Here is a 104323-nt window from a genome sequence, read left to right as displayed (position 1 = left end):
GACGTGCCAGACCCGTGAGGGGACGACACGCAGCCGCGAGGAAGCAGGAACCCGCCGAAGGCTCGGCCGCGCAAGCGGTCGTGCCCGCCGGAATCCCCGTCCTTTAGGGCGGGGAGGATGTCAATTCGCGATCCGGCGTGGCACCGATGCGGTGGATCGTCAGGTCGGCGCCATCGAATTCCTCCTCCTGCGACAGGCGCAGACCGACGGTCGCCTTGATCAGGCCGTAGACCGCGAAGCCCCCGCCCAGCGCCCAGGCCACCGCCATCAGCGTGCCCACGGCCTGGCTGGCCAGACTGACCCCGCCCAGGCCGCCCAGCGCGGTCTGACCGAAGAGACCGCAGGCGATGCCGCCCCAGGCGCCGCACAGGCCGTGCAGCGGCCACACGCCCAGCACGTCGTCGATCTTCCAGCGGTTCTGGGTCAGCGTGAAGAGCTGGACGAAGATGGCGCCGGCCACGCCGCCGACCACCAGCGCGCCGATCGGGTGCATCAGGTCGGAGCCCGCGCACACCGCCACCAGGCCGGCCAGCGGGCCGTTGTAGACGAAGCCGGGGTCGTTGCGGCCCATCATCGCCGCCACCAGCGTGCCGCCGACCATCGCCATCAGCGAGTTGACCGCCACCAGGCCGGAGATCTTGTCGATGGTCTGCGCGCTCATCACGTTGAAGCCGAACCAGCCCACCGCCAGCACCCACGAGCCCAGCGCGAGAAAAGGAATGCTCGAGGGCGGATGCGCCGACATCGCACCGTCCTTGCGGTAGCGGTTCGAGCGCGCGCCCAGCAGCAGCACCGCCGCCAGCGCGATCCAGCCGCCGACCGCATGCACCACCACGCTGCCGGCGAAGTCATGGAACTCGGCGCCGAACGCGCCCTTCAGCCAGGCCTGCACGCCGAACTTCTGGTTCCAGGCCACGCCCTCCGACAGCGGATAGACCAGCGCGACGATCAGCACCGTCGCCAGCGACTGCGGATGAAAGCGCGCACGCTCGGCGATGCCGCCGGAAATGATCGCGGGAATGGCCGCGGCAAAGGTCAGCAGGAAGAAGAACTTGACCAGGTCATAGCCGTTCTTCTGCGCCAGCACCTCGGCACTGCTGAAGAAATCGACGCCATAGGCGACCGAGTAGCCGACGAAGAAATAGGCGATGGTCGAGATCGCGAAATCCACCAGGATCTTGACCAGCGCATTGACCTGGTTCTTCTTGCGCACCGTGCCCAGCTCCAGAAAGGCGAAGCCGGCATGCATGGCCAGGACCATGATGGCCCCGAGCAGGATGAAGAGCGCATCGGCGCCCTGTTTCAGCGTGTCCATGGTTGTCTCTTGTGAAGGATGTCGAAAAGGCGGGACGGATCGGGATCGGGACAGAAAGATGTCGCGTCGTCCGGCAGTCACCGCACCAGCGTGAGGCGCACCCGGATCGCGCGAGGCGCACCATGCAAGCACAAAACATGCCCATATTGGTGCAGCCCGAGACGCCACGGCACGCACAAGAAAAGGACAGAGGTCACGAATCAGCGCCAGGCGAGGGTCAGAAGATGCACAACATTTGTGCAAGCACATGGCAGACGCATTTGATTGGTGCACATGAAATCACCCCGCAGCGCCGTGCGGCAGGGGATCCGTCCGGGACCGGGACCCGGGACCGCTACAATCGCGACCCCGGTGTGCATCCCAGTCAGGACGCCGGGAGTCGCATCGGACTCGAATCGCAATCCGCGTCGCCCTCGACTGGCGCTTCCCTTGCGGGAGGACGGCAGGCGGCGCCGCCTGCACCCGTCATCCGGGTGCCTCTTCATGACGTTTGACGAACTGGGCCTGGCCCAGCCCCTCCTTCGCGCCATCCGCGAACAAGGCTACGACACCCCCACCCCGATCCAGCAGCAGGCGATTCCCGCGGTTCTCGCCGGCGGCGATCTGCTCGCCGGCGCGCAGACCGGCACCGGCAAGACGGCAGGCTTCACGCTGCCGCTGCTGCACCGCCTGGCCTCGAGCCATCCGGTCAAGGACAGCAAGGGCCGCTGGGCGATCCGCGCGCTGATCCTCACCCCCACCCGCGAACTCGCCGCCCAGGTCGAGGAGAGCGTGCGCAACTACGGCAAGCATCTCAAGCTCTCGAGCATGGTGATGTTCGGCGGCGTCGGCATGGGCCCGCAGATCGATCGCCTCAAGCGCGGCGTCGACATCCTGGTGGCCACGCCGGGCCGGCTGCTCGACCACCACAGCCAAGGCACGCTGGACCTGAGCCGCGTCGAGTTCTTCGTGCTCGACGAGGCCGACCGCATGCTCGACATGGGCTTCGTGCACGACATCAAGAAGGTGCTGGCGGTCCTGCCCAAGCAGAAGCAGAGCCTGCTGTTCTCGGCCACCTTCAGCGACGAGATCAAGGCGCTGGCCGAGCGGCTGCTGAACCAGCCGCGCGTCATCGAGGTGGCGCGCCGCAACACCACTGCCGAGACGATCGCGCAGCGCATCATCACCGTCGGCCGCGAGAAGAAGAAGGATCTGCTGATCCATCTGATCAAGTCGCAGGACTGGCACCAGGTGCTGGTGTTCACCCGCATGAAGCACGGCGCCAATCGCCTGTGCGAGCACCTGAACAAGGCCGGCATTTCGGCGATGGCAATCCACGGCAACAAGAGTCAGGGCGCACGCACCAAGGCGCTGGCCGACTTCAAGAGCGGCGAGCTGTGCGTGCTGGTGGCCACCGACATCGCGGCGCGCGGCATCGACATCGACCAGCTGCCGCATGTCATCAACTACGAGCTGCCGAACGTGCCCGAGGACTATGTGCACCGCATCGGCCGCACCGGCCGCGCCGGCGCGCAGGGCGAGGCGCTGTCGCTGGTGTGCATGGACGAGGAAGGCTTCCTCGCCGACATCGAGAAGCTGATCAAGCGCAGCATTCCGCGCGAGACGGTGGCCGGCTTCGAGGCCCCGGCCGGCGAGCGGGCCGAGCCGATCCAGATCGGCCGGCGCACGCTCAACGGCGGTGCACGCGGCGGCGGCAGCCAGCCGGGCAACGGCCGCGGCGGGCGCCCCGGCGGTGCGGCGGGTGCGCCGCGTGCGGCCGGTCAGCCGGCCGGCGGTGCCGGTCAGCCGCGCCCGGCAGGCGGCCGTGGCGGGCAGGGCGCCGGTGGCGCACGCCCGGCGGCACGTCCGGCAGCGGCCGCGCCGCAGCGACCGGGTGGCGCAGGCGGATCGGGCCGCGGCGGCTCAGGCCGCGGCCACTGATCCGGGAATCTCAGGGGCGGGAGCCGTCGTTCAGCGCGGCCGCCGCCCGGACCCGATCGGCACGGCGCTCGGCGGCCAGCCTGCGCTGCTCGGCCTGCGCCTTGACCGCCGCCTGACGGCGCTCGGCGGCACGGGTCGAAGCCTGCGCCTTGGCAGCGGTCGGCGCCTTGTCCGCCCGGGCCAGCTTGCGGCGATCGGCCGCCTTGGCCACCTTCGCGGCCTTGTCGGTCTTGTCGACCTTGCCAGCCTTCTGCGCCCGGGCCATCCGGGCGCCATCCTTCGCGGCCGCAGTCCGTTCGGCGCGCGCCTTGGCGGCCTTTTCGGCCCGGGCCTTGCGCAGCTCGGCCCGGCGCTCGGCACGGGCCTTGTCGCTGGCGGCCTGGCGTGCGGCCAGGGCCTGCTCGGCCTTCAGGCGCGGTGTCGCCGCGGTCGTGGCCGCCGGATCGCGCAGCGTCGCCGGATCAGGCCGGACAGCAGCCGGCGCGGCCGGCGCCGGCGTGGTGATCGGCATCGGCGTCTGGCCGGTGGAAGTCTGGGTCTGGGCCTGGGCACCGGTGGCCAGCAGCAGCGCGGCCAGCGCGGGAATCAGCATGTGCATCGGGGAGGTCTCCTGTCGGATGCGGGTTCAGTCGTTCGTTCGTTGGGTCGGTCGCTCAGTCGAAGCGGCGCTCGCGCATCCACTTGGTGGCGACCCATTTCTCGCCGGCCAGCACCGGTGCGCCACCGTGCAGCGAGCGGCTGACCGGATGGGCCCGGTCGTAGCTGAAGAAGACCGCATGGCCCTTGACCGGCGCGACCTCCAGCCGGACATCGGGAAACACGGTGGCGCCGCCCGCCTCGGGCGTGTTCAGGTACATCACCAGCGTGCCGACACGCTGGCCACCGCGGCGCAGGATGCTCGGCGCACCCGGCTGCGCCGGATCGAAATAGTCGTAATGCGGCTTGTACTCGGCGCCGGGGCCGTAGTGCAGCACCTGCACGCCCTCGCCGTTCTCGACCGGCCAGTTCACCAGCGCCGAGATTCGCTGCTCGATGCGGTCGATCAGCGCGGTCTCGCCGCGCGCGAAGAACATGCCGGCGCTGGTGCGGGCCTCGTTGACCTCGCTGCCGCCGGTGACGTTGTCCACCGTCTCGGAGCGCGCCAGCCTCGGCGCGGCCAGGTCGCGCAGCGCGTCGCATTCCCCGTCGGAGAGAAAGCCGGCGAAGACGACGACACGCGGCTCGTGCATCTGCAGCGCCACCACGACCTCGTGCCCGTCGGGCAGACGCAGCCGCGTGCGGCCGTCGAGGCGCGGCTCGGGCACCGGCACCGGCTCGGGCAGACTGGCCGTGGCGCTCTGGCGCTCGGCCAGGAAGCCGGCCAGCGTCTGCTCGAGCGCCTCGAGCGCGACCTCCTCGTCCCAGCCGGACTGCACCATCGCCTGGAGCACCGCATCCGGTGAATGGCCTGCCTGCGCCTGCTCGAGAATCCACTGGCGGAGTTCCGGGGTGGCCGTCTGCGTGCTGCTCATCTGAAGCGTCATCCTGCAATTCTGTCAGTGTCGGCGGGCAGTCCGGACTGCCCCACATCAAGCGATCCGTGGCGATTTGTTTCCTGGTGTGACGACAGGCCCCGAAACCCGCTCAGGCACGGCGCCGGAACACCAGCCGGTCCGGCGTCGAGACCTCCGGCGCATGGGCGTAGCCGTCGCGGTCGAAGCCGCGCAGCGCCTCGGGCGTGGCCAGGCGCTGCTCGATGGCGTGGCGCATCATCAGCCCGCGCGCACGCTTGGCGTGGAAGCTGATGATCTTCCAGGCGCCGGCCTTCCAGTCCTCGAACACGCAGTCGACCACCCGAGCCCGCAGCGCCGGGCGCAGCGCCGCCTTCGCGTATTCCTGCGAGGCCAGGTTGACGACCACCGGCGCGGCATCGTCCGCCAGGCGCTCGTTCAGGTGCTGCGCGATGCGGTCGCCCCACCAGGCGTAGAGATCGCGGCCGCGCGGGTTGGGCCAGCGCGTGCCCATTTCCAGCCGGTAGGGCTGCAGCGCATCGAGCGGACGCAGCACGCCGTACAGGCCCGACAGGATGACGAGATGCTGCTGCGCCCAGGCCAGCGCCTCGGCATCGAGCGAGCCGGCCTGCAGGCCGTCGTAGACATCGCCGTCGAAGGCCAGCACCGCCGGCTTGCTGTTGTCGGGCGTGGCCTCGGGCTGCCAGGCGCCGTAGCGGGCGACATTGAGCGTGGCGAGCTTGTCCGACAGCGCCATCAGCGTGGCCAGCTGCGCGGGCGTCTGGCCGCGCAGCTGCTCGATCAGCGCGGCGGCCTCGTCGGTGAACAGGGGAACGGTCGGCCGCAGGGCCGCGGGCACCGGGGTCTCGTAGTCGAGCGACTTGGCGGGCGAGAGCAGGAACAGCATGACGGGAGGGCGCAAGCAGGCGAAATCGGTCGGTTCGGTCGGATCGGAAAGCCTGCAGCGTAGCAGCCCGGCGCGCCGATCCCGCGGACAATCCCGCCGATGAACACGCCCGACACCCTGCCCTGCCCCTGCGGCAGCGGCCGCACTCTGCAGGCCTGCTGCGGCCGCTACCACGCCGGCGAGCTGGCCGGCCAGGCGCCGGACGCCGAGGCGCTGATGCGCTCGCGCTACAGCGCCTTCGTGCTCGACCGGCTCGACTACCTGCTGGCGAGCTGGCATCCGGACACCCGCCCGGCCTCGATCGAGCCCAACGAGCCGGGCCTGCGCTGGCTCGGCCTGGAGGTGAAGCGCCACCAGCGCCAGGATGCGGACCATGCGACGGTGGAGTTCGTCGCGCGCAGCAAGCTCGGCGGCCGGGCGCACCGGCTGCACGAAGTCAGCCGCTTCGAGCGCATCGACGGCCGCTGGTATTACCGCGACGGCGATCTCTCGCCCAGCCGCTGAGCGGTGTGGCCGGCCCGCGCCAGCGCGCACATTGCCAGATGCCGGTGCACCGGGGCCGACATCAGCCGCAGCAGCATCGCCGCCGGCATCAGCACCCACAGCGGCCCGGGCTGCGGCCCGAAGGGCAGCGCCAGCAGCGCGATCAGCGCCAGCAGCAGCGTGATCGCCGCGGCGCGGGCCCAGAAATGGCCGCGCATCAGGCCCAGGCCGGTCGTGCCGGACACGGCGGTCAGCGCCACCGAGACCGGCTCGGCGCAGGCCTGCAGCGCCGCCGCACCGATGAAGGACCAGCCCATCCACTGCACATCGGGGCAGGTCTGGCGGGACGGCAGCAGACGGCACAGGAAGGAAGGCAGATGGCGGTACGGCATAGGCGGCCATTCTGGCCGGACAATCCGGGCACTCACACCCTCTGAACTGATGAATTCCCCTCAAGCGAGGGCTTACGGAGACCCTGGAGATGAACTCCGACGCGATCCAGCGTTTCTTTGTCACGCTGCGTGATGCCAATCCGCAACCCGCCTCCGAGCTGGAATACAGCTCGGTGTTCGAGCTGCTGGCGGCCGTGCTGCTGTCGGCGCAGGCCACCGACGTGAGCGTCAACAAGGCGACGCGCCGGCTCTTTCCGGTCGCCAACACGCCCGCCAGGATCGTCGCGCTGGGCGTGGAAGGCGTCGAGGCCTACATCCGCACCATCGGCCTGTTCCGCAACAAGGCGAAGAATCTGGTCGCCACCGCGCGGATCCTGCTGGAGCAGCACGGCGGCCAGGTGCCGCGCAGCCGCGAGGCGCTCGAGGCGCTGCCCGGCGTCGGCCGCAAGACCGCCAACGTGGTGCTCAACGTCGCCTGGGGCGAGCCGACCTGCGCGGTCGACACCCACATCTTCCGGGTCGGCAACCGCACCGGGCTGGCGCCGGGGCGCACGCCCTACGAGGTCGAGATGCAGCTGCTGCGCCGCATCCCGGCCGAGTTCGCCAAGGACGCGCACCACTGGCTGATCCTGCACGGCCGCTATGTCTGCCAGGCCCGCAAGCCGCGCTGCCGCGCCTGCGCGGTGGCGGACTGCTGCGACTTCGACGCGAAGACCGATCAGGCGTGAAGCCGCGCCCAGTCCTGCAGGCGGTGCTGGATCTGGCGCACGCCGTCGGTCAGCGCGGCCGGCCCGGGCTGCAGGATCTCGCTCGACTTGATCTCGAACACCTGCGCGTTCACGACCGCCGGCACGGATTCCCAGCCGGGTCGCGCCATCACCTGCTCCGGCCGGAACTTGCGGCCGCACCAGGAGCCCAGGATCACGTCCGGCGCGCGCCGCACGACCTCAAGCGGGTCGGCGACGATGCGGTCCTTGCCCAGTGATTTCCCCGCCAGCTCGGGAAAGCATTCCTCGCCGCCGGCCAGCACGGTCAGCTCGGACACCCAGCCGATGCCGGTGATGATCGGCTCGTGCCATTCCTCGAAGTAGACCCGCGGGCGGCGCGGCAGCGCGCGGCCGGCCGCGGCCACCGCGTCCAGCCCCTGCTGCAGCTCGGCCAGCAGCGCGGCGGCCTGCGCCTGCGCGCCCACCATCGCGCCGACCATCGCGATCATGCGCAGGATCTCGGCCACCGTGCGCTGGTTGAAGACATGCACCGCCACGCCGGCGCGCACCAGCTGGCTGGCGATGTCGGCCTGCAGGTCCGAGAAGCCCAGCACCAGGTCGGGCTCCAGATCGAGGATCCTGTCGATCTTCGCGCTCAGGTAGGCCGAGACCTTCGGCTTCTCCTGGCGCGCGCGCGGCGGGCGCACGGTGTAGCCGGAAATGCCGACGATGCGCTCCTCCTGGCCGAGCAGGTAGAGCGTCTCGGTCGTCTCCTCGGTCAGGCAGACGATGCGGCGGGGGAACAGGTCGGCGGCGGCGTTCACGGCGGGGGTGGACTTCAGGCGCTGGTCTTCATCCCGAGCTTGTCCAGCAGCGCGCGGTCGCGCTCGGACTGCGGGTTGCCGGTGGTCAGCAGCTTGTCGCCGTAGAAGATCGAGTTGGCGCCGGCCAGGAAGCACAGCGCCTGCACCGCCTCGCTCATCTGCTCGCGGCCGGCCGACAGGCGCACCCGCGCGGTCGGCATCGTGATGCGGGCCACCGCGATGGTGCGCACGAACTCGAGCGGGTCGAGCTTGTCGGTACCGGCCAGCGGCGTGCCCTCGACCTGCACCAGCTCGTTGATCGGCACCGATTCCGGGTACGGCGTCAGGTTGGCGATCTGCGCGACCAGCCCGGCGCGCTCGCGGCGCGACTCGCCCATGCCGACGATGCCGCCGCAGCAGACGTTCATGCCGGCACGGCGCACGTTCTCCAGCGTATCCAGGCGGTCCTGGTAGTCGCGGGTGGAGATGATGCGGCCGTAGGCCTCAGGGGCGGTGTCGAGGTTGTGGTTGTAGTAGTCGAGGCCGGCTTCCTTGAGCGTCTGCGCCTGCGACTCGCTCAGCATGCCCAGCGTGCAGCAGGTCTCCAGGCCCATCGCCTTCACGCCCGAGACCAGCTCGGCGACCTTCTCGATGTCGCGGTCCTTGGGCGCGCGCCAGGCCGCGCCCATGCAGAAGCGGGTCGCGCCCTGGCCCTTGGCGCAGCTCGCGGCCTCCAGCACCGCCTTGATGTCGAGCATCTTGCCGGCCTCGACGCCGGTGTCGTGGTGCACCGACTGCGGGCAGTAGCCGCAGTCCTCGGGGCAGCCGCCAGTCTTGATGGAGAGCAGCGTCGACAGCTGCACCTCGTTGGCGTCGAAGTGCTCGCGGTGGACCTGCTGCGCCTTCCAGAGCAGGTCGTTGAAGGGCAGCGCGAACAGCGCCTCGATCGCCTCGACGCTCCAGCGGGCGTCCGCGGCGGGCTCGGCCGCACGGGCCGGCCGCACCAGCGTGATCGGCTGCGGGGCGTCGGCGGACGGGGCGGCGCAGGCGGACGGGTTCTGGACAAGGCTCATTCGGGAATCTCCAGCGCGGGAACAAGAAGCGCGCAACAGGTCAGGACAGATCGGACGGATCAGGACAGGAAAAGGCTCGGCTGCCAGCCCTGGGGCCAGCGCGAGGCGTGCGGCACGTCGGCCAGCAGCGGCGCCGGAATGTGCCGGCGCAGGAAATCGAGGTTCTCGTCGGCGCAGGCCATCGCCGGGTCGATGCGGTTGGCGACCCAGCCGGCCAGCGTCAGGCCGCGCGCACGCACCGCCTCGACCGTCAGCAGCGCATGGTTCAGGCAGCCCAGGCGCAGGCCGACCACCAGCACCACCGGCACACCCAGGGCCTGCGCCAGATCGGCACCGGTCAGCAGCGGCGCGCCGGGCGCAGGATCGCCATCGCCCTCGTCCAGCGGCACGAGAAAGCCGCCGGCGCCCTCGACGATCACCCGGTCGGCCTGCGCGAGCAGCGCGCGGTGCGCCGCGACGAGCGGCGCCAGCGTGATGCGCCGGCCGGCGCGGCGCGCCGCCAGATGCGGCGACAGCGGATCGGGCAGGCAGAACGGATTGACCAGCGCCGGATCGGCCGCGACATTGCCGGCCGCCTGCAGCGTCAGCACATCGCCGCAGGCCAGCGAGCCGTCGGGCTGCGGATCGATCCCGGCGGCCACCGGCTTCATGCCGACCGCGCGCAGTCCGGCCTGCGCCGCGCCGCGCAGCAGCGCCGCACTCACCAGCGACTTGCCGACGCCGGTGTCGGTGCCGATCACGAAGACCGAGCGGAGATCAGACTGATCAGACCGCATCGATCGCTCCGGTGCCGGACGGGGCGGCCGAGGGCGCGGGCGCGACCTCGCCCTCCTGCGCCAGCGTGGCCTCGAGCGCCTCCAGCGCGGTGCGCGCCAGGAAGGCACCGCTGCCGTCCTCGCCCGCGGGGTCGATCGCATAGGGCGGCATCAGGTAGAGCGTGCGGCCGATCGGGCGCAGCAGCAGGCCGCGCTCCAGCGCCGCGCGGCCGTAGCGGCGCGCGAAGTCGGGCAGCGTCGTGTCGATGTCCCAGGCCCAGATCATGCCGGTGCGCCGGGCGTGGCGCACCCGCGGGTGGGCGTGCAGCGGCGCCAGCCGGGCGTCGAGCGCGGCCGCCGTCTCGCGGTTGCGCGCCAGCACCGCCTCGCGCTCGAAGAGGTCGAGCACCGCCAGCGCCGCGCGGCAGGCCAGCGGGTTGCCGGTGTAGGAATGCGAGTGCAGGAAGCCGCGCGCGACCTCGTCGTCCCAGAAGGCGCGGTAGACCGCATCGGTGGTCAGCACGGCCGACAGCGGCAGCATGCCGCCGGTCAGGCCCTTGGACAGGCACAGGAAGTCCGGCCGGATGCCGGCCTGCTGGTGCGCGAACAGCGTGCCGGTGCGGCCGAAGCCGACCGCGATCTCGTCGAGCACCAGATGCACCCGCCAGCGGTCGCACAGCTCGCGCACTCGGCGCAGGTAGACCGGATCGTGCATCGCCATGCCGGAGGCGCACTGCACCAGCGGCTCCAGGATGACCGCGGCGGTCTGCGCGTGGTTCGCCTCCAGCCAGACGGCCAGTGCGGCGGCGGCCCGCTCGGCCACGTCGGCGGCGCTTTCGCCCGCACGGGCACCGCGGGCATCGGGGCTGTCGACGGTGGCGGCCAGGCGCACCAGCGGCGCATAGGCGTCGCGGAAGATGCCCAGGTCGGTGACCGCCAGCGCGCCCACCGTCTCGCCGTGGTAGCCGCCGGCCAGGCCGACGAAGCGGGTCTTGTCCGGCTCGCCCTGGTTGCGCCAGGCGTGCGCGCTCATCTTCAGCGCGATCTCGGTGGCCGAGGCGCCGTCGCTGCCGTAGAAGGCATGGCCCAGGCCGGTGAGCGCGCCCAGCCGCTCGGACAGCTCCACCACCGGCGGATGGGTGAAGCCGGCCAGCATGACGTGATCGAGCCGGCCGAGCTGGTCGACCAGCGCCTCGCGCAGCGCCGGGTGGTTGTGGCCGAACAGGTTGACCCACCAGGAGCTGATGCCGTCGAGGATGCGGCGCCCCTCGGCGTCATGCAGCCAGACGCCCTCGGCGCGCACCACCGGCACCAGCGGCAGGCCGGGCCGGCCGCCGGGCTGGCCCTCGTGCAGCTTCATCTGGGTGCAGGGATGCCACACCGCGCGCAGGCTGCGAGCGCGCCAGTCGTCGTTCAGGCTCACGTCGGCCGGTCCTTCTTCAGCGCAGCGGCGAGGTCTGCTCCGGGTTCTCCGGATGCGAGCGCAGCTCCTTCACCTGGTTCTTCTCGTCCATGAAGACGAGCCTGGGCTCGTGGGCGGCCACGCCCTCCTCCGCCACCAGGCCGAAGGCGGCGATGATGATCAGGTCGCCGACCGAGGCGCGGCGCGCCGCCGAGCCGTTCAGCGAGAAGATGCCGCTGCCGCGCGGCGCCTTGATCGCATAGGTGACGAAGCGCTCGCCGTTGTTGATGTTCCAGATGTGGATCTGCTCGTTCTCGCAGAGGTTGGCGGCGTCCATCAGGTCCTCGTCGATGCCGCAGGAGCCTTCGTAGTGCAGCTCGCAGTGAGTGACGGTGGCGCGATGGATCTTGGACTTCAGCAGCGTGCGGAACATGGCGGTCGGGGTCGGATGAGTCGGTCGGAGGCGGCGGATGGTAACGGCTGGCGGGGCGATTCGCCGCAGTCCGGTCGAGTCGGACGGCCGTAATTATTAATCACAAAAGGGTCGCCACACGAATGGCCCCATGACGCGGTGGCGCCGGCCAGTCGGCGGCCGTGGGCGAGCCCGGTCGGCCGTGCAGCGCCAGCGCGTTCATCCAGCCGGCGTGCCCGACCGCCAGCACCGGCCGGTCGGCCGCAGCCAGACGCATCAGCACGCCGGCGACCCGCTCGCGCAGCCGGTCCAGCGACTCGCCGCCGCCGGGCGCGTGGCCGGCAAAGTCGGCCTCCCACGCCGCCACCTCGGCCCAGGCGATCTCGCGCCAGGGCCGGCCGTCCCAGCTGCCGAAGTCCAGCTCGATCAGGCCGGGTTCGATGCGGTGGGTCCAGCCCCAGCGGCGCAGCCAGCGCCCGACATCGCGCCCGCGCCGCAGCGGCGAGGTCAGGATCTCGCGTGGCAGGCCGTGGCGGCGCGCGTGCTGGCGGATGCGGTGCGCCAGACGGCGGGCCTTGCGCGGATCGACCGGCAGGTCGGTGCGACCCAGGCAGCGGCCGGCGGCGCCGACCGGCTTCGGATGCCGCCAGATGTGCAGTTCGTTCATGCGCTCCCCCGTCAGGCCACGCCCAGCGCCGCCAGCCAGCCCAGCAGGCCGGCGACCTCGCCGAGCTGCTGCGAGGCGCCCAGCGTGTCGCCGGTGTAGCCGCCCAGGCGCTGCCGGTACCAGCGCGCGCACCAGACCGTCATCGCGGCCATGGCGCCCGCGCCGGCCAGCACAGGCAACGCGCCGACCCACGCCGCCGCGCCCGCGCACAGCGCCAGCGCCACCGCGATCACCCAGCCCAGGCCGCCGCCGGAGATCTGCTGCGCCATCGGCTTGGCCTTGGCATGCTCCGGATCGCCCGCATAGGGCAGCGCACGCAGCAGCAGCACCGGCGCCACCCGCGACAGGCCGTGCGCCCAGACGGTCGCCAGCGCGGCGGCCGTCAGGTCCTGCGCGGCCAGCCCGTGCAGCGCCGCGGCCTTCAGCCCCAGCACGCCGACCAGACCGAGCGCGCCGTAGCTGCCCAGGCGCGAGTCCTTCATGATGGTGAGCGCGCGCTCGCGGCTGACGCTGCCGCCCAGGCCGTCGCAGGTGTCGGCCAGACCGTCCTCATGGAAGCCGCCGGTCATCCAGACGGTGGCCGCCATCGACAGGCCGACCGCCACCGGCAGCGGCCACAGCCCGGCCGCGCCCAGCAGCACCGCCGCACCGACCGTGCCGACGCACAGCCCGACCAGCGGATAGTGGCGCGAGCTGGCGTGCATCCACTCCGGCGACCAGCCGACCCAGGCCGGCACCGGCACGCGGGTGAAGAACTGCAGCGCCACGAAGAACAGGCGCAGCTCGTGCAGCAGCAGGCTCATCGGGCGGTTTCCAAGCTCAGGCCTCGCGGTCGGACACGCCCGCCGCCTCGAAGCTGGCCATCTCGGCCAGGATGCGGCAGGCCGACTCCAGCAGCGGCCAGGCCAGCGCCCCGCCCGAGCCCTCGCCCAGGCGCAGACCCAGCGCCAGCAGCGGCTCGGCCTCCAGGCGGGCGAGCATCAGCCGGTGGCCGCTCTCGTCGGACTGGTGCGAGAACACGCAGCGCTGCAGCACCGCCGGCGCCAGCCGGGAGGCCACCAGCACCGCGCTGCTGACGATGAAGCCGTCGACGACGATGACGCGGCGCTCCTGCGCGGCCTGCAGCACCGCGCCGACCATCATCGCGATCTCGAAGCCGCCCAGCGCTGCCAGCGCGGCCAGCGCATCGCTCGCGTCGGCATGACGCGCCAGCACCTGGCGCAGGATCTCGGTCTTGCGCACCAGCGCCGGGCCGTCGACGCCGGTGCCGCGGCCGGTGCAGCGGTCGATCGACTCGCCGGTCAGGCGCGCCATCAGCAGCGCCGCCGCCGAGGTGTTGCCGATGCCCATCTCGCCCAGCAGCAGCGCATTGCCCGGCAGGCTGCGCACCACGCCGGCGCCGGTCTCGATCGCGGCGACGCATTCGGCCAGCGACATCGCCGGCTCCTGCAGCGCGTCGGCGGTGCCCCAGCCGATCTTGCGCGAGATCAGGCCCGGACGCGGCGCGAACTCGTGCTTGACGCCCGCATCGACCACCGACAGCGCCAGCCCGTGCTGGCGCGCCAGCACGCTGACCGCCGCGCCGCCGGCCAGGAAGTTCTCGACCATCTGCCAGGTCACGTCGCTCGGGAAGGCGGAGACGCCGCGCGCAGCCAGGCCGTGGTCGGCGGCAAACACCACCATCTGCGGATGCTGGAGCTGCGGGCGCTCGCTGCCCTGGATCAGCGCCAGCTTCAGTGCCAGCGACTCCAGCCGGCCCAGCGAGCCCTGCGGCTTGGTCTTGCGGTCGAGCGCGAGCTGCACGCGCTCCTGCAGCGCCTCGTCATGCAGGTCGGCGACATCGAGCAGCCCGGCGAGTGCGGTGCGGGCGGAGGAGAGGTCCATCGTCATCGGTCTTGTCCTTTGTGCTTCTCGGGGGGACAGGGGAAACAGGGAGCGTGCGGTCCAGCGGATCAGCGGATCAGCGCCTCGAGCGTGTCCGGCGCGACATGGCGGTCGAGGAAGTCGGCCAGGCCGTCGAAGACGGCGTCGAGCGTGCGCACCTGCGCGCCGAACAGCGCGCGCAGCACCGCCGGCGACTCGAACAGGCCGTGCGCGTACAGGCCCAGCACCGGGCCGCGCTGCCAGCCCAGCACCTCGCCGGCGGCGTTGCGCAGCGCCACCGCGGGCGCGGGCAAATCGGCATGCGGCGCGGTGCGGCCGTGGTGGATCTCGTAGCCGTCGAAGCGCACGCCCGAGAGCGCGGCCCACGGCCCCGACAGCGCGGCGAAGGTGGCCTGCGTCGGCGCCAGCAGCTTGTCGGGCTCGAACAGCGTCACCAGCGGCAGCAGGCCCAGGCCGGGGCCGTTGCTTTCGCCGCCGGGCGAGTCGATGCCGTGCAGGTCGACCAGCGCCTCGCCCAGCATCTGCAGGCCGCCGCAGATGCCCAGCACCGCGCCGCCCGCGGCCGCATGGCGCGCGATCGCCGCGTCGAGCCGCTGCGCGCGCAGCCAGGCCAGGTCGGCGCCGGTGTGCTTGGAGCCGGGCAGGATGATCCAGTCGACGCCGTCCAGATCATGCGGATGGCGCGCCCAGCTCAGCCGCACGCCGGCCAGGTTGCGCAGCGGCTGGAACTCGTCGAGGTTGCTCAGCCGCGGATAGGCCACCACCGCCACCCGCAGCGGGCGCGCCGCCGCGGCGCCACCGGTGCTGCGGTCGTCGAAGACGCCGTCTTCTTCGGGCAGGCCGTGCTCGCGCCACATCGGCAGCACCGCCAGCGTCGGCACGCCGGTGAGCTGCTCGAGCATTTCCGGCCCCGGCGAGAGCAGGCCCGCGTCGCCGCGGAAGCGGTTGAGCACGAAGCCGCGGATCAGCGCACGCTCGTCGGGGGGCAGCAGCTGGTGCGTGCCGTAGAGGTGCGCGAAGGCGCCGCCGCGGTCGATGTCGGTCACCAGCAGGCAGGCGGCCTGGGCGGCGCGCGCGGTGCGCATGTTGACATAGTCGCTGGCGTGCAGATTGATCTCGGCGGGCGAGCCGGCGCCTTCGATCACGACCAGATCATGCTCGGCCTGCAGCGAGGCCAGCGCCTGGCGCGCATGCGGCCACAGCGCCTCGCTGCGCCGGCGCCACGGCACCTCGGCCAGGTCGCGGCGCACCTCGCCCATCACCACGACCTGGCTGCGGGTGTCGGCCTCGGGCTTGAGCAGCACGGGGTTGTGGCGCACCTCGGGCGGGATGCATGCGGCCAGCGCCTGGAAATACTGCGCGCTGCCGATCTCGCCCATGCGCCCGCCCGGCGCCGGCACGACCCGCGCGTTGTTGCTCATGTTCTGCGCCTTGAATGGCGCCACCCGCAGGCCGCGCCGCGCATACCAGCGGCACAGCGCGGTGGCCAGCCAGCTCTTGCCCGCCCCGCTGGTGGTGCCCAGCACCATGATCGCCTTGCCCGTCATCGTCCGTGTGTCCTAGTAGGTCGACAGCGACTGGAAACCCGACTGCCGCACCGTCGGCACGAAGCTGGACTCGCCGATCACCTGGCGCCAGAGCTGCGACAGCGCCTGCTGCGAGGGCGGCGCCTGCACGCTGACGCGCACCCAGCCCGGCAGGCCCATCGAGCTGCAGTCGCGCAGCTTCAGCCCGAGCGTGCGCAGCTCCGGCAGCAGCCGCACCGGATGGGCGGGATCCTCCTGCGCCTGCGCCGGATCGTCCCAGCGCCCCCAGCGCGCCAGATAGAAGGGCGTGACGCTGGCGCGGCAGGTCCAGCCCAGGCGCCGGTGGCACAGGTCGAGCTGCTGACGGCGCCAGCTGCGCAGGATGTGCAGGCTGGCGCGCACCCAGGACTGGGCCTCGTCGCTGGCCCAGGCGCTCAGCATCGCCACTCCGTGCGCGCCCAGCGGCCAGGACGGCGCCAGCCGGTCGAGCTGCTGCTGCAGCCAGTCGACCAGCTCGGCGGTGACCGCGCCGCGCTCCGGCGCCACCGCATAGGCGCCGCGCACGCCGGTCAGGCCCAGCGCCTTGTTCGGCGACCACAGCTGCCAGGCATGCGGCGAGAGTTCCGGCGCCTCGCCGTCCAGGCGCAGCGGCGCATAGGCGCGGTCGACCACCAGCACCGAGTCGGTCGGGTCGAAGTCCGGTGCCGGAGCGGCGTCGCCGGCCGGGCTGCCCGGCTCGGTGTGCCAGATCAGATAGGGCGGCGAGTCGACAGGCAGCTCGCTGGCGCGCCAGGGCTGCAGCCCCAGCGCATGCGCCGCGGCGGCATATTCGCCATAGGCGTAGTCGGGCACCTGCACCCGCGCGCCCGGCTTGAGCATCGCGATCGCCAGCGTCATGCGGCGGATGAACTCGCTGGCGCTGGCGGCGATCACGATGCGCGCCGGATCGACCTGATGCAGCTGGCCGAGCTGGCGCCGCAGCGCGCTGAAGGTCGGATCGGGATAGCGCCGGGCATCGACCTGGCGCACCATTTCCAGCGCCATCGGCGCCGGCCCGCAGGCATTGGCATTGGTGGAGAAGTCCCAGCGCGGCACGCCGTGGGCATCGGACCCGCCATGCGTGCGCGCGAAATCGTGCAGGGACGAGGTGATTTGATTGTCGTGGTGCAGCGTCGTCATGGGCTCAGGCCGGCCCCCCGGCCAGCCGTGTCAGCATCATCAGCGCGCCCGCCACCAGTCCGCCCGCGAGCACGCCCGTCCAGATCCGCGCGGCCGAGCGGGCCAGCCGCAGCGCCTGCACCAGGTCCGCGGCCTCGGGAGATCGTCCAGCGGCATGCAGAGCATAGACGCCCGGCTTGCGCAATCTGACATCCAGACGTAACGCCATCGCGCCCATCGGCCAGCCGCCGTTGGGCGACGGGGTGCATGCGGCCTCGCGGGCCAGCCGGGACCACTGGCGCGGGCGCCAGGCCGGGCGCAGCAGCAGCGCGGCGGTCAGCCGCGCGGTCGGCCAGGACAGCAGATCGTCGGCGCGCGCCGCCCACTTGCCCGCCCACTCCCAGGCGCCGCGGTAGCCCCACATCGCATCGGCGGTATTGGCGAAGCGGTAGAGCACCGCACCCGGCAGTCCGGCCAGCGCAAACCAGGCCAGCGGCGCCACCACCGAGTCGTTGAGGTTCTCGGCCAGCGTCTCGATCGCCGACTCGCGCACCTCGCCGGCATCGAGCCGCGTCACGTCGCGGCTGACCAGCCAGGCCAGCCGGGCGCGCCCGGCCTCGAGCGACTGCGCCAGCGCCGCCTCCACCGCGGCGACCTCGTCGCACAGCATGCGGCAGGCGAACAGCGGCTTGAGCGCCAGCGCCAGCAGCCCCAGCGCCAGCGGCCCCGGCAGCGTGACGATCCAGCGCTGCAGCGCCCAGGCCGCGCCGGCCAGCGCCGCGGCAATCAGCAGCCACGACAGCGCGCCGCCCGCGAAGGCCGCCGCCGGCGCACGATCCCGCCAGAAGCGCCCGACCGGCCCGAGCAGCCGTCCCAGCCAGGCGACCGGATGCCAGCGGTCGGGCGGCTCGCCGAAGCGACGGTCCAGCGCCCAGGCCAGCAGCAGCGCGCCGGCCTGCAGCAGCGGCCACGGCCAGGGCGAGCCCAGCAGCGCGGTCAGCCACTCCGGCAGCGGCAGCGACAGCGGCATGCGCCTCAGTCCTCGATGCCGCGCTGCGCCGGCACGCCGGCCTGGTAGTGGTGCTTGACCAGGCGCATCTCGGTCACGGTGTCGGCCAGATCGACCAGCTCCTGCGGCGCATTGCGCCCGGTCAGCACCACATGCACATGATCGGGGCGCTCGCGCAGCGCCGCCAGCACCGGCTCCAGCGGCACCCAGCCATAGCGCAGCGGGTACATGATCTCGTCGAGCACCACCAGGAAATGCGCGCCGGCGCGGATCGTCGCCTCGGCACGCGCCCAGCCGTCACGGGCGAGCTGCGCGGAATGCTCCAGATCCCTGCTCTTCCAGCTGAAGCCGTCGCCCAGGCCCTCGATCGGCACGCCGAGCTGCTCGAACATGCGGTGCTCGCCGAAGCGCGCGCTGGGCACCTTCATGAACTGGTAGATCTTCACCGGCTTGCCGCGGCCGTGCGCGCGCAGCGCCAGGCCGAAGGCGGCCGTGCTCTTGCCCTTGCCGTCGCCGGTGTGGACCAGGATCAGGCCGCGGCGCTCGCCCTCGGGCTTCTGGCGGTCGCGCTCGACCGGGGGGGATTCGATCTGCATGGTCTGGATTCGCTATTCGCTTCGATTCGAGTCAGGGGGAATCAGAGCCGCGGCAGCGCGACCCACTGGACTTCGGCAGCAGCCGCAGCCTCGGTGGCGCCTGCGTTCACCGGCACCGCCTCGATGCGGATCGCGCCGCCGAAGACCTCGACCAGCGTGCGCTGCACCAGCGGGTCGCCGGGCTGGCCGATCGCGTGGATCTGGCCGGCGGCCATCACCACCAGCCGGTCGGCGGCCAGCGCCAGGCTCAGCTCGTGCAGCACCGCGACGATGGTGCGGTTCTCCTGGCGGGCGAGCCGGGCCATCTGCCGCACCAGCGCCACCTGATGCGGCGGGTCGAGATGGGTGGTCGGCTCGTCGAGCAGCAGCACCGGCGACTGCACCGCCAGCGCGCGCGCCAGCAGCACCCGCTGGCGCTCGCCGCCGGACAGCTCGGCCAGGCGGCGGTGGCGCCAGGCGGTGCATCCGGTGGCCTGCATCGCCTGGCGGACCGCCTGCTCGTCGCGCCCGCGCGCCAGGCCGAACAGGCCGAGATGCGGCAGCCGGCCCAGCCGGACCACATCGATCACCGTCAGGTCGCCGCCGGCCTCGCCCTGCTGCGCCAGCCAGGCCAGCCGGCGCGCGCGCTGCGGCGCCGGCCAGTCGGCCAGCGGGGCCCGGTCGAGCCGGACCTCGCCGTGCTCGAGCGGCTGCAGCCCGGCCAGCGCACGCAGCAGCGTCGACTTGCCGGCACCGTTGGGTCCGACGATCGCGGTCCAGCCCGGGCCGAAGTCCAGGTCGATGTCGCGCAGCACCGTGCGATCGCCCAGGCGCACCTGCAGGCGGCGGGCGCTGAGCATCGGATCGGACACGAAGGGGCCGCCCATCAGCCCGTCCTCCGGCGCTGCAGCAGCCACAGCAGATAGGAGCCGCCGAGCACCGCGGTCAGCACGCCGACCGGCAGCTCCTGCGGCGCGATCAGCCAGCGCGAGAGCACATCGGCGCCCATCAGCAGCACGCCGCCCATCGCCGCGCTGGCCACCAGGCCGTAGCCGTGCGTCGCCTGCACGAAGCGGCGCACCAGATGCGGCGCCACCAGGCCGACGAAGGCCACCATGCCGGCCTGCGCGACCGCGGTGCCGGTGGCCAGCGCCATCAGCGCGACCATCACCAGCCGCAGCCGCGGCAGCGACAGCCCGAGGCTGGTGGCGCTGTCCTCGCCCAGCGACAGCGCATCGAGCACCCGCGCCAGCCGCCAGGCCAGCGGCAGCGCCGCCAGCAGCGCCAGCAGCAGCAGCAGGCAGGACGGCCAGCCGAGAAATCCGGTCGTGCCCAGCAGGAAGGCCTGCTTGCCGCGCAGCGCGTCCGGGTCGAGCGTGGTCAGCAGATCGTTGAAGGCGCCCAGCACCACGCCGACCACCACCCCGGCCAGCAGCAGCCGGGTGGTGTGGGTCGCGCCCCGGGCCAGCATCAGCGTCAGCGACACGCCCAGCAGGGCACCGCAGAAGGCCGCACCGACCAGCCCGAACCGCGCCAGCCAGCCGGCCGCCCCGCCCCCGAGCACCGCCGATCCGGCGGTCAGCACCAGCACCACACCGAGCGAGGCCCCCGCGGCCGAGCCCAGCAGATAGGGATCGGCCAGCGGATTGCGGAACAGCCCCTGCGCGATCGCGCCGGCCAGGCCGAACAGCGCGCCGGTCAGCCAGGCGCCCAGCGTGCGCGGCAGACGGATCTGGCCCAGCACCAGTCCGGCCGAACCGTCGTCGAACAGGGCCTGCAGCGCCGAGAAGCTGGCGCCCTCGCTGCCGATCAGCAGCCCGGCCAGCAGCCCGATCAGCGACAGCAGCGCCAGCCCACGGGCCAGCAGCCGCCGGCGATGGCGTTCCTCGAGGCTCATTCGCGCAGGGCCGTCAGGCAGTCGGCGACCAGTTCGGCCGCCTCGCCCAGGCGCGGGCCAGGCCGCACCAGGGTGTCATAGCGATCGGCCGGAAAGGCACAGCGCCGGCCCGACTGCAGCGCCTTCAGCCCGGCCCAGCCCGGCCGGCGCGGCATGTCGGCGATGTGGCGCTCGACCGCCATCACCACATCGGGCGCGGCGCGCACGACGAATTCGGGATTGAGCTTCGGAAAGGGACCGAGTTCGGCCGGCACGATGTTGACCAGGCCGAAGCGCTGCAGCAGCTCGCCGATGAAGGAGCTGCGCCCGGCCGCATAGGGCGCCGAGTCGACCTCGAAATAGACGCTGCGCCCGCGCCAGCCGGCCGGCACCCGGGCGACGGCCCGCTCGACCTGCGCGTCGATGCGCGCCCACAGCGCCGTGCCCTGCCCGGGCCGGCCCAGCAGCACCGCGATCGTCTCGGCGGTGCGCCGCGCCTCCTCGGTGGTGCGCGACTCCAGCACCACCACCTTCAGGCCGAGCGACTGCAGCCGCTCGACCGCGCGGCTCGACGGCACGGCCAGCACCACATCGGGCCGCAGGCCGACGATGCGCTCGATCTGCGGATCATCCATGCCGCCCAGGCGCGGCAGCCGCTCGACCCGGGCCGGCCAGCTGGAATAGCGGTCGACGCCGACCAGACGCTCGCACTCGCCCAGCGCGCAGACGGTCTCGGTCAGCGAGGGCATCAGCGAGACGATGCGCCGCGGCGGCACCGACGAAGCCGGGGCCTGGGCCTGAACCACCGGCCACGCCGCCAGCAGCGGCAGCAGCGCGGCGCAGGCCCGCAGGACCGTGCGCCTCACCGCCGCACCGCCATCTCGAGCCCGGCCACCATCAGCGTGACCCGCGCACAGACCGCCGCCACCTGCTGGTGCAGCCGCCCGAGCGCATCGACGAAGTGCCGGGCCTCGCGCGACAGCGGCGCCAGGCCCAGGCCGATCTCGTTGGAGACCAGCACCACCGGACCCGGCGCCTGCTGCAGGGCCGCAGCCAGCGCGTCGCAGGCGGCCTGCCAGCGCGTCGCGTCGGCCGGCTCGCCCTCGAGCGGCATCAGCCAGCGGGTGGTCCACAGCGTCAGGCAGTCGACCAGCACCAGGGTGTCGGGCGCGGCATGGCGGCGCAGCGCGGCGGCCAGATCGAGGCAGTCCTCGTCGGTCGCCATCGCCGGCACCCGCTCCAGGCGATCGAGGCGGTGGCGCTCGATGCGCTCGCGCATCTCGCCGTCGCCGGCCAGCGCGGTGGCCAGCAGCACCGCACGGCGCCCGGGCGCGCCGGCCAGCCAGTCGGCCGCGCGACGCTCGCCACAGCGCGACTTGCCGCTGCGCTGGCCGCCCAGGATGAATTCGCAGCGCTGATGGTTCTCCATTCTCATCGCCCGATCATCGCTCAGGCTCAGCGCGGGCTGTAACGCAGCGTGAGATGCAGCTCGCGGCCCGGCTGGTTGTAGCCCCAGGCGGTCTCGTACTGGCGGTCGAACAGGTTGTTCAGCCGCGCGCCCAGCGACCAGTCGCGCTGGAACTGCCACTGCGCGTTCAGGTCGGCCACCGCGTAGCCGGCCAGACGGAGGGTGTTGGCGGCGTTGTCGTAGCGATGGCTGCGCGCCTGCAGGCCGGCGCCGACGCTCCAGGCGCCCAGATCGACATCGGCCGACAGCCGGGCCTGGTTGCGCGCGCGGCGCGGCAGCAGCTTGTCGTGGTTGGCGCTGCCCTCGGTGGCATTGCGCGGGTCCAGATGGTCGTAGGCGGCACCGACCCGCACCGGGCCGAAGCGGCCGTCGTAGGCCAGCGTCACGCCGCGGCTCTCGACATAGGGCAGATTGGTCGGGTTGGCGCCCTGGGTGATGTAGCCGCGCACCCGGTTGCCGAACAGCGTCGCGCTGATGCTCTGCTCGCCCACGGTGTAGCGCAGGCCCAGCTCGGCATGGCGGCCTTCCTCCGGCGCCAGCGCCGGGTTGCCATACGACGGCCAGTAGAGCTGGTTGAAGCTCGGCGCGACGAAGCTGGTGCCGAGCTGGGCGCTCAGGCGCAGCGCATCGCTCAGCGCCAGGCCGTAGCCGAGGTTGCCGGTGGTCTGGTCGCCGTACTGCGAGTTGCGGTCATGGCGCACGCCGGCCTGCACGGTGTGCGCACCCAGCGCCACGCGGTAGCCCAGCGCGCCGCTGCGCACGGTGCGCTCGGTCACCTCGTAGTTGCCGCCCGGCTTGCTGACCTTCTGCTTCAGATGCTCGGCCACCACCAGCAGCGAGCCGACCGGCAGCGCGAAGGTGTTGTCCCAGCTCAGCTGCTGCTGCACCGTGGCGATGGTGCCCAGATCGGTCCAGGGCGAGGCCGAGGCCTGCGTCTCGTAGTCGTTGGCGCTGCGGGCGATGCGCAGCACCGTCGACCAGCCCTTGACCACCTCGCCGCTGGCATCGACCGAGGCGACCTGGGTGCGCAGGCCGGCGCGCGAATCGGCGCCCGGGCCGTCATCGAAGCCGGTGCGCGATTCCGACTGCAGCAGCCGGGCATTGAGCTGCCAGCCCTGCGGCAGGCGCAGGCCGAGCTGGGCGCTGCCGGCGTTCTGGTTGAAGCCGTCCGGATCCGGGTTGTGGCTGCCGAACAGCACCCGCTCATTGGTCGACGAGAAGCCGCGGTTCTCGGTGTGAATCAGCTGGACCGCGCCGTTCCAGAGGCCGTCGTCGAAGCTCAGACCGGCACTGCCCTGGGCATGGCGCTTGCTGCCGACGGTCAGCGCACCGTTGCCGCGCAGGCCCTGGCCCGGCTGGGCGCGGCGGGTGAAGACCTGCACCACGCCGCCGACCGCATCGCTGCCGTACAGGCTGGAGAGCGGGCCGCGCACGATCTCGATGCGCTCGATGTCGCCCAGCGGCAGGTTGTCGAAGTCGGCCTGGCCGAGCGTCGCCGAACCGTAGCGCACGCCATCGACCAGCAGCAGCACATGACGCGCCTCCATGCCGCGCATGAAGATCGAGCTGGACTTGCCCAGACCGCCATTGGAGGTGAACTGGATGCCCGGCTGCTGCGCCAGCACCTCGGCCAGCGTGCGGCCGGACTGGAGCGCCAGATCCTCGGCGGTCAGCACCGTCACGTCGGCGATGCTGCGATCGGCCTGGATCGGGCTGCGGGTGGAGGTCACCACCACGGCGGGCAGCGAGGCCGCCGCGGTGGCCACGGCCGGGGCGGACTGGGCGGCAGCGCCCAGCGGCAGGCACAGCATCAGCGCTGCGGCGGCAGCAGTGGCGCGCAGGCGCGTTTCGGGCAGACGGCTGCCGACGGAGAGCTTGGACATGATGGAACGGTGTCAGGATCGTGCATGCCAGCGTCCCCGCAGGCCTCGCACCTCATGGCCCGCCGGCGCCGCGACCGGCGCGGCATCGACAGACCCCCTGTTGGCCGGTATCCGGGCTGACGGACGAACCCGCTGCGACCCTTCCCGGCATCGCCTGGATGCCAGTGGTTCATGTGCGCAGGGGCAGAGAGCCGCCGAGGCTCTCGTCCGCTTACCGTTGCGGGGGCAGCACAGGTTGGGCCGACCCGGCGGGTCTTGACCTTCCTGTTTCCCGTTTAACCCGCCGACCAGATCCGGTCAGGCGAGCACCAACAGCGTGAATTGTAAACATTGCGGCGGTGCACCACTACAATCGGACCCTTCCGGCGCCCTCGCCTGTGGCGTTCGCGCCAACACGATGCAGCGGCACCGACCGCCCCGACAGCACAGCAGCGCAATGTCCACACTCGAAGACCTCGCCGACCGGATAGAACGGCTGATCCTTCGCCACGAAGAGCTCAAGCGCGCCAATGCCCAGCTCGAGCAGCAGCTCACCGCGGTCGCGGCCGAGCGGGACAACCTGCGCTCGCGCTATGCGGCCGCGCGCAACCGCATCGACGCGCTGCTCGAGCGGCTGCCCGCCGGCGATGTCGACACCCATGAACGCGGCGCCTCGGGAGGCGGGGTATGAGCATGAAGCAGATGGAAGTCAGCATCATGGGCCAGATCTATCTGCTGGCCTGCCCGGAAGGGGGGGACGCGGTGCTGGCCGAGGCGGTGACCCGGGTCGACCGCGAGATGTGCGCGATCCGCGATGCCGGCCGGGTCAAGGCACGCGAGCGCATCGCGGTGCTGGCGGCGCTGAACATCGCCTACGCGCTGAGCGAGCTGCGCCACTCGGGCGGCACCCCGATGCCGCTGCCGCCCCCGCCGCCGCCCGCGCCGCCGCCGATCACCATCGATGTCGACGGCCTGGTGCGGCGCATCGAAGCCAGCCTCGGCGCCGAGGGAATGAAGCTAGAATGATCCCTGTCCGTCGCGTCCGCGGGGGTTTTATATTTCCTTGAACCGATGCTCTCGCGAGCCCGGGCCTGGAACATTGTCCGGCTGGTGCGATCGTCTCGCGTCAGATGAACCCGAAGCCGGACTGACCTCGCCCACCTGAATCCCCTGGGTTCAGGAATGCGGCCCTCGGTTCGCGATGGACACCTCCCCTCCACCACGATGAACCTCGACCCGATGCTGGTCGCCCAGCTGCTCGTTCTCGGCAGCTGCACCGGTTTTCTCGCCGGCCTGCTAGGCATCGGCGGCGGCATGCTGATCGTGCCCTTCATGACGCTGATCCTGTCCGCCCGCGGCGTGGAGTCGGCGCTGGCGGTCAAGATGGCGATCGCCACCTCGATGGCCACCATCGTCTTCACCTCGATCTCGAGCGTGCGCGCCCACCACCGACGCGGCGCGGTGCGCTGGGATCTGGTGCGGCGCATCGCGCCGGGCATCGCGGTCGGCGGGCTGATCGCCGGTGCAGGCGCTTTTGCCGCGCTGCGCGGCACGACGCTGGCGCTGGTCTTCGCGGTCTTCGTCGCCTTCTCGGCCACGCAGATGCTGCGCAACCGTCAGCCGGCACCGTCGCGGCAGATGCCCGGCACCGCGGGCAGCCTGGGCGCGGGCACGCTGATCGGCTTCATCTCCGGACTGGTGGGGGCCGGCGGCGGCTTCATCTCGGTGCCCTTCATGACCTGGTGCAATGTCGCGATGCACCACGCGGTGGCGACCTCGGCCGCGCTGGGCCTGCCGATCGCGCTGGCCAACACCGTCGGCTACCTGATCGGCGGCTGGTCGATGCCGGCACCCCTGCCGGGAGCGCTGGGCTGGCTGTGGCTGCCGGGCCTCGGGCTGATCGCCTGCGCCAGCGTGCTGACCGCGCCGCTGGGCGCACGGGCCGCCCATGCACTGCAGGTCGCGCAGCTCAAGCGCGCCTTCGCGCTGGTGCTCTACCTGCTGGCGCTCTACATGGGCGGGAAGGCGCTGGGCTGATCAGAAGGATTCCCACTGCTCGGTCGAGCCGGTCTCGGCCACCGGCGCGGGTGCCGGCGCGGCCTTGCGCTCGGCGGCGGGCGGCGGGGGCGGTGCCGGCCGGCTGACCGGCGCCGACACAGGCGTCGCTGCGGTGCGGGCCACCGGCGCTGCAGCGGCACGCGCAGCCGATTTCGGCTTCGGTGCCGGCGACACGGACGGCACCCGGCTGCCACTGCTGCCACCGCCCGTTCCCAGCTGGAAGCTCTTGACGCCGGCCGCCAGCGTCGCGGCCTGACGGCGCAGGCTGTCGGCGGCAGCCGCGCTCTCCTCGACCAGCGCGGCGTTCTGCTGCGTCATCTGGTCGAGCTGGCCGACCGCGGCGCTGACCCGGCCCAGCTCGGTGCTCTGCTCGCTGGTCGAGGCGGTGATCTCGCTGATCAGGTCGCTGACACGCTGCACGCCGCTGACGATGTCGCTCATCGCCCGGCCGGCGTCATGGACCAGATGCGTGCCAGCACCGACCTTGTCGACGCTGGCCCCGATCAGGGTCTTGATCTCCTTGGCCGCATGGGCGCTGCGCTGCGCCAGGTTGCGCACCTCGCCGGCCACCACCGCAAAGCCGCGGCCCTGCTCGCCGGCCCGGGCGGCCTCCACCGCCGCGTTCAGCGCCAGGATGTTGGTCTGGAAGGCGATGCCGTCGATCACGCCGATGATCTCGGCGATCTTGCGGCTGGAGGCGCTGATCTCCTCCATGTTGCTGACCACCTGGGTCATCACGTCGCCACCGCGCTGGGCGGCGCTGGAGGCCTGGCCGGCCAGCTCGTTGGCGAGCTGGGCCGAATCGGCGGTCTGGCGCACCGTCTCGCTGAGCTGCTCCATCGAACTGGAGGTCTGCTGCAGCGAGCCGGCGGTCTGCTCGGTGCGCATCGACAGCTCCTGGTTGCCGGCCGCGATCTGCGTGCTGGCAGTGCCGACCGCATCGGTCGATTCGCGGATGCTGCCGACGATCGCACCGACCGCATCCTGCATGCGCAGCAGCGCACGCAGCAGCTGCGCGGCCTCGTCCTCGCCGCGGACCTCCAGGCGGGTGCCCAGATCACCCTGGGTGATCGCGTCGGTCAGCTGCTGGGCGCGGGCGATCGGCGCGACGATCGAGGCCGAGTTGATCAGCGTCAGCGGCACGACGACCGCCAGCATCGCCGCCATCGTGCCGAGAATCAGCAGGCGGTCGGCACCGCTCCAGACCATCGCGCCGATGACGGCGAACAGCCCCACCAGCATGGCCACCGCCGCGGCCATGCGCAGTCGGATGGTGAAATTCCAGAACATGTCCTGCATCGCAAGCGCTCCCGGGATTGGTCTGTCGCGTGTCGTGTCGTGAAGGGGCCGGGGCGGCGCGTCAGCGCGCCTGCACCAGCGTGGCGATGTCGAGGATCAGCGCGACCCGGCCGTTGCCGAGAATCGTCGCGCCCGAGACATGCGGGATGCGCTTGTAGTGGGTCTCGAGGTTCTTCACCACGACCTGCTGCTGGCCGATCAGCTCGTCGACGATCAGCGCCGCGCGCGAGCCTTCCGACTCGACGATGACCATGATCGGCTGGGCCGGCGGCTCGTCGCGCCAGACGCCGAAGTGCCCGGCCAGGTCGACCACCGGCAGGTATTCCTCGCGCACCTTGGCGACGCGGTGGTTGTTGCCCAGCGAGCGGATGCGGTCCGGCCCGATCAGGTCGCTCTCGACCACCGAACCCAGCGGCAGGATGTAGACCTCGTCGCCGACGGCCACGCTCATGCCGTCCATGATCGCCAGCGTCAGCGGCAGGCGCACCTTCACGCTCATGCCGCAGCCCGGCGCCGACTCGATGTCGACCCGCCCGCCCAGGCCGAGAATGTTCTTCTTCACCACATCCATGCCGACGCCGCGGCCGGACACGTCGGTGACCTGCTCGGCGGTCGAGAAGCCCGGCTCGAAGATCAGGTTCCAGACCTGGGTGTCGGTCATCGAGTCGGAGGCCTGCAGGCCGCGCTCGATCGCCTTGGAGATCAGCTTCTCGCGCGACAGGCCCTTGCCGTCGTCGCGCACCTCGATCACCACCGAGCCGCCCTGGTGCCAGGCCGACAGCGTGATCGTGCCCACCGCCGGCTTGCCGGCCTGCACCCGCGCCTGCGGCAGCTCGATGCCGTGGTCGCAGGAGTTGCGCACCAGGTGGGTCAGCGGGTCGGTGATCTTCTCGATCAGGCCCTTGTCGAGCTCGGTGGCCTCGCCGTGCGTGACCAGCTCGACCTGCTTGCCCAGCTTGCCCGAGAGATCACGCAGCATGCGCGGGAAGCGGCTGAAGACCGCCGACATCGGGATCATGCGGATCGACATCACCGCGTCCTGCAGGTCGCGCGAGTTGCGCTCCATCAGGTTGATCGCGCTGACCAGCGACTGGTGCACCACCGGGTCGAGCGAGCGGCTGCCCTGGATCAGCATCGCCTGGGTGATGACCAGCTCGCCGACCAGGTTGATCAGCTGGTCGACCTTCTCGACCGAGACGCGCAGCGTCGCCGCATCCGGTGCGGCCGGCGCGCGGTTGCCGCCCTTGGCCGCGCTGGCCGGGGCTGCGGCGGCAGCCGGTGGCGCCGCCGGGGCGGGGGCACCGGCAGGCGGCGGCTCGGGCGCGGCAGAGGGCACGCCGGGATTGCCTTCGTAGAAGCCGAAGCCGGGGCCGGATTCCATCAGATGGACCAGCTTGCGATCGACATGGAAGCTGAACAGGTCGAGCAGATCGTTGTCGGTGCAGCTGGTGATGACGGTGAAGCGGCGCATGCCGTCGACCGGCTCGCCGAAGTCCAGCGGCTTCATCTCGCCGATGCCGGGAATCTCCTCGAAGAGCTCGTGCAGATGGCTGGCCGTCTGCGGCAGCTCGAGCGGTCCGATGCGGACCTCGAGCTCGCGGGTGCCGGCCGGCCTGGGCGCAGCAGTCGGCGCGGCCGCCGCAGGGGCCGCCACCGGTACAGATGCCGGGGCTGCGCTGGCCGCCGCGTCCAGGCTGGCCAGACGGCGGATGTCGGCGACCAGGCCGCTGGTCTCGGGCGCCTCGTCGGTCAGGCCCTGCTGGAAGGACAGCAGACCCCACAGCGCGTCGCCGCCGCGCAGCAGCACATCGACCATCGGCGGCGTCGGCGCCAGCTCGTGGCGGCGCAGCCGGTCGAGCAGCGTCTCCATCTCGTGCGCCAGCGTGGCCACCGCGGTGAAGCCGAAGGTGGCCGCGCCGCCCTTGATCGAGTGCGCGACCCGGAAGATCGCGTTGAGCGTCTCGTCGTCGACCGCGGCCGGATCGAGCGCGAGCAGCAGCTGTTCCATGCTCTGCAGGTTCTCCGCCGCCTCCTCGAAGAAGGTCTGGTGGAACTGCTGCAGGTCGAGGCCGCCGTCGCTGGAACGCGAAGAGGCAGAGCCTTGGGAGAGTCGATCGGCCATGGTGTCGGGGCTTCCTCAGTGAGTGCGCTCGGTGCGGACTCGGTGCGGGCGGCGGAAATCGTCGAACAGGTCCGCAGCCGCGTGACGTGGAGCGCAGCAGACAAGCTGCGGCACCAGGCGCCACGAACGGTGCAGGATCGGGAGGCAGGTCAGCGGATGACCATGCGGATGACCTCGAGCAGCTTCATCGAGTCGAAGGGCTTGACCAGCCAGCCGGTGGCGCCGGCCTCCTTGCCGGCCTTCTTCATGTCGTCGCCCGACTCGGTGGTCAGGATCAGGATCGGCGTGCTCCGGTACTGGGAAGTCTCGCGCAGCTTGCGCGTCAGCGAGGTTCCGTCCATGCGAGGCATGTTCTGGTCGGTCAGCACCAGATCGAACTGCTGGCGGCCGGCCTTTTCCCAGGCGTCGGCTCCGTCGACCGCCTCCACGACCTGATAGCCAGCGCTCTTGAGCGTGAACTGGACCATCTGGCGCATGGAGGGGGAATCGTCGACAGCGAGAATGGATGGCATGAATCTCTCCGGCAGCGGCTCGGCGCTGTTGATGGACACAGAACGGGTGTCGATTGCATCAATTTTTCTCAATCGCCCCTGTCACCGGTGCCGGGATCACGCCTCAAAATCCGGCTCAGTTCCTGACATGTGAAAAAGCGTTGCCCGCCCATGCCCCGTACCCCCCAGCTGCGCCGCCTGCGCCTGCTCCATCTGGAAGATTCGGAGCTGGATCACCAGCTGGTGCTGGCGCACCTGCGCCGCGGCGGCATCGAGCCGTCGATGCAGCGCATCGACACCGAGGGCGCCTTCCTGGCCGCGCTGGACCAGCGCTGGGACGCGGTGATCTCCGACTACAACCTGCCGGGCTTTTCCGGCCTGGTGGCGCTGGAGCTGCTGCGCGAGCGTGATGCGCTGCTGCCCTTCATCCTGGTCTCCGGCGAGATCGGCGAGGACACCGCGGTCGAGGCGATGCGCAACGGCGCCTCCGACTACCTGCTCAAGAGCAACCTGATCCGGCTGGTGCCGGCGCTGCTGCATGCGGTCGAGGTCTGCGAGGGCCTGCGCGCGCGCAAGCGCAGCGACGAGGAGCTGGCCCGCTCGCGCAAGCGCCTGTCGGAGCTGGCGCAGCATCTGCAGACCTCGATCGAGATGGAGCGCGCCGCCATCGCGCGCGAGATCCACGACGACGTCGGCGGCTCGCTGACCGCAGTCAAGTTCGATCTGGCCTGGCTGACGCGTCACGCGCCCAACGGCCCGATGGCCGAGCGCGCGCAGCAGGCGCTGGAGACGGTCAACCACGCGATCGAGGCCAGCCAGCGCATCATGCACAACCTGCGCCCGGCCATTCTCGAGCAGGGCCTGGTGGCGGCGCTGCAGTGGATGACGCAGCGCTTCGAGCGCCGCAACGGCATCATGACCGCCTTCCGCACCAGCCATGACCATCTGCGCCTGCCCCCGGGCGTGCCGCTGGTGGCCTATCGCACCGCGCAGGAGGCGCTGACCAACATCTCCAAGCACGCCCGCGCCACCCGGGTGCAGGTCGACCTGACGGTGGCCGCCGGCGTGCTGTCGCTGGAGATCAGCGACAACGGCCGCGGCCTGTCGAACCAGGACCTCGGCAAGGAGCGCTCCTTCGGCATCCGCGGCCTGCACGAGCGCGCCGACACCGTCGGCGGCTGGATCGACCTGAGCAGTTCGCCCACCGGCACGACGCTGATCCTGTCGGTGCCGCTCGACGTGGTCGGCACCAGCTCGCGTCCCGGCGACACCGACATCGACCTGCCCCTGGGCAGCCCTCACGATCCATCCACCTGGGGAGCGCTATGACCCGCGTCATCCTGTGCGACGACCACGCGCTGATCCGCCGTGGCATCCGCGACACGCTGGCCGAGCAGCCCGACATGCAGATCGTCGGCGAGGCCGGCGAATACGGCGAGCTGCGCACGCTGCTGCGCAGCACCTCCTGCGACGTGCTGGTGCTCGACATCAGCATGCCCGGGCGCAGCGGCCTGGACGTGCTGCATGTGCTCAAGGACGAGGGCTCGCCGATCCGGGTGCTGATCGTCTCGATGTACCCGGAGGACCAGTACGCGCTGCGCGCGCTGCGCGCCGGCGCCTACGGCTATGTCAACAAGGGCGCCGACCCGGCGCAGATCGTCGCCGCCGTGCGCATGGTCGCGCAGGGGCGCAAGTACATCACCGCCGAGATGGCGCAGATGCTGGTCGAGAGCCTGACCACGCCCGCGCCCGAGGCGCCGCACGAGAAGCTCTCCGACCGCGAGCTGCAGACGCTGACGATGATCGCCTCCGGCAAGCGCCTGTCGGACATCGCCGAGGAGCTCTCGCTCAGCCCCAAGACCGTCAGCGTCTACCGCGCGCGCGTGCTGGAGAAGCTGGGCATGGCCAACAACTCCGAGCTGACGGTCTACGCGATCCGCAACGGCCTGGTCTGAGCGCGGCCAGGACCGCGTGAGACAATCCAGCGCATCACAGGAGCCCGCGATGACCCCTCCGATCGTTGTTCTCGACGAAGCCGCGATGCAGGCGGCGGAAGCCCGCATTCCCGAACTGGCCGAGCTGGCGGTCAGGCAGGCCCGCCAGCAGGCGCTGCAGATCTCCGGACGGGTGATCGAGGCGGTCGACGGCCAGCTGGTCGAGACCCGCGCCAGCGGCGAGCGTCATGTGCTGCGCAGCCTGCCCGCGCGCATCCCGGTCCGGCGAGGCATGACGCTGACGCGCCGGGCACCGCGCTGAGCATGGGCGTCCCGCGCCTGCGGGTCTTCGCCGGCCCGAACGGCTCGGGCAAGAGCACCATCAAGGAGGCGCTGCGGCCTGAATGGCTGAGCGTCTATGTGAACGCCGACGAGATCGAGAAGTCCATCCGCGGCCGTGGTCATCTCGACCTGGCCGACTTCGCGCTGGGGGCTGCCGACCTGGCGGGCCTGCACGCCTTCATGGCAGCCTCGACCCTGCTGTCGCGCGATCCGGCACTGCTTGCCGACGCAGCCCGGCTGGGCCTCGACGGCAGCCGCGTGATCTTCGGTGCGGTGCAGGTCAACTCCTACCACGCCTCGGTGCTGTCGGACTTCATCCGCCACCGGCTGCTGGCGCGCGGCCAGTCCTTCACCTTCGAGACGGTCATGTCCTCGCGCGACAAGGTGGACTTCATGGCCCGGGCACGCGCGCACGGCTACCGCACCTACCTGTACTTCGTCGCCACCGACGACCCGGAGATCAATGTCGAGCGAGTGCGCAACCGTGTGCTCGGCGGCGGGCATCCGGTGCCGCAGGACAAGATCCGCGAGCGCTATCACCGCTCGCTGGACCTGCTGCCGCAGGCCATCGACCAGAGCAGCCGCGCCTATGTCTTCGACAACTCCGGCGAGGACCGGCTGCTGCTGGCCGAGATCACCGACGCGGGCGAGTCGCTGAGCCTGGAGACCGACGCGATCCCGCCCTGGTTCCAGCCGGTGCTGGACCGCTACGCGTCCGACGAGGACACGCCGGACTGAGCATTCAGAGCCGCACCGGAATCCCGCGTGCCGCCATCAGCTGCTTGGCCTCGCCGACCGTGTGCTCGCCGTAGTGGAAGATGCTGGCGGCCAGCACCGCGTCCGCGCCGCCCTGCTGCACGCCGTCGGCCAGGTGGTCGAGGTTGCCCACGCCGCCCGAGGCGATCACCGGCACCGACACCGCATCGCTCACCGCACGGGTCAGGTCGAGGTCGAAGCCGATCTTGGTGCCGTCGCGGTCCATGCTGGTCAGCAGGATCTCGCCGGCGCCCATCTGCGCCATCTGCGCCGCCCAGGCCACCGCGTCGATGTGCATGTTCTTGCGCCCGCCGTGGGTGTAGACATCCCAGCCCGGGCCCTTGGCGGCCAGATCCTCGCCCACCCGGCGCTTGGCGTCGATCGCCACGACGATGCACTGCGAGCCGTACTTGTCGCTGGCCTCGCGGATCACCTGCGGATTGGCCACCGCCGCCGAGTTGAAGCTGACCTTGTCGGCGCCGGCGTTGAGCAGCCGGCGCACATCGGCCACCGTGCGCACGCCCCCGCCCACCGTCAGCGGGATGAAGACCTGCGAGGCCACCGCCTCGATGATGTGCAGGATCAGGTCGCGGCCGTCGCTGGTGGCGGTGATGTCGAGAAAGGTCAGCTCGTCGGCGCCCTGGTCGTTGTAGCGCGCGGCGATGTCCACCGGATCGCCCGCATCGCGCAGGCCGACGAAGTTGACGCCCTTGACGACACGACCGCCGGTCACGTCCAGGCAGGGAATGATGCGCTTGGCCAGCATGGTGCTCAGCCCGCCACGCCGCCCAGCGCGTCAGCGCGGGCCTGGCCGGCGGCGAAGTCGAGGTCGCCGGTGTAGATCGAGCGGCCGCAGATGACGCCCTCGACGCCTTCCTTCTCGACCGCACACAGCGCCTCGATGTCCTGGATGTTGGACAGGCCGCCGGAGGCGATCACCGGGATCTTCAGCGCCTGCGCCAGGCGCACGGTCGCCTCGATGTTGATGCCCGAGAGCATGCCGTCGCGGCCGATGTCGGTGTAGATGACGCTCTCGACGCCGTAGTCCTCGAACTTCTTCGCCAGATCGACCACCTCGTGGCCGGTCAGCTTGCTCCAGCCGTCGGTGGCGACCTTGCCGTCCTTGGCGTCCAGGCCGACGATGATGTGGCCGGGGAAGGCGGCGCAGGCGTCGCGCAGCAGGCCGGGGTTCTTGACCGCGGCGGTGCCGATGATGACGTAGCTGATGCCGGCGTCCAGGTAGCGCTCGATGGTGTCGAGGTCGCGGATGCCGCCGCCGAGCTGCACCGGGATGCGGCCGCCCACCTCGGCCAGGATCGACTTGATCGCGCCGGCGTTGACCGGCTTGCCGGCGAAGGCGCCGTTCAGGTCGACCAGGTGCAGGCGGCGGCCGCCGGCGTCGAGCCAGCGCCGCGCGATGACGGACGGATCGTCCCCGAAGGTGGTGGAGTCGTTCATGTCGCCCTGTTTGAGGCGGACACACTTGCCGTCTTTGAGATCGATCGCCGGAATCAGCAGCATGGCTGGAAACGCAGAGGTTGCGGTTGAAGGAGGAAGGGAGACGCGGAAGTTGCCGGTCGGCGCCGCTCAGGGCTTCCAGGACAGGAAGTTGCGGTAGAGCGCCAGGCCGTGGTCGGCGCTCTTCTCCGGGTGGAACTGGGTCGCGAAAATGTTATCCCGGGCCACCGCGCAGGTAAAGGCGTCGCCGTAGTCGGTCTCGCCGGCGGCGTGCCGTGCATCGGCCGGGCAGGCGTGGTAGCTGTGCACGAAGTAGAACCAGGCGCCGTCGGGCACGCCGGCCCAGACCGGATGGACCGCGCCGTCGTGCGCCAGCTGGCGCACCCGGTTCCAGCCCATCTGCGGCACCTTGAAGCGGCTGCCGTCGGGCTGCAGGCGCCCGTCCAGGCGGAAGCGGATGACGCGCCCCGGGATCAGCCCCAGGCCCGGCGTGTCCTGCTCCTCCGAGTGGTCGAGCAGCATCTGCATCCCGACGCACACGCCCATCAGCGGCTTGCTGGCGGCGGCTTCGAGCACGGCGTCCTTCAGGCCCGAGTCGTGCAGCTCGCGCATGCAGTCGCGCATCGCGCCCTGGCCGGGCAGCACCACCCGCTCGGCCGCGCGCACCTCCTCGGGGCGCGAGGTGACGACCACCTCCAGCCCGGAGCCCTGCGCGACGTGCATCACCGCCTGCGACACCGAGCGCAGGTTGCCCATGCCGTAATCGACGACGGCGACAGTTCTTTGGCTCATGTCAGAGGCATCCCTTGGTCGACGGAATCACGCCGGCCGAGCGCGGATCGGGCGTGATCGCCATGCGGATCGCGCGGCCGAAGGCCTTGAAGATCGTCTCGCACTGGTGGTGCGCGTTGTGGCCCTTCAGGTTGTCGACATGCAGGCTGACCAGCGCATGGTTGACGAAGCCCTGGAAGAACTCGAACACCAGCTGCGTGTCGAGCGCGCCGATCATGCCGGCGGTGAACTTCACGTCCATCGCCAGGCCCGGACGGCCCGAGAAGTCGACCACCACCCGCGAGAGCGCCTCGTCCAGCGGCACGTAGGCGTGGCCGTAGCGGGTCAGGCCCTTCTTGTCGCCCACGGCCTTGGCCACCGCCATGCCCAGCGTGATGCCGACATCCTCCACCGTGTGGTGGCCGTCGATGTGCAGGTCGCCGTCGGCCTCGATCTCCAGGTCGATCATGCCGTGACGGGCGATCTGGTCGAGCATGTGGTCGAAGAAGCCGATGCCGGTCTTCAGGACCGACTTGCCGCTGCCGTCGAGGTTGACGCGCACGCGGATCTTGGTCTCGTTGGTGTCGCGGCGGATCTCGGCGATGCGGTCCGCGCCGGCGGCCGGGGTCAGGGTGTCAGTGCTCATGGAGGGGCTCGGGTCTCAGAGCGACGCGCGCAGCGCGGCGATCATGCGGTCGTTCTCGTCGGGCGTGCCGACGGTCAGGCGCAGGCAGTTGGCCAGCAGCGGATGCAGCGCGGCGACATGCTTGATCAGCACGCCCTGGCGCTTCATGCCCTCGAAGGCGGCCTTCGAGTCCGCCACCCGCACCAGGATCATGTTGGCCTCGCTCGGCCAGGCCTTGACGCCTGGCATCTCGCGCAGCGCCGCCTGCAGCCGCTCGCGCTCCTGGCGCAGCAGGGCGGCCTGGGCGGCGTACTCGTCGGCATGCTCGAGCGCGAACAGCGCCGCCTCGGCGTTGAGCACGCTGACGTTGTAGGGCGGGCGCACCTTGTCGATCTCGCCGATCAGCGCGGCCGGGCCGACCATGTAGCCCAGGCGCACGCCGGCCAGACCGAACTTGCTCAGCGTGCGCATCACCAGCACATGGTCGAACTCGCCGGCGCGTGCCATCCACGAGCGCGACGCGAAGGGCTGGTAGGCCTCGTCGAACACGACCAGGCCGTTCTGGCGGCCGACCGCGGCGACGATGCGCTCGATCACCGCGTCGTCGAACAGGTTGGCGGTCGGGTTGTTCGGGTAGGCGATGTAGGTGATGGCCGGGCGGTGCAGCTCGATGGCCTCGAGGATCGCGGTCTCGTCCAGCTCGAAATCGGGCGTCAGCGGCACGCCGACGAACTCCAGCCCCTGCAGCTGCGCCGACATCGCGTACATCACGAAGCCGGGCACCGGCGCCAGGATGGTCGCGCCGGGGCGGTCGCAGGCCATCGCCAGCAGCGAGATCAGCTCGTCCGAGCCGTTGCCCAGCATCAGCGCGCAGCCCTCGGGCAGCCCGACATGCGCGGCCAGCGCGGCCTTCAGCGTGTCGATGCGCTCGCCGGGATAGCGGTTGATCGCCACGGCACCCAGGCGCCGGCCCAGCTCGGCCTGCAGCCCGGGCGGCAGCGGGAAGGGATTTTCCATCGCGTCGAGCTTGATGAAGCCGGCGCTGGGCTGCACCGCGTAGGCGTGCATGCCCTGCACATCGCTACGCAGGATGGTCTGCAGGCGCTCGGGGAGCAGCGCGGCGGAAGAGGAAGCAGTCATCTCGGAACTCCGGTTCATTCAGCGCGCTTCAGGCGGAACTCGGCGGCCTGCGCATGCGCCTGCAGGCCCTCGCCATAGGCCAGCTCGGCGGCGATGGGGCCGAGCTGCTGCGCGCCGGCCTCGCTCACCTCGATCAGGCTGGAGCGCTTCTGGAAGTCGTAGACGCCCAGCGGCGAGCTGAAGCGTGCGGTGCCGGAGGTCGGCAGCACATGGTTCGGGCCGGCGCAGTAGTCGCCCAGGGACTCGCTGGTGTAGGCACCAAGGAAGATCGCGCCGGCGTGGCGCAGCTGCGGCTCCCAGCGGTGCGGCTCCGACGAGCTCACCTCCAGGTGCTCGGGCGCGATGCGGTTGCTGATCGCGCAGGCCTCGTCCATGTCGCGGGTCAGGATCAGCACGCCGCGCCCTTCCAGGCTGGCGCGGATGACATCGCGGCGCGGCATGCCCTCGATCAGGCGGTCGATCGACGCCTGCACCTGGGCGATGTAGCCGGCGTCCGGGCACAGCAGGATCGACTGCGCCAGCTCGTCGTGCTCGGCCTGGCTGAAGAGGTCCATCGCCACCCAGTCCGGCGGCGTCGTGCCGTCGGCCAGCACCAGGATCTCGGAGGGGCCGGCGATCATGTCGATGCCGACCTGGCCGAAGACGCGCCGCTTGGCGCTCGCCACGTAGGCATTGCCCGGGCCGGTGATCTTGTCGACGCGCGGCACGGTGGCGGTGCCGTGGGCCAGCGCGCCCACGGCCTGCGCGCCGCCGATCGTGAAGGCGCGGCTGACGCCCGCGACATAGGCCGCGGCCAGCACCAGCGCGTTCTTCTCGCCGCGCGGCGTCGGCACGACCATGACGATGTCGGACACGCCGGCCACATGGGCGGGAATCGCGTTCATCAGCACCGACGACGGATAGGCCGCCTTGCCGCCGGGCACATAGATGCCGACGCGGTCCAGCGGCGTGACCTTCTGGCCCAGCAGCGTGCCGTCCTCGTCGCGGTAGGACCAGCTCAGGCCGCAGGCCTGCAGCTGGCGCTCGTGGTAGGCGCGTACGCGCCTGGCGGCCGACTCCAGCGCGCTGCGCTGGGCCGGCGTGATGGCGTCGAAGGCGGCCTTGAGCTCCTCGCGGGTCAGCTCGAGCGCGGCGACCGAGGGCGCCTCCAGCGCGTCGAAGCGCGCGGTGTACTCGAGCACCGCCGCGTCGCCACGGGTGCGCACGTCCTCGAGGATCGCGGCGACGCGCTCCTCGATCGCATGGTCCGTCTCCGCCGACCAGTGCAGCACGCGCTTGAACTCGGTCTCGAAATCGGCGCTGGTGGTGTTCAGGTGACGGACGGCGACGGGAGGCATGGCGGTTTCCGTGAGGGTGGAGCGAAGGGAATCAGTCTTTCGGTATCGCGGCGGCGAAGGCGTCGATCAGCGGACGCAGCCGGTCGCGCTTGAGCTTCAGCGCGGCCTGGTTCACCACCAGGCGCGAGGAGATCTCCATGAAGGGCTCGACCTCGACCAGCTGGTTGGCCTTGAGCGTCTTGCCGGTGGAGACCAGGTCGACGATCGCGTCGGCGAGACCGGTCAGCGGCGCCAGCTCCATCGAGCCGTAGAGCTTGATCAGGTCGACATGCACGCCCTTGTCGGCGAAGTGCTGGCGCGCGATGGTGGTGTACTTGGTGGCCACGCGGATGCGCGAGCCCTGGCGCACCGCGGCCTCGTAGTCGAAGCCCTCGCGCACCGCCACGCTCATGCGGCAGCGCGCGATCTTCAGGTCCAGCGGCTGGTACAGGCCCTCGCCGCCGTGCTCGATCAGCACGTCCTTGCCCGCCACGCCGAGGTCGGCGCCGCCATGCTCGACATAGGTCGGCACGTCCGTGGCACGCACCAGCACCACCTGCACGTCGGCGCGGTTGGTCGGCAGGATGAGCTTGCGGGACTTCTCCGGGTCTTCGAGCACCTCGATGCCGGCGGCGGCCAGCAGCGGCAGCGTCTCCTCGAAGATGCGGCCCTTCGACAGCGCGAGCGTGATCATGTCGCTCATCCCGGAATCCTTTCGATGTCGGCGCCGATGGCGCGCAGTTTCACTTCCATCGCGTCATAGCCGCGGTCGAGGTGGTAGATGCGGTCGACGGTCGTCGCGCCTTCTGCGACCAGGCCGGCGATGACCAGGCTGGCCGAGGCACGCAGATCGGTGGCCATCACGGTGGCGCCCGACAGCTTCGGGATGCCCTCGACGATGGCGGTGTGGCCGTCGACGGCGATGTGCGCCCCGAGCCGCACCAGCTCGTTGACGTGCATGAAGCGGTTCTCGAAGATCGTCTCGGTGACGCGTGCCACGCCCTCGGCGATGCAGTTCACCGCCATGAACTGCGCCTGCATGTCGGTCGGGAACAGCGGATGCTCGCTGGTGCGGAAGCTCACTGCCTTCGGGCGCTGGCTGGCCGCGACGCGGATCCAGTCGGCGCCGTGCTCGATCGTCACGCCGGCCTCGCGCAGCTTGTCGATCACCGCGTCGAGGTGGCTGGCGTCGGCGCGGCGCAGCGTCACGTCACCGCCGGTGGCCGCCACCGCGCACAGGAAGGTGCCGGTCTCGATGCGGTCCGGGATGATGCGGTGCGGCACGGCCGGCGCATGCAGGCGCTCGACGCCGGTGATGCGCAGCCGGCTGGTGCCGCGGCCCTCGATCTGCGCGCCCATCGACACCAGCAGGTCGACCAGGTCGGTGATCTCGGGCTCCTGCGCGGCGTTCTCGAGGATCGTCTCGCCCTCGGCCAGCGTCGCGGCCATCAGCAGGTTCTCGGTGCCGGTGACCGTCACCATGTCGGTGGTGATGCGCGCGCCCTTCAGGCGGCGGGCGGTGGCGTGGATGTAGCCGTGCTCGACGCGGATCTCCGCGCCCATCGCGCGCAGGCCCTTGATGTGCTGGTCCACCGGGCGCGAGCCGATCGCGCAGCCGCCGGGCAGCGACACCCGCGCGATGCCGAAGCGCGCCAAGAGCGGCCCCAGCACCAGGATGGAGGCGCGCATCGTCTTGACCAGATCGTAGGTCGCCTCGGTCGAGGTGATGCTGGAGGCGTCGACGGTGACCACCGACGCGTCGGCCGGATCGCGCACCGAGCTGGCGCCGAGCTGCGCCAGCACCTTCAGCGTCGTCGAGACGTCCTTGAGCAGCGGCACATTGGCCAGCGTCACCGGCTCGGGCGTGAGCAGCGCGGCGCACAGCTCCGGCAGGGCGGCGTTCTTCGCGCCGGAAATCGTGACCTCACCCTGGAGGGTGCGGCCGCCGCGGATCAGGAGCTTGTCCATGGGCAGGCGTGGTGTGAGGGGGAGCGGAGGATGCGTCCGGCAGGGCCTGGGGCGGTGCGGACGATCGATCAGACGCCGGAAGGACCGGCCGGCCGGGCGCCCGCGCCGCGGCCTGCCGCCGCGCGCGGGCAATCAGTGATGCGGGTGGGAGGCGGTGCCGGCGCCCTGGCCGGCCTGGGCGGCCCATTCGGCCGGGGTGAGCGTCTTCATCGACAGCGCGTGGATCTCCTCGCGCATGCGCTCGCCCAGGGCCTTGTAGACCAGCTGGTGGCGTGCGACGCGCAGCTTGCCCTCGAAGCTCGCCGAGACGATCGTCGCGAAGAAATGCCGGCCGTCGCCCTCGACATCGAGGTGCTCGCAGGGGAGGCCCGCAGCGATGTAGTCGCGGACCTGGGCGGGGGTGGGATCAGCCATGATGGGTCGGATTGTAGCGGCAGCGTGAAAAAGGAGCGCTTCGGCCTGGATGCGGCAGCCGTTCGGCCTCAGTGCCGCAGCTTGTAGCCGCTGGCCAGCAGCCTCAGCGCGATCGCCGAAACCACCGCGAAGCTGGTTCCCACCACCGCCAGGCTGGTCCAGGGCGACACGTCGCTCACCCCGAAGAAGCCGTGCCGGAAGCCGTCGATCATGTAGAAGAACGGGTTGAGGTGGCTCACCTGCTGCCAGATGCCGGGCAGCGAGTGCACCGAGTAGAAGACGCCCGAGAGAAAGGTCATCGGCATGATGATGAAGTTCTGGAAGGCGGCGAGCTGATCGAACTTCTCCGCCCACAGCCCGGCGATCAGGCCGAGCGTGCCCAGCATGCCCGCGCCCAGCAGCGCGAAGACCAGCACCCACAGCGGCTCGGCCAGGCGCAGGTGCGCGAAGCCGGCGGTCACCGCCAGCACGCCCGCGCCCACCACCAGCCCGCGCACCACCGAGGCGCCCGCATAGGCCACGAACCAGGCCCAGTGGCTCAGCGGCGCCACCAGCAGGAAGACCAGGTTGCCGGTGATCTTGCTCTGGATCAGGCTGGACGAGCTGTTGGCGAAGGCGTTCTGCAGCACGCTCATCATCACCAGACCCGGCACCAGGAAGCTGGTGTAGCTGACCGCCTCGTAGACCTTCACATGGTCCTCGAGCACATGGCCGAAGATCAGCAGGTAGAGCAGCGCGGTGAGCACCGGCGCGGCCACCGTCTGGAAGCTGACCTTCCAGAAGCGCAGCACCTCCTTGCGGAACAGCGTGCCGGCCCCGGCGAAACGCGAACTGGCGACGGCGCTCATGCCCGGCCTCCCTGCATGATCTCCAGGAACACGTCCTCGAGGTCGGCGCGGCCGATCTCGAGGTCCTCCACCCGCACGCCGGCGGCGCGCAGCCGCGCCAGCAGCTGCTCGACGTCGGCGGCGTCGCGCGCCTTGACCTGGGCGATGCGGCCGGTGATGCGCGCCTGCGCGGCCAGGTCGGCCGGCAGCGCGTCGTCGGTCTTGAAGCGCAGCATCGTGCTGGAGGCCGCGCCCAGCAGCGCGCTGGTGCGGTCGAGCGCGACGATGCGGCCCTGCTTGAGCATGGCGATGCGCCCGCACAGCGCCTCGGCCTCCTCCAGATAGTGCGTCGTCAGCAGCACGGTGTGGCCCTCGCGGTTGAGGCGGGCGACGAACTGCCACAACGTCTGGCGCAGCTCCACGTCGACGCCGGCGGTCGGCTCGTCGAGCACGATCACCGGCGGGCGGTGAACCAGCGCCTGCGCCACCAGCACCCGACGCTTCATGCCGCCCGACAGCTGGCGCATGTTGGCACCGGCCTTGTCGGCCAGGCCCAGGCCCTCGAGCAGCTCGTCGATCCAGGCCTCGTTGCCCTTCACGCCGAAATAGCCGCTCTGGATCCTCAGCGTCTCGCGCACCGAGAAGAAGGGATCGAACACAAGCTCCTGCGGCACGATGCCCAGCGACCGGCGCGCCGCGGCGTAGTCGGCCACCACCTCATGGCCCATCACCTCGACCCGGCCGGAGGTGGCACGCGCCAGCCCCGCCAGGATGCTGATCAGCGTCGTCTTGCCTGCGCCGTTGGGCCCGAGCAAGCCGAAGAACTCGCCCTGCGCGATGTCGAGGCTGACGCCGTCGAGCGCCTGCAGCGGGCCGCGTGGGGTCTGGAAGGTCTTGCCGACCTGCTGGAAGGAGATTGCGGGGGTCATCGGGCAGGGATTGTAGGCAGCCGCCCCTGGTCCTGCAGGCGCGGCGCGCTTCCCGTAGAGTGGCCGGACGCCCTGCCCCACCCCCGACCGATCCTGTCGACATCTGCCATGACCTCCACCTCCTCCGACACGCCCTGGACCCCACCCGCCATCTGGACCTGGAACACCGCCAGCGGCGGCAAGTTCGCCAGCATCAACCGGCCGGTGGCCGGCGCCACGCACGAGCGGGCGCTGCCGGTCGGGCGCCACCCGCTGCAGCTCTACTCGCTGGGCACGCCCAATGGCGTGAAGGTGACGGTGATGCTGGAGGAGCTGCTCGCGCTGGGCCATGCCGGCGCGGAATACGACGCCTGGCTGGTGAAGATCGGCGACGGCGAGCAGTTCGGCAGCGGCTTCGTCGAGGTCAATCCGAACTCGAAGATCCCGGCGCTGGTCGACCGCAGCGGCCCTGAGCCGATCCGGGTCTTCGAGTCCGGCGCGATCCTGGTGCATCTGGCCGAGAAGTTCGGCGCCTTGCTGCCCGCCGCGCCGGCCGCGCGCGCCGAATGCCTGTCGTGGCTGTTCTGGCAGATGGGCAGCGCGCCCTTCGTCGGCGGCGGCTTCGGGCATTTCTATGCCTACGCGCCGGAGAAGCTCGAGTACCCGATCAACCGCTACGCGATGGAGACCAAGCGCCAGCTCGATGTGCTCGACCGGCTGCTGGCCACCCGGCGCCACGTCGCCGGCGACGACTACACGGTGGCCGACATCGCGATCTGGCCCTGGTACGGTCAGATGGCGCAGGGCCTGCTCTACGGCGCGGGCGAGTTCCTGCAGGTCGAGCAGTACACGCATCTGCGCCGCTGGGCCGACGAGGTGGGCGCACGGCCCGCGGTGCAGCGCGGCCGGCGGGTCAACCGCACCTTCGGCGATCCGGCCGACCAGTGCCCGGAACGCCACGAGGCCGCCGACCTGGACCGCCCGGGCCCGTGATCCCCGAGCGGCGCGACCACGCGGCCGCTGCGGGCACGCGCCATGCAGAGGCAAACCCGGGGCGATCAGGCACCAGCGCGGTGCTAGATTGGCGCCCGGAGACTCTGCACGACACCATGACCGACCGCGCCAAGAAGGCCCCCCGGCGCACCGCCGAGCGCATCCTCGACCACACGCTGGCGCTGTTCAACCGCTACGGCGAGCCCAATGTCTCGACCAACGCGCTCGCGGCCGAGCTGGGCATCAGCCCCGGCAACCTGTACTACCACTACCCGGCCAAGGAGGCGCTGGTCAATGCGCTGGTCGGCCGCTACGAGCAGGCGCTGGCCGGGGCGCTGGCCGCCGCCGGCCCGGCCGACGATGCCGAGGGCGCCTGGCTGCTGGTGCCGGCGCTGCTGCGCCTGGCCTGGGACTACCGCTTCATCTTCCGCGATCTCAACGACCTGCTGACCCGCAACCGCCAGCTCGAGACCCGCTGCCAGGCGGCGCTGGCGCTGCAGCAGGCGGCGGTGCGCGAGCGGGTCGCACGGCTGTGCATTCTCGATGGCGCGCCGATCGGGCCGGAAGATGCCGATGCGCTGGCCACCTCGATCATCGTGCTGCTGACCTACTGGCTGAGCTACGAATATGTGCGCGACCCGCGCCGCGCGCTCGAGCCCGACAACGCCGACGCCGCGGTGCGGCGCGGCACCCGGCAGGCGATGGCGCTGCTGTGGCCCTACCTGAGCGCGGAGCGCCGGCTGCAGCTGCGGCCGGGCAGTCGGGATGGCTAGCGTGAGTCATGTGCATCAAGTCCAGCGCCACGCCATCCCGGGCGACTGGCCGCGCTGGGTGGTGCCGCGCGGCTGAACACGTCCGGCGCCGACCGCGCTCAGGCGGGAATGCGCAGCACCTGGCCCGGATAGATCTTGTCCGGGTGGCCCAGCATCGGCTTGTTGGCCTCGAAGATCTTCATGTAGGCATTGGCGTTGCCGTACATCGCCTTGGCGATGCCCGACAGCGTGTCGCCGCGCACGACGGTGTGCCAGCGCGACTCGTCGGCCGGCTCGGTCACGGTCAGCATGTCGTTGACGCCGGTCACGCCGGCGACATTGCCGCAGCACAGCAGCACTTTTTCCTTGGTGGCCTGGTCGGGCGCGCAGCCGCTGACGGTGGCCTGGCAGGTCGTGCCGTCGAAGGCGACCTGCAGCCCGTCGACCTTCAGGCCCTGGGTGTCGATGTACTTCTCGATCGCGCGGGCGGCGTTCTCGTTCGCGGCGGCCAGGCGGGCTTGCGCGGCGGCCGGATCCGGAGCGGTGGCGACCTCGGCGGCGGCCTTCTCGGGATCGTCCTTGCCGAACAGCTTCTCGCCGGCTTCCTTGATGAAACTCATCAGTCCCATGGTCTCTTTTCCTTCAGGTCGAAGTGTCACCGGCACCAGGCTGCCCGGGCCGGAGGGGGGGATGCCCAGGCAGGTTAGTCGGTGGCCGGTGACATTGCAATCGTGACGAAGTTCACTGGGAACCGCACTGGACCTCGGTATGGGGCACGGAACCCTGCGCTTCAGGGACCGTTCAGGAAGCCCTGGTCAGAGCTCGACCCGGCGGCGCACCTGCGCCGCAAAGACCTCGGACAGCCGTACACGGCGCGGCCCCGGCACCAGCTCGGCCATCTGGCCGGCGGCCAGACTGCCGGCACGCGCCACCGACAGGTACCAGCCGCAGGCACCGGTGCGCGCCATCTGCCGGGCCGCACCGTTCCAGCCCATCGCGGCATTGAACTTGAAGCAGGGAAAACGCGGCTCGGTCACCACCAGCTCGCAGTCGGGCAACCGCAGCCGGTCGCCGATCCAGACCTGGCTCTCGAGCAGGCCGGCCAGCGCCAGGTTCTCGCCGACCAGGCTGGCCGACGCACCGGCGCTCTCATCGTCCTGCTCCCACAGCGAGGCCACGCCAGCCTCCAGGCGCGCCTGGCGCCACAGGGCCGCATGCTCCGAAGGATAGGCATAGACCGCCTTGGCCAGACCGCCGTGGACCGTGGGATCGGCCTGCTCGTCGCCATCGAGACCGAGCGGACCGACCCGGCAGAAGCCGCTCGCCACCGCCTGCTTGCCGATGCCTGACATGACGGTGCGCCCGCCCGCCACCCGCAGCGGCCGCACTGTCGCGACATGGACGCCGAGAATCCGGCAGGTCATGCTGGCTTCGCTCATCGCACGAGACTCCTTGTCCGGATCCGGAAACAGCAACGCCAACCGTTTTTGGCGGTTGGCGTCGATGTCGAAATCATTCGGTGGCGCGCCCGGCTGGGATCGAACCAGCGACCCTTGGCTTCGGAGGCCAATACTCTATCCACTGAGCTACGGGCGCGGAGATTGCGATTCTAGCATTGTTTGCAGCGCTGCGTGCATGCAACAAATCCCCGTCAGGCAGCGGACTATAATTCGCAGGTTTTGCGCCCCCCCGGCCATCCCACCGCCAGAGAGCCGCGCCCTCACCGCTTTCCAACATTCCCGTGCAGCCCGAGGAACCCATGAGCCAACACCACGACGAGCACCATAGCCCGATCAAGACCCCGAAGCAGCTGATCCTGGCGGTGATCTTCGCTTTCCTGGTCCCGATCTTCGTGATCGCGCTGCTGGTGCGCGATGTCGGCAGCGACCGGCGCGATGGCGCCGGCAGCGACGCGATGAGCGAGCAGGCGGTGGCCGAGCGCATCCGTCCGGTCGCCAAGGTGGCGATCAAGCTCGAAGGCGGCCCGCTGAAGACCGGCGAGCAGGTCTACAAGGCGCAATGCGCCGCCTGCCACGAAGCCGGCCTGGTCGGTGCGCCCAAGTTCGGCGATGCCGGTGCCTGGGGCCCGCGCCTGGGCCAGGGCTTCGAGGCGCTGGTGAACTCCGCGCTGAAGGGCAAGGGCAACATGGGCGCCCAGGGCGGCGGCGATCACAGCGATCTGGAGATCGCCCGCGCAGTGGCCCACATGGCCAATGCCGGCGGCGGCAAGTTCGAGGAGCCGAAGGCCCCGGAAGGCGCCGCTTCGGCCGCGAACTGATCAGGATCGAATCACGAGAGAAGCCGGCGCCGCCGGCTTTTTTCATGCCCGTGCCGGGCTCAGCACATGGCCGCAGCGTGCCGGCAGCGTGACGGAGGCCACCTCCTCGGGCTGCCAGCGCCCGGCCAGCACCTCGTCGGCCGCCAGATCCATGTCGGCGGAGGCGACCAGGCCCAGGCCGATCGCGGTGTCGAGGAAAAGCCGCCCCTGCTCGTCGACCAGTGCCGCGCGCACGGCGTCGGTCTCGAGCGGCCGGCCGGTGTGGGTCTCGACATGCAGCGCCCCGGCCGCATCGCGCCGCAGCCGCAGCACCCAGGGCGCGACCTCCAGCTCGACGAAGACCTGCTGCGGACCGTTCTGGAAATACCAGCACCCGGACGCATCGACCTCGTAGTTGCGGCCGATGAACTCGCGCAGCTTGTCGTGCACCACCCGGCTGCCCCTGGACTGCGGAAAGGGCCCGGCCGCCTGCGTGCGGTCGTCGCGCATGTACCAGTCGCCACGCGCATCGAGCGCCAGCCAGCCCCGGCAGGCGGGAACGTTCGGCCACTTGCGCAGGGCCGCCTTGACGATCTCATCCATGCCGCGGATCTTGCCTCAGATCCGCGCGCAGGCCCACGGCCCGCCCCTGCAGCCAGTCGCAGACCCGCTGCGGCAGCGTGCGCACCTCGCCCGGCCAGGCGCCGCTGGCGAAGCCGACATGGCCGCCGTGCGCCGGCTGCCACAGCTCGACCGCACGGCCGGCCTCATGCGGCGCCGGCAGGCTGTCGGCCGGCACGAACGGGTCGTTGAGCGGATTGATCACCAGCGCCGGCACGCGGATCTCGGCCAGCCGGTGGCGGCTCGAGCCGCGCCGCCAGTAGTCGTCGACGCCGGCAAAGCCGTGCAGCGGTCCGGTGAAGACATCATCGAACTCGCGCAGGTCGCGCGCCGCGCGCAGCCGCGCCGCATCGAACAGGCCCGGATGCTGCGCCAGCTTGGCCAGCGCCTTGGGCTTCATCGTGCGCAGGAACATCGGCGTGTAGATGCGCCGGTTCAGGCCCCGGCCGATCGCGTCGCCGGCGGCCGCGAGATCCAGCGGCGCGCAGATCGCGGCGATCGAGCGCAGCTGGCGCGCCGCCTGCTCGCCGCTTTCCTGCGCCCAGCGCAGCAGCGCGTTGCCGCCCAGCGAGACACCGACCGCATGCACCGGCCCCTGGCGCCCCTGCACCAGCCGCGCCAGCATCCAGCCGATCTCCTCGAAGTCGCCGGAGTGGTAGGCGCGCGGCGCGCGGTTGAGCTCGCCGGAGCAGCCGCGGAAATGCGGCAGCGCGCAGGCCCAGCCCAGCTGCTCGGCGCGCTCGGCGAAGGCCTGCGCGTAGTGGCTCGACGAGGAGCCCTCCAGGCCGTGGAAGATCACCAGCAGCGGCGCCTGCGGGCCCGGCGCCGGGCTCTGGCGCGGCTGCAGCCGGTCGACGTCGACGAAGTCGCCGTCCGGCGTGGTCCAGCGCTCCCGCGCCCAGACAGGCGGGCGGCCCGGCGCATGGCGGCGCGAGAACAGCGCCGGCCAGATCGTCTGCAGCTGCCCGCCGGGCAGCCAGGCCGGTGCCGGCGGCAGCGGCCCCGGAGAAGCGGTGGAAGCGGTGGCCGCGCTCAATGCAGCATCGAGGGCTCGTCGCCGACTTCCTGCACCGCGCCTGCGCTGCCCGGGCTGGCGTGATGCACCAGCAGACGCCAGCCCTGCGGCGTCTTGACGAACACATGCGTGGCCAGCACCCAGGCGCTCTGCGTGCCTTCAGGCGTCTCGACCCGCAGCTCCTCCAGAACATGATGGACGGCGCTGTTGCCGACCACCAGCCGGCGCACCTGCGCGATGCGCAGATTCAGCCCGCCGCCCTCGAGCAGCGACTCGTAGCCGGCGCGGATCGCATGCAGCCCGAGCAGGCGCGGGCCCGATGGATGGATGCAGGCGATGTCGTCGTCATCGGCCCAGACCGCCATCACCCGGTCGAGATCGCCGCGCTGCAGCGCCTCGTAGAACTGGGCTTCGGTCTCGTCGGGCGTGGTCATCAGTGCGACCTTGGGCGGCCTGGCGGGCATCGGGGGCTCCTCGTGTCGGCGTCAGCGGAAGACCACGGTCTTGCGACCGTTGAGCAGCACCCGGTGCTCGACATGCCAGCGCACCGCGCGCGCCAGCACCACGCACTCCACGTCGCGGCCGACCGCGGTGAAGTCCTCCGGGCTCAGCGTGTGGTCGACGCGCTCGACATCCTGCTCGATGATCGGGCCCTCGTCGAGGTCGGCGGTCACGTAGTGCGCGGTCGCGCCGATCAGCTTCACGCCGCGCTCATGCGCCTGGTAGTAGGGCTTGGCGCCCTTGAAGCTCGGCAGGAAGCTGTGGTGGATGTTGATCGCGCGGCCCTGCAGGAACTGGCACAGCTCGGTGCTGAGGATCTGCATGTAGCGCGCCAGCACGACGAGGTCGATGTCGAGCTCGGTGAACAGCGCCTCGATGCGCTGCTCCTGCTCGCGCTTGACCGCGGCGCTGCTGCCGGTGGGCAGCGGCAGGTGGTGGAAGGGAATGCCATAGCTGGCGGCCAGCTCGGCGAAGTCGGGGTGGTTGGAGACGATGGCCGGGATGTCGACCGGCAGCTGGCCGCTCTTCCAGCGGAACAGCAGGTCGTTCAGGCAGTGGCCGTGCTTGCTGACCAGCAGCATCAGGCGCGGGCGGCGCGCCAGACTGCGCACCTGTGCGCTCATCGCGTACTGCTGGCGCACATGGCCGAACAGGCGGTCGAGCGTGCCGGCATCGGCCAGGTGGTCCGGCGCCTCGAAATGGACGCGCATGAAGAACAGCCCGGTCGCATCCTCGCCGAGGACGTCGCCGAACTGCTGCGAGTCGATGATGTTGCAGCCTGCCTGGAACAGCAGGCCGGAGACGGCGTGCACGATGCCCTTGGCATCGGGACACGAGAGGGTGAGAACGAATTCGCGGGTCATCGGCATGATGGCCCGGGATTCTACGCAGCAATGCTGCGGTGCCGCTTCAGCGCACCACCCGCAGTCCGGCGACCGGATGGTCGAGCTCGCGCTCGGCCGCCGCGACGCGCTGCAGCAGCGCGGTCTCGACCCGCGGCGGCGCGACCTCGGCCAGGCAGCGGGTGTGGCCGAGCGGACAGACACGCTGGAAGCACGGCGCGCAGTCCAGGCCCAGCTCGTCGCGCAGCCAGATCACCTCGGCGCGCGCGTTCAGCGGCGGCGTGTGCTCCGGGCTGGTCGAGCCGAAGACGGCCACCTGCGGCAGGCCGAAGGCGGCGCCGACATGCATCAGGCCGGAATCGTTGCTGACCAGGCCGCGTGCGCCGGCCACCAGCGCCATCGCCTCGTCGAGCGTGGTGCGCCCGGCCAGCACCTGCACGCCGGCGCCGGCCTCGTCGGCGATGCCCTGCGCCATCGCCGCCTCCTTGCCGGAGCCCAGCAGCACCACCGGCTGGCCGGACTGCTGGTGCAGCGTGCGCGCCAGCGCGGCGTAGTGCGAGGCCGGCCAGCACTTGGCCGGGCCGTATTCAGCGCCCGGCGCCATCGCCCAGTAGCCGCGGCGGGTCAGGCCCAGGCCGGTCAGCACCTTGCGCAGCCGCTCAGGAGGCAGATGCAGCACCGGGTCCGCCACCGCGTCGCGCGCCGGAGCCGGCGCGTCCGGCGCTCCGGCCAGCGCGGCGTAGAACGCGACCATCGGCGGGCGCGCCTCGGCCGGATTCGGCCGGCGCCGGTTCAGCAGCAGCGGCCGTCCTTCGCCCTGGTAGCCGATGCGCTCGGGCGTGCCGGCAAACCACGGCAGCAGCGCCGCCTTGATCGAGTTCGGCAGCACATAGGCCCGCTCGAAGCGCCCGGCCCAGCCGCGGCCGAGCCGCCAGCGCGCCTTCAGGTCGAGCCGGCCATGCGCGAACGGCAGGTCGAACACCTCGGCGACCTCCGGCATCGCGCGGTAGACCGGCGCGACCCAGGGCAGCGCCGCCACCGCGAGCATCTCGCCGCGCGCGGCCAGCGCCGCCAGCAGCGGCTGGCTCATCACCGCGTCGCCGATCCACTGCGGCGCGACGACCAGCGAGCGCGTCGTCAAGGCAGCAGCCGGTTCAGTGGTGGGACGGCATCTTCTCGCCGGCCTTCAGGCGATAGACGGTGCCGCAGTACGGGCACTTGCCTTCGCCACCGTGCGACAGGTCGATGTAGACCTTCGGATGCTGGTTCCACAGCGTCATCTTCGGGTTCGGGCAGAAGACCACGCCCGGGCCCTGCAGGTCCGAGGCCAGCACCTCGACGACGTCCTTCTTGTCGCTCATCTCGATCGCTCCTTCGATGCCTTGGTGGATCAGTGGATCAGGAAATCAGCCGTTCACCGGCGTCAGCCAGTGCGCGTACTTCGGATTGCGGCCGCCGACGATGTCGAAGAAGGCCGACTGGATCTTCTCGGTGATCGGGCCGCGCGAGCCGATGCCGATCTCGATGCGGTCGAGCTCGCGGATCGGCGTGACCTCGGCGGCGGTGCCGGTGAAGAAGGCCTCGTCGGCGATGTAGACCTCGTCGCGGGTGATGCGCTTCTGCACGATCTCCAGGCCCAGATCCTTGGCGATGTGGAAGATCGTGTTGCGGGTGATGCCGTTGAGCGCGCCCGCCGACAGGTCGGGCGTGTAGATCACGCCGTTCTTCACGATGAAGATATTCTCGCCGGCGCCCTCGGACACGAAGCCGCTGGCGTCGAGCAGCAGCGCCTCGTCGTAGCCGTCGTCGGTGGCTTCAGCGTTGGCCAGGATCGAGTTGGTGTAGTTGCTGACCGCCTTGGCCTGCGTCATCGTGATGTTGACGTGGTGGCGGGTGTAGCTGGAGGTCTTGACGCGGATGCCGCGCTTCAGGCCCTCTTCGCCCAGGTAGGCGCCCCAGGGCCAGGCCGCGACCATCAGGTGGATGGTGTTGTTCTTGGCGCTGACGCCCAGCTTCTCGGAGCCCACCCAGGTCAGCGGGCGCAGGTAGCCGCTGGCCAGATTGTTGTCGCGCACGACCGCCTTCTGCGCCTCCTCGACCTGCTCGATCGTGAAGGGAATCTTCATCCGCAGGATCTTGGCCGAGTTGAACAGGCGCTCGGTGTGCTCGCGCAGGCGGAAGATCGCCGTGCCGTTCACGGTCTCGTAGGCGCGCACGCCCTCGAAGGCGCCGCAGCCGTAGTGCAGCGTGTGGGTCAGCACATGGATCTTGGCGTCGCGCCAGTCCACCATCTGACCATCCATCCAGATCTTTCCGTCTCGGTCGTGCATCGACATGGTTCTCTTGCCTTCTCGGTCGCTTCAGCTTCAGGTCGGGGAGCGGGATTGTACGGTGCCGGCCGGCGTGGCCGCCGGGCGCGGTCCGAGCTTGGCGCCCACCATCGCGCGCAGCCGGTTCGGCGCCACCGGATGCGGCAGGGCATGCACATCGGGCTCGTGCGGGATGAAGGTCGAGCCGGTCGGATCGCCGGCAGGCAGCTGGTGCAGCAGCACCACCGCCGGCACCGTCTGGCCGAAGCTGCGGCGCAGCAGCCGCACCGGCGCCAGGCCGTCCGCTCCGCTCGGCAGCCGGGCGTCAGCGATCAGCAGCGCCGGCACCCGGGGCTGCACCGCGGCCCAGGCGGCCAGTCCGGTCGCCGATGCGAAGGCACTGACGCTGGCACCCCAGCCGCGCAGCAGGCCGGCGGCACCCTGCTCGGCGGCAGCCGCCTCGCCGATGCACACCACATGAATGCCCTGCAGCGTCGGCAGGGTGCGCATCGGCGCAGGCGGCATCCGGCTCGCGGCCTCGATCTGCGCGGCGCTGGCCACCGGCAGCTGCAGCGTGAAGACCGTGCCATGGCCGGGCCGCGAGTCCACCCGCAGCGGCAGCGCCATCAGCAGCGCCAGCCGGCGCACGATCGCCAGTCCCAGCCCGCGGCCGCGGCGCGGCACCGGCTCCTCGGCCGCGCCCTCGCCCGGCCCGACCTGGTAGTACTCGTCGAAGATGCGCGGCAGCTGCGCGTCATCGATGCCGGGCCCGGAATCCCAGACCTGCAGCAGCAGCCCCTCGGGGCGCGAGCGGCAGCTCACCAGCACCCCGCCGTCCTCGGTGAAGCGGATCGCGTTCGACAGCAGGTTGCGCAGGATGCGCTCGACCAGCACCGGATCGGCCAGCGCCGCATGGCGCCCGCCCCGGAAGGACAGCGACAGCCCCTTGTCGAAGGCCTGCGGCTCGAAATGCGGCGTCAGCCGCGCATAGACCTCGCGCAGGTGGAAGGCACGTGCATCGACCTTCACCGCGCCGGCATCCAGGCTGCTCAGGTCGAGCAGCCGGTCGAACAGATGATCGAGCGACTCGATCGCGCCGGCCAGCTGGCCGAGCGTCTCGTCCAGGCCAGGATCGCGGTTGCGCAGCTGCAGCGACTTGGTGAACAGCACCAGCGCATGCAGCGGCTGGCGCAGGTCGTGGCTGGCCGCGGTGAAGAAGCTGGTGCGCGCCCGGGTCGCGGCCTCGGCCACCGCCCGAGCCTCCTCGGCGGCCTCCTTCTCGGCCGCCAGCTCGGCCATCAGCAGCGCGGTGCGGTCGCGCAGCACCTGCTGGGTCAGGAAGAGCCGGCGGTGATGCAGCCCGAGCAGCGTCGCGCCCAGCAGCAGCACCGTCACCAGCCAGGCCCGCCGCGCATCGAACGGCGGCATCAGCACCGCCGCCAGCACCGGCAGACCCGCCAGCCCGGCCTGGAGCCAGGCACGGCCCAGCGACACGGCGGGCGAGCCCAGGCAGAGCAGCGCGATCGGCACCAGCAGCGCCAGCCGCAGCGGATCATCCGCCCGCGGCAGCAGCCAGGCGGTTGCCAGCCCCCAGGCCAGCACCCCCGGCAGCCACAGCCGGCCGACCCGCGACATCAGCGAGCAGGAGTGCATCGATGCGGACATGAGCATGCCGATCCCGCCCCGCGGATCAGGACAGGGAGCCCTCGGACAGATCGCTCATCAGGCCGACGGCCAGCACCGCCTGGGTGCGCGAGGTCACCCCGAGGCTGCGCAGCACCGCGGCCACATGGTCCTTGACCGTCTCGACGGAAATGCCGAGGTCGCGGGCGATCAGCTTGTTCGACTTGCCGTGCAGCAGCAGCTGCATCACCTGGCGCTGGCGCGGCGTCAGCCCGAGATCGGCCAGCGAGCCGCCGGTCCGGGTGCGCGCGCCGGGACGCAGGGCCTGTCCGGCCGCCGCCACGCCAGACGGCGCGGCCAGCGGCGGGACCGGGCCCGGCTCGACCCGATCGGTCGGCACGAGCTCGGGCATGTAGATGCCGCCCGACATCACCAGATGCACGGCATCCTGCAGCAGCTCGTTGCTGGAGCGCTTGGGCACGAAGCCCATCGCGCCGGCATCGATCGCGCGCAACGCATCGCCGGGTCGCTCAGACGCCGACACCACCATCACCGGCAGCGCGGGATGCTCGCGGCGCAGCTCGGCCAGCAGCTCGAAGCCGTCGGCATCGCCAAGCTGCAGGTCGAGCAGGATCAGATCGAAGTCGCGGCGCCTCGCCAGCACCGCCCGGCACTCGGCGGCGGACTCGACGGTGACCGCCTCGATGCCATGGTCGATCTGCAGGATGACGCTCTGCATCGCAGACAGGATCAGCGGATGGTCATCGATCAGCAGCACTTTCATCGGCAGACTCCACGGGCTCCACAGGCATGTCCGGACCCGATGGTAGCGCCGGGCGGCGCCAGCCCGCACCTTGCAGGATCCCCACCAAAGGAGGAAAGCCAGCCATCGACTTCATGACTTGTGCGACAGAAATCCGATGCCATTAGTAACAGAAAGCCGACAACTCGCAACGAAGAGAAAAAACTTGCAATACCCCAGGAAGTGCCATGCTACTATCCCCAGAATAAGTGGTAATAGGCGCTATTTCTGCAGAATTGATAAATTTTCCCGGCTTTTACAGGCAATGAAACGCCCGACCTCGGATCACGAATATCACCAGCAGCACCAGTGTTCCCGCCAGTGGCGACCCTTCCTGTTCTGTCTCGGGCAGGAACTGGCCGAGCGGCTCGGCCCGGACGGTGCGCGCGCATTGATGCGCCGGCTCGGCGGCGCGATGTCGCGCGAGCGCCCGCTGCCGGCACTGGAGCTGCTGCCCGACCTGGAGGCCGCGATGAACACGCTCTGGTCCGACATGGACTGGGGCTGGGTGGAGCTGCAGGACACCGGTGATGCGCTGCGCATCGTCCACCACTGCGCGCCGCTGGACGCGGCCTTCGGCGTGTCGGCGCGCGCCTGGTCCGGCGCCCTGCTCGAGGGCGCCTACGAGCAGTGGCTGAAGGCCGCCGGCGCCGGCGATCGCCTGAGAGTGCGGCAGATGCCGGGCAGCAGCAGCTCGCCCGACACCACGCTGGTCTTCGTGCTGACCTCCTGACGCCTGCCACCACCGCCAGACCCCCGCCCAGACAACGCCTACAGGGAGCCCGAACGATGAACATCGGCGACGACATCAGCAACCTCCTGCGTCAGATCGGTCCGGAGGCCGGGATCTACCAGGACGTGAGCAAGTACAACGCGGCGCGCGGCGGCCACAGCCGTCGCGGTCTGTTCGGCCGCACCCAGCCCGCAGCCCTGACCGTGCCTGCCGATCTGCCGCAGAGCCCCCAGGACGAGCCCCCCGCCGCCGCGCCTGCACCCGCCCTGGCCGAACCGGCCCCGCCGGAAACCGTCGCAGCGCAGGTCGACACGGAAACTGTGGAACCTGCCCCGGCCAGAGAATATTCCGCTGGAGAATCAGCCGATATTCGCCTCGATCCTGCGGAAAACCCCGAGGACACCGAGGCGCGGTTCGCCCCGCTGCAGGCCGCCGCGGCAACACCTGTTGCATTCCTGTTGCAAGCGCCAGCCGCCCGCACGGAACCAGCCCCGACACTGGCTGTCGAGGTTCCGGCCGCACCGGCCCGGCCGACATCGCTCTCCAGCCTGGCGCGCCGGCTCAGCGGCGACGCCCGGCCTGCCGACGGACTCGATCTTTCCGCCTTGGGCGAGGGCTCGGCCGGCGCCTCGCGAGAGCCTGCTGCCGCACCGACGCAGCGGCTCGACCGACTCTTCGATCGTCTCGCCTCGTCGCTGCCCCGATGAGCGTGGGCTGACCTGCTGACCTGTTTCCCGCTGACGCCCCCGACCCCATGGCCGAACTGCCGCGCCTTCGTTCGCTGAGATCCCGGCTGAAGCCGCAGCGCTCGCGCCCCCACCACCGGCAGCCGATGCATGCCCGCACGCTGCTGGACTCGCTGTGGCCGATCACCGGCTGGCGGCTGTGGCAATACCGCGCGCTGCAGGCCGGCCTGCTGCTGTGCGGCCTCTTCCTGATGGTCACCGTGATGTCGGTGCCGCTCGAGCTGGGGGAGCAGGTCATCTTCGGCGTGCTGTGCTTCGCCTGCACCTGGGTGCTGAACAAGTACCCGGGGCGGCTGATCACGCTGGTGATGACCTTCGTCTCGCTGACCGTCTCGACACGCTACCTGTACTGGCGGCTGACCGAGACCATGCACATGGACAAGGCGGTCGACATCTTCTTCGGCACCGGCCTGATCGTGGCCGAGATCTACGCCTGGGTGGTGCTGGTGCTGGGCTTCATCCAGACGATCTGGCCGCTGCAGCGTCGCCCGGTGGCGCTGAACCTGCCGATCGAGGACTGGCCGCATGTCGACATCTTCATCCCGTCCTACAACGAGCCGCTGAAGGTGGTCAAGCCGACGGTGCTGGCGGCGATGGCCATCGACTGGCCGATCGACAAGCTGCACATCCACATCCTGGACGACGGCCGGCGCGAGGAATTCAGGCAGTTCGCCGAGGAGGTCGGCGTCAACTGGGTGATCCGCAACCACAACCGCCACGCCAAGGCCGGCAACATCAACGAGGCGCTGAAGAACACCCGCGGCGAGTTCATCGCCATCTTCGACTGCGACCACATCCCGACGCGCTCCTTCCTGCAGATGACGATCGGCTGGTTCTACCGCGATCCGAAACTGGCGATGATGCAGACGCCGCACCATTTCTTCTCGCCGGACCCCTTCGAGCGCAACCTGGGCACCTTCGGCCGCATCCCGAACGAGGGCGAGCTGTTCTACGGCCTGGTCCAGGACGGCAACGACTTCTGGAACGCGACCTTCTTCTGCGGCTCCTGCGCGGTGCTGCGGCGCGATCCGCTGCTGGAAGTGGGCGGCGTGGCGGTCGAGACGGTCACCGAGGATGCGCACACCGCGCTGAAGATGCACCGCAAGGGCTACACCACCGCCTACATCTCGATCCCGCAGGCCGCCGGCCTGGCCACCGAGAGCCTGTCGGCGCATGTGGGCCAGCGCATCCGCTGGGCGCGCGGCATGGCGCAGATCTTCCGCACCGACTGCCCGCTGCTGGGCCCGGGGCTGACGCTGGCGCAGCGGCTGTGCTACTCGAACGCGATGCTGCACTTCTTCTACGGCATCCCGCGGCTGATCTTCCTGACCGCGCCGCTGGCCTATCTGTTCTTCGGCGCGCATGTCATCCAGGAAAGCGCGCTGATGATCGCGGCGATGGCGCTGCCTCACCTGTCGCACGCCAACCAGGTCAACTCGCGGGTGCAGGGCCAGTTCCGGCACTCCTTCTGGGCCGAGGTCTACGAGGCGGTGCTGGCCTGGTACATCTTCCGCCCGACGCTGTACGCGGTCATCAACCCGAAGGCGGGCAAGTTCAATGTCACCGCCAAGGGCGGCTACATCGAGCGCGACTACTTCGACTGGGGCATCGCGCGGCCCTATGTGGTGCTGCTGAGCGTGAACATGGCGGGCATGGTGGTCGGCCTGCTGCGCATGGCCGCGCTGCAGTTCGGCTGGGGTGACCTGGGCGTGCCGGGGCTGGACTACAAGCTGCATGACAGCAACGACCAGATCGAGACGGTCGTGCTGAACATGCTGTGGACCGTCTACAACCTGATGATCCTCGGCGCCGCCGCCTCCGCCGCGTCCGAGACCCGCCAGGTGCGCCAGTCGCACCGGGTGCAGTTCGGGCTGCCGGTGCGGCTGCAGGGCCCGGGCACCGCGCCCTTCCATGCCGAGACCGAGGACTTCTCGGAAGGCGGCCTGAAGGTGCGCATGCCCGACGGCCTGGCCTTCGAGCGCGACACCCCGCTGACGCTGTGGATGGAACGCGGCGACGAGCCGCCTCGCTTCAGCGCCCGGGTCGCCTTCCGCAACGGCCGCTCGCACGGCCTCAGCTTCGAGGACATGTCGCTGGAGCAGCAGATGGATCTGGTGCAGTGCACCTTCGCGCGCGCCGACACCTGGCTGGGCGTGCAGGATCGTCACCACCCCGACCGGCCGGCCTATGCGCTGGCCGAGGTGTGCCGGCTCGGCCTGCGCGGCTGCGCGCAGGTCTTCCTGCGCCGCAACGGCGGCGCCGCACCGCCGGCCTCGTCCGCGTCCGCATGATGAGGCGTCCCCTGAACCTGAAGGCCGCGCTGGCGGCGGTGACGCTGTGCCTGCTGGCACCGGCCTGGTCCGGCCAGACCCGGGGCACACCGGAGCGCATCGAGCCCGCCCGGACCGCCGCCCCGCCGGAGAATCCCGTTCCGCCGACCCTTCCGCCGCCGGAGACCGCCGGCGCCCTGAAGTTCGACGTGCGCCGCAGCGCCGAAGGCCGCAAGCTGACGCTGCCGTTCAGCCAGATCGGGCAGGTGCACCATCCGCACGAGGTCCGTCGCGGTCAGTTCCGCCAGCGGCTGCATTTCGAGCTGCGCACCGACGAGCTGGTGCGCCGCGCGACCCTGACGCTGATGCTGGCACCCTCGCCCGATCTGCTCGGACGCAACGATCTGCTGGTGGTCAAGCTCAACAGCGAGACGGTCGGGCGGATCGCGGTGCCGCCGGCCTCCGGGCTGGACCGCAGCGGCCAGTTCTCGACCCGGCTGGAGCTCGACCCGAAGCTGCTGACCGACAGCAACGAGCTGACGGTGCAGTTCGCCGCACCGCCGCAGTGCGACAGCGCGCAGTTCCCGCGGGTCAGCGTCAACGGCCATTCGAGCCTGCAGCTGACCGTGCAGCCGCTGCCGCTGGCCAACGACCTGTCGGTGCTGCCTGCCCCCTTCTTCGACCGCCGCGACCCGGGCCAAACCGAGGTGACGCTGGTGACCTCGGACCGGCCGGACGGCTCGACGCTGCAGGCCGCCGGACAGCTGGCCTCCTGGTTCGGCGCGCTGGCAGGACACCGCGGCGCGCGCATCCGCTCGCGCGCCGACCTGCCGGCCGGCCATGCGATCGTGCTGGCCACCGCGCAGGACCGCCCGGCCGGCGTCAGTCTGCCGCCCATCACCGGCGCCACCGTGGTGCTGGGCAGCCATCCCTCGCGCCCCGGGGCCAAGGTGCTCTACCTGCTCGGCCGCGACGGCACCGAGCTGCGCCGGGCGGTGGAGGCGCTGGTGCGGGCCCAGCTGCCGGCCCAGGGCAGCTCGGCGGTGATCGACACCCTGCCCGAAGTCGCGCCGCGCCAGCCCCATGACGCGCTGCGCTGGACCGGCACCCAGCGGCCGGTGCGCTTCGACGAGCTGGTGCCGCAGGAGCGGCTGGGCTTTTCCGGCACGCTGCCGGACTCGATGCACAACTCGATGACGATGTCGCTGCAGATGCGCCTGCCGCCTGACCTGTTCCCCTGGCGGGAACGGGTGGTGCCGGTCGACCTGCGCCTGACCCACTCGCCGCGCCCGTTCAGCGATCCCCGGCCGGAGCAGGCCAGCATCGAGCTGCGCCTGAACAACGAGGAGCCGCTGCTCGCCGAGAACCTGGCCGCCGGCCAGCCCCGGCGCTGGCTCGAGCAGCTGTGGCAGCAGATCGACGACAAGGAGGTCAAGCGCGAGCACCGCCACCGCATCCGCCTGCCGGTCGAGAGCCTGGGCACCCGCTCCTACAACGCGGTCAACATCCGCATCGACCACGGCCCCTTCGACGAGCGCGCCCAGTGCCTGCGCGAGGCCCAGGCCGAGAACAGCCAGGGCGGCCGCCCCGACGAGGCCTGGAGCCTGCCATCGACCGTCATCGACGGCAGCTCGACGATCGACTTCTCGGACGTGCCGCACTACCTGCCGATGCCGGATCTGGCCGCGTTCGCCAATGCCGGATTTCCCTTCACCCGCATGGCCGACCTGTCGGAGACCGCGATCGTGCTGCCGGACCTGCCGATGCGCGAGGAGATCGACGCGATGCTCGGCGTGGCCTCGCGGCTGGGCGAAGGCAGCGGGGTGGCCGGGCGCCTGCTCGAGGTGGTGCGGGTGCGCGAGATCGACCGGGTCGCGCAGCGCGAGCTGGTGGTCATCGGCAGCGCCGGCAGCCAGCCGCTGTTCACCGAATGGGTGCGCGCGATGCCCTTCCGGGACCTGCCGGTGGCCGGCAGTGGCGACCTGCCCGAGACGCAGGAAGTGCCGTTCTGGCAACGCTGGCTGCAGGGTCTGTGGCAGCGCCCGAAATTCCCGCCGCTGCCGCAGCAGACCTTCCGCTCGGTCGAGGCGCCGGCAGTGATCGCCGGCTTCGAGTCGCCGCTGCGCGCCGGTCGCAGCGTGGTGGCGCTGATCGGCGCGACCGCTGCCGACCTGGAACTGCTGACCGATGCGCTGGCCGATGCCGAGCGGCTGCGGCGCATTCACGGCCACCTGTCGAGCGTGCGCGACGAGACGCCCGAGGGCGTGAGGCCCTGGTATGCCGATCCGACCTACGGCTCGGGCGAACTGCCCTGGCTGACCCGACTGCGCTGGGAACTCTCCAACAAGCCGGTGCTGCTGTGGCTGGTGCTGTTCGGCGCCATCCTGGCCCTGTCCCTGATCACCTTCGTGCTGCTGCAACGCCATGCGATACGACGCCGCGCGGGCTCGCCGCTCTGAGCCGGCCGCCCCTGCCCCGCCGCCCGCGGTCGATGCGGCACGCCGACAGCTGCTCGGCGCCGGCCTGGGCAGCCTCGGCCTGGGGCTGGGCGCGCTGGCCGGCTGCATCGAGAGCGGGGCCGGCGCCGCACCTTCTGCCGCACGCTCGCCCGCGACCGCCACGGCTCCGCTGACGCCGGTGGCCGATCCGCCGTCCGCGCCCGCCTCGCCGCCCGGCACCTGCCTGGACTTCGATCATCTCTGGCGCCGCTTCGTCGCCCAGTGCGTGCAGCCCGACGGCCGGGTGGTCGACCATGACACGCCCGAGCGGGTCAGCACCTCGGAGAGCCAGACCTACACCCTGTTCTTCGCGCTGGTCGCCGATGACCGGGCGCGCTTCGACAAGGTGCTGGACTGGACCCGGCACAACCTGGCCGGCGGCGACTTCTCGGCCCGGCTGCCGGCCTGGCAATGGGGCCTGCGCGACGGCCGCTGGGGCGTGCTCGACGCCAACGCCGCCTCGGATGCCGACCTGTGGCTGGCGCAGGCGCTGTTCGAGGCCGCTCGGCTCTGGAAGCAGCCCGCCCATGCCGAGACCGCACGCGCCATCCTGAGGCGGGTGCAGCGCGAGGAAGTGGTCGATGTGCCCGGCCTGGGCCTGATGCTGCTGCCCGGCCCGCAGGGCTTCGTCTCCACGGACCGCCAGCAGTGGCGCTTCAACCCGAGCTACAGCGCGGTGCACCAGCTGCGCGCGCTGGCCACCCACGACCCGCAGGGCCCGTGGGCAGAGCTGGCTCAGCAGGGCGTGAAGATGATCCAGGCGGTCAGCCTGAACGGACTGGCGCCGGACTGGGTCACCTGGCAGCTCGAGCGCTCGCGCATGTCGCTGCCCGGCGGCGTCAGCGGCCGCTGGCTGACACACGACGCGGAAAAGGGCGACATCGGCGGCTATGACGCCATCCGCTGCTACCTGTGGGCGGCGGTGCTGCCGCCGGGCGACCCGGTGCGCGCCACGCTGCTGCGCGCACTCGGCGGCCTGCAGCCCTGGCTGCAGGGCGACGGCCCGCCGCCGGGCAAGCTCTCGACCACCCGCGCGACGCTGATCGAGGCCGGACCGCCCGGCTTCGATGCGGTCGCCCTGCCCTATCTGGCCGCGCTGGGCGACCGCGCGGCGCTGGCGCGCCGGCTCACGCGGCTGCAGGCCGCGATGAGCCAGCCGCTGCGCTATTACGACCTGGTGCTGATGCTGTTCGCCATCGGCGCGCTGCAGGGCCGCTGGCAGTCCGGTGCCGACGGTCTGCTGATCCGCCGCGCACCGGTCCGCTATCCGACCGCTCCTCTGGATCCGACATGCCGACCTCTTCCGACCTCCGCCTGAACGGCCTGCGCCCCGGCGCGGCCTTTCCCGTGCATCTTGTCGCGCTGGGCTGCCTGCTGCTGCTCGGCGGCGCCGCGCACGCGCAGGGCAGCGCCAGCAGCAGCGCCGCCGCGGCCAGCCCGTCGACCGAAGGCGCCTCCACCACCGCCGCGACGCAGACGCTGATCGAGCAGGCCCGCCACTGGGAACGCAACCGCCGCCCCGACATGGCCCGCCAGCTCTGGGGCAAGCTGCTGGCGGTCGATCCGCGCCATCCCGACGCGCTGCAGGGCATGGCGGTGCTGAACATCGACGAAAGCCGCTTCGAGGAAGCCCAGTCCTATGTCGACCGGCTGCGCAAGGTGCGGCCCGATCATCCGGCGCTGGAGCGGCTGAGCCGCCAGGTGCGCACCCGCACCACGAGCCAGGCGCTGCTGGCCACCGCACGCCAGCAGGCCCAGGCGGGCCAGGCGGACGCGGCCTCGCGCTCCTACCGCGAGGCGCTGGGGACGAAGCCGGCCAATGACGAGCTGGCGCTCGAGTACTACCAGACGCTGGGCGGCACCAACGAGGGCTGGGACGAGGCGCGCATCGGCCTGGAGCGGCTGGCCCAGGCCCAGCCCAGCCAGGGGCAGGTCCAGCTGGCCTATGCCCGGCACCTGAGCTACCGCATGCCCACCCGCAACGAGGCGATCCGCCGCCTCAGCGCGCTGGCGGCGCGCACCGACGTGCCCAACGGTGTGCGCCAGGACGCACGCACCGCCTGGCTGCAGGCGCTGCTGTGGTCGGGCAGTGCGGCCGATCCGGCCCAGGTGCGCCAGTACATCAGCAGCGTCGGCCCGGACCCGCGCCTGACCGCGGCCCTGAAGGAGCGGGAGAGCAAGGGCAGCAGCGGTGGCGGCAGCGCCGGGACGACGCCGGCCCAGCCCTCGCCACGCGATCTGGCCATGAAGGCGGCCTACGCCGCGCTCGATGCCGGCGAGCTCGACGCCGCCGCCCGCCAGTTCGAGGCGCTGCTGCGCCAGCGCCCGCGCGAGGTGGACGCGCTCGGCGGCCTGGGGCTGACGCGGCTGCGCCAGGAGCGCTTCGACGAGGCGGTCGAGCTGCTGGGTCGGGCGACCGCGCAGCCGGCCGGCAGCCGCTGGAAGACGATGGAGCGCACCGCCCGCCACTGGCAGGCGCTGGGCGAGGCCAACGCCGCCCGCCAGGCGGGCGACACCGACCGGGCGCTGCGCCTGGCGCGCGCGGCCGTCGAGTCCGATCCGAAGGAGCCCGAGGCGCAGATCCTGCTGGGCGACCTGCTCGCGGCCCAGGGCCGTCTGCCGCAGGCCGAGGCCGCCTACCGCGCCGCGCTGCAGGCCACGCCGCGCCCGGTGCGCGCGCTCGCCGGGCTGATCAGCGTGCTGGGCGCCAGCGGCCGGGTCGACCAGGCCCAGGCGATGATCCGCGAGCTCGACGACAGCCAGCTCGCCCGTCTGGGCGGGGCCGGCGCGCTGCGCGCCAACCAGCTGCGGCTGCAGGCCGAGCAGGCGCAGCAGCGCGGCGACAGCATCGGCGCGCAGGCGCTGCTGGAGCAGGCGGTGGCGCTGGCGCCGCAGTCGGCCTGGGCGCGACTGGCGCTGGGCCAGCTGCTGGTGCGCCAGAACCGGCTGGACGAGGCCCGCGCGCAGCTCGACGCGATGGCGCTGCCCGCCGCCGGCGCCGAGCGGCTCGACGCGCTGCAGGCGCGTGCGCTGCTGCAGGCCGAGCTGAAGGATCACGCCGGCGCGCTGGCCTCGCTCGAGCAGATCCCGCGCGCGCAGCGCTCGGCGGCGATGGCGCAGCTGCATCGCCGCATGGCGGTGCAGGCGCAGGCCGCCGAGGCGGTGGCGCTGTACCGCGCCGGCCAGCCCTCGGCCGCGGCCGCGCTGCTGGCCGAGGCCGAAGGCGCCGCCGGCCAGGATCCGGACCTGATCAGCGCGGTGGCCGGCGCCTATCTCGACCTCGGCCACGAGGCGCGTGCCGCGCAGCTGATCCGCGCCACGCTGGCCGCGCAGCCGCAGGCCGGCCCGGCGCTGCTGCTGCGCCATGCCGCGCTGCTGCTGCAGACCCGCCAGGATGCCGAGCTCTCGCGGGTGCTGGGCCAGCTGATCTCGATGGCGCGGCTGCAGCAGCTCGGCCCGGCGCAGCGCCGCGATCTCGACGAGCTGCGCCTGGGCTACTCGGTGCGCCAGGCCGACCTGCTGCGCGAGGCCGGCGACCTGGCCTCGGCCTGGGAGGCGATCGCGCCGCTGATGCAGGAGCGCCCGGGCGAGCCGCGGCTGCAGATGGCGCTGGCGCGCATGCATCTGGGCGCCGGCGAGCCCGATGCGGCGATCGCGCTCTATGAGTCGGTGCTGCGCGAGCGCCCGGAGGAGGTCGACGCCTGGCTGGGCCTGGCTGCCGCCGCCGATGCCCGCAAGGACCGCGACACCGCGGCGCAGGCGCTCGAGCAGGCCCGCCGCCTCGCGCCCGACCGACCGGAGGTGCTGGCGCAGCAGGCCCGCCACTACCGCGCCCGCGGCCAGTTCGCCAAGGCGTCCGAATACCTGCGCCTGGCGATGGCCGCGCAGCAGCCGGCGGCGGTGGCGCAGTGGGGCCAGCCGCGCATGGCGGCCAACCCGTTCGCGCAGCGTCGCACCACGCCGCTGGCCGCGGCGGTGTCGCCGCCCAGTCCCTCCGCCCTGCCGGCGCTGCCGCCGATCAGCGACAGCACGGTGCTGTCCGGCGATCTGGATCGTCTGCCGCCGCCCGCCGCCGGCCTGCCCGCACCGGGCAGCGCGGCCGAGTCTCCGGTGGCCCGCACGCTGCGCTGGCGCGAGGCGACGGCAGCCACCGCCACCGCAGCCACACCCGAGGCGGCCGCAGCCAGCGCGCCGGCCTCCGCCCGCAGCGCCTCTCGCAGCGGCCGGACCGCCGCCGCCCCCTCGCCGGCCCCCTCTCCGGCACCCTCGCCCCGGACCGAGCCGGCCACCACCGCGCTGCCGGTGGCGGTCGCCGCGGCCGCCGCGCTGCCGCCGCTGCCCGCGCCGGCCGCCGGCCGTGCCGCCGCCAGCCGTCCGACCGGCGCCAGCATGCTGGCCGCCCTGCCCGGCCAGCTGCCGCAGCGCCGCAGCCGCACGCTGGCCGACGAGCTGGCCGAGATCCAGGCCGAGCGCGGCCCGGGCAGCCGCATCGAGGGCGGCGGCGCACTGCGCTCGCGCGACGGCGAAGGCGGCTTCGGCCGGCTCGACACCTTCCAGGCCCCGGCCGAAGGCCGCATCGCGATCGACGAGCTCGGCCAGGTGGTGGTGCGCGCCACGCCGGTCTTCCTCAGCGCCGGCGAGGTCGGCGCCGAGACCGGCACCCGGCGCCGCCACGGCACGCTGGCGCTGGATCCGACCGGCGTCACCACGCCCGGCGACCAGAGCGACGCCGGCATCGCGCTGGCGGTCGGCCTGGAGACCCGCAGCATCAGCGCCGACATCGGCACGGTGCCGGTCGGCTTTGCGGTCGGCGGTGCAGTCGGCGGCGTGCGCTGGGAAGACGCGATCGGCAGCGGCGGCCTGCGGCTGATGATCGAAGGCTCGCGCCGCGCGCTGAACGACAGCCTGCTGGCCTTCGCCGGCAGCACCGACGCACGCACCGGCCGGGTCTGGGGCGGCGTGCGCGCCACCGGCCTGCGCTCGCAGCTCTCGTGGGAGCAGGACGATGTCGGCCTGTACGGCTACGGCGGCGCGCAGGCGCTCACCGGCCGCGGCGTGGCCTCCAACAACCGCCTGGAGGCCGGCGGCGGCGGCTACTGGCGCGCACGCAGCACGCCGGACGACCGCCTCGAGCTCGGGCTGAACCTCGGCTACCAGCACTACCGGCGCAACCTCAGCGGCTACACCCTCGGCCACGGCGGCTACTTCAGCCCGCAGCACCTGCTCGCGCTGACGGTGCCGGTGAACTGGACCGGCCGCAGCGGCCGCCTGAGCTGGGGCGTGCAGGGCGCCGCCGGTCTGCAGACCTACCGCGAGGAATCCGCACCCTACTTCCCGACCGAGGCCGGGCTGCAGTCCTGGCTGGAAAGCCTGGTGGCCGCCGGCCAGACACCGACCGCACGCTACGCCGCGCGCAGCGACAGCGGCATGACGCTGAACCTCGGCGGTGCGCTGGAATACCAGATCACCCGCCAGCTCGATGTCGGCGCGCGCATCGGCTTCGAGCACGCACCGCAGTACAGCCAGGGCATGGGCTCGGTCTATCTGCGCTTCAGCCTGGAGCCGCGCGGCACCGCGACCGGCGGCCTGCGCATGCCCGCCGGACCGGCGCTGCAGTAGGCACGGCACCGACAGCACAGCAGCTGTCATGACACAGGCCCGCCCCCCCCCCCCCCCCGGATCCCGGGGCGGCGGGCCTGCTCCTTTCCGGCACGTTCACGCTCGGGGCCAACCCGAGGCGACGATGAAACCGTCGTGAAATCACGACACGGATCTTCCCTAGGTTTGCGCCTAAATCAGGGCGATGGTGAGACGCAAACGATCTCGACGCCCCTCGAGACCTCGAATTCTCTCCAGAATCAGCGCTGAGTCAGGCCTGTAACCCGCGTTCCCAGGGCACCCGCCCCAGGTCCGTTCGCGGGAATGAGCCGGGACAATCCACCACAGCGACCAAGTCGCCACAAAACAACAAAAGACGTTAACCGATGGTTAACCTCAAGTAAATCACAGGTTAAACGTCGTTACTGTTCATCACCCGAAGGTCGAACGAACACCGCAACGAGCGACCGAATCCGCAACGAAAGAGGAGTCAGCCCATGATCCGCAAGACGCAAGCCGCCCTGGCCATCGCCGCCCTGTTCGCCACTCCGGCTTTCGCCGCAGCAAGCTTCGATGCCAACATCGAACTGGATACCGACTACCGCAACGCCGGTCGTGGCGCCGCTCAAGGCGGCCGCGTCGAGTTGAATGCCGCTGGCAAGGCGGGCACCGACGGCTTCGTGGCCGGACGCGCCAGCTTCCTGGCCAAGAAGAACGGCGACGCTGGTGTCGACGACATGTGGGTGCAGTTCGGCAACGCTTCGGGCGACATCAAGCTGGGTCGCTTCGAAGCTGCTGACATCTTCCCGGTCGGCAAGGACACCGTGGTTGATGATGATGGCGCTGCCGGCTACCGCAACAAGCTGCGCGGCCGCTACGCCACTAACTCCAATGTCGACGGCACCGGGAAGTACTCGGGCGGTACTGCCCACGCTGCGCTGACGCTGAACGTCGGTGGTGGTCTGGCAGTAGAGCTGGGGGTGATTTCGGCCAAGAAAAACACGGCCGTGCGCCCGGTGGTCTCTTACTCGATCGACGGCTTCACCATCAAGGCTGGCATCAACAGCGGCAAGCTGGAAGAGGGTCAGAAGATCCGTGGCGGCGGCGTGACCGTCGGCACAACGATGGCAGGTGCAGCCCTGAACCTGAGCTACAACGCTGGCAAGGTCGCTGACCTGAAGGGCTCGAGCGTCGGCCTGAACGCCACGATCGGTGCAGCTGGTGTCGGCTACATCTACGACCGCAACGACGTCGCCGGCGGCGGCTCCATCAAGGAGAACAACGTCTACGTCGCCTACAGCCTGCCGCTGTTCAACACCGGCGCCACCATCACCCCGGCGCTGGCCTACAGCAAGGCCACCGGCACCGGCACCGACGGCGACGCCAAGATCACCGCCCGCGTGCGCGTCAACTACGCCTTCTGATCGGCGCCGCGGCGCCCCCGCGCGGGGCGCCGGCACCGCGGCCAGCAGGCTGCTTTCGGGGTCCACGGTCTGTGTGGTCCTGAGGGGGTGGCAAAGAGTGCTGCCACCCTTTCTTGGGTGAGCTCTCCCGCGAGAGCTCACCTTTTTTCATTGGAGCGCGCGTTTCATGAGCTTTCCGTCCCGCCCCGCCCTGCCCGCGATCCGCGTGGCGCTGATCGGCTTCGGCTATGTCGGGCGCACCTTCCACGCCCCGCTGATCGAGGCGGTCGAGGGGCTGGAGCTGGTGTGCGTGGCCTCGTCCGATGCGGAGAAGGTGCGCGCCTGGCGCGCCGATCTGGCGGTCGAGCCGGACTACCTGAAGGCCGCGACCGCGCCGGACGTCGACCTGGTGGTGATCGCCACGCCCAACGACAGCCACCATCCGCTGGCGCGCGCGGCGCTGCTGGCAGGCAAGGCGGTGGTGATCGACAAGCCCTTCACCGTGACGCTGGCCGAGGCGCAGGATCTGGTCACGCTGGCCGAGGCGCGCGGGCTGCTGCTCTCCGTCTTCCACAACCGCCGCTGGGACGGGGACTTTCTCGGCCTGCGCGCGGCCATCGACGGCGGCACGCTGGGCGAGGTGCGCGAGCTGGTCTCGCGCTTCGACCGCTTCTCGCCCGAGCCGCGCGACCGCTGGCGCGAGCGGCCCGGCCCCGGCGCCGGTCTCTGGTATGACCTGGGGCCGCATGTGGTCGACCAGGTGCTGCAGCTCTTCGGCCCGCCCGAGACGGTGTGCGCGCAGAGCGCCTCGCTGCGCGACGGCGGCCAGGGCGTGGACGACTGGGCGCAGGTGGTGCTGGGCTACGGCGCGCAGCGCCGGGTGACGCTGCATGTGACCCGGCTGGCGGCCTGGCAGGCGCCGCGCTTCGAGGCGCACGGCACGCGCGGCAGCTGGCTGTGCAGCGGCCTGGACATCCAGGAAGACCAGCTCAAGGCCGGCATGAAGCCCGGCGCGCCCGGCTGGGGCGAGGATGCGCGCCCCGCGCTGCAGGCCGACGCCACCGGCGCCCTGAGCGAACGCCCGCGCCCGGCCGGCGACTACCGCGCCTACTACGCCGGCATCCGCGACGCGCTGCGCGGCCTGGCGCCCAACCCGGTGCCGCCACGCGAAGCTCTGGCGGTCATGGCGCTGATGGACTGCGCGATGCGCAGCGCCGCCGAAGGCCGCACGCTGCGCTTCGGCGTCGACTGATCAGGCCGGCGCCTGGTCCGCCTCGGCCTCGGCGGTCTCCGGCGTCATCAGGAAGACCAGCGCATCCATCACCAGCGTCGCCACCCGGTGCGGCGGCAGCGCGTAGAAGCCCTGCCAGGCGGCGGCCTTGTGCTCGTTGTAGTCGGGCGGCGGCGTGTCGTCGCCCTCGCCGTCCACCTCGGGGCGGGCGGGCAGCGACTGCTCCCAGCCCAGCCGCACCGCGATGCCGATCAGCACGTCCATCACCAGCAGCCCGTCGGCGGCCAGATCCGGGTTGGCGCGCGCGATGTCCGAGACCGCGATCAGCGCCTCGATCGTCAGCTGGCGGTATTCCGGCGCATGGATCTTGTTGAGCAGATCGTCGACCTGCAGCGCGAAGCCGCGCTCGGAGGCGGTCATGTCGGCGCGGGCCAGGTGGCTGTCGAGCCGGTTGCGGCTGTCGAGCTGATCGCCGATGACCAGGCCGGGGAAATGGCGCAGCACCTCCCAGACCCGGGCATGGAAGTCCTCGGGCAGGCGGGTCAGCACGCCGCGCACCTCGCGCCAGGCCAGCCAGCCGCCGGAGACATCGTCCAGCACCGGATCGGCCGCGGCCGGGAAGCGCACCCGCGCCAGCGGGCCGCCGTCGCGGCTGACCCGGCCATGCAGCGACTGCAGCCGCAGCAGGTTGCGGCCCATCTCCTGCTCGTGCGCGATCACCTCGCGCAGCCGGCGCAGGATGGCCTGCGGGCTCAGCGACAGCAGGAAGTCGAAGCCCTCGGCCTGGGTCAGGCCGTGCTCGCGCGCCAGCCAGCCGGTGATCAGCAGGATCAGGTACCAGGCGCGCAGGGTCAGCGTGCCGCGCAGCAGCGGCGCGTCGGCCTTGATGAGCGTGCCCAGCAGCAGCACCACCTCCTGCAGCAGCACCCGCGCGCGCGCATCGTCGCCGCCGAAGCGGCGGATGCGCTCGAAGATCTCGGCGCTGGGCAGCGGCCGGTCGATGACCGCACCGTCGCCATAGCTGCGACCGACGACGATGCGCTTCTGGCGCGCGACGATCTGCGCGACCGCCTCCTCCAGCGCGGTGTCGTGCACATCGAGCACCGCGGCGGCGCGGCGGATCAGCCCCCAGTGGCGCTCGCGGCAGGCGCGCTCGTAGAGCGCCTGCGTCATCTGCCAGACCGACAGGCCGCGCTCGGTGCCCCAGCGGGCGCCGCCGCGGCGCACCAGCAGGCCGAGGATCTCGATCTGCTCGTAGGGATTGCGGCTGCGCGCGAGCTGGCGCTGCAGCGCATGCGCGTCCTCCTCGTGCTCGAGTGCGGCGGCGCGCGCTGGCGTCAGCGGCCGGGTCGCGCCTTCCTCCCAGTTCAGGTCGACCGTGAGCGCGGCGCCGCTGCCGATACCCGCCACCGGGCGGGCCGACGCGGCCAGCGACTCCAGCCCGTCGAGCGGGGTGCAGCGCACCCGCGGCAGCAGCTCGGCCAGAGGTCCGATCTGCACCTCCGGCTCGTCGAGCCCGACGCCCAGCGACTGCAGGAAGCCGATCAGCGCATCCGCGCCGTCCGCCTCCAGCATCGGCTCGCCGATCAGCAGCGTCAGCAGCGGCTGGCCCTGCTGGTCGCGCACCTGCCAGTGGCGGCGCAGCGTGGCCAGCTCGGCGCGCAGCTCGTCGACCAGCAGCCGGTTGTCCAGCGTCAGGTAGAAGCCCTGGCGGCCGTAGAAGGACGGCAGGAAGAGCATCAGTGCGGACGCAGCCGATGACGACGCGCCGGCCTCGTCGCCGGCGCGGAAGACCTGGCTGGTCGACAGGCTGCCCAGGCGCCCGCGCGGACGCCCGCTCAGGCCCAGCGCGTCGACCCGACCGACGCTGGCCAGCGCGATCTCGAGATCCTCGGCATAGCGCAGCTGCACCGGCGCGATCTCCGCCGGCGTCTGGCTGCGGATGCCGTGCGCGGCCAGGCGCGCCTGCACCAGCCGGTCGGCCGCCAGCAGCGCGACCTGGATGCGCACCGGCTCCGGCGGCACTACCCGCCCAGCCAGCACGCCGGGGCGGCGTCCGCGCGGCAGCAGCACCTGCGGCGCGACCAGCCGCTCCTGCAGCAGCACGCCGACCAGATAGAGGCTCTGCGCCCACACCAGCGGCACGTTGTCGTTGGGCACCCGCGCCTGGCTCTGCGGCGCGGCGCGCTCGGCCTCGACCGCCTCGGCCGGCACGATGTAGAGCTCGGGCAGCAGGCGCTGGCCGTCCTGCTCGACCATCAGCGCCTCCAGGCGCTGGCGGTAGTCGCGCGCGGCGGCCTCGTCGCCACGCAGCTGCGCATCGAGCAGCAGATAGCAGAAGAACAGCGGCCACTCCGACTCGATGTGCGCGAAGCGCTGCAGCTCGCCGGGCTCGTAGTGCAGGCGGCTGTGGTCCTCGACCGCCGTCTGGTGGCCGTCGCGCAGGAAGCGCTTGCAGCCGTGGCGGCCCTGCAGCCGGCCGACGATGGTGGCGCGGGTGCGCTCGACCAGCGCGGCGTCGCCCACCGCGAAGGCCGGAAAGCCGATGATCGACAGCAGCGCCGCGTCGGTCTCCTTGGACTCGGACTCGCGCGGCAGCAGGTTCTCCAGCGTGTGGCGCGCATGCGCGATCGCCTCGGCCGGCACATGGATGGCCGGGCCGTCGGCCAGCAGGCGCGCGCCGCTGGCGACCTCCAGCGCCGCCTTGGCCATGCCCACCGAGCTGGCGTTGATCTCGGCGCGACCGTCGTTGCGCTTGTTGCCGCGCTCCCAGATGCCGTAGTCGGGCGTGCGCCAGGCGTGCGCCAGATACCAGACCAGGTTCTGCACGAACATCAGCTCGTCGCGCGAGCGCACGATCTGCAGGCCGCCGGCGCTCATCTGCACCAGCATCAGCAGGAAGATCGCGGTGGCGTCGAGCTGCAGATGGCCCCATTCGGCGTCGCCCACCACCGGCTCGCCGCTGCGGGTCGAGTACTTGGCGTGCAGCGCGTCGAGCGGATGCTGGGTGTGCTTGAAGCGCTCGACCTTGGCCGACTGGCGCATCATCGCCGCGAGCAGGCCGCGCATCAGGTGGATCACCCGTGCATCGAGCTCGGCCGCCTGCGCCGCGTCGCGCGCGCGCCAGGCGTGGGCCAGCGCCCAGATCGCCATGATGCTGTAGACGTTGTCGCGCACCCAGGCGTGGGTGTAGTCGCCATGCACCGTGATCGCGGTGCTGGCCGGCAGCAGGCCGGTGTCGGGATCCTGGCGCGCCAGGATGATCTCGCGCGCCTGGCGGGTCAACTCGTCAAGGCGCGCGCGCGCAGCCGGATCGGCGACATCGGCCGGATCGAAGGAGGGAATGCGGAAGTCGGTCATGGAAGGCATGTCGTCCGGATGCCGGACAGGCTTGCAAGGAACGGGCCCGTCTTCCGGGAGACCGGGAACTCAGGCGCCGCTCGCCACCAGCCAGACCATCTGGTACGGCGCCAGCGTCAGGCCGGCGCGCAGATCGAAGGCGGTCTGGCCGATCAGGTCGACCATTGTCGCAGGCTGGGCAGAGAGCACCTCGGGCAGCACGCTGGCCGGGCGCTCGCTGAAGTTGGCCAGCACCAGCACGCCGCCGCGGGCGTCGTCGCCCTGCGGCGCCGGGCGCCGGTAGCCCAGCACCGCCGGATGGCGGCTCCAGAACGGCAGCAGCCGGCCACCGGCAAAGGCCGGCAGATGGCGGCGCAGCGCGATCAGGTGGCGCAGGCCGGCATGGATGCGCCCGGCCGCGGTGCTCGGATCGAGCCGCTCGGCATGACGGCGCGGATCGCGCATCGGCCGGTGCACCCAGCGGCTGTCGCCGGCGCGGGCCGGATCGTCGGCATAGCCGGCGTCATTGCCCTGGCCGATCTCGTCGCCCAGATAGATCAGCGGAATGCCGCCGCTCGACAGCACCACCCCGTGCAGCAGCAGGATGCGCGCGACCGCGTGCGGGTCGCCCTGCTCCAGCCCGCACAGCGCCGCACAGGTGCCGGAAATGCGGCAGTCGCCGGTGGCCGGGTTGTCCTGGAAGGGCACGCCGCGCGCGAAGCTGCCGGGAAAGCGGTCGACGTAGAAGCGGTTCAGGAACTGGCGGTGGTCGAATCCGTCGATGCCGAAGCGCGCCGCATCCTCGTCGGCGAAGGTCCAGCCGATGTCGTCATGGCTGCGCACATAGTTCACCCAGGCGGTGCCCTCGGGCAGGTGATGGCGCTCCTCCAGCGCTAGCTGCAGCAGGTTGACCTCGCGGGTGGCCAGCGTGTTCCACAGCAGCGCCATCTGCAGCGGGTTGTACGAGACCTGGCACTCGGCCGGCGAGATGTAGGAGACCACCTCGTCCGGATGCACGATCGCCTCGGACTTGAACAGCAGCGCCGGCGCGGCGATGCGCGCCAGCGCGTTGTAGGCGCGCAGCAGGTGATGCGCCTCCGGCAGGCTCTCGCAGGGCGTGCCCAGGCGCTTCCAGACGAAGGCCACCGCGTCCATGCGCAGGAACTCCACGCCCAGGTTGGCGATGAACAGCATCTCGCCGGCCATCGCGCGGAAGACCTCCGGGTTGCTGTAGTTCAGATCCCACTGGTAGCTGTGGAAGGTGGTCCAGACCCAGCGGCCGTCGTCGAGCTGGCTGAAGGCGCCCGGGTGCTCGTCGGGGAAGATCTCGCGCAGCGTGCGCTCGAAGGCATCGGGCTGCTGGCGGTCGGGGTAGATGTGGTAGTAGTCGCGGCAGACCGGATCGCCCGCGCGCGCCGCCACCGCCCACTCGTGCTCGTCGGAGGTGTGGTTGAAGACGAAGTCCAGCACCAGCGAGATGCCGGCCTCGCGCAGCTTCTCCGCGAGGTGGCGCAGGTCCTCGATCGTGCCGAGCGCCGGCTTGGTCGCGCGGTAGCTGCTGACCGCGTAGCCGCCGTCGTTGTGCGGCTCCGGGCACAGGTAGGGCGGCATCAGGTGCAGGTAGGTCAGCCCGAGTTCCTGGAAGTACGGGATCTGCGCCTCGATGCCGCGGAAGTCGCCGGCGAAGAGGTCGACATAGCAGACGCCGCCGAGCATGCGCTGCGACTGGAACCACTGCGGATCGCGCTCGCGCTGCTCGTCGAGCGCCTTCAGCACGGCCGGCCGTCCGCACCAGGCCTCGAAGGCGGTCTGCACCAGCCGCACCACGACGGCCTCGAAGTCGTCGCGGCTGCCGTAGAGCCAGGCCAGCTCGTTGCGCAGCGTCGCGACATGGCGGCGCAGCCGCGCGTCGAAGGCCGGCCAGTCGGCGTGGCGGCCGCAGCCGGCCTGCACCGCGGCATGGATGCGGCCGGTCTGATCGTCAGGGGCGCGCCACGGCGGCACGGCAGGACGGGCGGAGGTGGGCGTCGTGGCCATGGTCGTTCTCTCCTTCTTTCGGGGGTGCAGCATGGGGGTCGCCGGCTGGAGGCCGTATTGCAATCGATTTCGTCTTCAGATCGAAAAAAGCGCGGCCCGACCGCGCCGCGTTTCACCGGGCGGGCTCAGGACACGCCGGGGCGCGGCCACCGCATCCGTCGATCGTCATGGGAGCGACAGGGGGCGGTCGGCGCTCAGGCATGCAGGCGCAGCATGCGCGCTTCCCAGGGCCGCAGTGGCGAGCCGTGCAGCGCATCGCCCTCGCACGGCGGATAGTTGCCAAGCATCCAGTCGCATGTGCTCGCCGCCACGTCGGCCGGCAGGTCGAAGACCGGGCCATCGCCGCTGAAATTGCAGACGATCAGCCAGCGTTCGGCGTGTTCGCCGGTGCCCAGCGTCCGGGTGTAGGCGTAGATCTGTGCGTGGTCGGGCAGCAGCAGCGCGTAGCGGCCATGCACCAGCACCGGATGCACGCGCCGCATCGCGATCAGGCGCCGGTAGTGGTGAAGCACCGAGTCCGGATCCTCTGCCGCCTGCGCGGCGTTGATCTGCGCAAAATTCGGATTCAGCTTCAGCCATGGCGTCCCGGAGGTGAACCCGGCATTGGCACCGGCATTCCAGTGCATCGGCGTGCGGGCGTTGTCGCGGCCCTTGGCGTAGATCGACGCCATCACCTCGGCAGGATCCTGTCCGCGCTCCTCGGTGGCGACGCGGTACATGTTGAGGCTCTCGATGTCCTGGTAGTCCTCGATCGACGGGAAGGCGACATTGGTCATGCCGAGTTCCTCCCCCTGGTAGACGTAGGGCGTGCCCTGCATCCCGTGCAGGAAGATCGCCAGCATCTTGGCCGACTCGACCCGGTAGCGCCCGTCATCGCCGAAGCGCGACACCGGGCGTGGCTGGTCGTGGTTGGACAGATACAGGCTGTTCCAGCCCTGGCCGGCCAGCGCCTCCTGCCAGCGCGTCATGGTGGCTTTCAGGTCACGCAGGTCGAGCGGCTTGAAGGCCCACTTGCCGCCGACCGTCCCCCCGACGGAATCGAGGTCCATGTGCTCGAACTGGAACAGCATGTTGAGCGCACCGGTCTCGGGGTTCGTCAGCTCGCGGCCCTGCGTGATGGTGGCCAGCGGCGCCTCGCCGACGGTGATGGTGTCGTAGTGGTCCAGCACCTGCTCGCGCATCTCGCGCAGGAACTCCAGCAGGCGCGGACCGTTGCAGGTCATCGGGAAGCTGGGCTGCAGGAAGCCCTCGCGCACGACGGGCGCATCCGGCAGGCTGCCGTCGGCGTTCCACGGCTTCGAGATCATGTTGATCACGTCCATGCGGAAGCCGTCGACGCCCTTGTCGAGCCAGAAGCGCATGACGTCGTAGACCTCGGCCCGCAGCGCCGGGTTCTCCCAGTTCAGGTCCGGCTGCTTGCGGCTGAACATGTGCAGGTAGTACTCGCCGGTCGGCTCGTTCCATTCCCACACCGAGCCGTTGAAGGCGGCCTCCCAGTTGGTGGGCGGCGAGCCGTCCGGCTTGGGGTCGCGCCAGATGTAGTGGTCGTGGTACGGGTTGTCACGGCTGGAGCGGGCCTGGCGGAACCACTCGTGCTCGTCGGAGCTGTGGTTGACGACCAGATCCATCATCAGCTTGATGCCCCGCGCGTGCATGCCGGCCAGCATCGCGTCGAAGTCGGCCATCGTGCCGAACTCGGGGGCGACATTGCGGTAGTCGCTGATGTCGTAGCCGTTGTCGTCCTGCGGCGAGGCGTAGATCGGTGACAGCCAGACCACGTCGACCCCGAGTTGCTGCAGGTGATCGAGCCGGCTGGTGATGCCCGGCAGATCGCCGATGCCATCCCCATTGGTGTCCTGGAAGCTGCGCGGGTAGATCTGGTAGACAACGGACTGCTTCCACCAGTCGTGGCGCGGGTTCATGGTCTGGTTCACGGTCTGGTTCATGCTCGGGCTCCAGTTCGTCTCGGCTCAGGTCGGCAGCTCGACGGTCCGCGCGAAGGCCTGACCGGCCGCATCGAACAGATGGCACTGCTCGGGACGCAGCCGCAGCTGCATCGACTGGCCGGCGCCCTGGATCGCGTGGCCCTCGATGCGCAGCGTCATCAGCGGCAGCGCAACCGCCGCGCTGGAGGCGGCAGCCGCCTGCGGATCCAGGTAGAGCATCGACGATTCGCCCAGGCGCTCGAGGTGACGCACCCGCACCGGCAGACCTGCGCCCTCGGCCTCGCCGTGCAGCAGGTGCTCGGGCCGGATGCCCAGCGAGACCGCCTCGCCGGCCTTGGCGCGGCGCGCGTCCACCGCCACCGTGACCGCCACGCCCAGCACGTCGACCACCGCATGCGTGGCCTCGGCGGCGATCAGCCGGCCCGGCAGGATGTTCATCTTCGGGCTGCCGATGAACTCGGCCACGAACAGGTTCTGCGGGCGGTGGTAGAGGTCCATCGGCGTGCCGAACTGCGCCACGCTGCCTTCGGTCTGCACCTTCTCGCCGGCGCGCAGCAGCACGATCTTGTCGGCCAGCGTCATCGCCTCGACCTGGTCGTGCGTCACGTAGATCATGCTGGCGCGGCCGATGTCATGGTGCAGCTTGGCGATCTCCAGCCGGGTCTGCACCCGCAGCGCCGCGTCCAGGTTCGAGAGCGGCTCGTCGAACAGGAAGACGTCCGGCTCCTTCACGATCGCGCGGCCGATGGCCACCCGCTGACGCTGGCCGCCCGACAGCGCCTTGGGCAGGCGGTCGAGCAGCGGGGTGAGCTGCAGGATGTCGGCCGCCTTCTTCACCTTCTGCTCGATCGCCGCCTTGTCGGCGCCGAACACCTTCAGGCCGAAGGCCATGTTCTCGCGCACCGTCATGTGCGGATAGAGCGCATAGCTCTGGAACACCATCGCCACGCCGCGCTGCGCCGGCGGCAGGTCGTTGACGCGCCGGCCGCCGATCGACAGGTCGCCCGAGCTGATGTCCTCCAGGCCGGCCACCATGCGCAGCAGCGTCGACTTGCCGCAGCCCGAGGGGCCGACGAAGACGCAGAACTCGCCCTGCCCGATCGTCAGCGTGGCGTTGTGAATGGTCAGCGGCAGGTTGGGCGCATAGCGCTTGTTGATCTGCTGGAAGTCGATGCGGGACATGGCGATCTCGATCTCGGGAAGGTCTCGGGAAAGAAGGGAAGTCCTGGCGCTCAGGCCAGCCGGGCATGCAGCACGCCCCAGGGCGCGAACTGCAGCGTGGCGCCGACCGGCTGCGCGCCGCCGATGCCGCTGTCGAGCTGCTGCGCCAGCGCCAGCCCAGCCGGCAGCGCCAGCTCGGCGGGCTGCGCGCTCAGGTTGAAGGCGCACAGCACCCGCTCGCCCTGGTGCTCGCGCACGAAGGCCAGCACCTGTTCGTGCACCGGCAGCAGCATCAGCTCGCCGTGCACCAGCGCCGGCTGGGTGCGGCGCCAGTGCAGCAGCCGGCGCGCGGCCTGCAGCATCGAGCCCGGATCGGCCTCCTGGCGGTCGACCGCCAGCGCGCGCTGCGCCTCGGACAGCGGCAGCCACGGCCGCGCCGCGCCGCTGCCGAAGCCCAGGTCGGGCGCCTCGGCCGACCACGGCATCGGCGTGCGGCAGCCGTCGCGGCCCTTGTACTGCGGCCACATCGTGATGCCGTACGGGTCCTGCAGATCCTCGAAGGGCACGTCGGCCTCGGGCAGGCCAAGCTCCTCGCCCTGGTACAGGCAGACGCTGCCGCGCAGGCTGGCCTGCAGCGCCAGCGCCAGGCGCAGCAGCGCCGGATCGGGCTCAGGTCCGCCCCAGCGGGTGGCCACGCGGGTCACGTCATGGTTGGACAGCGCCCAGCACGGCCAGCCGCTGCCGACGATGCGGCCGAAGCGCTCGAGCACGCCGTGCACGAAGGGCGCGTCATGGCGCTCGCCCAGCAGGTCGAAGCAGTAGGCCATGTGCAGCTTGTCGCCGCCGGCGGTGTACTCGGCCACCCGCGCCAGGCCGTCGTCGTCGCCGATCTCGCCCACCATCGTGGTGTCGGGATACTGGTCGAGCAGCGCACGCAGGCGCTGCAGGAAGACGAGGTTCTCGGGCCGGCTCTTGTCGTAGAGATGGTGCTGCCAGCCGTAGGGATTGAAGGGGTTGACCGCCGGATCGGGCTTGTTCGGGTCGGGCGCGCCGCGGCAGGGGTTGCTGCGCAGCTCGGCGTCGTGGAAGTAGAAGTTGGCGGTGTCGAGCCGGTAGCCGTCGACGCCCAGGTCCAGCCAGAACCTGACGGTCGCCAGGATCGCATCCTGCACCGCCGGGTTGTGGAAGTTCAGGTCAGGCTGGCTGCTCAGGAAGTTGTGCAGGTAGTACTGGCAGCGGCGCGTGTCCCACTGCCAGGCGCTGCCGCCGAAGATGGAGAGCCAGTTGTTCGGCGGCGTGCCGTCGTCCCGGGCGTCGGCCCACACATACCAGTCGGCCTTCGGGTTGTCGCGGCTGGCGCGGCTCTCGACGAACCACGGATGCTGGTCCGAGGTGTGCGACAGCACCTGGTCGATCATGACCTTCAGGCCCAGCGCATGGGCCCGCGCCACCAGCGCGCGGAAGTCGTCGAGCGTGCCGAACATCGGCTCGACATCGCAGTAGTCGCTGACGTCGTAGCCGAAGTCCTTCATCGGGCTCCTGAAGAAGGGCGACAGCCAGATGCCGTCGGCGCCGAGCCGCGCCACATGCTCCAGCCGCGCGGTGATGCCGGGCAGGTCGCCGATGCCGTCGCCGTTGCTGTCGGCGAAGCTGCGCGGGTAGATCTGGTAGATGACGCCGCCGCGCCACCAGTTGCTGTTCTGAGCCATGCGGAAGACCTCGTTTGCCTGTTCATCAACCCTTGACCGCGCCCGCCGTCAGGCCGGAGACGATCTTCTTCTGGAACACCAGCACCAGACCGATCAGGGGCAGCGTGACCAGCACCGAGGCGGCCATGATCTTTCCCCACGGGATCTCGTACTTGCTGGCGCCGGAGATCAGCGAGATCGACACCGGCACGGTGCGCTCGTTGTTGTCGATGACGAAGGTCAGCGCGAACAGGAACTCGTTCCAGGCCGCGATGAAGGCCAGCAGCCCGGTGGACACCAGCGCCGGCCACAGCAGCGGCAGGAAGACATCCTTGATGATCCGCCACGGGCTGCAGCCGTCCATGATCGCGGCCTCCTCCAGCTCCTTGGGCAGCTGGCGCATGAAGGTGGTCAGCACCCAGACGGTGAAGGGCAGCGTGAAGATCAGGTAGGGCAGCACCAGGCCGAGCGAGCGGTTGTACAGGCCCAGCGCGCGGATCATCTCGAACATGCCCGCCAGCACCGCGACCTGCGGGAACATCGACACGCCCAGGATGGTGGTCAGCAGCAGGCCGCGACCCTTGAAGCTGATGCGCCCGAGCGCATAGGCCGCGGTCACGCCCACGAACAGCGACAGCACCACCACCAGCGTCGACACCACCACCGAGTTGACGACATGGCGCCCGAAGGGCTGCTCGGCCACCGTGAAGAGACTGATGTAGTTGGCCAGGCTGCCGTTCTCCGGCCACAGCGAGGTGGAGAACAGCTCCGAGCCGGTCTTCAGCGAGGTGGTGATCGCGTAGACGAAGGGGAAGACCGAGACCAGCGTGACCAGCAGCGCCAGCGTGTAGAGGGCCGCGGTGGCGGCGGGAGAGCGTTGCATCACGCATCCTCCGAGAGCTTCATCCGGCCCAGTCGCATGTAGACGACCGTGGCCAGACCGATGATGAGGAACAGCGCCGTCGACGCCGCCGAGCCGTAGCCCATGTAGCCGTTGTCGACCATCTCGCGGCGCACGAAGCCGGACATGCTCATGGTGCTGTTGTTGTTCGAGGTCAGCACATAGATCAGGTCGAACACCCGCAGCGCGTCGAGCAGGCGGAAGATCACCGCCACCATCAGCGCCGGGCGGATCAGCGGCAGCGTCACCGACCAGAACACCCGCAGCGGATGCACGCCGTCGACATGCGCGGCCTCGTAGCAGTCCTTGGGCAGCGTCTGCAGCGCCGCCAGGATCAGCAGCGCCATGAAGGGCGTGGTCTTCCAGACATCGACCACCACCACGGTCCACAGCGCATATTGCGGATCGGCCGTCCAGGCCACCTTGGCGTCGATCAGGCCCCAGCCCTGCAGGATCGCGTTGATGACGCCGAACTGGTCATGCAGCATCCAGCCCCACATCTTGGCCGACACGATGGTCGGGATCGCCCAGGGCACCAGCACCGCGGCGCGCACCAGCGCACGGCCCTTGAACTCCTGGTTGAGCAGCAGCGCTACCCCCAGGCCGAACATCGTCTCCAGCAGCACCGACACCAGCGAGAACTGCAGCGTGTTCAGGATCGAGATGCCCCAGTCGCTGAGCCAGAAGCCCTCGGTGTGGTTCGGGTTGGCGAAGAGGCCGTATTCGCCGAAATAGTTCTCCAGCCCGACAAAGCGCGCAGCGCCCATGTCGTTGAGGTTGGCGTCGGTGAAGCTGAACCAGATGGTGCGCCCCAGCGGCCACGCTGCCACGATCAGCAGCGTCACCAGCATCGGCGCGAGGAACAGCCAGGCAGTGCGGGTCTTGGAGGACATGATCCGACCGGAATGGCAAGAAGGAGGCAAAGGCGCGGCCGGACCCGACTGCAGGCACGCAGGCCTGCGGCGTCGGGTCATGCAGAGGCGCGGGAAGAATCGGGCGGGAAGCGCGTCAGCGCGCATCACCATCACCACTCGCGGCGCTTGATCTGCTTGAGCTTGCCCTCGAGCTTGCCCAGGCTGGTCTCGGCCTTCTCCTTGCCGGAGAGCACGTCGTGGGTGGCGTTCCAGAAGGCGGCGCTGACCTCGTTGTACTTCAGGCCGGTGGCGGTGGCCGGACGCGGCACCGCGCTGGTGAAGACGTTGTACAGGTCGCCGAAGAAGGGCGCGGCGGCCAGCACGTCCTTGTCCTGGTACAGCGACGGGATGGTCGGGTTGTAGGAACCCTTGATCGCGCGCTCCTTCTGGATCTCCTTGCTGGTCATGTACATGACCAGGTCGGCGGCTTCCTTCGGATGCTTGGAATACTTGCTGACCGCCAGCTGCCAGCCGCCCAGCGTGGCGGCGTTCTTGCCATCGGCGCCGCCCTTGGGCAGCGCGGAGACACCGATCTTGCCGGCGATCTTGCTGTCCTTGCCGTTGCCCAGCGACCAGGCGTAGGACCAGTTGCGCATGAAGACCGCGTTGCCGCTCTGGAACACGCCGCGGGCGTCTTCCTCGCCGTAGTTCAGCACGCCGGTCGGCGCGATGGTGCCGATCCACGACGCGGCGGTGTTCAGCGCCTTGGCCGCCTTCGGGTTGTTGACGGTGATGTTGCCCTTGTCGTCGACGATGTTGCCGCCGCCGTAGCTCCACAGCCATTCCACCGCATCGCAGGTCAGGCCCTCGTAGGCCTTGGCCTGGAAGACGAAGCCCTGCATGTCGGCGTTGCCGGCCTTGCGCTCGGCGTCCTGGATCTTCTTGGCGGTGGCGGCCAGCTCTTCCCAGGTGGTCGGGGCCTTCTCGCCGTGCTTCTCGAGCAGGTCCTTGCGGTAGTACAGCAGGCCGGCGTCGGTGAACCACGGCATCGCGATCAGACGGCCGTCGGCGGTGTTGTTGGCCACGATCGACGGGAAGTGCTCCTTCTCGACGCCCTTGCTGTAGGGCTTCAGGTCGAGCAGGTGGTCCTTGATCATGCCCGGCCACACCACGTCGACGTTGATCACGTCCAGGTCCGAGCTCTTGGCCGCGAACATCTGGCGGAACAGCGCCAGAATGTCGGTGGTCGACTGCGGCGGGGTGAACAGCTTGACGGTGTTGCCGGTCTTCTTCGCCCAGTCCTCGGTGGTCTTCTTGCAGAACTCGAAGTCCTGGCCGACCGAGCCGCAGGAAATGGTGATCGTCGCGGCATGCGCGCCGGCGACCGAGCCGAAGGCCAGGGCGATGCCGGCCGCGATCTGCTTGAAGGAATAGGACATGGACTGTCTCCGTCTGATTCGCGTGGTGGTGAAGGCGAGGCGTGTCACGCCACGGCAGCAATGTAATTTCCTTACATGTGCGACGCACTGGTGAAAACCCTGATCACAAGGCCCTCGAATGCCCTATTTCAGGGTCGAATTCACCCGAGCGCAACCGATTGCGGTTTTGCGTCATCGTTTGCGTTCGTTTGCGTTGATTCAGCTCGGACTCGGTGTGAACCCTGTCCGTCGCAACCCTTATCCCGGTTTTTATGTAACTTGGCTACATGCGTGGCGCTGGAGTGCGCTCGGACTGCACCGCAGACGCCACCGATAGAGGTCCGGTCCCGTGGAGGCTGCGCTTCAGTCGACGCGCTCGCAGCGCCCTGCCCCGGACGCCTGCCCGCGGAAGTCGCTCTGCCACGACAGCGTGGCGGTGTCGAGCACGATACGCTCGTTGTCCAGCGCGGTGAGGATCAGCGCCTCGTGCACCTGGAAGGCATGCACCGCCACGCCGTCGATGCGCACCGCCCGCACGCCGAGGGCATCGTGCTCGATCGCCACCTGGCGCACCCAGGTCGAGCGCGCCGGCAGATAGGCCACCTCGCAGCGCCAGCGCACGTCATGGCCCGGCGCGGCCGCCGCCACTTCGGCCGCTCTTGTCGACGCCATCGACGGTGAACATCGTCTGCGCCGCCCGGTTGACCAGACCGGGATAGGGGTCAAGACCCGGGAGATTCTTTGGCCGCTTCTTGAACAAGTCGGGTGACTTGGCCCGCCAGGACTTGAGGGCATCAAGGGGCGTGTGATGGTCCAGAGCGCGCTGAGGGATACGGGTGTTGTAGACCTTGACGTAGTTCATCAGGGTCTGCTCAAGCTCGGCAGCGCTGTGGAATCGGGTCTGGGCGGTGATCTCGGCAATACGGCCGTTGAAGCGCTCGACCAGGCCGTTGGTCTGAGGGTGCCTGGGAGGACAAAGCCGATGCTCGATGCCCAGCGCGCGACACCGCACGTCGAAGTGATGCTTGCCGTCGGCCCGCTCAGCCCAGGCTGAAGCGGAACCAGTCCGGATGCGAGCGGCGATGGATGCGCAGCCACGACAGCGTCGCCGGCACCAGCGCCCGCGCGGCGAACCAGGCCGCGTCGGTGCGGACGGCCGGCGCGTCGTCGTCGAGCTGGCGCAGCGCGGCGCTCCAGCCGTCCCAGTCGATCTCGGGCATGCCGGAGCGCAGGGCGTCCGGCAGGCCGGCGAGCGTGCCGCCCATCAGGCGCAGCAGCCGGTCGACTTCGGAGCGGGTCAGCCGGGAGCGGGCGAACTCGGTCTCGTCGAGGCTGTCGACCAGCACGAGCACGCCCTCGCCTGTGTCCTCGATCAGTTTCAGCAGCGGTGCGGTGGTGATCATGATGAACGGCACTGAAGCAGCTTCCGCACCAGCCCGGGAGGCCCCACGATGGACCGCGAGCTGACGACCGTGCGGCTGCGGCTGCGCGCACCCCGCCCCGGCGCTCAGCTCTCCGGCGTGAAGCCGACGCGGCTGACGATCGGCCCCCAGGTGGCGTGGTCGACCCGCACCACCTCGCCCAGCTCGGCCGGCCCGCCAGCGGCCTCCTGCAGGCCCAGGCGCGCCAGCAGCGCGGCGGTGGCGGGCTCGGCCAGCACCGCGCGGGCGCGGGCGGCGATCTGCTGCGCCAGCTCCGGCCGGGCCTGGCGCGGCAGGAACAGCGCATAGAGCTCGCGCCGGTCCAGCCCGGTCGCGCCGTGCCCCTGCTCGGCGAAGGTCGGCACGTCGGGCAGGAAGCGCGAGCGCCGCTCGCCGGCCACCGCCAGCACCCGCACCGCGCCCCCGCCGGCGGCCAGATGCGGCAGGAAATCGCCCTCCGGCCCGATGTAGACCGCCAGCTGGCCGCCGAGCAGGTCGCGCATCGCCGGCGCGGCGCCGCGGTAGGCGACATGCGGCAGCGTGCACTGCGCGCCGCGCTCGAACAGCGCGCCGATGAAATGCGGCGGCGTGCCCGGCCCCGGCGTGCCGTAGCCGGGCAGCGAGCTGCCGCCCGCGCGCACCCAGCCGACCAGATCGGCCAGCGTGCGCACCGACGCCGGCACCGCCGGGCCGACCCCGAGCGCGAAGCCCAGGCTGGCCAGCGCCGCCACCGGCACCGGATCGGCCGCGCCGTAGCCGAGCTGCGGGTACAGATGCGGGTACAGCGTCACCATCGACATCGGCGTCAGCAGCAGCGTCGAGCCGTCGGCCGGCGCCTTCATCAGCTCCTCGACCGCATGGCGGCCACCACCGCCGACCCGCGCCTCGACGCGCACGCCCTCGCCCAGCCGGGCCGAGAGATGGCGGCTGATCTGGTCGACGGTGCCGCCGGGCGGGAAGCCCAGCAGCAGCCGCGTCGGGGCGGCCTGCGCGCGCGCCGGCAGCGCGGCGATCCAGGGCAGCAGCGCGCTGCCCAGCACGAGATGGCGTCGGGAGGTCATGGGCGGACCCTCTCTGGAGAAAGCGGAGAACAAGGGAGGACGGACCCGCCAGATTGACCGATCGGTCGCGCCGCTGCCGACCGACATGCACCCGAAAACGCCGCCTGTTCGCATGCAGATGCGAATGTCGCCTCCTACACTGCGGCCCCATGAACCCCTCCGATCCCGCCGGCCCGTCGTCGCTGACCGGCCGGCTGACGCTGCAGACGCCGCTGGGCGCGGTGCTGAGCGAATCGCGCATCCGGCTGCTGGAGGCGATCGACCGCTGCGGCTCGCTCAACCGCGCCGCGCGCGAGGTGCCGCTGTCGTACAAGGCCGCCTGGGAGGCACTGGACACGATGAACCGGCTCGCGCCCGAGCCGCTGGTCGAGCGCCTCACCGGCGGACGCGGCGGCGGCGGCACGCGGCTGACCGGCTACGCGCGCCAGCTCGTCCGGCTGCACCGCGCGATGGAAAGCTCGCAGCAGGACATTCTCGACCGCATCGGCCCGGTGCCGGACGATGTCGACGCGCCGACGCTGCGCGGGCTGATCCGCCGCCTGGGCATGCGCAGCAGCGCGCGCAACCAGTTCGCGACCCGGGTGACGGCGCTGAGCGAGCGCGGCGGCCTGGTCGACGTGCGGCTGCAGCTCGGCGACGCGGAGGCGGCAGCCAGCGGCCCGACGCTGCTGGCGACGATCACGCCGGAATCGGCCGAGCTGCTCGGCCTGGCGCCGGGCCGCGAGGTCTGGGCGCTGGTCAAGGCGCCGGCGGTGCGGCTGGTCGTGCGGCCGGCGCGGCGCCCGCCGCCGGGGCGCAACCAGCTCGCCGGCCGCGTCGTGCAGCTGCGCCCCGGCACGACCCGCACCGCGGTCACGCTGGACCTGGGCGGCGGCGAGGCGCTTCACGCCGCCGTGCCAGCCCAGGCCGCCGCCGCACTGCAGCCCGGCGACGCCGCCTGGGCGGTGTTCGACGGCGATCAGGTGGTGCTGCTGACCTTCGGCTGAGGGGCGCGGCGGCCCCGCCAGCCACGCCTCAGCGCGTCTCCAGCAGCGCCACCGACTTGACCTGCACCCACAGCCTCTGCCCCGGCGCCACGCCGAGCTGCTCGGCCGAGCGCCGGGTCAGCCGCGCCAGCAGCAGCGCCGCGCCCACCCGGACCTGCACCAGCGCCAGCGCCGGATGCTCATCGTCGCCCACGGCCTCGACCACGCCGGGCAGCTGGTTCTGGATGCTGCTGGCGCCCGGCTGCGCGGCCAGGCTGACGTCGCGGGCCAGCACCCGCACCCGCACCCGCCGGCCGGGCTGCAGACCGGGATCGCGGGCCCAGAGGCTGCCGCCGTCGAAGTCGGCACGCGCCAGATGCCAGTGCGCGTCGACCTCGCCGATCGTCGCGTCGAGCACCGCACCGGCCTGCTCGCCCAGGCGCAGCGGCAGGTCGAGCCGCACCAGCAGCTCCTGCAGCGGCCCGTGCGCCCGCACCCGCCCGGCCTCGAGCGCGACCAGATGGTCGGCCAGCCGCGCCACCTCGTCCGGCGCATGGGTGACATAGAGCACCGGGATGTCGAGTTCCTCGCGCAGCCGCTCCAGGTAGGGCAGGATCTCCTGGCGGCGCGCGTGGTCCAGCGCCGACAGCGGCTCGTCCATCAGCAGCAGGCGCGGCCCCAGTGCCAGCGCCCGGGCGATGCCGACGCGCTGGCGCTCGCCGCCCGACAGCCGCTCCGGGCGGCGCTCGAGCAGCGGCCCGATGCCCAGCAGCGCGACCGCCTGCTCCAGCCGCGCCGGATCGGCCGGTACGCCGAGCCGCTTCAGGCCGTAGCGCAGATTGCCCAGCACGCTCAGGTGATCGAACAGGCTGGCCTCCTGGAAGACATAGCCGATCGGGCGCCGGTGCACCGGCAGCCAGTGCCGGCCGTCCTGCCAGACCTCGCCGTCGACCGCCAGCCGGCCCTGCGGCGCGCGCTCCAGCCCCGCCACGCAGCGCAGCAGCGTGGTCTTGCCCGAACCCGAGTGGCCGAACAGCACCGTCACGCCGCGCCCGGGCAGCTGCAGGTCCACATCGAGCGAGAAGCCCGGCCAGTCGACCCGGAAGCGGGCCTCGATCATCGGCGGCGCCATGTCAGGCCCGCCTCTTCGCGCCCGGGCGCCAGATCTGCATCGCCAGCAGCACCAGGAAGGAGAACGCCACCATCGCCGCCGACAGGCGGTGCGCCTGCGCGTATTCCATCGCCTCGACATGGTCGTAGATCTGCACCGAGACCACCCGGGTCTCGCCCGGCAGGTTGCCGCCGATCATCAGCACCACGCCGAACTCGCCCACCGTGTGCGCGAAGGTCAGGACCGAGGCGGTCAGAAAGCCCGGCGCAGCCAGCGGCACGACCACGGTGAAGAAGGCATCCAGCGGCGAGGCCCGCAGCGTCGCGGCCACCTCCAGCGGTCGCTCGCCGATCGCCTCGAAGGCGCTCTGCAGCGGCTGCACCATGAAGGGCAGCGAGTAGAACACCGACGCGATCACCAGTCCCTCGAAGGTGAAGGGCAGCGGCCCGAGGCCCAGATCGCGCACGAACTGCCCCACCGGCCCGGCCGGCCCCATCGCCAGCAGCAGGTAGAAGCCCAGCACCGTCGGCGGCAGCACCAGCGGCAGCGCCACCAGCGCGGCGACCGGCCCCTTCCAGGCCGAGCGGGTGCGCGCCAGCCACCAGGCCAGCGGCGTGCCGAGCAGCAGCAGCAGGCCGGTCACGATCGCGGCCAGGCGCAGCGTCAGCCCCAGCGCCTGCAGATCATCCGCCCCGAGCATGTCCATTCCCGGCCTCAGAACTCATAGCCGTAGGCGCGGATGATGCGGCGCGCGGCGTCCGACCTCAGATAGGCGAGCAGGGCCTCGGCCGCCGCATTGCCCTGGCCGCGGCGCAGCAGCACCGCATCCTGGCGCAGCGGCGCGTGCAGCGTGGCCGGCACCAGCCACTGGGAGCCTGCGGCCACGAACCGGCCGTCCTTCCAGACCTGCGACAGCGCGACGAAGCCCAGCTCGGCATTGCCGGTGGCCACGAACTGCCAGGCCTGCGTGATGCTGTCGCCCTGGACGATCTTCGGCGCCAGCACCGCCCGCACGCCCAGGCGCTCCATCACCTCGACCGCCGCCGCGCCGTAGGGCGCCACCTTCGGATTGGCGATGGCCAGGCGCGCGAAGTCGCCGCGCCGCAGCACCGCGCCCTGCGCATCGACCCGCCCGGGCTGCGTGCTCCACAGCACCAGGCGGCCGATCGCATAGGTGAAGCGGGTCTGCGGCGACGCCAGCCCCTCCTTCTCGAGCCGGGCCGGCGTCTCGTCGTCCGAGGAAAGCAGCACGTCGAAGGGCGCGCCGTTGCGGATCTGCGCGTAGAACTTGCCCGCCGCACCGTGCGTGAGCACCAGCCGGTGGCCGGTGGCCTGCTCGAACTCCGGCGCGAGGCGCGCCATCGGCGCGGTGAAGTTGGCGGCCACCGCCACGGTCGCCTCGCCGGCGTGGACCGCAGTCATGCCGGACAGGCTCAACAGGATGGCCAGGATCACCTGGAAAAACAGCAGGCTCCCCTGCGTTCTGATCATCGCCAAGCTTTTCAACGCCATGTTGTCGGCACTATAGCGCCGAGGAAGGCCAGCGCCAGCCGCTCGACCGCGCCGTCGATCAGCGCGTCCGGCGTGGCGCCGTAGCCCAGCACCAGGCCCTGCTCGGGCATCGCCCCGGCGGCGGCCGGTGCCAGCCGGAAGCGCCCCAGCGGCTGCGCGGCCACGCCCAGCGCCTGCGCACGCGCCGCCACGCCGGCCTCGTCCGGCGCGCCGGTCCAGGCCAGCAGCAGGTGCAGGCCGGCGTCGCCGCCGCGGATCGTCAGCCGCGCGGCCGGCGGCGCCTGCGCCAGCAGATGGCGCTGCAGCGCCGCGCACAGCCGGTCGCGGCGCCCGGCGTAGAGCGTGCGCATGCGGCGCAGGTGCACGGTGTGGCGGCCACGCTCGAGAAAATCGGCCAGCGCGCGCTGCTCGATGCCCTGCCCCGGCCGGATCAGCCGGCCGGCGGCGCGGGCGAAGTCGGCCGCCAGCGCCGCCGGCACGCCCAGGCAGCCCAGGCGCAGCGTCGGCAGCAGCGTCTTCGAGAAGGTCAGCGCGTGCACCACCGGCGCGTGCGGCTGCAGCGCGGCCAGCGCCGGCAGCGCGGTGCCGGCGCGCCAGAACTCGCTCTCGTAGTCGTCCTCGATGATCCAGGCGCCGGCGGCGCGCGCCCGCTCGACCAGCGCCAGCCGGCGTGCCAGCGGCATCACCGCGCCGGTCGGGAACTGGTGCGCGGGCGTGACAAAGATCAGCCGCGGCGGGTGCAGCGTCCAGTCCAGCTCGGACGGCGCCAGCCCCTCGGCGTCGACCGGCACCGGATGCACCCGCAGACCGGCCAGCGCGAAGGCGGTGCGCGCGCCGCCGTAGCCGGGATCCTCGACCCAGGCGGTGTCGCCCTCGTCGGCCAGCAGCCGCGCGCACAGGTCCAGCGCGCCCTGCGTGCCGGAGGTGACCACCACCTGCTCCGGCGCCAGCGCCATGCCGCGCCGCCCCGACAGCCAGCCGGCCAGCGCTGCACGCAGCGCTGGCTCGCCGCCCGGCGGCGCGTAGCCGAGCTGGCGGGCGCCGGCCTGGCGCCAGGCACGGTCCAGGCTGGCGCGCCAGGCGCGCAGCGGGAAGGACGCCAGATCCGGCACGCCCAGCGCCAGCGGCAGCAGCGACAGGTCGGCCGCGCCCTGCCCGGCCTCGGCCAGCGCCTGCGCGGCCCGGCGCGACAGGCCCGGTCCGGCCGGCGCGGCCGCTCGCGCCTCGCCCGCCACCGGCAGCGCCGCGACCCGGGTGCCGTGGCGGTCGGCCTGCAGATAGCCCTCGGCCTGCAGCTGCGCGTAGGCATGCAGCACGGTGTTGCGCGCCACGCCCAGCGTCGGCGCCAGCACCCGGCTGGCCGGCAGCCGCGCGCCGGCCCGCAGCACGCCGCGCAGGATCAGGCCGCGAAGGTGCTCATGCAGCGCCCGCTGGCGCGGCAGGCCCGGCGGCCAGCGCAGATCGCACAGCGGGGACAGCTCGGACGGATCGACGGACATCGGTGGCTCCATGCAGACACATCGCGGTGGATCTCGTCATGGAGCCACCGGGCACCTATCGTGCCACCGCGAAACGATCTTCCGAAGAACCCTTCCCCCTGGAGCCGCCCCCATGGCCACCCCGAACGCCGCCCCGTCCGAGCGCACCCGCGTGCGCCGCCTGCCCGACCGCGCCCGCTACGACGCCGAGAGCCTCGCGGCGATCGTCGATGCCGCGTGGATCGCGCATGTCGCCTTCCCGCTCGACGGCGGCGTGCACAGCATCCCGACCGCCGTCTGGCGCGAGGGCGCGCATCTCTACATTCACGGCGCCAAGGCTTCGCGCATGCTCAAGGCGCTGACCGAGGCGGAGTGCTGCGTCAGCCTGGCCATCCTCGACGGCCTGGTGCTGGCGCGCTCGGCCTTCCACCACTCGATGAACTTCCGCTCGGTGGTGGTCTACGGCCGCTTCGAGATCGTCGACGACGCCGCGCACAAGGCCGCCGCGCTGCAGGCCTTCACCGACCGCGTGGCGCCGGGCCGCTGGGCCACGCTGCGGCCGATGACCGACAAGGAGATGGGCGCCACCACGGTGCTGCGGCTGTCGCTGGCCGAGGCCTCGGCCAAGGTGCGCACCGGCGGCCCGAAGGACGACGACGAGGACCTCGCCTGGCCGACCTGGGCCGGCGTCGTGCCGCTGTCGCTGCAGGCCGGCGCGCCGCAGGCCGAGCCCGACAGCGCGGTCGACACGCCCCCGCCGCTGCCGGACAGCCTGGCGCCGTCGGCCGGCTGACCGTCGCCCCGCAGCCCCGCGGCCAGCCGCCCCGCTGCCGACAGGGAGGTGCGGACCGGGCGATGATCCCTGCCCCGTCCACCTGCCCTGTCCGACCATGTCCGCCTCCCGCACCTCCCTCGATCCCGCCGAACTCGACGCCGTGCCGCTGCAGCGGCTCGACGGCCGAGCCGCCACGCTGGCCGACTTCGCCGGCCAGGCGCTGCTGATCGTCAACGTCGCCAGCCGTTGCGGCTTCACACCGCAGTACGACGGGCTGGAGGCGCTGCACCGGCGCTGGCAGGCGCGCGGCTTCGCGGTGCTGGGCTTCCCGTGCAACCAGTTCGGCCAGCAGGAGCCGGGCGACGCGGCCGAGATCGCCTCGTTCTGCCGGCTCTCGCACGACGTGAGCTTCCCGATGTTCGCCAAGATCGAGGTCAACGGGCCGGGAGCGCATCCGCTCTACCGCCATCTGAAGCAGGCCGCGCCCGGCCTGCTCGGCACCGAGGCGATCAAGTGGAACTTCACCAAGTTCCTGCTCGACGCCGAGCACCGGGTCGTGCGCCGCTTCGCGCCGACCGACACGCCGCAGTCGCTGGAAGCCCACATCGAACCGCTGCTGCCACGCCCGGCCTGATCGGCGCAGAATGGGCAGGAAGTCACAGCCCATTCGCTTCAGGAGCCTCGCCATGAGCGTCATCATCGTCGACGACAACCCGGACGGCCAGCGCCGCACGCTGCACATCATCTACGCACTGCATGCCTTCGGGCTGGGGCTGGGTGCCTTCGGCGCGGCCAGCGTGGTCGGCTCCTTCCTGTTCGGCTGGCCGTCGATCATCGCGGTGGTGCTGAGCTACATCCACCGCGACAAGGTGCGCGGCACCTGGATGGCCTCGCATGTCGACTGGGTGATCCGCACCTTCTGGATCGCGCTGGCCTGGACGCTGGTGGTGGTGGTGGGGTCGGCGCTGCTGATACCGCTGCTGATCGGCTTCGCGACGCTGCCGCTGGGCATGTTCCTGCTCGGCGTCTGGGCGATCTACCGCATCGCGCGCGGCTGGCTGCGCCTCAAGGACGGCGAGGCGATGCCGCAGGAATGAACGCTGCGGCGGCGGCACCGGGCTGGCCGCGCCGCCGCAGCCAGGCCAGCCGGACCGCCAGCCGCTCGCGCCTGCCGGGCAGGTCCGGCCCCAGCCACGCGGTCCAGGCGACAACGAACAGCGCACGCGCCTCGATGCAGGCGTCCAGCAGCGCCGCGTCGATCGGCGGGCCCTGCTCGCGCCAGCCCGCCAGCGCCGCTTCGGCCCAGGCCTGCTCCGGGCCGCCGAAGATGCGGCCGGCGCCGACCAGCCCGGCCAGATCCCACTCGAGCGGCCCGCGACAGGCATCCTCCCAGTCGAGCCAGACGCTGGCGGCCGGATCGGCCTGCAGCGCGCGCACATTGTTGACCTGCGCATCGCCGTGCAGCCACTGCAGCGGCGCCGGGTGGGCTCGCAGCGCGCACGCCAGCGTGTCCAGCCGCGCCAGCAGATCGGCACGCACATCGCCCGGCAGGACGGTCGTGGCCGGACCGGACGGCGCGGTGGCCAGCAGGCGCCGGGCCTCGTCGAGCGGCGCCCAGGGCTCGGGCACCGCCAGCCCTGGTGCCAGCGCGGCCGGCAGGGTCGCCAGCACCGCATGGCAGGCCGCCAGCGCGCGCCCGGCCTGACGGGCCTCGGGCGGCTGCGGCCGCAGGTCCAGCCCGCGCCACAGCGTGATGCGCCAGCCGGCTTCCCTGTGCGGTCCGGCCAGCGTGCCCGGCGCGGGTGCACCGACCGACGCCCCGCCAGCCTGCAGCGCCTGGGCCAGCGCGATCTCGCGCCGGGCCCAGGCCGGCTCGGCGCGCGGCCCGGCGGTGCCGGTGGCCACCCGCGCGACCCAGGGCGTCGGCTCCAGCGCCAGCACGAGGTTCGAGAAGCGCCCGATCACCCGCGGCCGCACCTCGCCCAGCCCGAGGCGCTGCGCCAGCGCCCGGCAGGCGGCCGAGACCTCGGCCTCGACCCCGGCGCCGGCCTCAGGCACCGGCCACGCCCTGCCCGTCCTTCTCCAGCGACAGCGCGTTGATGCAGTAGCGCAGCCCCGAGGGCGGCGGGCCGTCCGGGAAGACATGGCCGAGATGCGCGTCGCAGACCGCGCAGGTGACCTCGACCCGCACCATGCCGTGCGACTCGTCGACATGGGAAGCCACCACGCGGCCGTCGACCGGCTGGGTGAAGGACGGCCAGCCGGTGCCGCTGTCGAACTTCTCGCCGGCGTCGAACAGCGGCGTGCCGCAGCAGGCGCAGTGGTAGCGCCCGGGCGTGAACAGGCCGCACATCGACGAGCTGAACGGCCGCTCGGTGCCCTTGCGGCGGGTGACGAAATACTGCTCGGGCGTCAGCCGCGCCTGCCAGAAGGCCGGCTCGCGCTCGACGCGGCGCGGCGGTGCGACATTGCCCTCGCGGGCGCGGCGCAGCACCTCGCGCCAGTCGATCAGCGGCGCCGGCTCGGGCTGGCCCGGCTGCGGCAGGCGCCAGTTCGGCCGCACCCAGTGGCAGGTGTAGCCGTCCGGATAGTGCTGCAGATAGTCCTGATGCTCCGGCTCGGCCTGCCAGAAGGGGCCGGCGGCCTTCAGCTCGGTCACCACCGGGCCGGGCCAGCGGCCGGAGGCGTTCACCTCGGCGATCGTGCGCTCGGCGGTCTGGCGCTGCGCCTCGCTCAGCCAGTAGATGCCCGAGCGGTAGGACGGGCCGCGGTCATTGCCCTGGCGGTCCGGCGTCGTCGGATCGTGGATCTGGAAGAAGAACTCCAGCAGCGCGCGGTAGCTCAGCCGCGACGGGTCGAAGACGATCTCGATCGCCTCGGCATGCGTGCCGTGGTGGCGGTAGGTGGCGTGGGGCACGTCGCCGCCGCTGTAGCCCACGCGGGTCGAGACGACGCCGGGCAGATGGCGGATCAGCTCCTGCATGCCCCAGAAGCAGCCGCCGGCGAGGATGGCGGTTTCGGTGGAGGCGGGGGTGTTCATCGGCGGGATTCCTTCGCGTGAGCGCATGACGGACAGGCCCCGAGCGTAGCCAAGGCCGCCTGCCCCTGCGGGGCGCAAGGGCTCTTGCGGGCGGTGCGGGCGCGTGCCCGACCTACGCCAGCGTCTCGACCTCGAAGCCGACGATGTTGCGATCCGTCCGGCTGAACTCCACGCCGATCAGGTGGATCGGCTCGCCTCGAGCGCGGTACTTGTCGGCATAGCCGCGCGACCGGATCTGCGCCAGCGCCCGGCCCTCGGGCACCAGCTCGACGACCTTGAACTCGAACAGCCAGACCGCGCCGGCGAACAGCACCGTCATGTCGATGCGCCCCCGGTTCGTCGCATCCTCGACGACGATGTCCAGCCCCAGCGCCGCGAAGTGGCTGTAGAAGATGCTGGCCCAGTAGCCCTCGAACCGGGCGATGGGATTGTTGCGATACCAGTCGTTGGGGATGCTGGCGAAGAAGGCATGGAAGAGCTCGCGCAGCGCCGCGGTGTCGCCCTGGCGCAGCACCTCGACCAGCCGGATGCGCGTGTCGAACGAGGGCCGCTCCGGCACGCCGTGGCCGTAGAGCAGCGCGGCGTTCAGGCTGGCCTCGACCTCGCGGTTCGGGTAGCCGAGCGTGTAGACCTGCTGGCCCGGCAGCGGCTCGGTCACGCCGTGCAGCGTCAGGTAGCCGGCCTGGAACAGCAGCGCCTCGGGCTCGATGCGATCGACATCGAAGCTCGACAGCAGCGTCAGGCTGCCGTGCAGCCGGCTCAGGTCCGGCGTGTGGAAGCCCCGTTCGGTCAGCAGCCGCACCAGGAAGGTCGGCGTGCCGGTCTCGAACCAGTACGGCTGGAACTGGCGGTTCTGGAACAGCAGCAGCACGTCGAACGGGTTGTAGACGCTGGTGCCGCCCCAGTTGTAGCCGTTGTACCAGCGCCGGATCTGCTCGCGGTCCAGCCCGGGCAGCTCGGGCGCGAAGACGGTGTCCACGTCGTGCTCGGTGTAGCCGCACAGTGCGCTGTAGTGCGGATCGAGCGTGATGTCGCGCAGGTTGTTCAGGCCCGAGAACAGGCTGACCTTGCTGAACTGGCTCACCCCGGTCAGGAACACGAACTTCAGGTGTGCGTCCATCTCCTTCAGCACCGAATAGAGATTGCGCAGGCCCTCGCGCATCAGGCGCGCCGTGGCCGGGTCGGTGATGTTGTCGAGGATCGGCTTGTCGTACTCGTCGACCAGGACCACCGCCTGCTGTCCGCTGGCGGCATGGGCGCGCTCGATCAGGTCGGCCAGATGGCCGGCCACGTCGTCGAAGGGAATGTCATCGGCCCGCGCCAGTCCGAGCGCCCTGAAATTGCCGCGCAGGCCGTGCTGGATGCGCTGCACCAGCCCCGCCTCGCTGCTGACCACGCCGCCGCCGAAGCTGATGCGGATCACCGGATGCCGCCGCGACCAGTCCCAGCGCGTCTCGGCCGCCAGCCCGGTGAACAGCGCCTGCTCGCCCTCGAACAGCGCCTTCATCGTGTCCACCAGCAGGCTCTTGCCGAAGCGGCGCGGCCGGCTGAGGAAGAAGCACTTGCCGGAGTCCACCAGATCGATGATCTGCGCCGTCTTGTCCACGTAGTAGCAGCCGCCCGAGCGGATCTCGCTCAGGGTCTGGAGGCCGATCGGCAGCTTGCGGCGCGGCAGGACGGCGCGGGTGGCGTTCATGAGGCTTGAGTTCATTGAGGCGCCGCAGGAAGCAAGGTCTGCACCTCGAACCCCACGATGTTGCGATCCGTCCGGCTGAACTCCACGCCGATCAGGTGGATCGGCTCGCCCCGGTCGCGGTACTTGTCGGCGTAGCGCCTGTCCTGGAGCTGCTGCAGCGCGCGGCCCTGCGGCACCAGCTCGACCACCTTGAACTCGAACAGCCACACCGCGCCGGCGCACAGCACCGCCATGTCGATGCGCCCCTGGCTGGTGACGTCCTCGACACGGATGTCGAAGCCGAGTGCGGCAAAGTGGCTGTAGAACACGCTGGCCCAGTAGCCCTCGAACCGGGCAATGGGCGAGTTGCGGTACCAGTCGTTGGGGATGCTGGCGAAGAAGGCGTGAAAGAGCGTGCGCAGGCCCGCCACGTCACCGGCGTGCAGCACGCGCCAGAGCTGGCTGATCTGCGCCCCGGGCACGGCGGCGTCGCCGACGAAGCTCTTGAGCAGGCTGTCGTTCAGGCTGGCCTGCACTTCCTGGTTCGGGTACTTGAGCGTCAGCTCCATGCGGCCCGGAATGCTCCAGACGCTGGCGATGGTCAGGTAGCCGGCCTGGAACATCAGCGCCTCGGTCGGGAGGGTGTCCACGTCGAAGGTGGAGAGCAGCGATTCGGTCGCCACCGTCTGGCCGAGGATCGGCGTGTGCACCTGCCGCTCGGTCAGCAGCTTGACCAGGAAGGTCCGCGTGCCGGTCTCGAACCAGTAAGGCCGGAACTGCCGGTTGCGAAACAGCAGCAGCAGGTCGAACGGGTTGTAGACACTCTCGCCGCGCCAGTTGTAGCCGTTGTACCAGCGCCGGATCTCGTCACGGTCCAGCCCCGGCAGCTCGGGCGCGAACACCGTGTCGACATCCTGGTCGGTGTAGCCGCACAGCGCGCTGAACTGCGGATCGAGCGTGAGATCGACCAGCTGGTTCAGCCCGGAGAACAGGCTGACCTTGCTGAACTTGGTCACACCGGTCATGAAGACGAACTTGAGGTGCGCGTCGGCGTCCTTGAGCATGCCGTACAGCGCCTTCAGGCCCTCGCGCATCACGGTGGCCAGCGCGCGGTCCTCGATGCTGTCGAGGATCGGCTTGTCGTACTCGTCGATCAGCACCACCACCGGCGCGCCGTGCTGCGCGTGGGCGCGCTCGATCAGCTCGGCGAAGCGGCCGCCGACGCTGCGGTGCCGGCAGACGACGCCCAGGCGGCGCTCGTTGTCGTCCAGGATCTCGAAGATGCGCTGCTCCAGCCGCTCTGCGCTGGTCAGCCCGCCGCCGCCGAAGCTGATGCGCACGACCGGGTGGCGCTGGCTCCAGTCCCAGCGCGTCTCGGCCGCCAGGCCCTCGAACAGCGCCCGGTTGCCCTCGAACAGCTCCTTGAACGTGTCCACCAGCAGGCTCTTGCCAAAGCGGCGCGGCCGGCTGAGGAAGAAGGACTTGCCGGACTCGATCAGGTCGATCGCCATGCCCGTCTTGTCCACGTAATAGTGGCCGCCCTCGCGCATCTGGCGCAGGTTCTGGATGCCGATCGGCAGCTTGCGCCGGGGCGGGACGGGGCGGGGGGCGTTCATGAGGCCCAAGTGTAGTGAGCCACCGCCCGCATGGCACAGGGCGATTCACCCCCGCGCCCGTCCCTCCCGATGCCGCCGGATCGCCTCCAGCGAGCCGCGCCCGCTGTGGCGGAGCTGGCTGATGTCGTAGCGGTGCTCGGCGCCGACCGGGCAGGCCAGGCGCGCCACGCAGCCCGATGCGCACGGCGAGCCCTCGGTCAGCCGCTGGCGCTGGCAGGCCTCGATCTCCATGCGGCCGCTGTCGAGCGCCCGGCCGGGGCAGGCCTCGATGCAGCGCCGGTGCGTGCAGCTCGGACAGGGGTGGCCGAGGTCGACGGCGGGCGACGGCGGCAGGCCTGAATCGGTGACGACGGCCGCGCGATAGGCGAACCACGAGCCCCACCGCGCGTCGATGCCGACCATGAACGGCGACGCATGGTGCCAGCCGGCCAGGCTGCCCAGGCGCTGCAGCCCCACATGCTGCCCGGGCGGCAGCCCGACCGGATAGACGAAGCGCGCGCGGGTGCCCGGCAGCGCCTCGCGCAGCCAGCGCTCGACGGTGCGCTGGCTGTGCTCGTCGATGGGATGCTCGGCGCCGAGCCGGCCGTCGGCCTGCTGCGCCTGCACGCAGTCCCACAGGCGCCGCCCGGCATGGCCGAACAGCAGCAGTTGCGTCTCGCCGGGCCTCAGGTCCAGGGGCGCGAGCAGGTCGGCCGGCAGGTCGGCCAGATTGAAGACATGCTGGCGGTTCAGGCCGGCGTCGTCGAGCAGGGCATGGAAGGGCAGCATCGGCATGAGTGCGGCGAGAGTTCAGCGGGATGGCCGCGATTGTCCCGGCAGACCAGGCCATCGGTGGCCGACATGGCAGGAACGCGCCCATGTCGCACCGCCACGCCCCACGCCACAATCGGCGCCATGTCGTCCTCGCCCGCCCGCATTCCGCCGATCCAGTGCCTGCTGACCTTCGAGGCGGTGGCGCGCCTGCGCAGCGCCACGCTGGCGGCCGACGAGCTCAGCGTCACGCCCAGCGCGGTCAGCCACCGGCTGCGCCAGCTCGAGGCGCTGGTCGGGCTGAAGCTGTTCAGCCGCCAGGACTTCGGCCTGACCACCGAAGGCGCGCACTATCTCGCGCAGGTGCGCATCGGCCTGCAGGCGCTGCGCCAGCTGCCCGGCCACGCCGCGCACGACAAGCGCATGACCCGGCTGCGGCTGGCGGTGCCACCGACCTTCTCGCGCCAGATGCTGCTGCCGCGGCTGGCGCTGTTCCGCACGCTCTGCCCGGACATCGAGCTGTCGATGCAGGTGTCGATCCCGCTGCTCGACGTCAAGGCCGAGGAGGCCGACCTGGAGATCCGCTTCGGTGCCGGCGGCTATGCCGATGTCGAGGAGCTGCGCATTCTCGATGACGAGGTGACCCCGGTCTGCAGTCCGGACTACCTGCGCGAGGCCGGCCCCTTCGACGGCTTCGACACGCTGGATCAGGTGCGGGCGGCGCGGCTGATCCGCAGCCCGCTCGAGCCCTGGGGCACCTGGTTCCGCCACTGCGGCATCGATCTGCCGGAGCCGGATGCGGGCGCACAGTTCAACGATGTCGGCCTGGTGTTCGACGCCGCGGCCAGCGGCTTCGGCGTGTCGCTGCAGCGGCTCAAGCTGGGCGCGGCCTGGCTGGAGAGCGGCCGGGTGGTGCGGCTGTCGCGGCAGGCGGTGCGCTCGCCGCACAGCCACTTCATCTGCTGGAAGCCCGGCACGCTCAAGCGCTGGGAATGCGCCGCCTTCGTCGAGTGGCTGCGCGAGGCGCTGCGCTGAAGCCGCAGCCGCAGCCGCAGCCGGCGCCGATCAGACCCGGAAGCGCTCGACCCGCGCGTGCAGCCGCGCCGCCTCGTCCTGCAGGCTCTCGGCGGCCGCCGCGCTCTGCTCGACCAGCGCGGCGTTCTGCTGCGTCATCTGGTCGAGCTGCGACACCGCCAGGTTGATCTGGTCGATGCCGCTGCTCTGCTCGCCGGAGGCGACCTTGATGCTGCCGATCAGCGTCGAGACGCTCTCGACGCTGGCGACGATCTCGCGCATCGTCTGACCGGCACTGCCCACCGAGGCGCTGCCCTGGCCGACCTTGTCGACCGAGGCGCCGATCAGCGACTTGACCTCGCGTGCGGCCGCGGCCGAACGCTGCGCCAGATTGCGCACCTCGCCGGCCACCACCGCGAAGCCGCGGCCCTGCTCTCCCGCCCGCGCGGCCTCCACCGCGGCATTCAGCGCCAGGATGTTGGTCTGGAAGGCGATGCCGTCGATCACGCCGATGATGTCGGCGATCTTGGCCGAGGCCTGGCGGATCTCGCCCATGGTGTGCTCGACCTCCTGCATCAGCGCGCCGCCGCGCTCGGCCACCGTGCGGGCGCTGCCGGCCAGCTCGTCGGCCTGGGTGGCGACCTCGGCGCTCTGGCGCACCGTGCCGGCGATCTGCTCCATCGACGAGGCGGTGGCCTGCAGGCTGCTGGCGGCCTGCTCGGTGCGGTGGCTCAGATCGGTGTTGCCGGCGGCGACCTCCTGGCTGGACAGCCGGATCGTGTCGCTGGCCTGGCGCACCTGTCCGACCAGCGCGCGCAGCTCGTCCTGCATCGCACGGACCGCGGTGGCGAGATCCGCCACCTCCGAGCGCCCGCTCACCGGCACCGACGAGGCCAGATCGCCCTCGGCGATGCGGCCGGCCACCTCGCGCAGCGATCGCAGCGGCTGCACGATGCTGCGGTGCAGCGCCCAGCCCAGCAGCACCGCCACCACGATGTTGAACACGGTGATGCCGACGAAGATCAGGTGAGCCTGCTCGATGCGGCGCTCCACCTCGGCGCCGAGCGCCTTCTGGCGCTCGAGCTGCCAGGCCACCATCGCGTCGGCCGCGACGATGTAGTCACGGGTCAGCGCCTGAAAGGCGTCGGCGCGCAGACGCACCTGCTCGTCATCGCCGCGCGCAGCCAGCAGGCCGTCGCGGGCCGACAGGTAGCGCTGGCGTGCCTCGGCCAGCCGGGTGCCGATCTGCAGGCCCTGATCGGTGCGCTCCAGCGCTTCATAGCGCTTCTGAATGACCGTGGTGCGGGCGGTGACGGTTGCACGCTGAGGGTGAACCCGCTCAAGCCCCAGCTTATCGACGGACCGGATCCAGCAGTTCTGCCGATGATGCAGTCGCGCCGGAGACATGCGGTCAGGCCGGCGCCCCCCGTCCCGCAAGGAGCTCTCCCAGATGTCAGCCACTCCCCGCGGAGGCTCGGCAGTATCGGCCTCGTCCTTCCCCTCGTCCGGTTTCTTCTCTCACCACGGCCCCTGGGCACCCGGCGTGCGCCTGTTCCGCCAGCTGGGCTTTCGCAGCAAGGCGCTGATCGTCAGCACCTGCTTCGTGGTGCCGCTGGCCGTGGTCTCGGCGTCCTGGTTCAGCAACGAGATGGCCGATCTCGACTTCACCCGGCGCGAGGCCGACGGCACACGCTTCCTGAAGACGGCGCTCGCCGCGCAGGCCCAGGCGCTGGAGCTGCGTGCCCTGGCGGCCAGCGGCCAGCCGGGCGCCCCGCTGCTGGAACGCCTGGGCACATCGATCGAGACGCTCAAGAGCGCACAGCCGGCGGACCGGCCCTTTGTCGACGCGCCCACGCTGGACGCGCTGCGCCAGCAGCTCGACACGCTGCGCGGACGCGCCGACATGGCCGCGCACGATGCGCTGGTCGAGAAGATCGACGCGATGATCAGCCAGGTGCTCGACACCTCGAACCTCGCGCTGGACCCGGAAGCCGCGAGCTACTACCTGATGGATGCAACCCTGGTGCGCCTGCCCGAGCTGAGCGACCAGATCCAGCGGCTGGGCCTCCACGCCCGCCATGACGGCATCGAGGCGCTGGCCACCCGGGACGCGGCGCTGCTGGCCAGGCACCATCTGGAGGAACTGCGATCGACCCTCGACAAGGTCATGCCGCTGCTGCCGCAGCTCAAGGTGGATGCCCGCGTCGACGAGATGCTGGCCGCGCTGGAACGCAGCCATGCCGCCGCGACCCGGCCGGATCAGGCGGCCGCCGCACTGGCCGCCTCCCGCGAGGCGATCACGCGAATGCAGCAGTCGCAGGCGACGATGCTGGCCGAGCTCGAGCGCATGCTCGACCAGCGCGCCGACGACAAGCTGCGCACAGAAATCGCGGTCGGCCTGGCGATGCTGATCAGCCTGAGCGCCGCGCTCTACCTGTTCCACTGCTTCTTCCTGGTCATGAACGGCGGTCTGCGCGAGACGCGCCGGCACCTGAAGGCGATGACCGAAGGCGACCTGACCACCGCGCCCTCGCCCTGGGGCCGGGACGAGGCGGCCGCGCTGATGCTGGACCTGCGCGACATGCAGCATGCGCTGCGTCACATGGTCAGCAGCGTGCGCGCGGCCAGCCAGGACATCGTGCACTCCAGCGCCGAGATCGCCGATGGCATGCATGACCTGTCGAGCCGCAGCGAGCAGTCGGCCAACAGCCTGCAGCAGTCGGCCGCGGCGATGGAGCAGATCTCGGTGACGGTGAAGAACACCTCGGCCCACACCGAGGAGGTGTCGAAGCTGGCCCGGGACAATGCAGCCGCGGCCAACGAGGGCGGCCGGGTGATGGGCACGGTGGTGGAGACGATGGAGGGCATCCGCAGCTCGTCGGCGCGCATCAGCGACATCATCGGCACCATCGACGGCATCGCCTTCCAGACCAACATCCTGGCGCTGAACGCGGCGGTGGAAGCCGCCCGTGCCGGCGAGCAGGGCCGCGGCTTCGCGGTGGTGGCCGGCGAGGTGCGCACGCTGGCGCAGCGCAGCGCGCAGGCGGCGCAGGAGATCAAGCGCATCATCGGCACCAGCGTCTCGCAGGTCGAGACCGGCACCGCGGTCGTGCGCCAGGCCGGCGACTCGATCCGCCACATCGTCGACGCCTCGCGGCGGGTCAACGAGCTGCTGGAGGACATCGCCACCGGTGCGCGCGAGCAGAGCCTGGGCATCGAGCAGATCGGCGAGTCGGTGCATGCGCTCGACGGCGCGACCCAGCAGAACTCGGCCCTGGTCGAGCAGACCGCCGCCGCCTCGTCGGCGATGCGCTCGCAGGCCGACGCACTGGCGCAGGAGGTGGCGCGCTTCCGGCTGCCCGACAGCGTCGCGCTCGATGAAAGGCCCGCCAGCCACGACCGGCCGGGCGACAGCTTCGATTTCGACCAGGCGATCGAGGCGCATCGGAGCTGGAAGGTGAAGCTGCGCAAGGCGCTGGCCGGCCAGGAGTCCATCGACGCCGACACGGCCTGCCGCGATGACGCCTGCACCCTGGGCCGCTGGCTGCATGGCGCGGGCGGGCAGCGCTGGGGATCGCGTCCGCTGTTCACCGAGCTGATCGAGCGGCATGCGCAGTTCCATCAGGTAGCCGGCAACGTGGCCCGCCGCGCCCAGCCCGGCCGCGCCGTCGACCCGGAACCGCTGATCGGTCCGGGCTCGGCCTTCTCTCAGGTCTCGAACGACGTGGTCTCGCTGCTGACCCGGGCCAAGCGGGATTTCTGAGCGCCCGCGGCGCCTCGACGGCACCGCGCTGCCGGCCTGAGCCCGGCTTCAGTCCTCGGCCAGATAGCCGCGCTCGATGGCGCCGGCCTCGTCGGCGAAGATCGCCATCGCGGTGCGCATCGGCCGGAAGCCGAACTGGCGGTAGAAGCCCTCGCGCCCCGGCACCGCGTAGAGCAGGATCTTGCGGTGTCCGCGCGAGCGCTCGACCAGCCGCGCCACGATCTCCCGTCCGAGGCCGATGCCCTGATGCGAAGGCAGCACGGCGATGTCGCAGACATAGGCACAGTCGACTCCGTCGCCCAGCACCCGGCCGGCGCCGACCAGCCGACCGGCGGCATCGCGCACCAGGCAGCGGTGCAGGCTGTTCGAGAACACCGTGCGCAGCGCCTGCGGCGGCTTGTCGCCCAGGGGAGCGGCGCGATAGAGCGCCGAGAGTTCGTCCCAGTCGACCGCATCGATCGCGTCGGACCACTGCAGCGTGTCGAGGTCAGGGCCCGGGCCGGCGCCGGTGCGTGCGCCCATGCTCAGCGCAGCTCGGAGACGAACTGCTCGAGCGGACGGCGCACCTTCGGCAGCTTCACCAGCCAGTCGCCGTCGACCTGGCGGTGGCCCAGCGGCACGATGACCGCGCTGCGCAGGCCGCGCGCGCGCAGGCCCAGGATCTCGTCGAGCTTCGCCGGATCGAAGCCCTCCATCGGCGTGGCGTCCACGCCCTCGAAAGCGGCAGCCAGCAGCGCGGCCGACATCGCGATGTAGGCCTGGCGCGCGGCGTGCTGGAAGTTCACCTCCGCGTCACGCTGCGGGTAGCTCGACAGCAGCATCTGGCGGTAGTTCTCCCAGCCCTCGTTGGTGAAGCCGCGCACCTGGTTGGTCAGGTCGAACATCGTGTCGATGCGCTCGGCGGTGTAGGTGTCCCAGGCGGCGAAGACCAGCAGGTGCGAGCCGTCGGTGATCTGCGCCTGGTTCCAGGCGATCTCGCGGATGCGCGCACGCACCTCGGGGTTCGTCACCACGATCAGCTCGAAGGGCTGCAGGCCGCTGGAGGTCGGCGCCAGGCGCGCGGCCTCGACGATGCGCGCCACCTTGTCCTCGGGCACCGGCTGCGCCGGGTCCATCTTCTTGGCGGCGTAGCGCCAGTTCATGCGCTCGATCAGCGCGTCGGAGGACGGGGTCGGAGCGGTCACGGTCGTGCTCATCGGGAAATCCTTGTCATGTCAATGAATCGGTTCCCAGTCTAGGCCGTTCCGTGACGGCAGCGTCGGCGCTGCGGTCTTGGCGGATGTGATATGGCCAGGCCGGCCCCGCGCCATCTCACTTCGCCGTCGGCATCACGAACTCGGCGCCCTTGCCAATGCTCGCCGGCCAGCGCTGCATGATCGACTTTTATAGGTAAAAATTTTATTTCCATCATTAATGAAAATAAACATTAAACTAATATTTACCCCAAGAAATTGGGTCACTCATGAACCCCTCGCACTCCAGTCTTCTTAATTCTTGAAAATTTGAAGTTGATATTTTTATTCGATCCCATGACTTTTTAAATGCAGGACGCGACAGATTGGAATGAATTCCATCTCGCCATACAATCCAGGTATCTTTTGTAATCTTCCCTGACATGCGAAGATGAATTTGCTCATTAGTCAAGTCAATGTACATGTAAAACTTGTCAGCCAAATCAATTAGCTCATTATCAGATATATCTCCACCCAGCATAAATGAAGAAGGAATTTTTTCGATGACTCGTCTATACTCAATAAATAATTGACCCTCAAACTGTGCAACCGAAATATTCCGAGCCAGAGTCAACTGGCGGTATGCAGCGATAACTCCAATAGCAGTCGCGGCCGTTCCGATCTTTTCTGAAAAATCAATCACACAGTTAAAATTACATTCTGAGAAAAAATCAGCGGGGATAAAACGAGCAAAACAAAAAATTATTACAATTACTCCGGCGGCAAGGATTAAATTGCAAAATATGTTTTTATTTTGCCTCATTTGATTGCAATCCAAAAATTAAATAATATGTCGCCATGGATATTAATGAAATGCTCATGATCCACTTTTAAAACACCTCAATAAGAGTGAGAAACAGAAACTTTTTCAATTGTTGGCTTCCATCTCTCGACTTGGTCGATGGGCCACCGCATTTCGAGACGTGCAACAGAGCCATCTCTTACATGAACCCGCCGATAAATTCCGAATGAGCCCTCCACTCCGCTAACCACAAACCAGTCATCTTGACGCCTCTTGTAAGTGACAACCATTTTTTTGTTACGGTGAACAAGGCCTCGACTCTCATACTCAAATAATTCATCAACAGAACTGCCTACAGGTTTTATCTCACCCCACACCGCCAATGTGAATGCCCCATCGCTCGATGAAAAAACTTGCCCATCACCATTCTCCGACCAGGGCTGTTCACTGCTAACACTGACCTGCGGCAAACTGCGCGGCTGACCGAGGCAGATGGAACGGGACGACGATGTCATGG

99 protein-coding genes, 1 tRNA gene, 2 pseudogenes and 1 riboswitch are annotated in these 104323 nt (G+C 70.9%); of the genes and pseudogenes, 27 read left to right on the top strand and 75 right to left on the bottom strand.

Annotation, left to right across the window (positions count from 1 at the left end):
• Positions 1 to 103: 103 nt before the first annotated feature.
• Positions 104 to 1315 carry an ammonium transporter gene (locus tag NFT33_RS13290; RefSeq protein WP_220785595.1) on the bottom strand — a complete coding sequence of 404 codons (1212 nt, stop codon included), beginning with the start codon at positions 1313 to 1315 and terminating at the stop codon, positions 104 to 106.
• 483 nt (positions 1316 to 1798) lie between these two features.
• On the opposite strand from NFT33_RS13290, the gene NFT33_RS13285 reads away from it, so the two are divergent.
• Positions 1799 to 3235 carry a DEAD/DEAH box helicase gene (locus NFT33_RS13285; protein WP_251676012.1) on the top strand — a complete coding sequence of 479 codons (1437 nt, stop codon included), beginning with the start codon at positions 1799 to 1801 and terminating at the stop codon, positions 3233 to 3235.
• A gap of 10 nt (positions 3236 to 3245) precedes the next feature.
• On the opposite strand, the gene NFT33_RS13280 is transcribed toward NFT33_RS13285, so the two are convergent.
• From NFT33_RS13280 to yaaA, 3 genes are all read right to left on the bottom strand, one after another.
• On the bottom strand, positions 3246 to 3833 hold the full coding sequence (locus NFT33_RS13280; protein ID WP_251676010.1) for a hypothetical protein: 588 nt from the start codon (positions 3831 to 3833) through the stop codon (positions 3246 to 3248).
• A gap of 55 nt (positions 3834 to 3888) precedes the next feature.
• Entirely contained in the window at positions 3889 to 4758 is an 870-nt protein-coding gene (locus tag NFT33_RS13275; protein ID WP_251676008.1) for a 2OG-Fe(II) oxygenase, read from the bottom strand.
• Positions 4759 to 4858: 100 nt separating this feature from the next.
• Entirely contained in the window at positions 4859 to 5632 is a 774-nt protein-coding gene (yaaA, locus tag NFT33_RS13270; protein WP_251676006.1) for a peroxide stress protein YaaA, read from the bottom strand.
• A 99-nt stretch (positions 5633 to 5731) separates the two neighbouring features.
• On the opposite strand from yaaA, the gene NFT33_RS13265 reads away from it, so the two are divergent.
• Positions 5732 to 6136, top strand: coding sequence for a YchJ family protein (locus tag NFT33_RS13265; protein WP_251676004.1), 405 nt, complete (start codon positions 5732 to 5734; stop codon positions 6134 to 6136).
• Here NFT33_RS13265 and NFT33_RS13260 read toward each other — a convergent pair.
• Positions 6103 to 6507 carry a hypothetical protein gene (locus NFT33_RS13260; protein ID WP_251676001.1) on the bottom strand — a complete coding sequence of 135 codons (405 nt, stop codon included), beginning with the start codon at positions 6505 to 6507 and terminating at the stop codon, positions 6103 to 6105. The two genes, NFT33_RS13265 and NFT33_RS13260, sit on opposite strands and share 34 nt — an antisense overlap.
• Before the next feature lie 89 nt (positions 6508 to 6596).
• Between NFT33_RS13260 and nth the strand changes: the two genes are divergently transcribed.
• Complete coding sequence (gene nth, locus NFT33_RS13255) at positions 6597 to 7235, top strand: endonuclease III (RefSeq protein WP_251676000.1); 639 nt, start codon at positions 6597 to 6599, stop codon at positions 7233 to 7235.
• Here nth and NFT33_RS13250 read toward each other — a convergent pair.
• From NFT33_RS13250 to NFT33_RS13170, 17 genes are all read right to left on the bottom strand, one after another.
• Positions 7226 to 8038 carry an ABC transporter substrate-binding protein gene (locus NFT33_RS13250; RefSeq protein ID WP_251675997.1) on the bottom strand — a complete coding sequence of 271 codons (813 nt, stop codon included), beginning with the start codon at positions 8036 to 8038 and terminating at the stop codon, positions 7226 to 7228. The two genes, nth and NFT33_RS13250, sit on opposite strands and share 10 nt — an antisense overlap.
• Before the next feature lie 14 nt (positions 8039 to 8052).
• The gene (gene bioB, locus NFT33_RS13245; protein WP_251675995.1) at positions 8053 to 9090 is read right to left on the bottom strand and encodes a biotin synthase BioB; all 1038 of its coding nucleotides are present in this window, start codon (positions 9088 to 9090) and stop codon (positions 8053 to 8055) included.
• A gap of 59 nt (positions 9091 to 9149) precedes the next feature.
• The gene (gene bioD, locus NFT33_RS13240) at positions 9150 to 9866 is read right to left on the bottom strand and encodes a dethiobiotin synthase (RefSeq protein ID WP_251675992.1); all 717 of its coding nucleotides are present in this window, start codon (positions 9864 to 9866) and stop codon (positions 9150 to 9152) included.
• A complete protein-coding gene (gene bioA, locus NFT33_RS13235) occupies positions 9856 to 11268 on the bottom strand; it encodes an adenosylmethionine--8-amino-7-oxononanoate transaminase (RefSeq protein WP_259373340.1) in 1413 nt (470 codons plus the stop codon). The genes bioD and bioA overlap by 11 nt, the downstream gene beginning before the upstream one ends.
• A gap of 16 nt (positions 11269 to 11284) precedes the next feature.
• Positions 11285 to 11680, bottom strand: a complete 396-nt coding sequence (gene panD / locus NFT33_RS13230) for an aspartate 1-decarboxylase (protein WP_149504179.1) — start codon at positions 11678 to 11680, stop codon at positions 11285 to 11287.
• A 100-nt stretch (positions 11681 to 11780) separates the two neighbouring features.
• Positions 11781 to 12326, bottom strand: coding sequence for a histidine phosphatase family protein (locus NFT33_RS13225; RefSeq protein WP_251675990.1), 546 nt, complete (start codon positions 12324 to 12326; stop codon positions 11781 to 11783).
• 11 nt (positions 12327 to 12337) lie between these two features.
• On the bottom strand, positions 12338 to 13129 hold the full coding sequence (locus NFT33_RS13220) for an adenosylcobinamide-GDP ribazoletransferase (RefSeq protein ID WP_251675989.1): 792 nt from the start codon (positions 13127 to 13129) through the stop codon (positions 12338 to 12340).
• 16 nt (positions 13130 to 13145) lie between these two features.
• The gene (gene cobT / locus NFT33_RS13215) at positions 13146 to 14210 is read right to left on the bottom strand and encodes a nicotinate-nucleotide--dimethylbenzimidazole phosphoribosyltransferase (RefSeq protein ID WP_251676016.1); all 1065 of its coding nucleotides are present in this window, start codon (positions 14208 to 14210) and stop codon (positions 13146 to 13148) included.
• Between the two features lie 68 nt (positions 14211 to 14278).
• Positions 14279 to 15757, bottom strand: coding sequence for a cobyric acid synthase (locus tag NFT33_RS13210; RefSeq protein WP_251675987.1), 1479 nt, complete (start codon positions 15755 to 15757; stop codon positions 14279 to 14281).
• A gap of 12 nt (positions 15758 to 15769) precedes the next feature.
• The gene (locus NFT33_RS13205; RefSeq protein WP_251675985.1) at positions 15770 to 16915 is read right to left on the bottom strand and encodes an aminotransferase class I/II-fold pyridoxal phosphate-dependent enzyme; all 1146 of its coding nucleotides are present in this window, start codon (positions 16913 to 16915) and stop codon (positions 15770 to 15772) included.
• Positions 16916 to 16919: 4 nt separating this feature from the next.
• Positions 16920 to 17924, bottom strand: a complete 1005-nt coding sequence (gene cbiB / locus NFT33_RS13200) for an adenosylcobinamide-phosphate synthase CbiB (RefSeq protein ID WP_251675982.1) — start codon at positions 17922 to 17924, stop codon at positions 16920 to 16922.
• 5 nt (positions 17925 to 17929) lie between these two features.
• The gene (gene cobO, locus NFT33_RS13195; protein ID WP_251675980.1) at positions 17930 to 18499 is read right to left on the bottom strand and encodes a cob(I)yrinic acid a,c-diamide adenosyltransferase; all 570 of its coding nucleotides are present in this window, start codon (positions 18497 to 18499) and stop codon (positions 17930 to 17932) included.
• A 41-nt stretch (positions 18500 to 18540) separates the two neighbouring features.
• Complete coding sequence (locus NFT33_RS13190; RefSeq protein WP_251675978.1) at positions 18541 to 19365, bottom strand: ABC transporter ATP-binding protein; 825 nt, start codon at positions 19363 to 19365, stop codon at positions 18541 to 18543.
• Positions 19365 to 20375 carry a FecCD family ABC transporter permease gene (locus NFT33_RS13185; RefSeq protein ID WP_251675977.1) on the bottom strand — a complete coding sequence of 337 codons (1011 nt, stop codon included), beginning with the start codon at positions 20373 to 20375 and terminating at the stop codon, positions 19365 to 19367. The genes NFT33_RS13190 and NFT33_RS13185 overlap by 1 nt, the downstream gene beginning before the upstream one ends.
• Complete coding sequence (locus tag NFT33_RS13180; RefSeq protein WP_251675975.1) at positions 20372 to 21220, bottom strand: ABC transporter substrate-binding protein; 849 nt, start codon at positions 21218 to 21220, stop codon at positions 20372 to 20374. The genes NFT33_RS13185 and NFT33_RS13180 overlap by 4 nt, the downstream gene beginning before the upstream one ends.
• The gene (locus NFT33_RS13175) at positions 21217 to 21789 is read right to left on the bottom strand and encodes a bifunctional adenosylcobinamide kinase/adenosylcobinamide-phosphate guanylyltransferase (RefSeq protein WP_149504186.1); all 573 of its coding nucleotides are present in this window, start codon (positions 21787 to 21789) and stop codon (positions 21217 to 21219) included. The genes NFT33_RS13180 and NFT33_RS13175 overlap by 4 nt, the downstream gene beginning before the upstream one ends.
• A gap of 20 nt (positions 21790 to 21809) precedes the next feature.
• Complete coding sequence (locus NFT33_RS13170) at positions 21810 to 23705, bottom strand: TonB-dependent receptor domain-containing protein (RefSeq protein ID WP_251675973.1); 1896 nt, start codon at positions 23703 to 23705, stop codon at positions 21810 to 21812.
• An 85-nt stretch (positions 23706 to 23790) separates the two neighbouring features.
• Positions 23791 to 24033: riboswitch (cobalamin riboswitch) on the bottom strand.
• A gap of 108 nt (positions 24034 to 24141) precedes the next feature.
• Here NFT33_RS13170 and NFT33_RS13165 point away from each other — a divergent pair.
• The 3 genes from NFT33_RS13165 (at position 24142) to NFT33_RS13155 (ending at position 25721) form a co-directional block, all read left to right on the top strand.
• Entirely contained in the window at positions 24142 to 24375 is a 234-nt protein-coding gene (locus NFT33_RS13165; RefSeq protein WP_037483244.1) for a cell division protein ZapB, read from the top strand.
• Between the two features lie 2 nt (positions 24376 to 24377).
• Positions 24378 to 24710 (top strand): cell division protein ZapA, encoded by a 333-nt coding sequence (locus NFT33_RS13160; protein WP_149505299.1) that lies wholly within the window; start codon positions 24378 to 24380, stop codon positions 24708 to 24710.
• A gap of 198 nt (positions 24711 to 24908) precedes the next feature.
• On the top strand, positions 24909 to 25721 hold the full coding sequence (locus NFT33_RS13155; protein WP_251675971.1) for a sulfite exporter TauE/SafE family protein: 813 nt from the start codon (positions 24909 to 24911) through the stop codon (positions 25719 to 25721).
• On the opposite strand, the gene NFT33_RS13150 is transcribed toward NFT33_RS13155, so the two are convergent.
• From NFT33_RS13150 to NFT33_RS13140, 3 genes are all read right to left on the bottom strand, one after another.
• Positions 25722 to 27041: a methyl-accepting chemotaxis protein gene (locus NFT33_RS13150; RefSeq protein ID WP_251675968.1), complete on the bottom strand. Its 1320-nt coding sequence runs from the start codon at positions 27039 to 27041 to the stop codon at positions 25722 to 25724.
• A 61-nt stretch (positions 27042 to 27102) separates the two neighbouring features.
• Positions 27103 to 29163, bottom strand: a complete 2061-nt coding sequence (locus NFT33_RS13145) for a chemotaxis protein CheA (RefSeq protein WP_251675966.1) — start codon at positions 29161 to 29163, stop codon at positions 27103 to 27105.
• A gap of 149 nt (positions 29164 to 29312) precedes the next feature.
• Positions 29313 to 29675, bottom strand: a complete 363-nt coding sequence (locus NFT33_RS13140; RefSeq protein WP_037483269.1) for a response regulator — start codon at positions 29673 to 29675, stop codon at positions 29313 to 29315.
• Between the two features lie 150 nt (positions 29676 to 29825).
• Between NFT33_RS13140 and NFT33_RS13135 the strand changes: the two genes are divergently transcribed.
• From NFT33_RS13135 to NFT33_RS13120, 4 genes are read left to right on the top strand one after another with little or no spacing between them, the layout of a single operon-like run.
• Positions 29826 to 30983 (top strand): hybrid sensor histidine kinase/response regulator, encoded by a 1158-nt coding sequence (locus NFT33_RS13135; RefSeq protein ID WP_149504191.1) that lies wholly within the window; start codon positions 29826 to 29828, stop codon positions 30981 to 30983.
• Positions 30980 to 31609, top strand: a complete 630-nt coding sequence (locus tag NFT33_RS13130) for a response regulator (RefSeq protein ID WP_173804247.1) — start codon at positions 30980 to 30982, stop codon at positions 31607 to 31609. Before NFT33_RS13135 ends, NFT33_RS13130 begins: the two co-directional genes overlap by 4 nt.
• A gap of 49 nt (positions 31610 to 31658) precedes the next feature.
• On the top strand, positions 31659 to 31910 hold the full coding sequence (locus NFT33_RS13125; RefSeq protein WP_173804248.1) for a hypothetical protein: 252 nt from the start codon (positions 31659 to 31661) through the stop codon (positions 31908 to 31910).
• Between the two features lie 2 nt (positions 31911 to 31912).
• Positions 31913 to 32668, top strand: coding sequence for an ATPase (locus tag NFT33_RS13120; RefSeq protein ID WP_251675964.1), 756 nt, complete (start codon positions 31913 to 31915; stop codon positions 32666 to 32668).
• Positions 32669 to 32672: 4 nt separating this feature from the next.
• Here NFT33_RS13120 and hisF read toward each other — a convergent pair whose 3' ends face one another.
• The 11 genes from hisF to NFT33_RS13065 all read right to left on the bottom strand — a co-directional run bounded on the left by hisF (position 32673) and on the right by NFT33_RS13065 (position 42134).
• Positions 32673 to 33452 carry an imidazole glycerol phosphate synthase subunit HisF gene (hisF, locus tag NFT33_RS13115; protein WP_251675962.1) on the bottom strand — a complete coding sequence of 260 codons (780 nt, stop codon included), beginning with the start codon at positions 33450 to 33452 and terminating at the stop codon, positions 32673 to 32675.
• 5 nt (positions 33453 to 33457) lie between these two features.
• The gene (hisA, locus tag NFT33_RS13110; protein ID WP_220785566.1) at positions 33458 to 34207 is read right to left on the bottom strand and encodes a 1-(5-phosphoribosyl)-5-[(5-phosphoribosylamino)methylideneamino]imidazole-4-carboxamide isomerase; all 750 of its coding nucleotides are present in this window, start codon (positions 34205 to 34207) and stop codon (positions 33458 to 33460) included.
• Positions 34208 to 34273: 66 nt separating this feature from the next.
• Positions 34274 to 34936 carry an imidazole glycerol phosphate synthase subunit HisH gene (gene hisH / locus NFT33_RS13105; protein ID WP_251675961.1) on the bottom strand — a complete coding sequence of 221 codons (663 nt, stop codon included), beginning with the start codon at positions 34934 to 34936 and terminating at the stop codon, positions 34274 to 34276.
• A 1-nt stretch (position 34937) separates the two neighbouring features.
• Positions 34938 to 35561 carry an imidazoleglycerol-phosphate dehydratase HisB gene (gene hisB / locus NFT33_RS13100; RefSeq protein WP_251675960.1) on the bottom strand — a complete coding sequence of 208 codons (624 nt, stop codon included), beginning with the start codon at positions 35559 to 35561 and terminating at the stop codon, positions 34938 to 34940.
• A gap of 15 nt (positions 35562 to 35576) precedes the next feature.
• A complete protein-coding gene (gene hisC, locus NFT33_RS13095; protein WP_251675959.1) occupies positions 35577 to 36680 on the bottom strand; it encodes a histidinol-phosphate transaminase in 1104 nt (367 codons plus the stop codon).
• A gap of 14 nt (positions 36681 to 36694) precedes the next feature.
• On the bottom strand, positions 36695 to 38017 hold the full coding sequence (gene hisD, locus NFT33_RS13090; protein WP_251675958.1) for a histidinol dehydrogenase: 1323 nt from the start codon (positions 38015 to 38017) through the stop codon (positions 36695 to 36697).
• Between the two features lie 31 nt (positions 38018 to 38048).
• Positions 38049 to 38699: an ATP phosphoribosyltransferase gene (hisG, locus tag NFT33_RS13085; protein WP_149504202.1), complete on the bottom strand. Its 651-nt coding sequence runs from the start codon at positions 38697 to 38699 to the stop codon at positions 38049 to 38051.
• Positions 38696 to 39964 (bottom strand): UDP-N-acetylglucosamine 1-carboxyvinyltransferase, encoded by a 1269-nt coding sequence (murA, locus tag NFT33_RS13080; protein WP_251675957.1) that lies wholly within the window; start codon positions 39962 to 39964, stop codon positions 38696 to 38698. The genes hisG and murA overlap by 4 nt, the downstream gene beginning before the upstream one ends.
• 132 nt (positions 39965 to 40096) lie before the next feature.
• Positions 40097 to 40378: a BolA family protein gene (locus tag NFT33_RS13075; RefSeq protein WP_220785562.1), complete on the bottom strand. Its 282-nt coding sequence runs from the start codon at positions 40376 to 40378 to the stop codon at positions 40097 to 40099.
• 68 nt (positions 40379 to 40446) lie between these two features.
• Positions 40447 to 41226 carry an ABC transporter permease gene (locus NFT33_RS13070; protein ID WP_149504205.1) on the bottom strand — a complete coding sequence of 260 codons (780 nt, stop codon included), beginning with the start codon at positions 41224 to 41226 and terminating at the stop codon, positions 40447 to 40449.
• Complete coding sequence (locus tag NFT33_RS13065; RefSeq protein WP_251675956.1) at positions 41223 to 42134, bottom strand: ABC transporter ATP-binding protein; 912 nt, start codon at positions 42132 to 42134, stop codon at positions 41223 to 41225. The genes NFT33_RS13070 and NFT33_RS13065 overlap by 4 nt, the downstream gene beginning before the upstream one ends.
• A gap of 108 nt (positions 42135 to 42242) precedes the next feature.
• Between NFT33_RS13065 and yghU the strand changes: the two genes are divergently transcribed.
• Together yghU and NFT33_RS13055 are read left to right on the top strand one after the other, a co-directional pair.
• Positions 42243 to 43106 (top strand): glutathione-dependent disulfide-bond oxidoreductase, encoded by an 864-nt coding sequence (yghU, locus tag NFT33_RS13060; protein ID WP_251675953.1) that lies wholly within the window; start codon positions 42243 to 42245, stop codon positions 43104 to 43106.
• 116 nt (positions 43107 to 43222) lie between these two features.
• A complete protein-coding gene (locus tag NFT33_RS13055) occupies positions 43223 to 43879 on the top strand; it encodes a TetR/AcrR family transcriptional regulator (protein ID WP_251675951.1) in 657 nt (218 codons plus the stop codon).
• Positions 43880 to 43977: 98 nt separating this feature from the next.
• Here NFT33_RS13055 and lysM read toward each other — a convergent pair whose 3' ends face one another.
• From lysM to NFT33_RS13040, 3 genes are all read right to left on the bottom strand, one after another.
• Positions 43978 to 44487, bottom strand: a complete 510-nt coding sequence (gene lysM / locus NFT33_RS13050; protein ID WP_149504209.1) for a peptidoglycan-binding protein LysM — start codon at positions 44485 to 44487, stop codon at positions 43978 to 43980.
• A 186-nt stretch (positions 44488 to 44673) separates the two neighbouring features.
• Positions 44674 to 45297: an MOSC domain-containing protein gene (locus NFT33_RS13045; RefSeq protein WP_246607073.1), complete on the bottom strand. Its 624-nt coding sequence runs from the start codon at positions 45295 to 45297 to the stop codon at positions 44674 to 44676.
• Positions 45298 to 45378: 81 nt separating this feature from the next.
• Positions 45379 to 45454: transfer RNA gene (locus tag NFT33_RS13040), tRNA-Arg, on the bottom strand.
• A 163-nt stretch (positions 45455 to 45617) separates the two neighbouring features.
• Here NFT33_RS13040 and NFT33_RS13035 point away from each other — a divergent pair.
• Positions 45618 to 46136 (top strand): c-type cytochrome, encoded by a 519-nt coding sequence (locus tag NFT33_RS13035; RefSeq protein WP_251675949.1) that lies wholly within the window; start codon positions 45618 to 45620, stop codon positions 46134 to 46136.
• 42 nt (positions 46137 to 46178) lie between these two features.
• Here the strand turns inward: NFT33_RS13035 and NFT33_RS13030 are convergent, their stop codons facing one another.
• The 9 genes from NFT33_RS13030 to NFT33_RS12990 all read right to left on the bottom strand — a co-directional run bounded on the left by NFT33_RS13030 (position 46179) and on the right by NFT33_RS12990 (position 53810).
• Complete coding sequence (locus tag NFT33_RS13030; protein WP_251675947.1) at positions 46179 to 46718, bottom strand: DUF2946 family protein; 540 nt, start codon at positions 46716 to 46718, stop codon at positions 46179 to 46181.
• Positions 46711 to 47772 (bottom strand): YheT family hydrolase, encoded by a 1062-nt coding sequence (locus NFT33_RS13025; RefSeq protein WP_251675945.1) that lies wholly within the window; start codon positions 47770 to 47772, stop codon positions 46711 to 46713. Before NFT33_RS13025 ends, NFT33_RS13030 begins: the two co-directional genes overlap by 8 nt.
• A complete protein-coding gene (locus tag NFT33_RS13020; RefSeq protein ID WP_220785556.1) occupies positions 47769 to 48215 on the bottom strand; it encodes a YybH family protein in 447 nt (148 codons plus the stop codon). The genes NFT33_RS13025 and NFT33_RS13020 overlap by 4 nt, the downstream gene beginning before the upstream one ends.
• Before the next feature lie 21 nt (positions 48216 to 48236).
• Positions 48237 to 49121, bottom strand: coding sequence for a formyltetrahydrofolate deformylase (purU, locus tag NFT33_RS13015; RefSeq protein WP_149504213.1), 885 nt, complete (start codon positions 49119 to 49121; stop codon positions 48237 to 48239).
• Between the two features lie 40 nt (positions 49122 to 49161).
• A complete protein-coding gene (gene waaF, locus NFT33_RS13010; RefSeq protein ID WP_376744159.1) occupies positions 49162 to 50184 on the bottom strand; it encodes a lipopolysaccharide heptosyltransferase II in 1023 nt (340 codons plus the stop codon).
• Between the two features lie 64 nt (positions 50185 to 50248).
• On the bottom strand, positions 50249 to 50455 hold the full coding sequence (locus NFT33_RS13005) for a zinc-finger domain-containing protein (RefSeq protein WP_037486115.1): 207 nt from the start codon (positions 50453 to 50455) through the stop codon (positions 50249 to 50251).
• 45 nt (positions 50456 to 50500) lie between these two features.
• On the bottom strand, positions 50501 to 51424 hold the full coding sequence (locus tag NFT33_RS13000) for a branched-chain amino acid transaminase (RefSeq protein ID WP_180692899.1): 924 nt from the start codon (positions 51422 to 51424) through the stop codon (positions 50501 to 50503).
• A 36-nt stretch (positions 51425 to 51460) separates the two neighbouring features.
• Entirely contained in the window at positions 51461 to 53068 is a 1608-nt protein-coding gene (locus NFT33_RS12995; protein WP_251675943.1) for an ATP-binding protein, read from the bottom strand.
• A gap of 25 nt (positions 53069 to 53093) precedes the next feature.
• Positions 53094 to 53810 (bottom strand): response regulator, encoded by a 717-nt coding sequence (locus NFT33_RS12990; RefSeq protein WP_251675942.1) that lies wholly within the window; start codon positions 53808 to 53810, stop codon positions 53094 to 53096.
• Positions 53811 to 54093: 283 nt separating this feature from the next.
• Between NFT33_RS12990 and bcsD the strand changes: the two genes are divergently transcribed.
• From bcsD to NFT33_RS12950, 8 genes are all read left to right on the top strand, one after another.
• Complete coding sequence (bcsD, locus tag NFT33_RS12985) at positions 54094 to 54561, top strand: cellulose biosynthesis protein BcsD (protein ID WP_251675939.1); 468 nt, start codon at positions 54094 to 54096, stop codon at positions 54559 to 54561.
• A 56-nt stretch (positions 54562 to 54617) separates the two neighbouring features.
• The gene (locus NFT33_RS12980; protein WP_251675937.1) at positions 54618 to 55268 is read left to right on the top strand and encodes a hypothetical protein; all 651 of its coding nucleotides are present in this window, start codon (positions 54618 to 54620) and stop codon (positions 55266 to 55268) included.
• 125 nt (positions 55269 to 55393) lie between these two features.
• The gene (gene bcsA / locus NFT33_RS12975) at positions 55394 to 57598 is read left to right on the top strand and encodes a UDP-forming cellulose synthase catalytic subunit (RefSeq protein WP_376744158.1); all 2205 of its coding nucleotides are present in this window, start codon (positions 55394 to 55396) and stop codon (positions 57596 to 57598) included.
• Positions 57598 to 60036, top strand: a complete 2439-nt coding sequence (locus tag NFT33_RS12970) for a cellulose biosynthesis cyclic di-GMP-binding regulatory protein BcsB (RefSeq protein ID WP_251675933.1) — start codon at positions 57598 to 57600, stop codon at positions 60034 to 60036. The genes bcsA and NFT33_RS12970 overlap by 1 nt, the downstream gene beginning before the upstream one ends.
• Entirely contained in the window at positions 60002 to 61393 is a 1392-nt protein-coding gene (gene bcsZ / locus NFT33_RS12965) for a cellulose synthase complex periplasmic endoglucanase BcsZ (RefSeq protein WP_251675931.1), read from the top strand. The genes NFT33_RS12970 and bcsZ overlap by 35 nt, the downstream gene beginning before the upstream one ends.
• Positions 61366 to 65694: a cellulose biosynthesis protein BcsC gene (locus tag NFT33_RS12960; RefSeq protein ID WP_251675929.1), complete on the top strand. Its 4329-nt coding sequence runs from the start codon at positions 61366 to 61368 to the stop codon at positions 65692 to 65694. The genes bcsZ and NFT33_RS12960 overlap by 28 nt, the downstream gene beginning before the upstream one ends.
• A gap of 476 nt (positions 65695 to 66170) precedes the next feature.
• The gene (locus NFT33_RS12955) at positions 66171 to 67097 is read left to right on the top strand and encodes a carbohydrate porin (RefSeq protein WP_251675927.1); all 927 of its coding nucleotides are present in this window, start codon (positions 66171 to 66173) and stop codon (positions 67095 to 67097) included.
• A 166-nt stretch (positions 67098 to 67263) separates the two neighbouring features.
• A complete protein-coding gene (locus NFT33_RS12950; protein WP_251675925.1) occupies positions 67264 to 68328 on the top strand; it encodes an oxidoreductase in 1065 nt (354 codons plus the stop codon).
• Here the strand turns inward: NFT33_RS12950 and NFT33_RS12945 are convergent, their stop codons facing one another.
• From NFT33_RS12945 to NFT33_RS12890, 12 genes and pseudogenes are all read right to left on the bottom strand, one after another.
• Positions 68329 to 71676 (bottom strand): glycoside hydrolase family 15 protein, encoded by a 3348-nt coding sequence (locus tag NFT33_RS12945; RefSeq protein ID WP_251675923.1) that lies wholly within the window; start codon positions 71674 to 71676, stop codon positions 68329 to 68331. It lies immediately after the preceding gene.
• A gap of 60 nt (positions 71677 to 71736) precedes the next feature.
• A complete protein-coding gene (locus NFT33_RS12940) occupies positions 71737 to 73683 on the bottom strand; it encodes an amylosucrase (protein WP_251675921.1) in 1947 nt (648 codons plus the stop codon).
• Between the two features lie 194 nt (positions 73684 to 73877).
• Positions 73878 to 75629: a glycoside hydrolase family 13 protein gene (locus tag NFT33_RS12935; protein WP_251675919.1), complete on the bottom strand. Its 1752-nt coding sequence runs from the start codon at positions 75627 to 75629 to the stop codon at positions 73878 to 73880.
• 24 nt (positions 75630 to 75653) lie between these two features.
• Complete coding sequence (locus NFT33_RS12930; RefSeq protein WP_251675917.1) at positions 75654 to 76811, bottom strand: ABC transporter ATP-binding protein; 1158 nt, start codon at positions 76809 to 76811, stop codon at positions 75654 to 75656.
• A 50-nt stretch (positions 76812 to 76861) separates the two neighbouring features.
• A complete protein-coding gene (locus NFT33_RS12925; protein ID WP_251675915.1) occupies positions 76862 to 78499 on the bottom strand; it encodes an alpha-glucosidase family protein in 1638 nt (545 codons plus the stop codon).
• 25 nt (positions 78500 to 78524) lie between these two features.
• Complete coding sequence (locus NFT33_RS12920; protein WP_149504228.1) at positions 78525 to 79361, bottom strand: carbohydrate ABC transporter permease; 837 nt, start codon at positions 79359 to 79361, stop codon at positions 78525 to 78527.
• Positions 79361 to 80272 (bottom strand): carbohydrate ABC transporter permease, encoded by a 912-nt coding sequence (locus NFT33_RS12915; RefSeq protein ID WP_051631525.1) that lies wholly within the window; start codon positions 80270 to 80272, stop codon positions 79361 to 79363. The genes NFT33_RS12920 and NFT33_RS12915 overlap by 1 nt, the downstream gene beginning before the upstream one ends.
• Positions 80273 to 80403: 131 nt before the next feature.
• Entirely contained in the window at positions 80404 to 81672 is a 1269-nt protein-coding gene (locus NFT33_RS12910) for an ABC transporter substrate-binding protein (RefSeq protein WP_251675913.1), read from the bottom strand.
• 342 nt (positions 81673 to 82014) lie between these two features.
• The gene (locus tag NFT33_RS12905; protein WP_251675911.1) at positions 82015 to 82323 is read right to left on the bottom strand and encodes a hypothetical protein; all 309 of its coding nucleotides are present in this window, start codon (positions 82321 to 82323) and stop codon (positions 82015 to 82017) included.
• Between the two features lie 49 nt (positions 82324 to 82372).
• Positions 82373 to 82681 (bottom strand): annotated as a pseudogene (locus NFT33_RS12900) (integrase core domain-containing protein); the annotation flags it as partial.
• A gap of 10 nt (positions 82682 to 82691) precedes the next feature.
• Positions 82692 to 83054: a hypothetical protein gene (locus tag NFT33_RS12895; protein ID WP_246607064.1), complete on the bottom strand. Its 363-nt coding sequence runs from the start codon at positions 83052 to 83054 to the stop codon at positions 82692 to 82694.
• Positions 83055 to 83158: 104 nt separating this feature from the next.
• On the bottom strand, positions 83159 to 84133 hold the full coding sequence (locus NFT33_RS12890; protein ID WP_251675909.1) for a tripartite tricarboxylate transporter substrate-binding protein: 975 nt from the start codon (positions 84131 to 84133) through the stop codon (positions 83159 to 83161).
• A gap of 149 nt (positions 84134 to 84282) precedes the next feature.
• Between NFT33_RS12890 and NFT33_RS12885 the strand changes: the two genes are divergently transcribed.
• Complete coding sequence (locus NFT33_RS12885; RefSeq protein WP_251675907.1) at positions 84283 to 85119, top strand: TOBE domain-containing protein; 837 nt, start codon at positions 84283 to 84285, stop codon at positions 85117 to 85119.
• Between the two features lie 28 nt (positions 85120 to 85147).
• Here NFT33_RS12885 and modC read toward each other — a convergent pair whose 3' ends face one another.
• The 4 genes from modC to pdxR all read right to left on the bottom strand — a co-directional run bounded on the left by modC (position 85148) and on the right by pdxR (position 89220).
• Positions 85148 to 86230, bottom strand: coding sequence for a molybdenum ABC transporter ATP-binding protein (gene modC / locus NFT33_RS12880; RefSeq protein WP_251675905.1), 1083 nt, complete (start codon positions 86228 to 86230; stop codon positions 85148 to 85150).
• 1 nt (position 86231) lies between these two features.
• A complete protein-coding gene (modB, locus tag NFT33_RS12875) occupies positions 86232 to 86915 on the bottom strand; it encodes a molybdate ABC transporter permease subunit (protein WP_251675903.1) in 684 nt (227 codons plus the stop codon).
• An 8-nt stretch (positions 86916 to 86923) separates the two neighbouring features.
• Complete coding sequence (gene modA, locus NFT33_RS12870) at positions 86924 to 87631, bottom strand: molybdate ABC transporter substrate-binding protein (RefSeq protein ID WP_251675901.1); 708 nt, start codon at positions 87629 to 87631, stop codon at positions 86924 to 86926.
• Between the two features lie 80 nt (positions 87632 to 87711).
• Complete coding sequence (pdxR, locus tag NFT33_RS12865; protein WP_251675899.1) at positions 87712 to 89220, bottom strand: MocR-like pyridoxine biosynthesis transcription factor PdxR; 1509 nt, start codon at positions 89218 to 89220, stop codon at positions 87712 to 87714.
• Between the two features lie 112 nt (positions 89221 to 89332).
• Here pdxR and NFT33_RS12860 point away from each other — a divergent pair, with 112 nt between their 5' ends.
• The 3 genes from NFT33_RS12860 to NFT33_RS12850 all read left to right on the top strand — a co-directional run bounded on the left by NFT33_RS12860 (position 89333) and on the right by NFT33_RS12850 (position 91071).
• Positions 89333 to 89992, top strand: a complete 660-nt coding sequence (locus NFT33_RS12860) for a pyridoxamine 5'-phosphate oxidase family protein (RefSeq protein WP_251675897.1) — start codon at positions 89333 to 89335, stop codon at positions 89990 to 89992.
• 97 nt (positions 89993 to 90089) lie between these two features.
• Positions 90090 to 90608 carry a glutathione peroxidase gene (locus NFT33_RS12855; RefSeq protein ID WP_149504238.1) on the top strand — a complete coding sequence of 173 codons (519 nt, stop codon included), beginning with the start codon at positions 90090 to 90092 and terminating at the stop codon, positions 90606 to 90608.
• Positions 90609 to 90660: 52 nt separating this feature from the next.
• Positions 90661 to 91071, top strand: a complete 411-nt coding sequence (locus NFT33_RS12850; protein ID WP_149504239.1) for a DUF4870 family protein — start codon at positions 90661 to 90663, stop codon at positions 91069 to 91071.
• Here NFT33_RS12850 and NFT33_RS12845 read toward each other — a convergent pair.
• The 6 genes and pseudogenes from NFT33_RS12845 to NFT33_RS12820 all read right to left on the bottom strand — a co-directional run bounded on the left by NFT33_RS12845 (position 91040) and on the right by NFT33_RS12820 (position 97079).
• On the bottom strand, positions 91040 to 92032 hold the full coding sequence (locus tag NFT33_RS12845) for a phosphotransferase enzyme family protein (protein ID WP_251675895.1): 993 nt from the start codon (positions 92030 to 92032) through the stop codon (positions 91040 to 91042). The two genes, NFT33_RS12850 and NFT33_RS12845, sit on opposite strands and share 32 nt — an antisense overlap.
• Positions 92025 to 92468, bottom strand: a complete 444-nt coding sequence (msrB, locus tag NFT33_RS12840) for a peptide-methionine (R)-S-oxide reductase MsrB (protein WP_309296149.1) — start codon at positions 92466 to 92468, stop codon at positions 92025 to 92027. Before msrB ends, NFT33_RS12845 begins: the two co-directional genes overlap by 8 nt.
• A gap of 36 nt (positions 92469 to 92504) precedes the next feature.
• Positions 92505 to 93014, bottom strand: a pseudogene (msrA, locus tag NFT33_RS12835) (peptide-methionine (S)-S-oxide reductase MsrA); the annotation flags it as partial.
• 112 nt (positions 93015 to 93126) lie between these two features.
• Complete coding sequence (locus NFT33_RS12830; protein ID WP_251675893.1) at positions 93127 to 94710, bottom strand: ATP-binding protein; 1584 nt, start codon at positions 94708 to 94710, stop codon at positions 93127 to 93129.
• 11 nt (positions 94711 to 94721) lie between these two features.
• Complete coding sequence (locus NFT33_RS12825; RefSeq protein ID WP_251675891.1) at positions 94722 to 96305, bottom strand: ATP-binding protein; 1584 nt, start codon at positions 96303 to 96305, stop codon at positions 94722 to 94724.
• Between the two features lie 45 nt (positions 96306 to 96350).
• Positions 96351 to 97079, bottom strand: coding sequence for a hypothetical protein (locus NFT33_RS12820; protein ID WP_251675889.1), 729 nt, complete (start codon positions 97077 to 97079; stop codon positions 96351 to 96353).
• A 120-nt stretch (positions 97080 to 97199) separates the two neighbouring features.
• Between NFT33_RS12820 and NFT33_RS12815 the strand changes: the two genes are divergently transcribed.
• Positions 97200 to 98090, top strand: a complete 891-nt coding sequence (locus tag NFT33_RS12815) for a LysR substrate-binding domain-containing protein (protein WP_149504243.1) — start codon at positions 97200 to 97202, stop codon at positions 98088 to 98090.
• A 30-nt stretch (positions 98091 to 98120) separates the two neighbouring features.
• On the opposite strand, the gene NFT33_RS12810 is transcribed toward NFT33_RS12815, so the two are convergent.
• Positions 98121 to 99476 carry a methyl-accepting chemotaxis protein gene (locus tag NFT33_RS12810; RefSeq protein ID WP_309296148.1) on the bottom strand — a complete coding sequence of 452 codons (1356 nt, stop codon included), beginning with the start codon at positions 99474 to 99476 and terminating at the stop codon, positions 98121 to 98123.
• 43 nt (positions 99477 to 99519) lie between these two features.
• Here NFT33_RS12810 and NFT33_RS12805 point away from each other — a divergent pair, with 43 nt between their 5' ends.
• Positions 99520 to 101832, top strand: a complete 2313-nt coding sequence (locus NFT33_RS12805; protein ID WP_251675887.1) for a methyl-accepting chemotaxis protein — start codon at positions 99520 to 99522, stop codon at positions 101830 to 101832.
• Between the two features lie 48 nt (positions 101833 to 101880).
• Here the strand turns inward: NFT33_RS12805 and NFT33_RS12800 are convergent, their stop codons facing one another.
• From NFT33_RS12800 to NFT33_RS12785, 4 genes are all read right to left on the bottom strand, one after another.
• Positions 101881 to 102354: a GNAT family N-acetyltransferase gene (locus NFT33_RS12800; RefSeq protein ID WP_251675885.1), complete on the bottom strand. Its 474-nt coding sequence runs from the start codon at positions 102352 to 102354 to the stop codon at positions 101881 to 101883.
• Positions 102355 to 102356: 2 nt separating this feature from the next.
• The gene (locus NFT33_RS12795) at positions 102357 to 103028 is read right to left on the bottom strand and encodes an NAD(P)H-dependent oxidoreductase (protein WP_251675883.1); all 672 of its coding nucleotides are present in this window, start codon (positions 103026 to 103028) and stop codon (positions 102357 to 102359) included.
• Positions 103029 to 103263: 235 nt separating this feature from the next.
• Positions 103264 to 103827, bottom strand: a complete 564-nt coding sequence (locus NFT33_RS12790; protein WP_251675881.1) for a hypothetical protein — start codon at positions 103825 to 103827, stop codon at positions 103264 to 103266.
• 77 nt (positions 103828 to 103904) lie between these two features.
• A partial coding sequence (locus NFT33_RS12785; RefSeq protein ID WP_251675880.1) for a hypothetical protein occupies positions 103905 to 104323 on the bottom strand: 419 nt, incomplete at its 5' end.

The organism is Sphaerotilus sp. FB-3 (assembly GCF_023706025.1).
GTDB classification, from domain to species: Bacteria; Pseudomonadota; Gammaproteobacteria; order Burkholderiales; family Burkholderiaceae_C; genus Sphaerotilus; species Sphaerotilus sulfidivorans.
The sequence above is the reverse complement of the archived record's forward strand: the minus strand, read 5'-3'. Positions and strand labels throughout refer to the sequence as shown.

Excerpts from the sequence above, each read along its gene's own strand:
- NFT33_RS12970 (WP_251675933.1), top strand. The coding sequence starts at position 57,598 with ATGAGGCGTCCCCTGAACCTGAAGGCCGCGCTGGCGGCGGTGACGCTG.
- NFT33_RS12955 (WP_251675927.1), top strand. The coding sequence starts at position 66,171 with ATGATCCGCAAGACGCAAGCCGCCCTGGCCATCGCCGCCCTGTTCGCC.
- NFT33_RS12810 (WP_309296148.1), bottom strand. The coding sequence starts at position 99,476 with ATGTCTCCGGCGCGACTGCATCATCGGCAGAACTGCTGGATCCGGTCC.
- NFT33_RS13205 (WP_251675985.1), bottom strand. The coding sequence starts at position 16,915 with ATGACGACGCTGCACCACGACAATCAAATCACCTCGTCCCTGCACGAT.
- NFT33_RS13075 (WP_220785562.1), bottom strand. The coding sequence starts at position 40,378 with ATGGCTGATCCCACCCCCGCCCAGGTCCGCGACTACATCGCTGCGGGC.
- NFT33_RS12800 (WP_251675885.1), bottom strand. The coding sequence starts at position 102,354 with ATGGGCGCACGCACCGGCGCCGGCCCGGGCCCTGACCTCGACACGCTG.
- NFT33_RS12950 (WP_251675925.1), top strand. The coding sequence starts at position 67,264 with ATGAGCTTTCCGTCCCGCCCCGCCCTGCCCGCGATCCGCGTGGCGCTG.
- NFT33_RS13125 (WP_173804248.1), top strand. The coding sequence starts at position 31,659 with ATGACCCCTCCGATCGTTGTTCTCGACGAAGCCGCGATGCAGGCGGCG.
- NFT33_RS12960 (WP_251675929.1), top strand. The coding sequence starts at position 61,366 with ATGCCGACCTCTTCCGACCTCCGCCTGAACGGCCTGCGCCCCGGCGCG.
- NFT33_RS12910 (WP_251675913.1), bottom strand. The coding sequence starts at position 81,672 with ATGTCCTATTCCTTCAAGCAGATCGCGGCCGGCATCGCCCTGGCCTTC.
- modC (WP_251675905.1), bottom strand. The coding sequence starts at position 86,230 with ATGGCGCCGCCGATGATCGAGGCCCGCTTCCGGGTCGACTGGCCGGGC.
- NFT33_RS12885 (WP_251675907.1), top strand. The coding sequence starts at position 84,283 with ATGAACCCCTCCGATCCCGCCGGCCCGTCGTCGCTGACCGGCCGGCTG.
- NFT33_RS12850 (WP_149504239.1), top strand. The coding sequence starts at position 90,661 with ATGAGCGTCATCATCGTCGACGACAACCCGGACGGCCAGCGCCGCACG.
- bioD (WP_251675992.1), bottom strand. The coding sequence starts at position 9,866 with ATGCGGTCTGATCAGTCTGATCTCCGCTCGGTCTTCGTGATCGGCACC.
- yghU (WP_251675953.1), top strand. The coding sequence starts at position 42,243 with ATGACCTCCACCTCCTCCGACACGCCCTGGACCCCACCCGCCATCTGG.
- NFT33_RS12905 (WP_251675911.1), bottom strand. The coding sequence starts at position 82,323 with ATGGCGTCGACAAGAGCGGCCGAAGTGGCGGCGGCCGCGCCGGGCCAT.
- NFT33_RS13150 (WP_251675968.1), bottom strand. The coding sequence starts at position 27,041 with ATGCAGGACATGTTCTGGAATTTCACCATCCGACTGCGCATGGCCGCG.
- NFT33_RS13140 (WP_037483269.1), bottom strand. The coding sequence starts at position 29,675 with ATGCCATCCATTCTCGCTGTCGACGATTCCCCCTCCATGCGCCAGATG.
- murA (WP_251675957.1), bottom strand. The coding sequence starts at position 39,964 with ATGGACAAGCTCCTGATCCGCGGCGGCCGCACCCTCCAGGGTGAGGTC.
- bcsD (WP_251675939.1), top strand. The coding sequence starts at position 54,094 with ATGAAACGCCCGACCTCGGATCACGAATATCACCAGCAGCACCAGTGT.
- NFT33_RS13020 (WP_220785556.1), bottom strand. The coding sequence starts at position 48,215 with ATGCCCGCCAGGCCGCCCAAGGTCGCACTGATGACCACGCCCGACGAG.
- NFT33_RS13055 (WP_251675951.1), top strand. The coding sequence starts at position 43,223 with ATGACCGACCGCGCCAAGAAGGCCCCCCGGCGCACCGCCGAGCGCATC.
- NFT33_RS12895 (WP_246607064.1), bottom strand. The coding sequence starts at position 83,054 with ATGATCACCACCGCACCGCTGCTGAAACTGATCGAGGACACAGGCGAG.
- nth (WP_251676000.1), top strand. The coding sequence starts at position 6,597 with ATGAACTCCGACGCGATCCAGCGTTTCTTTGTCACGCTGCGTGATGCC.
- NFT33_RS13155 (WP_251675971.1), top strand. The coding sequence starts at position 24,909 with ATGAACCTCGACCCGATGCTGGTCGCCCAGCTGCTCGTTCTCGGCAGC.
- NFT33_RS12890 (WP_251675909.1), bottom strand. The coding sequence starts at position 84,133 with ATGACCTCCCGACGCCATCTCGTGCTGGGCAGCGCGCTGCTGCCCTGG.
- NFT33_RS13175 (WP_149504186.1), bottom strand. The coding sequence starts at position 21,789 with ATGAGAATGGAGAACCATCAGCGCTGCGAATTCATCCTGGGCGGCCAG.
- NFT33_RS12995 (WP_251675943.1), bottom strand. The coding sequence starts at position 53,068 with ATGTCCGCATCGATGCACTCCTGCTCGCTGATGTCGCGGGTCGGCCGG.
- purU (WP_149504213.1), bottom strand. The coding sequence starts at position 49,121 with ATGCCGATGACCCGCGAATTCGTTCTCACCCTCTCGTGTCCCGATGCC.
- NFT33_RS13035 (WP_251675949.1), top strand. The coding sequence starts at position 45,618 with ATGAGCCAACACCACGACGAGCACCATAGCCCGATCAAGACCCCGAAG.
- lysM (WP_149504209.1), bottom strand. The coding sequence starts at position 44,487 with ATGGGACTGATGAGTTTCATCAAGGAAGCCGGCGAGAAGCTGTTCGGC.
- NFT33_RS13160 (WP_149505299.1), top strand. The coding sequence starts at position 24,378 with ATGAAGCAGATGGAAGTCAGCATCATGGGCCAGATCTATCTGCTGGCC.
- NFT33_RS12940 (WP_251675921.1), bottom strand. The coding sequence starts at position 73,683 with ATGGCCACGACGCCCACCTCCGCCCGTCCTGCCGTGCCGCCGTGGCGC.
- modA (WP_251675901.1), bottom strand. The coding sequence starts at position 87,631 with ATGACTGCGGTCCACGCCGGCGAGGCGACCGTGGCGGTGGCCGCCAAC.
- NFT33_RS13210 (WP_251675987.1), bottom strand. The coding sequence starts at position 15,757 with ATGACGGGCAAGGCGATCATGGTGCTGGGCACCACCAGCGGGGCGGGC.
- NFT33_RS13000 (WP_180692899.1), bottom strand. The coding sequence starts at position 51,424 with ATGCACGACCGAGACGGAAAGATCTGGATGGATGGTCAGATGGTGGAC.
- NFT33_RS13265 (WP_251676004.1), top strand. The coding sequence starts at position 5,732 with ATGAACACGCCCGACACCCTGCCCTGCCCCTGCGGCAGCGGCCGCACT.
- cbiB (WP_251675982.1), bottom strand. The coding sequence starts at position 17,924 with ATGCCGCTGTCGCTGCCGCTGCCGGAGTGGCTGACCGCGCTGCTGGGC.
- NFT33_RS12805 (WP_251675887.1), top strand. The coding sequence starts at position 99,520 with ATGTCAGCCACTCCCCGCGGAGGCTCGGCAGTATCGGCCTCGTCCTTC.
- NFT33_RS13285 (WP_251676012.1), top strand. The coding sequence starts at position 1,799 with ATGACGTTTGACGAACTGGGCCTGGCCCAGCCCCTCCTTCGCGCCATC.
- NFT33_RS13290 (WP_220785595.1), bottom strand. The coding sequence starts at position 1,315 with ATGGACACGCTGAAACAGGGCGCCGATGCGCTCTTCATCCTGCTCGGG.
- hisH (WP_251675961.1), bottom strand. The coding sequence starts at position 34,936 with ATGAGCCAAAGAACTGTCGCCGTCGTCGATTACGGCATGGGCAACCTG.
- NFT33_RS13220 (WP_251675989.1), bottom strand. The coding sequence starts at position 13,129 with ATGAGCCTGCTGCTGCACGAGCTGCGCCTGTTCTTCGTGGCGCTGCAG.
- NFT33_RS12920 (WP_149504228.1), bottom strand. The coding sequence starts at position 79,361 with ATGCAACGCTCTCCCGCCGCCACCGCGGCCCTCTACACGCTGGCGCTG.
- bioB (WP_251675995.1), bottom strand. The coding sequence starts at position 9,090 with ATGAGCCTTGTCCAGAACCCGTCCGCCTGCGCCGCCCCGTCCGCCGAC.
- NFT33_RS12790 (WP_251675881.1), bottom strand. The coding sequence starts at position 103,827 with ATGAGGCAAAATAAAAACATATTTTGCAATTTAATCCTTGCCGCCGGA.
- NFT33_RS13130 (WP_173804247.1), top strand. The coding sequence starts at position 30,980 with ATGACCCGCGTCATCCTGTGCGACGACCACGCGCTGATCCGCCGTGGC.
- NFT33_RS13170 (WP_251675973.1), bottom strand. The coding sequence starts at position 23,705 with ATGTCCAAGCTCTCCGTCGGCAGCCGTCTGCCCGAAACGCGCCTGCGC.
- NFT33_RS13070 (WP_149504205.1), bottom strand. The coding sequence starts at position 41,226 with ATGAGCGCCGTCGCCAGTTCGCGTTTCGCCGGGGCCGGCACGCTGTTC.
- NFT33_RS12980 (WP_251675937.1), top strand. The coding sequence starts at position 54,618 with ATGAACATCGGCGACGACATCAGCAACCTCCTGCGTCAGATCGGTCCG.
- NFT33_RS12990 (WP_251675942.1), bottom strand. The coding sequence starts at position 53,810 with ATGAAAGTGCTGCTGATCGATGACCATCCGCTGATCCTGTCTGCGATG.
- waaF (WP_376744159.1), bottom strand. The coding sequence starts at position 50,184 with ATGAGCCAGCCGCTGCTGGCGGCGCTGGCCGCGCGCGGCGAGATGCTC.
- NFT33_RS12795 (WP_251675883.1), bottom strand. The coding sequence starts at position 103,028 with ATGAGCACGACCGTGACCGCTCCGACCCCGTCCTCCGACGCGCTGATC.
- hisB (WP_251675960.1), bottom strand. The coding sequence starts at position 35,561 with ATGAGCACTGACACCCTGACCCCGGCCGCCGGCGCGGACCGCATCGCC.
- bcsA (WP_376744158.1), top strand. The coding sequence starts at position 55,394 with ATGCATGCCCGCACGCTGCTGGACTCGCTGTGGCCGATCACCGGCTGG.
- NFT33_RS12820 (WP_251675889.1), bottom strand. The coding sequence starts at position 97,079 with ATGCCGATGCTGCCCTTCCATGCCCTGCTCGACGACGCCGGCCTGAAC.
- NFT33_RS13120 (WP_251675964.1), top strand. The coding sequence starts at position 31,913 with ATGGGCGTCCCGCGCCTGCGGGTCTTCGCCGGCCCGAACGGCTCGGGC.
- NFT33_RS12855 (WP_149504238.1), top strand. The coding sequence starts at position 90,090 with ATGTCCGCCTCCCGCACCTCCCTCGATCCCGCCGAACTCGACGCCGTG.
- hisC (WP_251675959.1), bottom strand. The coding sequence starts at position 36,680 with ATGACTGCTTCCTCTTCCGCCGCGCTGCTCCCCGAGCGCCTGCAGACC.
- NFT33_RS13045 (WP_246607073.1), bottom strand. The coding sequence starts at position 45,297 with ATGAGCGAAGCCAGCATGACCTGCCGGATTCTCGGCGTCCATGTCGCG.
- NFT33_RS13145 (WP_251675966.1), bottom strand. The coding sequence starts at position 29,163 with ATGGCCGATCGACTCTCCCAAGGCTCTGCCTCTTCGCGTTCCAGCGAC.
- NFT33_RS13030 (WP_251675947.1), bottom strand. The coding sequence starts at position 46,718 with ATGGATGAGATCGTCAAGGCGGCCCTGCGCAAGTGGCCGAACGTTCCC.
- NFT33_RS12830 (WP_251675893.1), bottom strand. The coding sequence starts at position 94,710 with ATGAACGCCACCCGCGCCGTCCTGCCGCGCCGCAAGCTGCCGATCGGC.
- NFT33_RS12915 (WP_051631525.1), bottom strand. The coding sequence starts at position 80,272 with ATGTCCTCCAAGACCCGCACTGCCTGGCTGTTCCTCGCGCCGATGCTG.
- hisD (WP_251675958.1), bottom strand. The coding sequence starts at position 38,017 with ATGCCTCCCGTCGCCGTCCGTCACCTGAACACCACCAGCGCCGATTTC.
- yaaA (WP_251676006.1), bottom strand. The coding sequence starts at position 5,632 with ATGCTGTTCCTGCTCTCGCCCGCCAAGTCGCTCGACTACGAGACCCCG.
- pdxR (WP_251675899.1), bottom strand. The coding sequence starts at position 89,220 with ATGTCCGTCGATCCGTCCGAGCTGTCCCCGCTGTGCGATCTGCGCTGG.
- NFT33_RS13225 (WP_251675990.1), bottom strand. The coding sequence starts at position 12,326 with ATGAACGAACTGCACATCTGGCGGCATCCGAAGCCGGTCGGCGCCGCC.
- NFT33_RS12860 (WP_251675897.1), top strand. The coding sequence starts at position 89,333 with ATGGCCACCCCGAACGCCGCCCCGTCCGAGCGCACCCGCGTGCGCCGC.
- NFT33_RS13275 (WP_251676008.1), bottom strand. The coding sequence starts at position 4,758 with ATGACGCTTCAGATGAGCAGCACGCAGACGGCCACCCCGGAACTCCGC.
- NFT33_RS12930 (WP_251675917.1), bottom strand. The coding sequence starts at position 76,811 with ATGTCCCGCATCGACTTCCAGCAGATCAACAAGCGCTATGCGCCCAAC.
- cobO (WP_251675980.1), bottom strand. The coding sequence starts at position 18,499 with ATGCAGATCGAATCCCCCCCGGTCGAGCGCGACCGCCAGAAGCCCGAG.
- NFT33_RS13065 (WP_251675956.1), bottom strand. The coding sequence starts at position 42,134 with ATGACCCCCGCAATCTCCTTCCAGCAGGTCGGCAAGACCTTCCAGACC.
- hisF (WP_251675962.1), bottom strand. The coding sequence starts at position 33,452 with ATGCTGGCCAAGCGCATCATTCCCTGCCTGGACGTGACCGGCGGTCGT.
- NFT33_RS12935 (WP_251675919.1), bottom strand. The coding sequence starts at position 75,629 with ATGAACCAGACCGTGAACCAGACCATGAACCCGCGCCACGACTGGTGG.
- hisG (WP_149504202.1), bottom strand. The coding sequence starts at position 38,699 with ATGAGCGACATGATCACGCTCGCGCTGTCGAAGGGCCGCATCTTCGAG.
- NFT33_RS13280 (WP_251676010.1), bottom strand. The coding sequence starts at position 3,833 with ATGCACATGCTGATTCCCGCGCTGGCCGCGCTGCTGCTGGCCACCGGT.
- NFT33_RS13185 (WP_251675977.1), bottom strand. The coding sequence starts at position 20,375 with ATGAGCCTCGAGGAACGCCATCGCCGGCGGCTGCTGGCCCGTGGGCTG.
- cobT (WP_251676016.1), bottom strand. The coding sequence starts at position 14,210 with ATGGACCTCTCCTCCGCCCGCACCGCACTCGCCGGGCTGCTCGATGTC.
- NFT33_RS12825 (WP_251675891.1), bottom strand. The coding sequence starts at position 96,305 with ATGAACGCCCCCCGCCCCGTCCCGCCCCGGCGCAAGCTGCCGATCGGC.
- bcsZ (WP_251675931.1), top strand. The coding sequence starts at position 60,002 with ATGCGATACGACGCCGCGCGGGCTCGCCGCTCTGAGCCGGCCGCCCCT.
- modB (WP_251675903.1), bottom strand. The coding sequence starts at position 86,915 with ATGGACATGCTCGGGGCGGATGATCTGCAGGCGCTGGGGCTGACGCTG.
- NFT33_RS13260 (WP_251676001.1), bottom strand. The coding sequence starts at position 6,507 with ATGCCGTACCGCCATCTGCCTTCCTTCCTGTGCCGTCTGCTGCCGTCC.
- NFT33_RS13005 (WP_037486115.1), bottom strand. The coding sequence starts at position 50,455 with ATGAGCGACAAGAAGGACGTCGTCGAGGTGCTGGCCTCGGACCTGCAG.
- NFT33_RS12945 (WP_251675923.1), bottom strand. The coding sequence starts at position 71,676 with ATGCCTTCCATGACCGACTTCCGCATTCCCTCCTTCGATCCGGCCGAT.
- NFT33_RS13190 (WP_251675978.1), bottom strand. The coding sequence starts at position 19,365 with ATGGGCGGCCCCTTCGTGTCCGATCCGATGCTCAGCGCCCGCCGCCTG.
- NFT33_RS12815 (WP_149504243.1), top strand. The coding sequence starts at position 97,200 with ATGTCGTCCTCGCCCGCCCGCATTCCGCCGATCCAGTGCCTGCTGACC.
- hisA (WP_220785566.1), bottom strand. The coding sequence starts at position 34,207 with ATGCTGCTGATTCCGGCGATCGATCTCAAAGACGGCAAGTGTGTCCGC.
- NFT33_RS13165 (WP_037483244.1), top strand. The coding sequence starts at position 24,142 with ATGTCCACACTCGAAGACCTCGCCGACCGGATAGAACGGCTGATCCTT.
- NFT33_RS13135 (WP_149504191.1), top strand. The coding sequence starts at position 29,826 with ATGCCCCGTACCCCCCAGCTGCGCCGCCTGCGCCTGCTCCATCTGGAA.
- NFT33_RS12925 (WP_251675915.1), bottom strand. The coding sequence starts at position 78,499 with ATGGCTCAGAACAGCAACTGGTGGCGCGGCGGCGTCATCTACCAGATC.
- panD (WP_149504179.1), bottom strand. The coding sequence starts at position 11,680 with ATGTTCCGCACGCTGCTGAAGTCCAAGATCCATCGCGCCACCGTCACT.